Annotated in this window: 112 protein-coding genes, 5 tRNA genes and 1 riboswitch (1 of these 118 only partly in view); of the genes, 5 read left to right on the forward strand and 112 right to left on the reverse strand. The window is 36.5% G+C overall.

Translation table 11 applies throughout. From position 1 onward, the window contains the following. Together ACLRYO_RS02405 and cobU are read right to left on the reverse strand one after the other, a co-directional pair. Window positions 1–1,486, reverse strand: partial view of a cobyric acid synthase gene (locus tag ACLRYO_RS02405; RefSeq protein ID WP_120054770.1) — the 5' portion only. 32 nt of this gene lie to the left of the window's left edge; only the first 1,486 of its 1,518 coding nucleotides appear in the window; its start codon is at window positions 1,484–1,486; its stop codon lies beyond the left edge, outside the window. Then, a complete protein-coding gene (gene cobU, locus ACLRYO_RS02410; RefSeq protein ID WP_120054769.1) occupies window positions 1,479–2,057 on the reverse strand; it encodes a bifunctional adenosylcobinamide kinase/adenosylcobinamide-phosphate guanylyltransferase in 579 nt (192 codons plus the stop codon). The genes ACLRYO_RS02405 and cobU overlap by 8 nt, the downstream gene beginning before the upstream one ends. 63 nt (window positions 2,058–2,120) lie before the next feature. On the opposite strand from cobU, the gene ACLRYO_RS02415 reads away from it, so the two are divergent. Further along, on the forward strand, window positions 2,121–2,456 hold the full coding sequence (locus ACLRYO_RS02415) for a hypothetical protein (protein WP_004695781.1): 336 nt from the start codon (window positions 2,121–2,123) through the stop codon (window positions 2,454–2,456). A 47-nt stretch (window positions 2,457–2,503) separates the two neighbouring features. Here ACLRYO_RS02415 and ACLRYO_RS02420 read toward each other — a convergent pair whose 3' ends face one another. The 11 genes from ACLRYO_RS02420 to ACLRYO_RS02470 form a co-directional block, all read right to left on the reverse strand. Further along, on the reverse strand, window positions 2,504–3,019 hold the full coding sequence (locus ACLRYO_RS02420) for a cob(I)yrinic acid a,c-diamide adenosyltransferase (RefSeq protein ID WP_012864346.1): 516 nt from the start codon (window positions 3,017–3,019) through the stop codon (window positions 2,504–2,506). 63 nt (window positions 3,020–3,082) lie between these two features. Beyond that, on the reverse strand, window positions 3,083–3,490 hold the full coding sequence (gene ndk / locus ACLRYO_RS02425; protein WP_120054768.1) for a nucleoside-diphosphate kinase: 408 nt from the start codon (window positions 3,488–3,490) through the stop codon (window positions 3,083–3,085). Between the two features lie 22 nt (window positions 3,491–3,512). Further along, a complete protein-coding gene (htpX, locus tag ACLRYO_RS02430; protein ID WP_012864344.1) occupies window positions 3,513–4,388 on the reverse strand; it encodes a zinc metalloprotease HtpX in 876 nt (291 codons plus the stop codon). 55 nt (window positions 4,389–4,443) lie between these two features. Then, window positions 4,444–5,358: a homoserine kinase gene (gene thrB, locus ACLRYO_RS02435; RefSeq protein WP_120054767.1), complete on the reverse strand. Its 915-nt coding sequence runs from the start codon at window positions 5,356–5,358 to the stop codon at window positions 4,444–4,446. A 2-nt stretch (window positions 5,359–5,360) separates the two neighbouring features. After that, window positions 5,361–6,650: a homoserine dehydrogenase gene (locus ACLRYO_RS02440; protein ID WP_120054766.1), complete on the reverse strand. Its 1,290-nt coding sequence runs from the start codon at window positions 6,648–6,650 to the stop codon at window positions 5,361–5,363. A 24-nt stretch (window positions 6,651–6,674) separates the two neighbouring features. Then, the gene (locus ACLRYO_RS02445; protein ID WP_413084655.1) at window positions 6,675–7,124 is read right to left on the reverse strand and encodes an ACT domain-containing protein; all 450 of its coding nucleotides are present in this window, start codon (window positions 7,122–7,124) and stop codon (window positions 6,675–6,677) included. A 13-nt stretch (window positions 7,125–7,137) separates the two neighbouring features. Continuing rightward, window positions 7,138–8,130, reverse strand: coding sequence for a lysylphosphatidylglycerol synthase transmembrane domain-containing protein (locus tag ACLRYO_RS02450; protein WP_120054765.1), 993 nt, complete (start codon window positions 8,128–8,130; stop codon window positions 7,138–7,140). Beyond that, the gene (locus ACLRYO_RS02455) at window positions 8,127–8,981 is read right to left on the reverse strand and encodes a ChbG/HpnK family deacetylase (protein WP_120054764.1); all 855 of its coding nucleotides are present in this window, start codon (window positions 8,979–8,981) and stop codon (window positions 8,127–8,129) included. Before ACLRYO_RS02455 ends, ACLRYO_RS02450 begins: the two co-directional genes overlap by 4 nt. A 161-nt stretch (window positions 8,982–9,142) precedes the next feature. Continuing rightward, entirely contained in the window at window positions 9,143–9,937 is a 795-nt protein-coding gene (locus ACLRYO_RS02460; protein WP_120054763.1) for a TrmH family RNA methyltransferase, read from the reverse strand. A 1-nt stretch (window position 9,938) separates the two neighbouring features. Then, entirely contained in the window at window positions 9,939–11,684 is a 1,746-nt protein-coding gene (locus tag ACLRYO_RS02465) for an ABC transporter ATP-binding protein (protein WP_120054762.1), read from the reverse strand. Next, entirely contained in the window at window positions 11,671–13,398 is a 1,728-nt protein-coding gene (locus tag ACLRYO_RS02470) for an ABC transporter ATP-binding protein (RefSeq protein WP_120054761.1), read from the reverse strand. Before ACLRYO_RS02470 ends, ACLRYO_RS02465 begins: the two co-directional genes overlap by 14 nt. Window positions 13,399–13,805: 407 nt before the next feature. Between ACLRYO_RS02470 and tpx the strand changes: the two genes are divergently transcribed. Both tpx and ACLRYO_RS02480 read left to right on the forward strand, forming a co-directional pair. Continuing rightward, the gene (gene tpx / locus ACLRYO_RS02475; protein ID WP_008600893.1) at window positions 13,806–14,321 is read left to right on the forward strand and encodes a thiol peroxidase; all 516 of its coding nucleotides are present in this window, start codon (window positions 13,806–13,808) and stop codon (window positions 14,319–14,321) included. 107 nt (window positions 14,322–14,428) lie between these two features. Next, entirely contained in the window at window positions 14,429–14,824 is a 396-nt protein-coding gene (locus ACLRYO_RS02480) for a phosphate-starvation-inducible protein PsiE (RefSeq protein ID WP_004695756.1), read from the forward strand. A 105-nt stretch (window positions 14,825–14,929) separates the two neighbouring features. On the opposite strand, the gene ACLRYO_RS02485 is transcribed toward ACLRYO_RS02480, so the two are convergent. From ACLRYO_RS02485 to ACLRYO_RS02740, 52 genes are all read right to left on the reverse strand, one after another. After that, window positions 14,930–16,834 (reverse strand): glutamine synthetase, encoded by a 1,905-nt coding sequence (locus ACLRYO_RS02485; protein WP_004695754.1) that lies wholly within the window; start codon window positions 16,832–16,834, stop codon window positions 14,930–14,932. Window positions 16,835–17,070: 236 nt separating this feature from the next. Continuing rightward, complete coding sequence (locus ACLRYO_RS02490) at window positions 17,071–17,514, reverse strand: GatB/YqeY domain-containing protein (RefSeq protein WP_004695753.1); 444 nt, start codon at window positions 17,512–17,514, stop codon at window positions 17,071–17,073. An 82-nt stretch (window positions 17,515–17,596) separates the two neighbouring features. Beyond that, on the reverse strand, window positions 17,597–17,776 hold the full coding sequence (rpsU, locus tag ACLRYO_RS02495; RefSeq protein WP_004695751.1) for a 30S ribosomal protein S21: 180 nt from the start codon (window positions 17,774–17,776) through the stop codon (window positions 17,597–17,599). Between the two features lie 157 nt (window positions 17,777–17,933). After that, window positions 17,934–18,278: a histidine triad nucleotide-binding protein gene (locus ACLRYO_RS02500; RefSeq protein WP_004695748.1), complete on the reverse strand. Its 345-nt coding sequence runs from the start codon at window positions 18,276–18,278 to the stop codon at window positions 17,934–17,936. Window positions 18,279–18,289: 11 nt separating this feature from the next. Then, window positions 18,290–19,585, reverse strand: a complete 1,296-nt coding sequence (gene mtaB / locus ACLRYO_RS02505; protein WP_004695745.1) for a tRNA (N(6)-L-threonylcarbamoyladenosine(37)-C(2))-methylthiotransferase MtaB — start codon at window positions 19,583–19,585, stop codon at window positions 18,290–18,292. Window positions 19,586–19,609: 24 nt separating this feature from the next. Next, complete coding sequence (locus tag ACLRYO_RS02510) at window positions 19,610–20,341, reverse strand: RsmE family RNA methyltransferase (protein WP_004695742.1); 732 nt, start codon at window positions 20,339–20,341, stop codon at window positions 19,610–19,612. Further along, window positions 20,338–21,201 (reverse strand): 50S ribosomal protein L11 methyltransferase, encoded by an 864-nt coding sequence (locus ACLRYO_RS02515; RefSeq protein ID WP_008713878.1) that lies wholly within the window; start codon window positions 21,199–21,201, stop codon window positions 20,338–20,340. The genes ACLRYO_RS02510 and ACLRYO_RS02515 overlap by 4 nt, the downstream gene beginning before the upstream one ends. A 55-nt stretch (window positions 21,202–21,256) precedes the next feature. Then, entirely contained in the window at window positions 21,257–22,414 is a 1,158-nt protein-coding gene (gene dnaJ, locus ACLRYO_RS02520) for a molecular chaperone DnaJ (RefSeq protein WP_004695739.1), read from the reverse strand. A gap of 16 nt (window positions 22,415–22,430) precedes the next feature. After that, window positions 22,431–24,272: a molecular chaperone DnaK gene (gene dnaK, locus ACLRYO_RS02525; RefSeq protein ID WP_004697142.1), complete on the reverse strand. Its 1,842-nt coding sequence runs from the start codon at window positions 24,270–24,272 to the stop codon at window positions 22,431–22,433. Between the two features lie 27 nt (window positions 24,273–24,299). After that, on the reverse strand, window positions 24,300–24,845 hold the full coding sequence (grpE, locus tag ACLRYO_RS02530; RefSeq protein ID WP_004696996.1) for a nucleotide exchange factor GrpE: 546 nt from the start codon (window positions 24,843–24,845) through the stop codon (window positions 24,300–24,302). After that, a complete protein-coding gene (hrcA, locus tag ACLRYO_RS02535) occupies window positions 24,845–25,873 on the reverse strand; it encodes a heat-inducible transcriptional repressor HrcA (protein WP_101928258.1) in 1,029 nt (342 codons plus the stop codon). Before hrcA ends, grpE begins: the two co-directional genes overlap by 1 nt. 397 nt (window positions 25,874–26,270) lie before the next feature. Further along, window positions 26,271–26,873, reverse strand: coding sequence for a nitrite and sulphite reductase 4Fe-4S region (locus tag ACLRYO_RS02540; protein ID WP_024061690.1), 603 nt, complete (start codon window positions 26,871–26,873; stop codon window positions 26,271–26,273). 81 nt (window positions 26,874–26,954) lie between these two features. After that, window positions 26,955–28,139, reverse strand: coding sequence for a radical SAM family heme chaperone HemW (gene hemW, locus ACLRYO_RS02545; RefSeq protein ID WP_120054760.1), 1,185 nt, complete (start codon window positions 28,137–28,139; stop codon window positions 26,955–26,957). Between the two features lie 4 nt (window positions 28,140–28,143). Further along, window positions 28,144–29,943: a translation elongation factor 4 gene (gene lepA, locus ACLRYO_RS02550; protein WP_128113903.1), complete on the reverse strand. Its 1,800-nt coding sequence runs from the start codon at window positions 29,941–29,943 to the stop codon at window positions 28,144–28,146. A 38-nt stretch (window positions 29,944–29,981) separates the two neighbouring features. After that, window positions 29,982–31,043 carry a tRNA 2-thiouridine(34) synthase MnmA gene (gene mnmA, locus ACLRYO_RS02555; protein ID WP_004695727.1) on the reverse strand — a complete coding sequence of 354 codons (1,062 nt, stop codon included), beginning with the start codon at window positions 31,041–31,043 and terminating at the stop codon, window positions 29,982–29,984. 198 nt (window positions 31,044–31,241) lie between these two features. Continuing rightward, a complete protein-coding gene (locus tag ACLRYO_RS02560) occupies window positions 31,242–32,480 on the reverse strand; it encodes an aminotransferase class I/II-fold pyridoxal phosphate-dependent enzyme (protein ID WP_278618081.1) in 1,239 nt (412 codons plus the stop codon). Next, on the reverse strand, window positions 32,477–33,406 hold the full coding sequence (gene miaA / locus ACLRYO_RS02565) for a tRNA (adenosine(37)-N6)-dimethylallyltransferase MiaA (RefSeq protein WP_278618079.1): 930 nt from the start codon (window positions 33,404–33,406) through the stop codon (window positions 32,477–32,479). The genes ACLRYO_RS02560 and miaA overlap by 4 nt, the downstream gene beginning before the upstream one ends. Next, a complete protein-coding gene (locus ACLRYO_RS02570) occupies window positions 33,403–34,215 on the reverse strand; it encodes a class I SAM-dependent methyltransferase (RefSeq protein WP_316708446.1) in 813 nt (270 codons plus the stop codon). The genes miaA and ACLRYO_RS02570 overlap by 4 nt, the downstream gene beginning before the upstream one ends. A gap of 1 nt (window position 34,216) precedes the next feature. After that, window positions 34,217–36,256, reverse strand: coding sequence for a DNA mismatch repair endonuclease MutL (gene mutL / locus ACLRYO_RS02575; protein ID WP_004695719.1), 2,040 nt, complete (start codon window positions 36,254–36,256; stop codon window positions 34,217–34,219). Further along, window positions 36,256–38,889 carry a DNA mismatch repair protein MutS gene (gene mutS, locus ACLRYO_RS02580; protein WP_278618076.1) on the reverse strand — a complete coding sequence of 878 codons (2,634 nt, stop codon included), beginning with the start codon at window positions 38,887–38,889 and terminating at the stop codon, window positions 36,256–36,258. Before mutS ends, mutL begins: the two co-directional genes overlap by 1 nt. Before the next feature lie 26 nt (window positions 38,890–38,915). Next, window positions 38,916–39,716, reverse strand: a complete 801-nt coding sequence (locus ACLRYO_RS02585; protein WP_004697379.1) for a class I SAM-dependent methyltransferase — start codon at window positions 39,714–39,716, stop codon at window positions 38,916–38,918. Between the two features lie 228 nt (window positions 39,717–39,944). Continuing rightward, complete coding sequence (gene miaB, locus ACLRYO_RS02590) at window positions 39,945–41,258, reverse strand: tRNA (N6-isopentenyl adenosine(37)-C2)-methylthiotransferase MiaB (protein ID WP_021148119.1); 1,314 nt, start codon at window positions 41,256–41,258, stop codon at window positions 39,945–39,947. An 8-nt stretch (window positions 41,259–41,266) separates the two neighbouring features. Further along, on the reverse strand, window positions 41,267–42,142 hold the full coding sequence (locus ACLRYO_RS02595; RefSeq protein WP_004695710.1) for an Asp23/Gls24 family envelope stress response protein: 876 nt from the start codon (window positions 42,140–42,142) through the stop codon (window positions 41,267–41,269). Window positions 42,143–42,157: 15 nt separating this feature from the next. Next, entirely contained in the window at window positions 42,158–42,985 is an 828-nt protein-coding gene (locus ACLRYO_RS02600) for a PHP domain-containing protein (protein ID WP_413084657.1), read from the reverse strand. Between the two features lie 116 nt (window positions 42,986–43,101). After that, complete coding sequence (locus tag ACLRYO_RS02605) at window positions 43,102–44,820, reverse strand: proline--tRNA ligase (RefSeq protein WP_004695705.1); 1,719 nt, start codon at window positions 44,818–44,820, stop codon at window positions 43,102–43,104. Continuing rightward, window positions 44,814–45,899, reverse strand: coding sequence for a flavodoxin-dependent (E)-4-hydroxy-3-methylbut-2-enyl-diphosphate synthase (gene ispG / locus ACLRYO_RS02610; RefSeq protein ID WP_278618075.1), 1,086 nt, complete (start codon window positions 45,897–45,899; stop codon window positions 44,814–44,816). Before ispG ends, ACLRYO_RS02605 begins: the two co-directional genes overlap by 7 nt. Before the next feature lie 18 nt (window positions 45,900–45,917). Then, window positions 45,918–46,934: an RIP metalloprotease RseP gene (rseP, locus tag ACLRYO_RS02615; protein ID WP_008600853.1), complete on the reverse strand. Its 1,017-nt coding sequence runs from the start codon at window positions 46,932–46,934 to the stop codon at window positions 45,918–45,920. Between the two features lie 8 nt (window positions 46,935–46,942). Then, window positions 46,943–48,088: a 1-deoxy-D-xylulose-5-phosphate reductoisomerase gene (locus ACLRYO_RS02620; protein ID WP_004695700.1), complete on the reverse strand. Its 1,146-nt coding sequence runs from the start codon at window positions 48,086–48,088 to the stop codon at window positions 46,943–46,945. A gap of 18 nt (window positions 48,089–48,106) precedes the next feature. After that, a complete protein-coding gene (locus ACLRYO_RS02625; protein WP_024061702.1) occupies window positions 48,107–48,931 on the reverse strand; it encodes a phosphatidate cytidylyltransferase in 825 nt (274 codons plus the stop codon). Between the two features lie 3 nt (window positions 48,932–48,934). Further along, window positions 48,935–49,699 (reverse strand): isoprenyl transferase, encoded by a 765-nt coding sequence (locus ACLRYO_RS02630; RefSeq protein ID WP_008600848.1) that lies wholly within the window; start codon window positions 49,697–49,699, stop codon window positions 48,935–48,937. Then, entirely contained in the window at window positions 49,680–49,931 is a 252-nt protein-coding gene (locus ACLRYO_RS02635) for a hypothetical protein (protein ID WP_004695694.1), read from the reverse strand. Before ACLRYO_RS02635 ends, ACLRYO_RS02630 begins: the two co-directional genes overlap by 20 nt. Beyond that, on the reverse strand, window positions 49,931–50,491 hold the full coding sequence (frr, locus tag ACLRYO_RS02640; protein WP_024061704.1) for a ribosome recycling factor: 561 nt from the start codon (window positions 50,489–50,491) through the stop codon (window positions 49,931–49,933). The genes ACLRYO_RS02635 and frr overlap by 1 nt, the downstream gene beginning before the upstream one ends. Window positions 50,492–50,496: 5 nt before the next feature. Further along, entirely contained in the window at window positions 50,497–51,222 is a 726-nt protein-coding gene (pyrH, locus tag ACLRYO_RS02645) for a UMP kinase (RefSeq protein WP_004697414.1), read from the reverse strand. A 62-nt stretch (window positions 51,223–51,284) separates the two neighbouring features. Beyond that, a complete protein-coding gene (gene tsf, locus ACLRYO_RS02650) occupies window positions 51,285–51,965 on the reverse strand; it encodes a translation elongation factor Ts (protein ID WP_004695689.1) in 681 nt (226 codons plus the stop codon). Between the two features lie 98 nt (window positions 51,966–52,063). Then, window positions 52,064–52,816, reverse strand: coding sequence for a 30S ribosomal protein S2 (rpsB, locus tag ACLRYO_RS02655; protein ID WP_004695687.1), 753 nt, complete (start codon window positions 52,814–52,816; stop codon window positions 52,064–52,066). A 253-nt stretch (window positions 52,817–53,069) separates the two neighbouring features. Beyond that, window positions 53,070–53,720, reverse strand: coding sequence for a ribulose-phosphate 3-epimerase (rpe, locus tag ACLRYO_RS02660; RefSeq protein ID WP_004695686.1), 651 nt, complete (start codon window positions 53,718–53,720; stop codon window positions 53,070–53,072). A gap of 1 nt (window position 53,721) precedes the next feature. Continuing rightward, entirely contained in the window at window positions 53,722–54,585 is an 864-nt protein-coding gene (rsgA, locus tag ACLRYO_RS02665) for a ribosome small subunit-dependent GTPase A (protein WP_413084658.1), read from the reverse strand. An 8-nt stretch (window positions 54,586–54,593) separates the two neighbouring features. Then, on the reverse strand, window positions 54,594–56,519 hold the full coding sequence (gene pknB / locus ACLRYO_RS02670; protein ID WP_278618207.1) for a Stk1 family PASTA domain-containing Ser/Thr kinase: 1,926 nt from the start codon (window positions 56,517–56,519) through the stop codon (window positions 54,594–54,596). A gap of 27 nt (window positions 56,520–56,546) precedes the next feature. Then, window positions 56,547–57,248: a Stp1/IreP family PP2C-type Ser/Thr phosphatase gene (locus tag ACLRYO_RS02675; RefSeq protein ID WP_004697417.1), complete on the reverse strand. Its 702-nt coding sequence runs from the start codon at window positions 57,246–57,248 to the stop codon at window positions 56,547–56,549. Continuing rightward, on the reverse strand, window positions 57,241–58,287 hold the full coding sequence (gene rlmN / locus ACLRYO_RS02680; protein ID WP_278618073.1) for a 23S rRNA (adenine(2503)-C(2))-methyltransferase RlmN: 1,047 nt from the start codon (window positions 58,285–58,287) through the stop codon (window positions 57,241–57,243). Before rlmN ends, ACLRYO_RS02675 begins: the two co-directional genes overlap by 8 nt. Before the next feature lie 18 nt (window positions 58,288–58,305). After that, a complete protein-coding gene (rsmB, locus tag ACLRYO_RS02685; RefSeq protein WP_278618072.1) occupies window positions 58,306–59,661 on the reverse strand; it encodes a 16S rRNA (cytosine(967)-C(5))-methyltransferase RsmB in 1,356 nt (451 codons plus the stop codon). Then, window positions 59,642–60,436: a DUF116 domain-containing protein gene (locus ACLRYO_RS02690; RefSeq protein WP_004695673.1), complete on the reverse strand. Its 795-nt coding sequence runs from the start codon at window positions 60,434–60,436 to the stop codon at window positions 59,642–59,644. The genes rsmB and ACLRYO_RS02690 overlap by 20 nt, the downstream gene beginning before the upstream one ends. Continuing rightward, a complete protein-coding gene (gene fmt / locus ACLRYO_RS02695) occupies window positions 60,420–61,430 on the reverse strand; it encodes a methionyl-tRNA formyltransferase (RefSeq protein ID WP_004695671.1) in 1,011 nt (336 codons plus the stop codon). The genes ACLRYO_RS02690 and fmt overlap by 17 nt, the downstream gene beginning before the upstream one ends. Next, the gene (def, locus tag ACLRYO_RS02700) at window positions 61,423–61,911 is read right to left on the reverse strand and encodes a peptide deformylase (protein ID WP_004695669.1); all 489 of its coding nucleotides are present in this window, start codon (window positions 61,909–61,911) and stop codon (window positions 61,423–61,425) included. Before def ends, fmt begins: the two co-directional genes overlap by 8 nt. A gap of 13 nt (window positions 61,912–61,924) precedes the next feature. Beyond that, window positions 61,925–64,108, reverse strand: coding sequence for a primosomal protein N' (priA, locus tag ACLRYO_RS02705; protein ID WP_278618071.1), 2,184 nt, complete (start codon window positions 64,106–64,108; stop codon window positions 61,925–61,927). A gap of 62 nt (window positions 64,109–64,170) precedes the next feature. Then, the gene (gene metK / locus ACLRYO_RS02710) at window positions 64,171–65,361 is read right to left on the reverse strand and encodes a methionine adenosyltransferase (RefSeq protein WP_004695665.1); all 1,191 of its coding nucleotides are present in this window, start codon (window positions 65,359–65,361) and stop codon (window positions 64,171–64,173) included. Window positions 65,362–65,410: 49 nt separating this feature from the next. Then, window positions 65,411–65,511, reverse strand: a riboswitch (SAM riboswitch). A 44-nt stretch (window positions 65,512–65,555) separates the two neighbouring features. Continuing rightward, window positions 65,556–67,220, reverse strand: a complete 1,665-nt coding sequence (locus ACLRYO_RS02715) for a SulP family inorganic anion transporter (protein WP_195213233.1) — start codon at window positions 67,218–67,220, stop codon at window positions 65,556–65,558. Window positions 67,221–67,261: 41 nt separating this feature from the next. Continuing rightward, complete coding sequence (gene coaBC, locus ACLRYO_RS02720) at window positions 67,262–68,467, reverse strand: bifunctional phosphopantothenoylcysteine decarboxylase/phosphopantothenate--cysteine ligase CoaBC (RefSeq protein WP_004695662.1); 1,206 nt, start codon at window positions 68,465–68,467, stop codon at window positions 67,262–67,264. Window positions 68,468–68,519: 52 nt separating this feature from the next. Then, window positions 68,520–68,735, reverse strand: a complete 216-nt coding sequence (gene rpoZ, locus ACLRYO_RS02725) for a DNA-directed RNA polymerase subunit omega (protein WP_004695660.1) — start codon at window positions 68,733–68,735, stop codon at window positions 68,520–68,522. Window positions 68,736–68,739: 4 nt separating this feature from the next. Further along, a complete protein-coding gene (gene gmk, locus ACLRYO_RS02730; protein ID WP_004695659.1) occupies window positions 68,740–69,369 on the reverse strand; it encodes a guanylate kinase in 630 nt (209 codons plus the stop codon). Window positions 69,370–69,377: 8 nt separating this feature from the next. After that, a complete protein-coding gene (gene remA, locus ACLRYO_RS02735) occupies window positions 69,378–69,647 on the reverse strand; it encodes an extracellular matrix/biofilm regulator RemA (protein ID WP_004695657.1) in 270 nt (89 codons plus the stop codon). A 14-nt stretch (window positions 69,648–69,661) separates the two neighbouring features. Next, a complete protein-coding gene (locus tag ACLRYO_RS02740; protein WP_008600822.1) occupies window positions 69,662–70,543 on the reverse strand; it encodes a YicC/YloC family endoribonuclease in 882 nt (293 codons plus the stop codon). Window positions 70,544–70,670: 127 nt separating this feature from the next. Between ACLRYO_RS02740 and ACLRYO_RS02745 the strand changes: the two genes are divergently transcribed. Then, complete coding sequence (locus ACLRYO_RS02745) at window positions 70,671–72,386, forward strand: NFACT family protein (RefSeq protein ID WP_205112393.1); 1,716 nt, start codon at window positions 70,671–70,673, stop codon at window positions 72,384–72,386. 166 nt (window positions 72,387–72,552) lie between these two features. On the opposite strand, the gene ACLRYO_RS02750 is transcribed toward ACLRYO_RS02745, so the two are convergent. From ACLRYO_RS02750 to ACLRYO_RS02810, 13 genes are all read right to left on the reverse strand, one after another. Beyond that, entirely contained in the window at window positions 72,553–73,020 is a 468-nt protein-coding gene (locus tag ACLRYO_RS02750; protein ID WP_004693228.1) for a hypothetical protein, read from the reverse strand. An 11-nt stretch (window positions 73,021–73,031) separates the two neighbouring features. Next, on the reverse strand, window positions 73,032–73,523 hold the full coding sequence (gene coaD / locus ACLRYO_RS02755; protein WP_004693226.1) for a pantetheine-phosphate adenylyltransferase: 492 nt from the start codon (window positions 73,521–73,523) through the stop codon (window positions 73,032–73,034). A gap of 4 nt (window positions 73,524–73,527) precedes the next feature. Continuing rightward, window positions 73,528–74,079 (reverse strand): 16S rRNA (guanine(966)-N(2))-methyltransferase RsmD, encoded by a 552-nt coding sequence (gene rsmD, locus ACLRYO_RS02760; RefSeq protein ID WP_004693225.1) that lies wholly within the window; start codon window positions 74,077–74,079, stop codon window positions 73,528–73,530. A 67-nt stretch (window positions 74,080–74,146) separates the two neighbouring features. Then, entirely contained in the window at window positions 74,147–75,145 is a 999-nt protein-coding gene (locus tag ACLRYO_RS02765; RefSeq protein ID WP_004693223.1) for an NAD(P)H-dependent glycerol-3-phosphate dehydrogenase, read from the reverse strand. Between the two features lie 3 nt (window positions 75,146–75,148). Then, the gene (plsY, locus tag ACLRYO_RS02770; protein ID WP_004693220.1) at window positions 75,149–75,745 is read right to left on the reverse strand and encodes a glycerol-3-phosphate 1-O-acyltransferase PlsY; all 597 of its coding nucleotides are present in this window, start codon (window positions 75,743–75,745) and stop codon (window positions 75,149–75,151) included. Then, a complete protein-coding gene (der, locus tag ACLRYO_RS02775; protein ID WP_008600817.1) occupies window positions 75,745–77,079 on the reverse strand; it encodes a ribosome biogenesis GTPase Der in 1,335 nt (444 codons plus the stop codon). The genes plsY and der overlap by 1 nt, the downstream gene beginning before the upstream one ends. A 113-nt stretch (window positions 77,080–77,192) precedes the next feature. Further along, window positions 77,193–79,091 carry a bifunctional 4-hydroxy-3-methylbut-2-enyl diphosphate reductase/30S ribosomal protein S1 gene (locus ACLRYO_RS02780; RefSeq protein ID WP_008600816.1) on the reverse strand — a complete coding sequence of 633 codons (1,899 nt, stop codon included), beginning with the start codon at window positions 79,089–79,091 and terminating at the stop codon, window positions 77,193–77,195. Then, on the reverse strand, window positions 79,082–79,702 hold the full coding sequence (locus ACLRYO_RS02785; protein WP_008600814.1) for a lysophospholipid acyltransferase family protein: 621 nt from the start codon (window positions 79,700–79,702) through the stop codon (window positions 79,082–79,084). Before ACLRYO_RS02785 ends, ACLRYO_RS02780 begins: the two co-directional genes overlap by 10 nt. Further along, window positions 79,695–80,378 (reverse strand): (d)CMP kinase, encoded by a 684-nt coding sequence (gene cmk, locus ACLRYO_RS02790; protein WP_004693214.1) that lies wholly within the window; start codon window positions 80,376–80,378, stop codon window positions 79,695–79,697. The genes ACLRYO_RS02785 and cmk overlap by 8 nt, the downstream gene beginning before the upstream one ends. Before the next feature lie 8 nt (window positions 80,379–80,386). Beyond that, window positions 80,387–81,634: an NAD(P)/FAD-dependent oxidoreductase gene (locus ACLRYO_RS02795; protein ID WP_278618069.1), complete on the reverse strand. Its 1,248-nt coding sequence runs from the start codon at window positions 81,632–81,634 to the stop codon at window positions 80,387–80,389. Beyond that, complete coding sequence (locus ACLRYO_RS02800; protein WP_278457536.1) at window positions 81,631–82,359, reverse strand: pseudouridine synthase; 729 nt, start codon at window positions 82,357–82,359, stop codon at window positions 81,631–81,633. Before ACLRYO_RS02800 ends, ACLRYO_RS02795 begins: the two co-directional genes overlap by 4 nt. Window position 82,360: 1 nt before the next feature. After that, window positions 82,361–82,870 (reverse strand): SMC-Scp complex subunit ScpB, encoded by a 510-nt coding sequence (scpB, locus tag ACLRYO_RS02805; RefSeq protein ID WP_012864293.1) that lies wholly within the window; start codon window positions 82,868–82,870, stop codon window positions 82,361–82,363. Window positions 82,871–82,882: 12 nt separating this feature from the next. Continuing rightward, entirely contained in the window at window positions 82,883–83,608 is a 726-nt protein-coding gene (locus tag ACLRYO_RS02810) for a segregation and condensation protein A (RefSeq protein WP_278457535.1), read from the reverse strand. A gap of 169 nt (window positions 83,609–83,777) precedes the next feature. Here ACLRYO_RS02810 and ACLRYO_RS02815 point away from each other — a divergent pair, with 169 nt between their 5' ends. Continuing rightward, complete coding sequence (locus ACLRYO_RS02815; RefSeq protein WP_278457534.1) at window positions 83,778–85,610, forward strand: phosphoethanolamine transferase; 1,833 nt, start codon at window positions 83,778–83,780, stop codon at window positions 85,608–85,610. A gap of 94 nt (window positions 85,611–85,704) precedes the next feature. Here the strand turns inward: ACLRYO_RS02815 and ACLRYO_RS02820 are convergent, their stop codons facing one another. The 34 genes from ACLRYO_RS02820 to ACLRYO_RS02985 form a co-directional block, all read right to left on the reverse strand. Continuing rightward, on the reverse strand, window positions 85,705–86,160 hold the full coding sequence (locus ACLRYO_RS02820) for a DUF523 domain-containing protein (RefSeq protein WP_004697220.1): 456 nt from the start codon (window positions 86,158–86,160) through the stop codon (window positions 85,705–85,707). 106 nt (window positions 86,161–86,266) lie between these two features. Then, a tRNA-Leu gene (locus ACLRYO_RS02825) sits at window positions 86,267–86,355 on the reverse strand. A 14-nt stretch (window positions 86,356–86,369) separates the two neighbouring features. Beyond that, window positions 86,370–86,444: transfer RNA gene (locus tag ACLRYO_RS02830), tRNA-Cys, on the reverse strand. A 9-nt stretch (window positions 86,445–86,453) separates the two neighbouring features. Then, window positions 86,454–86,528 (reverse strand) — tRNA-Gly (locus ACLRYO_RS02835). Window positions 86,529–86,535: 7 nt separating this feature from the next. Beyond that, window positions 86,536–86,611: transfer RNA gene (locus ACLRYO_RS02840), tRNA-Phe, on the reverse strand. Between the two features lie 5 nt (window positions 86,612–86,616). After that, window positions 86,617–86,692, reverse strand: a tRNA-Asp gene (locus ACLRYO_RS02845). Between the two features lie 50 nt (window positions 86,693–86,742). Next, window positions 86,743–87,339 carry an MBL fold metallo-hydrolase gene (locus tag ACLRYO_RS02850; RefSeq protein WP_278457533.1) on the reverse strand — a complete coding sequence of 199 codons (597 nt, stop codon included), beginning with the start codon at window positions 87,337–87,339 and terminating at the stop codon, window positions 86,743–86,745. A gap of 15 nt (window positions 87,340–87,354) precedes the next feature. Next, window positions 87,355–88,842 (reverse strand): TrkH family potassium uptake protein, encoded by a 1,488-nt coding sequence (locus ACLRYO_RS02855; RefSeq protein ID WP_278457532.1) that lies wholly within the window; start codon window positions 88,840–88,842, stop codon window positions 87,355–87,357. 12 nt (window positions 88,843–88,854) lie between these two features. Then, on the reverse strand, window positions 88,855–90,195 hold the full coding sequence (gene trkA, locus ACLRYO_RS02860) for a Trk system potassium transporter TrkA (protein ID WP_008713810.1): 1,341 nt from the start codon (window positions 90,193–90,195) through the stop codon (window positions 88,855–88,857). A 5-nt stretch (window positions 90,196–90,200) separates the two neighbouring features. Further along, on the reverse strand, window positions 90,201–91,109 hold the full coding sequence (locus ACLRYO_RS02865; protein ID WP_038125348.1) for a S1 RNA-binding domain-containing protein: 909 nt from the start codon (window positions 91,107–91,109) through the stop codon (window positions 90,201–90,203). Window position 91,110: 1 nt separating this feature from the next. Next, the gene (gene rsfS, locus ACLRYO_RS02870; RefSeq protein WP_278457531.1) at window positions 91,111–91,473 is read right to left on the reverse strand and encodes a ribosome silencing factor; all 363 of its coding nucleotides are present in this window, start codon (window positions 91,471–91,473) and stop codon (window positions 91,111–91,113) included. Window positions 91,474–91,489: 16 nt separating this feature from the next. Then, window positions 91,490–92,611, reverse strand: a complete 1,122-nt coding sequence (locus tag ACLRYO_RS02875) for an LCP family protein (RefSeq protein WP_278618067.1) — start codon at window positions 92,609–92,611, stop codon at window positions 91,490–91,492. Between the two features lie 11 nt (window positions 92,612–92,622). Continuing rightward, window positions 92,623–93,192, reverse strand: coding sequence for a bis(5'-nucleosyl)-tetraphosphatase (symmetrical) YqeK (gene yqeK / locus ACLRYO_RS02880; protein ID WP_278457571.1), 570 nt, complete (start codon window positions 93,190–93,192; stop codon window positions 92,623–92,625). A gap of 3 nt (window positions 93,193–93,195) precedes the next feature. Further along, window positions 93,196–93,810 (reverse strand): nicotinate-nucleotide adenylyltransferase, encoded by a 615-nt coding sequence (gene nadD / locus ACLRYO_RS02885; protein ID WP_278457529.1) that lies wholly within the window; start codon window positions 93,808–93,810, stop codon window positions 93,196–93,198. 139 nt (window positions 93,811–93,949) lie between these two features. Next, window positions 93,950–95,209, reverse strand: a complete 1,260-nt coding sequence (locus ACLRYO_RS02890; protein WP_278457528.1) for a glutamate-5-semialdehyde dehydrogenase — start codon at window positions 95,207–95,209, stop codon at window positions 93,950–93,952. Window positions 95,210–95,218: 9 nt separating this feature from the next. Then, window positions 95,219–96,340, reverse strand: a complete 1,122-nt coding sequence (proB, locus tag ACLRYO_RS02895) for a glutamate 5-kinase (protein ID WP_278457527.1) — start codon at window positions 96,338–96,340, stop codon at window positions 95,219–95,221. A 72-nt stretch (window positions 96,341–96,412) separates the two neighbouring features. Further along, the gene (gene yhbY, locus ACLRYO_RS02900; RefSeq protein WP_004693176.1) at window positions 96,413–96,697 is read right to left on the reverse strand and encodes a ribosome assembly RNA-binding protein YhbY; all 285 of its coding nucleotides are present in this window, start codon (window positions 96,695–96,697) and stop codon (window positions 96,413–96,415) included. An 8-nt stretch (window positions 96,698–96,705) separates the two neighbouring features. Then, complete coding sequence (obgE, locus tag ACLRYO_RS02905) at window positions 96,706–97,977, reverse strand: GTPase ObgE (protein WP_004693173.1); 1,272 nt, start codon at window positions 97,975–97,977, stop codon at window positions 96,706–96,708. 17 nt (window positions 97,978–97,994) lie between these two features. Continuing rightward, window positions 97,995–99,134: a S41 family peptidase gene (locus ACLRYO_RS02910; protein ID WP_278618066.1), complete on the reverse strand. Its 1,140-nt coding sequence runs from the start codon at window positions 99,132–99,134 to the stop codon at window positions 97,995–97,997. A 1-nt stretch (window position 99,135) separates the two neighbouring features. Next, the gene (locus ACLRYO_RS02915; protein ID WP_012864280.1) at window positions 99,136–100,317 is read right to left on the reverse strand and encodes a murein hydrolase activator EnvC family protein; all 1,182 of its coding nucleotides are present in this window, start codon (window positions 100,315–100,317) and stop codon (window positions 99,136–99,138) included. A 5-nt stretch (window positions 100,318–100,322) separates the two neighbouring features. Beyond that, the gene (gene ftsX / locus ACLRYO_RS02920; RefSeq protein WP_012864279.1) at window positions 100,323–101,210 is read right to left on the reverse strand and encodes a permease-like cell division protein FtsX; all 888 of its coding nucleotides are present in this window, start codon (window positions 101,208–101,210) and stop codon (window positions 100,323–100,325) included. Next, window positions 101,200–101,886, reverse strand: a complete 687-nt coding sequence (gene ftsE, locus ACLRYO_RS02925) for a cell division ATP-binding protein FtsE (protein WP_004693165.1) — start codon at window positions 101,884–101,886, stop codon at window positions 101,200–101,202. The genes ftsX and ftsE overlap by 11 nt, the downstream gene beginning before the upstream one ends. Window positions 101,887–101,900: 14 nt before the next feature. Beyond that, complete coding sequence (locus tag ACLRYO_RS02930; RefSeq protein WP_278618065.1) at window positions 101,901–102,833, reverse strand: transketolase family protein; 933 nt, start codon at window positions 102,831–102,833, stop codon at window positions 101,901–101,903. Continuing rightward, window positions 102,833–103,669 carry a transketolase gene (locus ACLRYO_RS02935; protein WP_012864276.1) on the reverse strand — a complete coding sequence of 279 codons (837 nt, stop codon included), beginning with the start codon at window positions 103,667–103,669 and terminating at the stop codon, window positions 102,833–102,835. Before ACLRYO_RS02935 ends, ACLRYO_RS02930 begins: the two co-directional genes overlap by 1 nt. A gap of 33 nt (window positions 103,670–103,702) precedes the next feature. Next, window positions 103,703–104,803 (reverse strand): polysaccharide pyruvyl transferase CsaB, encoded by a 1,101-nt coding sequence (gene csaB / locus ACLRYO_RS02940; RefSeq protein WP_004693157.1) that lies wholly within the window; start codon window positions 104,801–104,803, stop codon window positions 103,703–103,705. Next, complete coding sequence (locus ACLRYO_RS02945) at window positions 104,796–106,838, reverse strand: DUF5693 family protein (protein WP_413084659.1); 2,043 nt, start codon at window positions 106,836–106,838, stop codon at window positions 104,796–104,798. The genes csaB and ACLRYO_RS02945 overlap by 8 nt, the downstream gene beginning before the upstream one ends. Window positions 106,839–106,850: 12 nt before the next feature. Further along, window positions 106,851–107,546, reverse strand: coding sequence for an LmeA family phospholipid-binding protein (locus ACLRYO_RS02950; RefSeq protein WP_012864273.1), 696 nt, complete (start codon window positions 107,544–107,546; stop codon window positions 106,851–106,853). 8 nt (window positions 107,547–107,554) lie between these two features. Continuing rightward, window positions 107,555–108,662, reverse strand: a protein-coding gene (gene prfB, locus ACLRYO_RS02955; RefSeq protein ID WP_413084660.1) for a peptide chain release factor 2 whose coding sequence is annotated in 2 segments (ribosomal slippage) — window positions 107,555–108,604 and window positions 108,606–108,662 — 1,107 coding nt in all. Because the reading frame shifts where the segments join, the coding sequence is not laid out codon by codon here. Window positions 108,663–108,782: 120 nt separating this feature from the next. Next, on the reverse strand, window positions 108,783–111,218 hold the full coding sequence (gene secA / locus ACLRYO_RS02960; protein ID WP_004693148.1) for a preprotein translocase subunit SecA: 2,436 nt from the start codon (window positions 111,216–111,218) through the stop codon (window positions 108,783–108,785). Between the two features lie 218 nt (window positions 111,219–111,436). Further along, window positions 111,437–111,964, reverse strand: coding sequence for a ribosome hibernation-promoting factor, HPF/YfiA family (gene hpf / locus ACLRYO_RS02965; RefSeq protein ID WP_012864270.1), 528 nt, complete (start codon window positions 111,962–111,964; stop codon window positions 111,437–111,439). Window positions 111,965–112,206: 242 nt separating this feature from the next. Beyond that, window positions 112,207–112,404, reverse strand: coding sequence for a cold shock domain-containing protein (locus ACLRYO_RS02970; protein ID WP_004693056.1), 198 nt, complete (start codon window positions 112,402–112,404; stop codon window positions 112,207–112,209). A gap of 506 nt (window positions 112,405–112,910) precedes the next feature. Beyond that, entirely contained in the window at window positions 112,911–113,636 is a 726-nt protein-coding gene (locus ACLRYO_RS02975) for an amino acid ABC transporter ATP-binding protein (RefSeq protein WP_012864269.1), read from the reverse strand. Continuing rightward, on the reverse strand, window positions 113,633–114,289 hold the full coding sequence (locus ACLRYO_RS02980) for an amino acid ABC transporter permease (RefSeq protein WP_004693053.1): 657 nt from the start codon (window positions 114,287–114,289) through the stop codon (window positions 113,633–113,635). Before ACLRYO_RS02980 ends, ACLRYO_RS02975 begins: the two co-directional genes overlap by 4 nt. 11 nt (window positions 114,290–114,300) lie before the next feature. Beyond that, window positions 114,301–115,107 carry a basic amino acid ABC transporter substrate-binding protein gene (locus ACLRYO_RS02985; protein ID WP_278457517.1) on the reverse strand — a complete coding sequence of 269 codons (807 nt, stop codon included), beginning with the start codon at window positions 115,105–115,107 and terminating at the stop codon, window positions 114,301–114,303. Window positions 115,108–115,343: the final 236 nt, after the last annotated feature.

A 115,343-nucleotide genomic window follows, 5' to 3' on the forward strand; every position in this document is an offset into this window, starting at 1 on the left:
CTAAATGTTCCTCCACAATATCAGCTAAGCGATTATATGCCGCATTTTTATGTTCAAAATAATGGAATACTACATCTAATGGTTGTAATCCCTTGCGTTCACGTAATTGATTGATAATAAAACGTCTAAACTCGTCATTATCAAATACACCGTGAATATATGTACCCATTACCTGATGATTGCCATCAATAAAACCATCAATAACATTGACGGCCTCTTCACTGCGACTTGTAATTGTAAAGCAACGAGACACTGTATCTGCTAGTGGTGTAGTATCCCCCATATGAATTTCATAGCCTACTAATTTTTCACCCCTGAAAGTACCATTTAAGAACTGTAAATTAGATACATTGAATTGTACTTGATGGGTAGTTTTTTGAGCCTTCATAGTCGTGGAGGATTCAACAAGGCCAAGTCCTTCAATTTCCTCGATATCACCTTCCATATGATGCGGATCATAAATAGTTTTACCTAACATTTGGTTACCGCCACAAACACCGATAACAGGTGTACCTTGAGCAGCCAATTTTTTGATTTCATCAGCAAAGCCTGTATCGCGTAAATATGTTAAGTCAGCCAATGTATTTTTAGAACCAGGTAATATAATTAAATCTGGTGTACCGATAACATCTCCAGGGCCTACAAAACGGACAGATACATCTGGCTCATAATTAAGTGCATCAAAGTCTGTAAAATTAGAGATTTTAGGTGTTTGCATAACTACGACCTGAATATCTTTAGACCCACTATTGCGTTTGTTCTCTAATGCAACAGAATCTTCTTCATCAATATCGAGGTTTTCAATGGCAGGAATAACTCCTACCACTTTTTTACCTGTTTTTTCTTCAATAAATGTAAGAGCTGGTTCTAATAGTTTGATATCACCACGGAATTTATTGATAACGATACCTTTGATAAGATCGCGTTCTTCTGGTTCTAATAGTTCTAAGGTACCAACAATAGACGCAATAGCACCACCTCGGTCAATATCTGCAATGAGAAAAACTGGAGCTTGAGTCATCTTGGCAATACGCATATTTACAATGTCATTTGCTTTTAAGTTAACTTCTGCAGGGCTACCAGCACCTTCGATAACCATCATATCAAAATTTGAATCTAAGAAATCGATAGATTCTTTAACCTTATCTAAAGCGGTTAGAGAATATTTAGTATGATATTCTTTAGCACTATATACACCAACAGGTTTTCCCATCAATACAACTTGAGACGATTGATTGCCTGTAGGTTTTAATAAAACAGGATTCATTTGAACTATTGGATCAATACCAGCGGCTTCGGCTTGAGCGACTTGAGCACGACCAATTTCATCGCCCCATTTTGTCACATAAGAATTGAGAGCCATATTTTGTGCTTTAAAAGGAACGGTCTTAAAACCTTTTCTATAAAAAATACGGCATAATGCAGTACAAAGAATACTTTTACCTACATTAGAACTCGTTCCTTGAAACATTATTTTCTTAGCCATTTATATGAACCTCCTGTGATTTCAATTCAATGGTAACACCACTAATTGTTAAATAGAGTTTATCTGCAACAGAAGCTACTGCTCGATTCACACGACCAGCAATATCTCTAAAATATCTAGCCAGTTTATTATCCGGCACAATACCTAACCCAATTTCATTGGTCACAAATATAACTGTTTTACCTTCACATGATTGTATCGAGTCTAATAAAGTGTCTAATTCTGAAAGTATTGTCTGTTCTAAACTATTAGCATCTTCTTGACCACGAATGGAGCCATAAGCCATCATGTGATTGGTAGTGAACATGGTTAAACAATCTATAAGAATTACATCTGCTGATTTACTGATATTTTCCCATTCATCAGCTAAATGTAAAGGTACTTCAAAATTATTCCATATTTTTCCTCGTCGCTCTTGATGTTTTTTGATGCGATCCACCATTTCCTCATCAAAAGCTTGGCCCGTAGCTACATAAGCTTTTAAACCTTTTGTAGCCAATGCTAAACGTTCAGCAAATTCACTTTTTCCACTACGTGCCCCACCGGAACACAATATAATTTGTGATTTCATAATGCACCTATACAAGAATTTATAATTTCAGTATCATTATAAGTATAACAAAGGAGCGATACTATGGAAATTATGAATATGAAACTAAAAATGATGGCTACTTTATGGGATAACACATATCGTGTTGCCATCGATGACGGGCAAGGTAAATATATTGGTACTGCACGAGTAGTAGTGAATGTTCCGCTACCACCAGAAGCCTTACCAGAAAATGCACCTCAAGTTGAAGCACAACTCTTAGTATTAGTTGAAGACTTTGATTTCGGCGCTGATAAAATTATAAACTTTGAAACAACATTAGCCAATCTATTAAGAGAAAAATTCCGTTATGAAATTCCTCATATCTTTTTCTACTATCCTAGTCCTCAAGATGTTTTAAACCAAACAATTTCACAATAAGGTCTATAACGAGCAAAAAGCTATGTAAAATACATAGCTTTTTTTGTTTATTCTGCTCCAAGTTCTTCCTCTACACGACACAAGATAAAGCAAAGGTCGGATAGACGATTTAAGTATTTTAAATTAGATTCGTGAACACTTTCACCAGCGTCTAATACCCGCCATAAAGCGCGTTCCGCACGTCGAGTAATCGTTCTAGCTACATGTAAGTAAGCAGAAGATTGTTTTTCACCTGGAATAACAAAACTAGATAAAGGTTCTAATTTTGCATCAAAGCGATCTATAACTTTTTCTAAATGCTTTACATATTGCTCAGTAATTACCGGAGCGGCATTTAAACTTGCAATATCGGCCATTAATGTCCATAAGTTGCGCTCAATATCGTATAATTCAGCAGAAACACGTGGATTTTCAGCATAAGCGCGAGCCAATCCTAAAAAAGCTTGTAATTCATCGATTGTACCATAAGCTTCTACGCGTAAAGATGATTTCTGTACACGTTCGCCCGTGTATAAACCAGTTGTACCAGCATCACCTGTTTTTGTATAAACGCTACTTGCCATATGATTACCTCCTATAGATAACATGGATGTAGAAATAAAAGCTAAAGAATCCCAACCTTGAGATTATTTGTATTCAGGGAACCAAAGATGAATTTCACGAGCAGCGGCTTCTGGAGAATCAGAAGCATGTACTACGTTAGCATCCATTGTTAGGGCATAGTCACCACGAATACTACCAGGGGCAGCATCTACAGGATTTGTTGCTCCGTTTAAAGCACGTACGGATACAATTGCGTTCTCACCAGCTAACACAAAAGCAAGAACTGGTCCTGATGTAATAAAATCAACTAATTCACCAAAGAATGGTTTTTCCTTATGTTCTGTATAATGTTCTTCCGCTAATTCACGAGGTACTTGTAAGAGTTTTAATGCTTTAATAACAAGGCCTTTACGTTCATAACGGCTAAGAATTTCACCACTTAATTGACGTTTAACTGCATCTGGTTTAATTAAAACTAATGTTTCTTGCATAATACCCTCCAGTAGATACTAATTATAATATTGCCTTTTCTTTATACTTTGGATTCATAGCTTGTTTCTTTAACTTTTGAATACGTTCTTCCGTGCGAGGATGTGTACTAAAAAGATTGCTCAAGCTTTCACCAATTCCCATCATAGGGTTAATAATAAACATATGGGCTGTAGCATTACTTGCATTAGGCAATGCACCATGTTTAGAGTAGTAGTCAATTTTTGCAAGTGCAGAAGCCAGTGCTAATGGATTGCGACACATATCTCCGCCTCCCTCATCAGCTAAAAACTCACGAGTACGGGAAATACTCATCTGAATAAGACCAGCTGCGATAGGTGCAATAATGATTGTACCAAGAAGCGCCAAAGGGTTAGTACCTTCTCGATCATCGGAACGCCCAAATATGGCAGTAAATTGAAGTATATTGGCTATCATAGAAATAGCACCAGCCATCATAGCTGCAATTGTACTAATCAATGTATCTCGATTCTTAACATGCGTTAATTCGTGTGCAAGCACACCTTCTAATTCTTCATCAGTTAATAGACGTTGGATACCTTCTGTAACAGCAACTGCTGCATGACTAGGATTTCTACCTGTTGCAAATGCATTCGGTACCTCACTGGGAATGATATAAACCTTTGGCATTGGTAAATTACCATTTTTAGCCAATTGCTCTACCATTGCATATAGTTTTGGATTAGACTGTGCAGTAACAGGTTGAGCATTGTATTGGGCTAAAACGATTTTATCGCTGTACCAATAGGACATAAAATTCATACCCATGGATATGACAAACATCATAATCATACCGCTTCTGCCGCCAATCATATCACCAATAACCACTAAAATGGCCGTTAGCGTCGCTAATAAAAGTGTTGTTTTTATATTGTTCATAGTTTCCTCCAATTATTGTTATGGACTATGCCTAACACTATAATTATACCATAAACTATATAATTAACGCTCCAGTTGTATCAGCTTCTAAGCAATATATTTTATTTTCAATCTCATTTGCTGTGAATACGGCCCCCATAGCCTTTGCTACCTCTTGTACATGAGTTTTATCAACATATGCAATCAGAGTAGAACCCGATCCACTGATAGTAGCACCGTAAGCTCCAGCAACTTTTGCGGCTTCAAAAACTTCATCACAATGAGGAATCAATGTCTTACGATAAGGTACATGCAAGTTGTCATCTAAGGCAACAGATAAATTACTTAATTGATGCGTAATTAAGCTTGTTACAAATAATGAAGCATGACTTACATTTTGTACAGCTTCTTTAAATGGAATATGATTTGGTAGCACAGAACGAGCATATTCAGTAGATACCATGACTTCTGGTACTACAACAGCAAAATGTAGCTCCGGAGGAATAGAAATGACCGTGTTTAGTACCTTATTTTTTAAACCTGTAGCACAACATAAATTTCCGTAAATAGCTGGCGCCACATTATCTGGATGACCTTCCATACGATTTGCTATAACTAGTAACTCTTCTTTTGAAAGTGGATGCTTTACCAATGCGTTCGCCAGTAAAAGTCCCCCTACTATAGCCGTACTACTACTACCTAGTCCACGAGATGGAGGAATCAAGGTTTCAGAAGTTATATGACCATATCGAATTGGTTCTTGAGCAGTAGCAAAAACTTGATCCATAGCGAAACCAATTAGATTCTTTTTAGGATCTTCAGCGCGTAGAATATCTGCACCAAAACCTTCAAAAGTATATATATATTCTGTAGCATTTTCATCTGGTGTAAAGCTGAATATATTATAAAGATTTAGTGCTAATCCTAAGCAATCAAAACCTGGGCCACAGTTTGCACTAGTGGCAGGTACTTGTACACGAACAGTATTCATAATTAAGCTTCCATAATACGAATGACACTATTAACAGCCTTAACGGAGCGCAAGCTATTAAAAGAGTCTATAAGATTTAAAATATAAGATCTTGGGCATTTAGATGTAACAATGGCAAGAACTGCAGTTTCTGGATCCATATTTCGTTGAACGATGGATAAAACAGAAATTTTTTGTTCTGCTAATTTTGCAGAGATTTTTGCTAGAACACCTGTTTTATTATCCACTGCTAAACGCAAGTAGTAGCTAGATTGGATTTTACCTGGAGAATAAATATCTTTTTGATCATAATAGAACGGTTTCAAACGCCCTGTTTCATTATAAGAGACATTCTTTGCCACTTCCATTATGTCAGATACTACAGAACTACCTGTCGGTAAGCTACCTGCACCACGACCATATAGCATGACATCATCGATACCATTACCCTTAACATAAATTGCATTATAGGATCCGCGAACAGATGCCAATGGATGTGTAGTAGGAATAAATGCAGGGTATACATTTAGAGATAATCCTTGAGCAGTTTCTTTAGCAATACCTAATAATTTAATATTGTAACCAAACTCTTTCCCAAATTTTATATCTTCAGTATCAATACAAGTAATACCTTCTACAGTTACATCTTCAAAGAAAATACGACGGTTAAAACTAATGGATGCAAGTATTGCCAATTTACGAGCTGCATCAAGGCCTTCAACATCAGCTGTAGGATCTGCCTCTGCATATCCTAACTCTTGTGCTTCTTTCAATACATCTTGATAGCTTAAACCTTCTTCAGACATTTTAGTCAAAATAAAGTTTGTAGTACCGTTCATAATGCCAATGATTTCAGTAATACGATTACCGGCTAACGATTCATATAATGTGCGGATTATAGGAATACCACCTAAAACAGATGCTTCAAAACGTAAGTCTACCCCATTTTTACTCGCTAAGTCTAATAAGTATGGACCAGCTTCTGCTAATAAGTCTTTATTTGCAGTTACCACATTCTTCTTAGCTTTTAAAGCCCCTTCTACACAATCTTTTGCAAAGTTTGTACCACCCATTAATTCCACTACCATTTGAATGGAGTCATCTTTTAATACTTCATCAATATCAGTTACATATTTAGCTGTTTCTGGTAATATAATATGACTATATTTTTCTGGATTTCGTACGTAAATTTTAGAAATTTCAACATTGACACCTGTACGATTTTTAATTAATTCAGCATTGTCTTGCAATAAGTTAAAAGTACCTTGTGCAACAGTACCAAAACCTAATAAAGCAATTTTTATAGTGGTCATAATCGTCCTACTCTCTTAATTAGCCTATGCTTGGCCTAAAATCTCTACCTTTATAATACCCTTCATAGAGCGAATATCTAGCAATAAATCTTCTAATGAGCCTTGTAAATCCTTGCTTTCAAAAGAAATGCTACTATTCGCAATGCCTTGTAATGGAATATCTTGATTAATCGTTAAAATACTACCGTTACGTTCAGCAATGGCTTTCAAAACGCTTGATAACATACCAGATTCATTTGACATAGAAACATAAATACTAACAATTTTTCCTTGAGCAATTTCAAAAAATGGAAAAACATAATCCTTGTATTTATAATACGCAGATCGACTTAAATCCATTTTTTCAACTGCTTCGTTAATTGTTTTAACCTCACCTAGTTTTAGAATTTCTTTTACTTTTATCGTCTTTTTTATAGCCTCTGGTAAAATATCTTCTTGAACCAGATAAAATTTATCTTTTTTTGGTTTAGACATAGAGCACACTCCCTTATTGTTCTCTTGAAGTTTCTTGGGCAACGAATTGTCGTCCATATAATGTTAATACTGCATACATACCGATAAAGAATGGCATATACTCAGCCACAACACGCCATCCTACAGCGATGATGCCCACTGTTCCATTAGGTACAAAGGCACTAAATAATACTACAAATAGACCTTCTGCAATGCCTGTTCCCCCTGGGGTTGGTGCAAAATACAAAATAAGATTTAATAAAATCATGCGATCTAAAATATCGATAATAGGAATATCTGGTGTGAAAGCATACATTAAGGCGGGTGCAATACAATATAAGCATAATAAACTCAAACCAGATTCAATAAAAACTATTAAAGATTGGACAGGTTGTTTATAAAGTAAACCAAGACCTTGATTTAGTGTTTCTAATTTAGAAAGCCAATCTTTAGTGTTATGTGCTTTAAATCGTTGTGCTAGATTATAGACAAATTGACGCATATACTTAGTCTGTAATATATAAGTTCCCACTAAGGTTGCTATAACAGCAAGCACGGCAAAAATCAAAAGCATATCACGAGAGATATATGGAATTTCAATAGCATCTCGTAAGAATACTAATGGCAGCATAATGACCAAAAACATAATGGAAAATACGGTACGTATTAATACAATCGGTGTACCTTTAGATATAGGTACGCCATAACTTCTCAACACCAGTACTTGCGCGACAGCACCACCGCTAGCTCCAGGTGTCAACATAGCCATAAAATAATTACTAAAAATAACTCGTAGCACTGCTCGTATCGATAACTTGTAACCACCAATTTTTACGAGCCTTTGAAGTCGTAATCCATCAAAATACATACCTGCTACTAAAGCAACTAAAGCTAATAATAAGGAAATACTATTAAAAGATGATATGGCTTTCAATGCATCTAAATCAATAGTATAGTAAATAATACCAATTGATACAGCCAATAACAAGAGAAACATAAAGATGCCTCTCTTCATCATTTTACTCATACCAAGTCTCCATAATTAATGAGCTCTATATCATGTTGACTTATATATAATCGCGTATGACTGGAACAGAGTGCATGCAACTCATCTTCCCAATGATAACCCCAATTATAAAGCTTACTAAGAATACTACTATTACTACCTGGGTGAACCATCAATTCATGTGTACCAGAATGTTTATTTACCGCTTTTAGGATACCCATTAGAGATTTCTGATTTATATGACCTCCATTTACCATGCCCCAAAAATATTGGGTTGTAGTCATACAATTATTTCGTATGATTGGTCGCGCATTAGCCGCAACCGTTGATAAACCAACTTTACCAAGAAATCGAATTGGGGAATACATATAATTCATAAAACCAGTAGACTCATCGGGTATACGTATAGCATGTATACCAAAGGATTTTGCCTGTTCAATCACAATTGGCAATACCGTTGGTAACACATGCAAATGTTGATGTCCATCAATATGAGTTACCCTTAAGCCGGTATCCATTATTTGAGCTATTTGTGCATGAATCTCTTTACGTAATTCACTATAATTGATTTTGCCAGAGTAAATACGTTTAATAAATTCTACATAGTTCTCTGGAAATACACCTTCTGGTGTGAGAAGTGATGAAACTTCTGATGGATCACATACTGGTTTGACCCCACCCACCAAGGTAATATGAATACCAATGCCCAACTTAGGGTTTTGTTTTGCCATACTTACGGCTTCTGTAAAAGCTTCTCCTCCTGCCATTAAAGAGGTACTGGTAATAATACCTCTACGGTGACCATCAATAATACCAGCATTAACTGCACTATGAAGGCCAAAATCGTCTGCATTTACAATTAATTTGGACATAGTTATCTTCCTTTTCATGAAAAAAAGGGAGAACTTTGTTCTCCCACAAAGGATATATGTTATTTTACCAAATACACAACTAAAAAATCAATACAAAAGCCCTCTACTTGTTTACTAGTAGAGGACTTTTTATAAGGTCATAAAATTTTATCATATATATACTAAGGCATCAATTGTTCTTGTACTTTATACATACATAATGCAGCAGCTACGCTTACATTTAAGGATTCCATATCACCATACATAGGAATCATAATACGATTTGTACATAGATTCATAACTTCTGGTGTTACACCATTTCCTTCGTTTCCTAATACTAGCATAGTTCGCTTAGCATAACTTACAGTATGATAAGGATTGGAATGTTCTAAAGCTGTTACATAGCTAGTCATATTAGACTCGGTTACCATATCATGTAACAGAGATAAGGTAATGTCTTCATATAAAGGTATTTTATGTAAGGCGCTCATAGTACTGCGCACTGTCTTGTCATTAAAAGGGTCCACAGTTCCTTTCATCAAAAATATCCCTTTAACACCTGCTGCAACAGCAGTACGAATAATGGTACCTAGATTGCCGGGATCTTGAACACCATCTAATGTAATATATAAACCATCCACAATAGAAATTGATTCAATATCATATGTAGGCTTTGATACAATAGCAACTACACCTTGTCCATTTACGGTATTATCTACTTTATCAAACACTGGATCTTGTGCGATATATTTAGGTACAGATTGAACAGTATCTAAGTCTAATAAATCTAATATATTTTTATCTTGCGCTTTAGATTCACGTATAACGATTGTTTTTACTGCACCCATAGCTGCAATATCTCGAATAGAGCGAATGCCTTCAACGATGTACTCTCCATTTTTTTGGCGATTTTTACGTTGCCTTAATGAGATAATTCGCTTAATCGTTTTATTATCTTTAGATTGGATAAATTCCATACTAACTCCCACTGTGTTGATTATTCCATAGATTATAAAAGGCCCCTTTTAAGTTGATAAGCTCATTAAAAGATCCTTTTTCTATTATTTTACCATATTCCATATACACTATTTTATTGGCATCTTCTACTGTTGAAAGACGATGAGCAATACTTACGATTGTTTTACTACCTCGAATATTTTCAATACTTGCTTGAATTTGCTTCTCCGTATGACTATCGATATTAGCCGTTGCTTCATCTAGCAATAGAATTGGTGTTTTTTTAATCAAGGTACGGCCAAAAGCCAATAATTGTTTTTGCCCATCAGATAATAAGGAGCCTAAATAACCAACCGGTGTCTCATACCCTTCCGGAAGTTGTTCAATCATAGAATCCAAATTAACTTGTTTTGCTGCATTGATCATTTCCTCATTAGAAATTGATGTATCAAAAAGTGTTAAGTTATCTCTAATGGAACCCTTAAATAGATAAGCTTGCTGAAAAACATATCCCATTAAATGGCGAAGCACAGAATTGTCATATTTGGTAATATTTATACCGTTGATATAGATAGTCCCTCTTGTTGGTTTGTAGACCCCCATCAACAATGCTAAAAGTGTAGATTTACCACTACCAGAAGGACCTACAATCCCTATGAATTCTCCAGCTTTAATGTTTAATGTAAAGTCTTCTAGCGCATAAATGTCGTTATTATTATAGGAAAACCACACATGCTCAAATTCAATGGTCTCTATATGTTTAAATTCATCAGGAACTTCATTAGCCATCTGACGCTCTTCTTCCTCTAATAAGGGAACTAATCTTTCAGCACCAGCTAATGCACTTTGTAGTGAGTTATATTTATCTGCAATTTCCTTTAATGGTTGGAAGAATCGGTCCATATATTGGATAAAGGCAAATACTGTACCAGCGTCAGCTACAGAGTCTATTAAATTCGTAGTTATAAAAATAACAATTAACGCAACAAAGAATAGACCATCTACGAGTGGTCTAAAAATAGAAAATGTAGTAACTTCAAAAAGGCCTGCTTCTAAGAAACCTTTATTAACAGTATTATAACGTTCCTCAATTGCTTTTTCGCCACCATAGGATTTTACGATTACAATATAATTTAACAGTTCCTTGATACTCGCATTAGATGCAGCTACAGAGCGTCTTACCTGACGAAATGCTTTGCGGGAAAACTTTTGAAACACCCAAATAATTCCACCCATTATAGGTAATAAAATTGTCATGATGATAGCTAGGGGTACATTAATAGCATACATAAATCCTAATATACCAATAATCATCAAACCGCTACTAGCTAAATTCAAAATTACATCTGTATATAATGTACGTAATGACTCTACATCATTAGTGATGCGAGTTACCCAATTGCCAATCGGCAACTTATAAAATTCATCATGTGGTTTATTAAGAATCTTTTTAAAGACAATACTACGAATATTATAAATTATTTTTTGACCAAAACTTTTTAAAAAATAATTCTCTACAAAAATAAATAAAACACTACCAATTATAGTAAGTCCATACATTAGAGCATAGTATTCAATAACAGCGATATCATTAGTGGCAAAGCCAAGATCGATGACTTGCTTTGTTATATACGGTCGTAAAAGTAATAGCACTAAATTTCCTGCTAGCGCAACCGTTGCTAATAATAGAATACCTAAATAAGGCTTAATGTAGCCAGTTATATAGGAGAACAAAGCCCAGTCATTTCTTAGATTACGCTTCTTCATAATGGGCCTCTCCTTTCTGCGCTTCATATAAGGTGCGGTATAAACCATTGTTAGCTAATAATTCTTTATGAGTACCTTCTTCTACGATACGCCCCTCATCGAATACTAGAATTTTATCTGCTTTCTCTACAACCTCTAATCGCTGTGAAATACATAAAATTGTTTGTTCTTTTACATTATGTAATGTATTTAAAATAGTTGTAACTGTTACTGCATCTAAAGCAGAAAAACAATCATCTAGCAATAAATATGGTGCATTTTTATAAAAGCCGCGAGCCATATTGATTCGCTGCTTTTGTCCACCTGATAAATCATGACCTTCTTCAGCGAGCTCATGTAAATCATCGTTTAACAAATCGCCTAAATCTCTATATAAGTCTGCCTTTTGTGCCGCAACCTCTACAGTTTCGTGCATAGGTAAATTTTTACCAAATTTAATATTATCTGCAATGGTCGTACTTAAAAGGTAAGATTGTGTTGGCACATAAGCAATTGAGTTTCTAAGTTTTGATAAAGAAACAGCAGCTAAATCTTGATTACCAAAATAAATGGACTGTTCCGGACATTCTTGTAATCCAATAAGCAATTTAAACAATGTACTTTTACCAGAACCAGGTTTGCCAACTAAACCAATAAAAGAGCCTTTCGGTATTGTCGTTGTCACTTGAGATAATGCATGACCTTTAGAGTTTTCATAATTAAAATCTAAGTATCGGATGTGAATATCCTCAAGTGGCAATACCTCATCGGTATCATCTATTGTTTCAGTGGGCAAATGCAAGAAATCCATGATACGATCTAAAGAAGCAAGACCTTTTTGTACAATAGAAATAAGGCCTCCAAAGCCTATTAAAGGCCCTACAATTAACATTATAAAAGAATTGATTGTAACAAATTCGCCTATAGTCATTTTACCTTCTACAGCTAAATGTCCACAAATAAAAATACTAATACTGATACAGATAAAGGGTGCAATTCTTGTTAACGGTGTTAATATTGCATCTAGTAGTGCAACATCCATATTCTTCTTATAATTAAGTTTATTTATTTTTTCAAAAGAGTTAGATATAATGCTTTCACGATTAAAAGCGCGAATAACATCCATCCCTTGAAATAGCTCTTGTCCAAACTCTGTTAAATCGCTATAAGTAGCTTGTGCACTACGTTGTTTAATACGTAGCTTTCTGCCTAGTACAAATATAGTCACAATAATTAAGAATACAGGTGTCATAATTTTAAAAGCTAATACAGTATTAATCTTTTGAATTAATATTATGGAGCCCACAACGGAATAGAAAATAATATCCACTACAATCATTACACCTAGACCAAGGGCAACACGTAACGATGTTACATCGTTAGTCATGAGCGCCATAACCTTACCAGGTCCATTAGCCTCATAGTACGTTGTTTTTACTTGTAATGCTTTACTACACAAAATCTCACGAAAAAGATACTCCATGCGACGAATAGATCCTAATAGGGTTCTACGTGAAATAACTTTCAAAATAGTGATAATAATAAATAATAAAATAAAATAATAAATATAAGTAACTAAACCTTCCTTATTATTGCTCAATGTATCTATAGCATTGCCAATGAATTGAGGAACAAATAAAAAAGCCACATCAATTGCCATCAACATAGTTAAGCCAATGGCATAGATCCAGCCTTCACGCCGGAAAAACTGCATAAATAAATCTATTGGTTTCATAGGTCCTCTCTAATATATTCTATTAAGTCTAATTAAAATCATTGCCTATATAATCATTAGTATTATTATATTGTAATTGAATTTGAATCAATACTGTAAAAGCTAAATCAACAAACTTTATTATGTTAACTTTACTCTTTATAGTATACACATTTTTTATAATACATTAATACACCTATATGTATAATAGTTAGATTAAATATTTTTATCACAGCAGTAGTTGTATTTCAACAATATAAGTTAAATGACCTCTTTAAATTTTAATGGTAATCAATCTTAAAGTTTTTTCTAAATTAATACTATATCGAATTTTTTAGTTTACTTATAGTAATGTAAATGTTATACTATGCATATAAAGAAATTTTATCTTACATAATTAGAATTAAAACTCTTAGGAGGAATAAAACATGGAAAAACGTACTGGCGTAGTAACATTTGCAGGTGGCCCTATCACATTAGTTGGCCCAGAAATTAAAGTAGGTCAACAAGCTCCAGACTTCACTGTATTGAGTAATGACTTGCAAGCTAAAACTTTAAAAGACTTCGAAGGTAAAGTAAAAGTTATCTCCGTTGTTCCTTCCCTTGATACAGGTGTTTGTGATGCTCAAACTCGTTGGTTCAACCAAGATGCAACAGCTCTTTCCGAAGATGTAGTCGTATTGACAATTTCTATGGACTTACCATTCGCTCAAAAACGTTGGTGTGGTGCTGCGGGCGTAGATAAAGTTATTACTTTGTCTGACCACAAAGATGCTTCCTTCGGTGAAAACTACGGTTTCTTGATTGAAGAGCTTCGTCTTTTAACTCGTGGCGTTGTAGTAATCAACAAAGATAACAAAGTAACTTATGTTGAATATGTACCAGAAGTAACTCAAGCAGTTAACTTCGATGCTGCATTAGAAGCTATTAAAGCTGATATCTAATCTTAAGATTTTTGCTAATAGCTTAATATAAAGGTAAAAAGACCGTACGGTGTACGGTCTTTTTTATGTAGTATAGTATTTAGATTTTTATTGTAGGTGAATTATATATGTGGATTCGTATTTCTAAACTATTATTAACGATAAAAAATATAGCCCTTGTAGGCGTTGGTATTGCACTTTGTATTGCACTTATTAATACATTGATTAGTCTTGTCTATGTTACGTGGGCGAATATTCAAGGTTATAGTACATACTCTTTATTGATTGAAGAACTAATTACCTTCTTTCTATACTTTGAGTTTATTGCACTCATCGTTAAATATTTTAAAAATAACTTCCACTTTCCGCTTAACTTCTTTTTATACATTGGCATAACTGCAATTGTAAGACTTCTAATTATCAATCATGAATCATCATTTGATAATTTAATTTGGTCTGTTGCAATTTTTGTACTTGTATGTAGCTTAGTATTAGTAGAAAAATTTATTGGACATAACGAATAAAATTTAAATCGTTTTGTTTGAATATATCTAATTTATTTAGATATATTTAAATGAAAAATGGCCTCTACCGTAGTAGAGGCCATTTTTATTAATAAATTGATTTTATTAGAAGATATTTTTAGCGTAGTTAGCGTACTTAGCTTCTAATTCTTCCATTTTATCATTCATTTCGATTTGTAATTGGGATGCTAAATCATATTCACCATCATTAAGTGCATCAATTAAACGAGTGAATAAGGATTTACGATCATCACTATCTTTCGCAAGGTAGAAACGTAAGTCATTAACTTCTGCAAAGCGTTTATCATCTACACTATTTCGGCTGTCAGTATGAATTGCAACCATGCTACGAACTGTATCCAAATTGTTTGGGATTAAGCGGTTAGCCAATACTAGTTTCCAGCGTTTAAGAATGGAGGCAATAAAGGAGTCCATTAAATCTTTAGCAAATGCATTGCCTTGAGCCAATGTTTCTACTAATTCAGGATTATTTTGGTAACCCTTTATGTTTTCCCATACAGTAGCTGGAGCAACACCAAACATTTGATTACGTTCTTCTTGTGTGAAATCATCAAACACATCTTTTTCAGTACGGTATGCACGATTTGTAGCAAGATAATCAGATGTTTCACCTACTTCTTTGGAAAGCTCTGCTTCCAATTGAGCTTGTGTTTTACCAGATGTAATGGCATATTTCATACCATCAAATGCAGAAATAAAGATCAACGCTAAAGCAGTATATGTATTGGTGTAAGGATTTGGAGAACGCAATTCATAACGTGTCGCCATAGGATTATCGATATCTCGAATTAAACCGCAAAGGATTGTACGGTTACGGCTAGGTTCAGATGGATCAGTACCTAAAGATGTAACAATACATACTGGCGCTTCAAACCCAGGTTTTAAACGGTTTAAAGAATCTGTTGTAGAGCTGATGAATGGATTAATGGCTTCATAGTGTTTTAAAAGTCCCATAATTGCACCAATGCCTAAAGAGCTAGCAGATTCTTTACGCATATCTTCTGGGCTAAATAAGTTAACAACTTTACCAGATTTTAATTTAGCCATAACACCAAAATGAGTATGTTCACCAGAACCAGCTACACCAATTATTGGTTTTGCATTAAATGTTACATCAAGACCATTTTCACGGAATACTTCACGAACAATGATACGAGCTTGTAATTCATTATCTGCTGTTTGTAATGGATTATTTGAGAATTTCCAGTCGATTTCTAATTGTTCTAATACAACGGCTTCATGACCATCTTCATCAAGTTTAGCTTTAACGCCACCTACTTCTTTATGACCCATTTCAGCAACCATACCATATCTATCAAGACGTTCAACAGCTTGTTCTAATGCAGTGCGAACTGTACCATGAGTACGTTGCCAGTATTGTTCTTGTAATTTTTGGGATACGGATAATTCTTTTTTGGTAACTGTTCTAGATGGAGTTTTTACCCAGAATTCTAGTTCTGTTGCAGATGTGAAAATGATATCTACAACTTCATCAGCTTTCACATGCGGCATACCAGGTAAACCATGTTCTTTAATCAAAGCCAATAATTCAGCACGTACATAGTCGCAGCTGCGTTTTAAAATAGAACGAGAATCTACATAGCGATAGTTATGCATCAAGAATGCAGGAATACGAAGTGTACCAGTTGGTAATCCTGTAACAGGATCAATATTTTCGTAGTTGTAATCAACAAACCAGTTTACACTTGGATCGCCCCACATATCTACACGAGCATTATTTAATGTAGCAATATTTGTAAGTACTACAGAGGAACCATCTGTTTGAACAGCACGACCTTCAAAGAAAGATTCGTAGTCATCGAAGAATGCTGACATAGGAATCTTTTCATCAGTATCATTACCTGCTAAGTCAATACCTACAAGAGATACGAACTTGATTTCAGGATGTTGTTCTAATAATGCAAGAACGCCTTCTTTCCCATATTGACCCGCCGGAATGTAATATAATAATTCGTTAGTTGTCGACATATTTGTTCCTCCTAAAAGAAAAAGACTCCAACAAATAAATATATAAATCTATATATCTAAAGTGGAGTCTTCGTTGACCAATTATTTTATTGAGTTCATATTATCATATGTTGAAAATATATGTCAATAACTTTCTATAGAATTTCATTATTCTTTTAAAGTTACATCTAACACATCCAATACTATCAACTTTAATCAATAACTGTATATAGAATGGTCGTTGATATCACTATATATTATCCAAGTAATTCTTTAACAATATTATTGACAACCTTACCATCTGCACGCCCTTTTGTTTTTGGCATTACATGTTTCATAACATTGCCCATATTTACGTTATCACCACATGCAGCAATGGCTTCTTGTACAATTGTACGAATTTCATCTTCTTTCAATTGCTCTGGTAAGTATTTTTGCAATACAGCCATTTCTTCTTTTACATGACTAATTAAGTCCTCACGTCCCGCTTTTTCAAATTCTGTTAAGGAATCTTGACGAGTTTTCATTTCTTTAGCTAAAATGCCAAGAATGCCAGCATCATCTAGCTCAATTTTGTCATTGATTTCTGTATTTTTTATGGCACTATTGACCATACGAATTACAGATAACGCTGTTTTACCTTCTTCACGAGCTTTCATAGCTGCTTTCATATCTTCCTTTAATTGATCTTTTAAACTCATATTTCCTCCTTATGTATATAATAAAGAAACCCTAATTCTGGATTTCATAAAGCCATGAAAAGGCAGAATTAGGGTAATCATCTTATGCTCTGAATTTGCGTTTTCTTGCTGCTTCAGATTTTTTCTTTCTTTTTACGCTTGGTTTTTCATAGTGTTCGCGTTTTCTTACTTCAGACAAAACACCCGCTTTTTGGCAGGAGCGTTTGAATCGACGAAGAGCACTTTCAAGCGTTTCGTTTTTACCGACTTTGATTTCAGACATCTATATCCCTCCCTCCAAAAATAATCTCGGGAAGTGCTGATAATTTACATACGCACATATAATATTATATGTATAGGTATAGATGTTGTCAATATTTTCAAGTATATTTTATAGGTTTTTTAATGAGTATTATAAAAAGAATGCATAATACTCAAAATTAGGCTTCTGGCCAGCCCATCTCTTCTCCACCTAAAAGGTGTGCATGCATATGGAATACAGTTTGGCCTGCTTTTTCACCAGTATTAAAAATTAAACGATATCCATCTTTAGAGATACCAAGCTCTTTTGCTACATCACGAACAAATGGCAGTAACCCTTCAACATAATCTGCATTCTTTTCATTAAGATGTGCAATATTAGACACGTGATTTTTAGGTACGATTAATACATGAACTTTTTTTACAGGTTGAATATCATAAAAAGCATAGAATTTATCATTTTCTAACACTTTTTTAGACGGAATTTCACCATTGATAATTTTGCAAAAAATGCAGTCACTCATAATCTAACTCCTTACTCAATAATTAAATAATTATCTTCTAAACCTACAACAGTTCCACCAACGAGATCACCAATTTTACGTGTCCCATCAGACTTAACTTTACCATTTATATATTCATTTGTTAAGCCCATATAGTATCCATTCTCTTCCTTTTCGATGAGAATCTCACCAGGCTTACCAATGCGAGATTTTGCGTATCGTTCATAACCAGATTGGCTAAGGCCATTTAAAAGTGCTACACGAGTCTTCTTAACAGCTTCTGGTACTTGATCCGCCATGGTGGCTGCAGGTGTACCCTCACGAATGGAGTATGGGAAGGCATGAATGTGCGTAAATCCAATTTCACGTACTGTATTCAATGTTTCTTCGAAGTCTTCATCAGTTTCTTGAGGGAAACCAGCAATAATATCAGTTGTAATTGATAAATCTTTAATACGAGAACGTAAACTTGTAATTAAATCTTTATATTCTTGTAATGTATAATGGCGTTTCATCAACTTTAATACATGATCAGAACCAGCTTGTAATGGTAAATGTAAATGAGGACAAACACGTTTATTGGTAGCCATTAATTCTACTAACTCATCAGAAACCTCTACGGATTCAATGGACCCGAAACGAATGCGGTATAAATTAGGAATCTCTAATAAAGCTTTTACCACATCAGCTAATGTTGGACGACCTGGTAATTCGACACCGTAATTACCCAAATGTATACCAGTTAATACGATTTCATGGAATCCATGATCTACTAAACGTTTTGCCTCTTGTACAATATCATCAACTTTACGAGATTTTAATTTTCCTCGAGTATAAGGAATGATACAAAAGGCGCAATAGTTATTACAACCTTCTTGAATTTTCATGAACGCACGAGCTTTGTCAGATTCATTACCATATAACGGCATTTCCTCGAAGTTAGATTCCTTCATGATATCCCGAACAGCATTGATTTGTCGTTCTGTAGATTCTAATTGCTCTACTAATTCAACAATTTTAGAGCGATTATTTGTACCAATAACGAGATTAACACCATCTATAGCGGCAATCGCATCTGGATCAAGCTGAGCATAACAACCAGTTACAATAACATAGGCATCTTCATTTTGACGCTTTGCCTTGCGGATTAATTGACGGGATTTCTTTTCCCCCATATTCGTTACAGAACAGGTATTAATTACATATATATCAGCTTTTTCATCGAAGTCTACCGCTTCGTAATTATTTTGTAAAAATAAACCTTTCATGGCATCTGTATCATATTGGTTTACGCGACACCCTAAGGTTGTAAAAGCAACGGTTTTCATTGCACCTCTCTATTCTTATTTAATTTATAATTCTAATTCATATCGAATCATCGCTAACGATCCAATAGCAGCAGTTTCAGCCCGTAAAATTGTATTTCCCAGCGATACTGATTTTCCACCATATTTTATAATAGCATTGATTTCCTTCTCTTGATAGCCCCCTTCAGGACCTATACAAATTAAAACATCAGTTACAGACTTATCGGAATGTAAAGTTTTAAGTACATCTTTGATAGTCTGACCTGCTTCATTTTCATAGGCTACCAATTTCAACGCCTCAGATTCAATGTCTAATGCTTGTAAAAGCGTCTCTCCTACTACTAGTGTAGGCAAGTGATTTCGTCCACATTGTTGAGCTGCTTCTAGCATTATTTTTTCCCAACGATTTACTTTTGATTGAAGCTTTTTTTCATCATATTTAGCTACGCAGTTAGCTGTGGGCACAAGATAAATTGTATCCACATTTAACTCCGTCGCCTTTTGTAACACCCATTCTAGCTTTTCACCTTTTAATAATGATTGAACTAGAATAGTACGATACGATGCTAGATTTCCTTCTACATATTCAATCAGTTTTGCTTGAGCTTTACCATCTACTTCTGCTGTAATTTGATATGTACCACAACGATTGTCGCTGCCGGTTACAGTTATAGGCTTCTCCATATTATGGCGAAATACATGTAGTACATGATGGGTTACATCTTTTGGTAATTCTATTATTTCATCTAATGGTGTAGGAATAAAAATCTTTTTCATCGTTTTTCTAGCGCAAACGTATGCCAAGGCCCTGCAACGCGCTCCTCAATAATATGCCAATGAGCCTCAATATATGGCATGATTTCATCATAACGATCATCAATAATGCCACTAATAATCAAAATGCCCCTATCATCCAGTTTCTTACCAATTTGAGGTAATAGTATTTTAAGGGGATCCACTGTTAGATTAGCTAAAATTAATTGGGCAGTACCATTGAAATCACTATCCAAATTACCACAAATGATTTCAGCAGATACATGATTATTCTCACAGTTAATTCTAGCTTGATTTGCAGCATACTCTTCTATATCTATACCAACTAAATTTTTAATACCTAAATGGGCTGCTACTAATAAAAGAATACCTGTGCCAGTACCAATATCCAAACAAGTAACTGTATCAAGATCCATAGATTTACTATAGGATTTTAATAGCTCTGCACAAGTCCGTGTCGTCTCATGAGACCCGGTACCAAAGGAAATATCTGAATCAATTTCAATAATAATTTTATTATCTACATTATTGTATTCCTGCCATGCTGGTTTAATGATTAAGTTAGGTAAAATTTCTGTAGGTTCAATATACTGTTGCCAAGAGTTTAACCAAGTTGACTCATCAAGAATATCTGTATCTATTGATATAACCTTGATATTGGCCTCAGTAAGCCGTTTTACTAAATCCGCCTTAATCATATTCATATCGAGTGATATATCAGCATACATAGTTAATTTTATTAAATTAGGCTGATTTTCAACATCTTCTTCTATAATTCCATTGTCTGCATAATCGTCAAAAAGAGTAGTCACCTCATCGGTGGCTACTCTTTCACAGACAATGGATACTTCTATCCATTGCATATATGCTCCTTTATAGGGAATGTGATGGAACAAACCATTCCTTCACATGAGCTGTTCATTTAGTCAAACAGTCCTTGATTTTTTCAAAGAGACTTTTGCTCACTTGTAAGTTATTTACATCTTCATTACTTTCATTTGCAAAGCGTAACAATAGCTCACGTTGAGTGTCTGTCAACTTCTTAGGCGTTTGGACGGTTACCACAATGTGTTGGTCACCCCTTTGGTTAGGGTTACGCAAATATGGTATACCTTTGCCCTTTACGCGGAATGCCGTTCCCGTTTGAGTACCTTCCGGAATCTTTAACTCTACTTTACCATCTAAAGTGTTAACTTGTATAGTCGCACCAAGAGCAGCTTGAGCAAAGCTAATATTTACACGGCTAATAACGTCATTACCATTTCGTTCAAATTCCTTGTGAGGACGAACAAAGATATATACATAGAGATCCCCTTTAGGACCGCCTAAAATACCAGGTTCCCCTTCATTGGCTACACGTAAACGAGATCCGCTATCTACACCAGCTGGAATTTTAATGGAAATCTTCCGTTTAGCCAACATTTCGCCAGTACCACGGCATTTAGAGCAAGGTTTTTCAATGCTTTTACCCGTACCATGACAGCGGGAACAAGTGCGAACGGACTGCATACGTCCAAATGGAGTATTTTGAATAACCGCTTCTTGACCAGAACCATGACAGTTTGGACAAGTATCGACACGAGAGCCTGGTTCACCACCAGTACCATGACAGTGATCACATTCTTCATGACGATGCACTTCAATTTCCATAGATTTACCAAAGGCTGCATCTTCAAAGGAAATATCGATATCTTCACGCAAGTCATTACCTTTTTGAGGGCCTTGTTGTTGGCGTCCACCACCAAACATGCCACCAAAAATGTCGCCAAAGATATCACCAAAGCCTCCAGCTTGACCACCGAAACCGCCAAAGCCGCCTTGGAAACCACCGGCACCAGCGCCGCCTCCTTGTTTGAAGGCGTCGTGGCCGAATTGGTCATATTGAGCTTTTTTAGTTTCATCAGACAAGACTTCATAAGCTTCGTTAGCTTCTTTAAACTTTGCTTCCGCTTCCTTTGGATTATCTTTATTTACATCTGGGTGGTATTGGCGTGCCTTTTTACGGAAGGCTTTTTTGATTTCATCTTGAGAGGCATTTTTACTAACCCCTAGGATGTCATAATAATCTCGTGCCATTCGTTACCAACCCTTCTTATTTCTTGTCATCATCCACTACTGTGTAATCAGCATCAACTACATTGTCATCAGATTTTGTTTGTTGTTGACCTTGTTCAGCACCACCAGCTGCTTGTTGAGCTTGTTGAGCTGCTGCATACATTTGTTCTGCTAATTTATGTAATGGTTGTTCCAAAGCTTCACTATCTTTTTTGATGTCTTCGATATTGCCAGCTTCGATAGATTTTTTCAATTTATCTTTCGCTTCTTCTACTTCTTTCATCAAAGCAGCATCGCCTTTACCTTCAAGGTCTTTCAATGCTTTCTCAGCTTGATATACTAAGGAATCAGCATTGTTTTTAACATCTAATTCTTCTTTTCTAGCTTTATCTTCCGCTGCATGAGCTTCAGCTTCTTTAACCATGCGGTCAATTTCTTCTTCTTTCAAGCCGCTAGAAGAAGTAATGGTAATCTTTTGTTCCTTTTGAGTACCTAAATCTTTAGCTTTTACATGTACGATACCATTAGCATCGATGTCAAATGTTACTTCGATTTGAGGAACCCCACGAGGAGCAGCTGGGATACCATCCAAGTTGAAACGACCCAATGTTTTATTATCTGCTGCGAACTCACGTTCACCTTGCAATACATGGATATCTACAGATGGTTGGTTATCTGCGGCAGTGGAGAATACTTGAGATTTAGATGTAGGGATTGTAGTGTTACGATCGATAATACGTGTGAATACGCCACCCATTGTTTCGATACCAAGGGACAATGGCGTTACGTCAAGTAACAATACGTCTTTAACTTCACCTACTAATACGCCACCTTGAATAGCAGCACCAATAGCTACACATTCATCAGGGTTAACATTTTTAGTTGGTTCTTTACCCAATACTTTTTTGATTGCTTCTTGTACAGCTGGAATACGGCTAGAACCACCAACTAACAATACTTTATCGATATCGGATGCAGATAAGCCAGCATCACTCATAGCTTTACGAGTAGGTTCTATAGTAGCTTGTACCAAATCAGCAGTTAATTCTTCAAATTTAGCACGAGTCAATGTTACATCCAAATGTTTAGGACCAGTAGCATCAGCTGTGATAAATGGCAAGTTGATATTTGTGCTAGCTACGCCAGACAATTCAATTTTTGCTTTTTCAGCAGCTTCTTTTAAACGTTGATCAGCTAATTTATCATTGGATAAATCGATACCAGTTTCTTTTTTGAACTCTTCAATAAGGTAGTTCATAATGCGTTGGTCGAAGTCATCCCCACCAAGGTGGTTATTACCAGATGTTGCTAATACTTCAAATACACCGTCACCAAGTTCAAGGATAGATACGTCGAATGTACCACCACCAAGGTCAAATACAAGAACTTTACCATCTTCATCTTTATCTACACCATATGCAAGAGCAGCTGCTGTAGGTTCGTTGATGATACGAAGTACTTCAAGACCTGCAATGGCACCTGCGTCTTTTGTAGCTTGACGTTGAGCATCTGTAAAGTATGCAGGAACTGTAATAACAGCTTGTTTTACAGGTTCGCCCAAGTAAGCTTCTGCATCAGCTTTGATTTTTTGAAGAATCATTGCAGAAATTTCTTGAGGAGTATAAGATTTACCTTCTACAGTTACTTTGTAGTCTGTACCCATGTGACGTTTAATAGAAATGATTGTATTTTCTGGGTTAGATACAGCTTGACGTTTAGCCAATTGACCAACTAAACGTTCTCCATTTTTTGCAAACCCAACAACGGAAGGAGTTGTACGTGCACCTTCTTGATTTGTAATAACCGTAGGTTCGCCGCCTTCCATAACAGCAACACAAGAGTTTGTTGTCCCTAAATCAATACCAATTACCTTTGCCATAATATATACCTCCTAAAACTTTATAATCTATTCAACAACTTTTACCATTGCTGGACGTATACAACGACCATCAACAGTATAGCCAGTTTGCAAAACTTCACACACCGTATCGGATTCATATTCATCTGACGGTACACGCATAATCGCTTGATGGAAATTTGGATCAAATGGTTGACCCACAGCTTCAATAACAGCTAAACCATGTTTAGATAACATAGCCATCAAATTTTGATGAATCATAATGAATCCATCGAGGAATACTTTTGCTTCCCCTTCTGCAGGACTTTGAACGGCCCGTTCAAAGTTATCCAATACAGGAAGAAGGTCCGTTAATACATCCCCTTTTACATATCCAGCAAGTTGCTCTTTTTCTTGGTTAGTACGACGTTTGAAGTTTTCAAAGTCCGCTTGTAACCGTTTATATCGATTATCAAAGTCGGCTTTAAGTTCTTCTAACACTTGAGCAGCATCAGCCACAGCTTCTTCAGTTTTTTCAACAGTTGGTTCCTCTACATTCGTAGTATCCTCTGTTTCCTCCACTGTTTCTTGTTTAATGTCTTGTTCTTCAGCCATTATTTGCCCTTTCTGTTTTGTTCTTTTACCATAGTTTCCATTATATGTTTCATATGGGACAACATGCCGATGATACGTCCGTATTCCATCCGCGTTGGACCAAGAATAGCAAGAGTTCCGATAGGCTGATCTTGATTCGTAAAATCAGCTTGTACCACACTCATTGAATGTAGCGCTTCAGTTTCATTCTCAATACCAATCTTGACCTTAACAGGTGTTGGAGAATCATCTTTTAATAACTGTCCTAATTGATTTTGTTCTTCCACTAAGGAAAGCAAGGGTTGTACCTTCTCAACAGACTTAAACTCTGGTTGATTTAACAACTCTGTGGTACCTACCGAATAGAACAACTTACGTTTATTAATAGCTCGTAATAATGTCTCCGAAAGGATTAATAAAATTCCCTGCGGTCCTTCCATATGGACCAATATAGATCCTAAAGCCTCAGCCGTTACATGACCAATACTTACATTCTGTAGTGCATTGCTAAATTGTATGGCTAGACTTTGTAAAAGCTCTGGTGAAACACTTTCACCAAAGTACATCAACTCATTATCGAGTGCTCCTGTTTCAGTAATAACTACCATAATGGCTTGATGACTATCTAGCGGTAATACATGAATGTATTTGATTAATGCTCTATCATGGGCTGGTGCTAAGAATAAACTCATGCTATGACTTACCTGTGAAAGTAGTTTAGCCATATTTAGAAAGAGTTCACTCGTTGATCCATTGGAACGCTTCCATAACATTTCAATTTTTTCAGCATCCTGTAATGGAACAGGTTGTCGACTCAGCATAGAATCAACATATAAGCGATAGCCCTTAGCTGAAGGAATACGTCCAGCCGATGTATGAGGTTGCTCTAAATAGCCTAATTCCTCTAAATCGGACATTTCGTTCCGCACCGTAGCAGGACTGATGCCAAGATCATAATTTTTAGCAATCGTTCGAGATCCTACAGGTTCTGCGGACTTAACATAGTCTTCAATTATGACTCGCAAGATGCGCTGTTTTCTTTCATCCATAATGACACCTCTTGTTAGCACTCATTAACTTTGAGTGCTAATCGCATGTATAATATTACCATATTAAAAAAAATTGTCAAGCTAAAAAATGCCAAAAAAGTCAAATAATATCAATTTAGTCAAAAAGACAAATCAATATTTTTGATTAATTAGTCAAAAAATCAAAGTGCAACAATAAGAAAACACTTATACTATCTACATTTATGACATATCCCAAAATTTAAAGATTAGAATATGTAGTTCTAATAAAATTTCTATTATTAAAACCTGAAATAGTATAAGTGTTTATATATAATAATTTAGTTGTCAATAAACTCTTAGTTAAAATACTTTTTTGGCCCAAGAATTTACGGACTATAAACTATAAATCAATTAGAACTAAAATGTACTAATTGATTTATAGTTCTACCCCTTCTAATGGATTGCCAAGACGCTCTAACAGTTTCCCCATACGTTCACGAGGTTCACCATATTTAGCATACCAATCAATCAAAATATCTACAGCTTTTTTAGATTGCTCAATAGTTAGTTTTCTTGCTAAAATTTTTCCTGCTTCAGGTCTCATGCCTGTATTACCACCAACAGCCAACATAAAACCTTGAGATGTACCGATAAAGGCAATATCCTTTACCATTGCATCTGGGCAGTTACGTCCACATCCACTGATGCCGATTTTGCACTTGTGAGAGGTTTTTCGGCCGTAATGTTTTCTCTCTACATAATCAGCCAATTCTTTAGTTTCCATTTGTCCATTTTTACAATGGCCTTTACCTACACAAGCAATTAAGGAATTAACACCTCTATGAATAACAGTGGTCACGCCATCAGGCAATTCAGAAATAAACTGCTCTTTATCATCTTTTTCAATACCTGTAATTTGTATACCTGTTACAACATGACGGAAGGATCCACCATATTTTTCAGCAAGTTCTATGCATGCTTTCATTTGATCTAAAGTAAATTCATTATGTAAACCGTGTAATATTACAGATGTCTTCATCGCTCCTCCTCAAATCTAGCATGCTTATTCACCATCATCCTATTTATACTAACATATTAGATTTTGAGAAACTGTGAGAAATTACTCACGAATAAATTGACTAAATACATAGTTCCCATGCTTGGCACCTTCAGCGGTTAAATGATAACTTCCATTTTGATACTCTAATAGACCTTTACTAACTAAATCATCTAAAGCAGTACCAAATAAATCATGGACAGATACGCCAAATTTATCTTCGAATTTTTGCTCATCAAGGCCCCATTTAGTGCGAAGGGCTAAAAAGGAAAAATCCTCTTGAGCTCGCTCTAAAGTAATCGTCTCCGTATCAATAGTAGGCATAATATATCTGTCAACAGATTGTATATAGGGCATTACATTACGATTATTACTACGGCGTACTCCGTCATAGAAGGAATGAGCACCAGCACCAAAGCCTAAATAATCTATATAGTGCCAATATTTTAAATTATGACGACTATAGGAATTAACCTTGGCGAAATTTGAAATCTCATATCGTTCAAAACCCAATTCTTTTAAACCAGCCATCATTGTATCATACATTGATTCATCTATACTTTCACTAGGAATGAAAATAAGATTTTTCTGAACTAAATGATATAAATAGGTCCCCACTTCTACTTGTAATCCATAAGTAGAAATATGATTAATAGGCAACTCTTCTACGACTGCTAAATTACGTTTAATATCGTCTAAGGATTGTCTTGGTAATCCATAAATCAAATCAATATTAATATCAGCAAAGCCCGCCTCTTTAGCATCATAAACGGCTTGTTTTGCCTGTTCCCCGTTGTGACTGCGATGAAGCATGGTAAGTGCCTTATCGTCAAATGTTTGAACACCAAAGCTAATACGATTAAAACCAAATTTAACTAATTTCGTTAAATAATGTAAATTTACTTCCCCAGGATTCGATTCAATAGTCATATGACAATCGTCAGTAATTGTAAAAGTGTTTTTGATTTTATCAAGAATCATCTGTAGATGTTGAATCGATAATTCTGTAGGCGTACCTCCACCAAAATAAATTGTATCAATAGCTTTAGATGTTGACTCTGGATGTTCAGAGACCCATAAATCGATTTCTTGAACTAAAGCATATACATAGGTTTCGTAATAATCTTGTAAATTTTGGTAAGCAGGAAAATCACAATACATACATTTCTGTTTACAAAAAGGGATATGGACATATAGCCCCATATCCCTCAGTGTAGACAGATTCAGAATATCAGAATCTGTTTTCATTTTATTAGTCCTCAACCTTGAGAATAGCCATGAATGCTTCTTGTGGAATCTCTACGGAACCGACAGACTTCATACGTTTCTTACCGGCTTTTTGTTTTTCAAGTAATTTACGCTTACGAGAGATATCGCCACCGTAACATTTTGCCAAAACATCCTTACGCCAAGCTTTTACAGTTTCACGAGCCACAATTTTTGTACCTACCGCCGCTTGAATAGGAATTTCAAACATTTGACGAGGAATCAATTCTTTCAATTTCTCAGCTAATGCACGACCACGTGCAGCTGCACGGTCTTTGTGTACAATAATGGACAATGCATCCACAGGATCTCCATTTAAGAGAATATCCATCTTAACCATTGGAGATTGTTTATATCCAATCAATTCGTAGTCAAGGGATGCATAACCTTTTGTAGCGGATTTTAATTTATCAAAGTAATCATAAATGATTTCACTCAATGGCAAGTGATAAACGACAGATACTCGTGTTTCATCCAAATATTCCATAGATTGATATTCACCGCGTTTATCTTGGGACAACTCCATAATAGTACCAACAAAATCTTTAGGTACTATTGTTGTAGCCTTTACATAAGGCTCTTCAATGTAATCAATTTCCGTTGGAGGTGGTAATTTAGCAGGATTATCGACTTCGAGCATTTCCCCATTTGTTTTGTACACTTTGTAATTTACAGATGGAGCCGTCGTAATAAGTGTCAAATTATATTCACGTTCTAAACGTTCTTGAATTACGTCCATATGCAAAAGGCCGAGAAACCCACAACGAAAACCAAAGCCCAATGCCAATGATGTTTCTGCTTCATATTCTAAGGCAGCATCATTAAGCTGTAACTTTTCTAATGCATCTCGAAGGTTTTCATAGTCTTTAGACTCTGTTGGGTAAAGGCCACAGTACACCATAGATACAGCCTTACGATAACCAGGCAATGGCTCAGTTGCAGGATTATTAGCTAATGTTACAGTATCGCCTACATGGCAATCTTTTACATTTTTGATGCTAGCTGCAATACAACCTACTGAGCCACATTGTAATTCTTGCACAGGTACAAGATTGGGAGTAAAAATACCGAGTTCTGTAACATCAAAGTCCTTTTTATCATGCATCATGCGAATTGTATCTTTTGCTTTTATAGACCCTTCTTTTACGCGGACATAAGCAATAGCACCTTTATACGCGTCAAAACGGCTATCAAAAATCAAAGCTCTTGTTGGCTCATCAGATTTATCTGGTGGTGCAGGAACTTTATTTACAATAGCTTCTAAAATATCAGGAATACCGATACCTGATTTGGCAGAGCATAATACAGCATCAGATGCGTCTAAACCAATAATATCTTCAATTTCTTGTTTAACGCGATCAGGATCTGCTGACGGCAAATCAATCTTGTTAATAACAGGAATGATTTCAAGATCATGTTCTAAAGCGAGATATACATTTGCCAACGTTTGTGCTTCCACACCTTGTGCAGCATCGACTACGAGTAATGCCCCTTCACAGGCTGCAAGAGAACGAGATACTTCATAGCTGAAATCGACGTGGCCTGGAGTATCGATGAGATTCAAAATATATTCTTCACCGTCTTGCGCTTTATACAAAATACGAACAGATTGCGCTTTAATAGTAATGCCGCGTTCACGTTCAAGGTCCATGGAGTCCAAAACTTGAGCCTCCATTTCACGTTTTTGTAATGTACCAGTATATTCAATTAATCTATCAGCGATGGTTGATTTACCATGGTCGATATGAGCTATAATACAGAAGTTTCGAATCTTTTTCGTTGACATACTATGTAAACAAGTTCAAAGAACTTGCATTCTCCTTTCTAACATACGCGATCGATAACAGCACCTCCCAATAATTGAGTGCCATTATAAAAGGCTACAGACTGACCTGGGGTAATAGCCCGTTGTGGTTCTTCAAAAATAACCTCCATTGTATCGTCATCTAAAATACGTGCTGTGCAAGGAGAAGGGTTAGCTGCATAGCGAATTTTTCCTTCTGCCTTCAATTCCTTATGAATTGTATCATCTAAGAAGTTATAGAACTTACAAATCATACGATTTGTAAAGAGACGTTCATTAGGACCCACGATGACCTCATTACGATCCCCATTAAATCCAATAACATATAAAGGGTGTTTATAAGCAATACCAAGGCCTTTACGTTGACCAATCGTATAATTAAATAAGCCGTTGTGCTTACCTAATACCTCACCATCTTCGGTAACGATATTACCAGACTCTGGCTTACCCTTCATTTCTTCTACCACTAGCTTTTGATAATTCCCATGAGGCAAGAAACAAATATCTACGCTATCTGGTTTTTTAGCGACTGGCAAATCATATTCAGCAGCTAATTTACGTGTTTCAGTCTTACATTGACCACCTAATGGAAACATAAGATGACTCAAAATACGTTGGTTCATATTGTACATAACATAACTTTGGTCTTTTGTAGGATCAACACCTTTATGTAACTCATATAGACCTGTTTCTTCATTATAATTTACTTGTGCATAATGACCAGTTACCATATGTGTGGCACCTAATTCAAGAGCACGATTGAGCATCAAGTCAAACTTGATGTTCTTGTTACAAAATACACAAGGATTTGGCGTACGACCATAGGCATATTCTTTTACAAAGTAATCTACTACGTTTTCGTAGAATACATCACGAGCATCGATAACATGATGCTCGATACCAAGAAAATCACACATCTTCTTAGCATCAGTTACGGCAAGAGGCACCTCATCATAAGGCGTACCACTCACCCATAACCATAGGGTAATACCAAATACTTTATAGCCTTGTTTTAATAGCATTGCAGCAGTTAAAGAACTGTCTACGCCGCCACTCATAGCTACAGCGATAACTTTTTCCATACTTTCTCCTTTTAATGATCTCTTGATCATAAAACTAATCAGGGTGAAAGCCTGACGTGTAAAACACTAGTTCGGTGTAAAAGTCCGAGTAGTATTGCTATAAAATTATAGCAACTTATATTATAGCCTAGAAATAGGTATATTGAAAAGATTTGAAATAAAAAGAATCCCTTTCACAAAAGAAAGAGATTCTAAACATTATCTATGTTTTAATAGTTCTTCAGCAGCTCCTAAAATACCAAGCATGGAATGTTCAAACACTAGGCCACCCTGCATGAAAATTGTATATGGTGGACGTATAGGACCATCGGCACTGAGTTCAATAGAGGAACCTTGTACAAAGGTACCACCAGCCATGATGATTTTATCTTCGTACCCAGGCATATCCCCAGGAATAGGATGTACGTGAGCATCTACAGGAGAATAGGCTTGCATACCTACACAGAAATGCTCCATTTCTTCCCCATTTTTCAGATTAATGGCTTGAATCAAGTCATAGCGATCAGCATTTACCTTAGGGAATACATCATAGCCTAGTAACTCACCTACAGCAGCCGTATATACAGCACCTTTAAGAGCTTGTAATACTACGTGAGGTGCCATAAATAAACCTTGGAAGAACAAGCGATAACCAGGAGCATATGAACCCATATGATCACCAAGTCCAGGAGCTGTCAATTGATATGCTGCATCCTCTACAAGGTTTTCTCTACCAACAATATAACCACCAGTTGGTGCTAAACCGCCACCTGTATTTTTAATGAGAGAGCCAGCCATAATATCAGCACCAGCTTCTAATGGTTCTTGCAGCTCTGTAAATTCACCGTAACAATTATCTACGAAACAAATCGTTTTAGAATTTTTAGCTTTTACAGCATCAACAATAACCTTAATATCTGCAATAGATAAAGGTTCACGTGTGCTATAGCCTCGAGACCGTTGAATGACTACTACCCGCGTATTATCGTTAACAGCGTTAGCAATAGCTTCAACATCATAAGTATTATCTTTCAATGGTACCTCAGTATAGGTAAAGCCTTTTTCTACTAAAGAACCACGTACTTCACGAGCGGCACCGATAACAGATTGCATCGTATCATAAGGAGCCCCTACGGCATAGATAAACTCTGTCCCTTTAGAGCCATTTCCCATCAAAGAAATTAATGTAGTAGCTAACGCATGTGTACCAGAAACAAAATGAGGACGAACGATAGCCTTTTCACCTTTAAATACATAGGCAAATACTTCATCTAATTTCTCACGCCCTACGTCGTTATATCCATAACCAGTAGTACCAGTGAAATGATAATCAGATACTTGGCATTCCTTAAAGGCTTCTAATACTTTTTTTGTATTGGCCAATGCAATAGGTTCAAATTTCTTAAATTCTGGTTCAGCCATTTCTAGGGCTTTACTACGTATTTCTTCTAATGTCATGCTAATCCTTCTCTACGGATTAAATCCATAGCTTTATTAAATATAAAATCTTTAGATGTATTGCTATCAATATGTATCCATTCTATATATGGCATACGTTTATACCATGTAATTTGGCGCTTAGCAAAGTGACGTGTATTCTTCTTAATTAAGTCACGACACTCATCTAATGTTATATTGCCATTTATATAGTCTACAACCTCTTTATAGCCAATACCTTTAAAAGCTTGGCAATCTGGATTCACTCCAGATTTTATGAGTTGTTCCACCTCTTCAATTAAACCCACATCAAACATCATATCAACCCGTAAATTGATACGTTCATATAATTTATCACGATCTCTCATGAGACCGATGACAGGCCCTTTATAGGATACACCATCTTTTGTCTGATTTCGCAACGAATCTACATCACCATGATGCAATATCTCAATAGCTCGATACAAACGATGTTTGTCGCTATATTGTATCTCTATATTATGCTCTTTACCTAATGTGAAAGCATAGTCTCGTAAGCCTTCAATACCTTTTGTACTATAGAGCTCATCAAGTTCTGCTCGCAAATATTCGTCAGGTTTAACATCATTAAAGTTGTAGTTCTCCAATAATGATTGGACATACAGTCCTGTACCACCAGACAGAATAGGAAGAATATTTCTATCTTTTAATCTTGCAATTATTTCTTTAGCTTGATCTTGAAAAATAGATACCGAATATGAATCATTTGGATCCAGTATATCGATGAGATGATGTTTCACCCGATTAAGTTCATCCACCGATGGTTTAGCGGTACCAATATTGAGTTGTTTATAAACCTGATAAGCATCACCAGAAATAACCTCAGCATGCAGATGTTCTGCTAAGTCCAAGGTAAGATCTGTTTTGCCTACCGCAGTAGGTCCAACGATGGTAATTAAGGGATTCACAATAACTCCTTCATATATACTCCATAACCTATACGGCTATATTTTCCCCCTACCCATTGGTGAGGTGGATATTTCTGAAAGACAGAACTAAATGGTCGTTCTTTAATAATAACACCATAAGAGGCAACACGCATAGCTTCCTCCATAATTTTATCATCAATACGACTTTCCACAGTATGTCCACGAAGTGGTTTAAATTGAGGACTATCCTCTACAGGGACCTCAAACATAGGATCAAAATAAATAATATCTATACTTTCATCTGGTAGATTAGGTACATAGTTTTCAAAGGTATCATAACTTACCTCAATACGACGTAATGCGTCCGTCACACTTTTCACATTATGCGAATAATGAGCTAAACCATAAGATGTGGCAAGCCATATAGATAGAGAACCTTCTAGACCTTTTATTTTAGCCTGAGGAAAAGCATAGCTCATGACGATACTGTCACTACCAAGACCAATTGTACAATCAAGAAACGAAAATTCTTCTTTATCAGTTATTTCATTAGTACTTAGTATTGTCTGAACAGCATTAATTAAATGATCTCCTTCTCCACGTTGCAAACGTAGTATACGTAATTGAGCCATGGATAAATGAAAGCTATGTTGCTGATTATCAGGAAAATGAATAGTTAAGCCATTACCAGAAAGAACAGCAATAAAATCACATGGATGAGCATTAAATAATGCTGGTATAGATAATTTTTCTCTTTTTATATAGGCCATATGCATAGAGGAAGCCAAAGCTTTGGCTTCCTCTTGAATGGCCTCATTAGATTTTTGAGCTGTAGTTAATATATTCATATTAAGACCGTAAGAATAATTTACCTAATTCATCAGGTGTAAATTTGATAATCGTAGGACGACCATGAGGACATACATATGGTTTTTCGGTACTAAATAAGTCCTCAATTAAGGTAGTCATTTGATACATATTTAAATTATGACCTGCCTTGATGGCCCCTCTACAAGATGCATAAGCTAACATTTCATGTCGTAATTGGGCCTTAGTAGGCTGTTGATGATCATGTAAGTAAGAGAATATATATTGCAGAATTTCAAATGCTTTTGACTCTACTAAATCTACTGGAGCCCCTACTAATTTTATCTTAGTAGGACCACCTAACTCTACATCAAAGCCAAGATCAAGTAATGTTTCTCGTTCTTCCTCTACTAAATTCATTTCATCATTTGTGGCCTCACTATACTGAGGAACCAAAATAGATTGCATAGGAATCGATTCAGAAGACTTACACAACTTATCATAACGCACACGCTCATGTGCAGCATGTTGATCTATGATATATAGATCATCACCTTTTTTAGCTAATATATAACAAGATGCAACTTGACCCATTGGTAAAAAGCCCGAGTTTTGAATTGTACGTTCTTCTATCTCTTCGTTACGAATATCGTGAGACAAGGATTTAAACTTCTCTACATCTTCCGAAGTATAACTAGTGTATGCAGTAGGAACAGCTTCAAAACTTTCATCTACAAAAGAGGATTGTTCATAAGTAGCCTTAGGTGCAGGTGGTGTATACCCCTTTGTTTTAAGATTTTCCACAAACTGCGAAGTTTCACCGCGCATGACTTCATAGCCTTTTGTACGGCGTCCACCAAAAACCTTATCATAATCTATAGCTGTTGCTATATGTTCAGCTGACTGCATCGAATCGTGTACAACAGTAGGTGCTTGATAAGAATCATAAGTAGTATTACCAGCTAAGAATGTACTATTAGAACTAAAATTCTTAATATCACTATTACTAGCAATATCATTACCATATTTATCGGATATGTTAGCAACTGTACCCGTCATATAAGATGATGACTCTCGTTCGTATCTCTCATGGAGTGGATTATTTAAAGCATTTAAGATACCGTGATATACGGCTTTAAATATAATCTTATCATCTGAGAATTTAACTTCACTCTTGCGAGGATGTACGTTTATATCAACCATTCTCGCAGGCACAGTAATATTTAGTACCACTAAAGGATGACCATTTTTCGGCAATAGTGCATGGTATGCATTATCGATAGCCTTCATTATGGTTTTATCAGAAATCACGCGATTATTGACGATAATGGTCTGCCATATCCTTGTACTTTTAAGAAGTGTGGGCTTACTCACTACGCCATCGATATAGATAGAATCACTTTCATAGGCAACAGTAAAAATATCTTCTTTGGTTTTATATCCATATAGCGCAGCTACAGTATCACTAATATCGCCATTTCCTGGTGTGATAATAGCTACCCGATCATCGATGATAAGCTTAAAAGAAATATGTGGATTACTTAGAGCTAATTTCCCTACAATATCTTGAATTTTAGAGGCTTCTGTACGCTCCGTTTTTAAGAATTTACGACGAGCCGGTGTATTATAAAATAAATCTTTAATTTCGATAGTTGTACCAGGTGCCGCACCATAAGGAATGCAATCGGTAAAGGTGCCGCCATCAACAGTAATACGAGTCCCCAAATCAGAGTCTGCTTTACGAGTAGTCAAAGAGAAATGAGATACAGAGGCAATACTAGCCAAGGCCTCCCCACGGAAGCCTAGGGACGCAATATCAAAGAGGTCCTCTACTTGTTGAATTTTAGAGGTTGCATGACGTAGAATCGCCAAGCGAGCATCTTCCTCCGTCATACCGATACCATTATCAGTAATCCGCATATAGGCCACACCGCCTTCACCAATTTCAACCTCAATATTAGTGGCAGACGCATCAATAGAGTTTTCAATGAGCTCTTTAATAACTGATGCGGGACGTTCAACGACTTCACCGGCAGCTATCTTATTGATTGTCGTTTCATCCAATACGTGAATGGTTGCCATTATTTCCCGCCTCCTTTACGAGCTTCCTCTTGTAGTTCATATAATTTATTTAATGCTTCAATTGGAGTCATACTCATTACATCGACTTCCAGTAAGCTATCTACTACGGAATGGGTAAATAAATTGCCTAGTGGAGAATCACTAACTTGCTTAACCGCTGGTTTTGCCACATTAGTAAGTTGAGCACCCATAACTCGATTATTTAAGTCACTTGCATCATGACTTTGATCTTCCAAGGATTCTAAAATCACTTCAGCTCGTTTTAATACAGAGTTAGGTAGGCCCGCCAGTCTGGCAACATGGATACCATAACTGCGATCTGCACCACCTTTAATGATACGACGCAAGAAAGCAACATCTTTCCCTTTTTCTTTAACTGCAACGGTATAATTTTTTAATTTACTATAGCTTTCTTCTAAGCAAATCAATTCATGGTAGTGCGTTGCAAATAAAGTCTTGCTATGAATGTGCTTACAAATATGTTCCACTACGGCTTGTGCGATACTCAAACCATCAAAGGTACTCGTACCCCGACCAATTTCATCGAGAATAATTAAACTATTATGGTTAGCATTTTCTAAAATATACGCTACCTCTTTCATTTCTACCATGAACGTGCTTTGACCAGTAGAAATATCGTCGCTAGCACCGACACGTGTAAAAATACGATCCACAGGTGAGATAGACGCTTCACGAGCAGGGATAAAGGAACCAATCTGTGCCATAATCATTAAGATAGCCACTTGACGCATGTAAGTAGATTTACCTGCCATATTAGGGCCTGTAATGAGTAAAAATTCTTCATCATCATGATTTAGAACGATATCATTTGGTACAAATACCTCACGTTTTAAAAACTTTTCAATAACTGGATGACGACCATCACGAATATTGATTTGACCATTCATTACAATAGTTGGACAAATATAATTTTCTTCATAAGCAACCAAAGCAAGAGAGCACAATACATCAAGGTCTGCAAGAGCACGTGCCGTTTCTTGCACATCTTTGATAACGAGTTTAATGTCATTGCGTAATTGTTGATATAGTTCGTGTTCCAACGCGATGATTTTATCTTTCGCACTGAGAATTTTAATTTCAAATTCTTTTAACTCAGGCGTAATATAGCGTTCAGCATTGGCCAGGGTTTGTTTTCGTATGAAATAGTCTGGTACTTGTTCTGATTTACTATGGGATACCTCGAAATAGTAGCCAAACACTTTATTATAACCAGTCTTAATTTTTGAAAGCCCTGTAGCTTCTTTAATATCCGCTTCCATCTTAGCAAGCCATTGCTCGCTATTAGTCGCTAAAGAACGTAGCTCATCTAAATCAGCATTAAATCCATCTTTAATAACACGACCGTCTTTTAATGTCAACGCTGGTTGCTCTGCAATAGCTCGACATAATAAGTCATAAATATCTTTATGATCTTGCATGCGCTCATTAATAGATGTTAAAGCTAGACTTGAACATGTACCTAATACATTCTTAATATCAGGTAGAACTGCTAATGACTCACGAAGAGCCGTTAAATCTCTGGGAGACACAGATCCGGTTTCAACACGACCAACGATGCGTTCAAAATCGTAAATACAATCTAAAAAGTTACGAATATGAGAACGTTTAGCACCGCGTGTAATAAGTTCTGAAACGGCTGCTTGACGACGTTGTATTTGATTTATATCAGTTAATGGACTTTCAAGCCATTGTTTTAAAAGGCGTGCCCCCATTGGTGTCAACGTACGATCTAGTACATCCAGTAAAGTACCTTTTTGTCCACCATCGCGTAAATTATGAGTAATTTCAAGGTGCCGCAAAGAAGATGTATCAAGAATAAGGCGATTACCTACACTTAATTGATGTACATAGTTGATATGAGAAATTTCAGATTTAATGATATCCTCTAAGTACAAAAGCATATAACCTAATGCTTCCCATACATCCTCTTCCATAAGGCCTAAATCACCGAAATGAGTTACAGCTTTTTCAGCTACTTCACGTTGTGTATAGTATGTAGAAAAAGGAGAAAATACGACATTACTAAATTGATTTTCAATAAAATCCTGAATATCTTGCGGTAATATCGTTCCTTCAGGCAATATGATTTCACTTGGTCTATACATGCTGAGTGCATCGTACATATCACTGCGTTTTTCACAATCAGTAATGCGGTGCCAAATAACTTCCCCTGTAGATACATCAGAAAACACAAGAATCCACGTATCTTTTACCATATAAAATAATGATAAAAAGTTATTTGACCGTGCATCGTTACCATTTTCTGTCATCACTGTACCAGGAGTAACAACTTTAATGACATCTCGCTTAACAATGCCTTTAACTGCTTTAGGATCTTCTAGTTGTTCACAGATAGCAACTTTATATCCTTTTTTTACAAGCGTTTCTATGTAGCTTTCAGCCGCATGAAAAGGAACGCCACACATCGGTGTGCGTTCCTCATCTCCTGTAGGACGACCTGTTAAGGTAATATTAAGTTCACGTGATGCGACTAAAGCATCCTCATTAAATAATTCATAAAAATCACCTAATCGAAAGAACAATAATTCTTCAGAGTATCTAGATTTAATATCTAAATACTGCTCCATCATAGGTGTTTGCTTTTTACTCATATTCACCTCATATATTATGAGTCATATCACAGATTCCGCTTATATTCGTATATTCCCATACGATTATTAAACAAATATATAAACGGGTATAATAATTTATAAACAATAGGTGCTAAGGACAACATACTTCCTGTAAAATTAATCAATCCAGTCTGTTTAAGCTTAGGATTCATAACTACAATTTCATGACCGTCCTTAGTTCCCCACTGAAAAGAAACATTCATTTTACTAAGCATATCATGTTGTTTAGTGCGTTTCGCCACATATGGAGAAATCATATCAAGATATAACGTAAACTCTTCAAAAGAATCAGTCAGCAAGCCTAAAAACTGCTTCATTTCATCCAATGTAAGATACATAACTACACCTTCACTAACAAGCAGTAGTTTTCGTCCATTTATCTCAATATTTTTAGTCCACAATTCATCAGTTATAGAACTCACTAAATTATGGACTCGTTCATGAGGCTCAAAAAATTGTGTACGTGCTTCAATCACTCCGGCAAAATCGATATTATACCAATCAATATAACCGTTGTCGACTCGATAAAACATAGTATCTAAACCGGCACCTAATGATACGACGATACAATCTGGATATAGAGATATAAAGTTTCGTATCTCTTCATCGATTACTTTTGCTCGTCCTAAAATTCCATAATAAGACATCTTAACATCTTTAAATTGATCAAAATCATAATCAATATGCTTTAAAATATCCCAGGATTTCTGATCCTTTAATACAGATTGATCTGACTCATAATCTTTCGCTCTTGCATATAGTGTCAATAATGCCGTTTCGCCTACAGCGTTTAAATCAAGTTTCATAGTTACACCTTCTTTGTAAAAATACAAAATGTAAATGGTGTTCATACCTATGAATGTCTTCAATATACAACTTTTATATTATTTTATTATTATAACACATATGATTTCTAATCAGCATCTATGGTAAAAAAGAACATCGCCACCACATGTTTAGCAAACTAATTTTAGATAAAAATTCTAACCTTAGAGTTAACATAATAGTGACGAGTTCTTTTTGATTCTAATAGTTTATTTTACAATACTACCATAACAAACCCATGTTTGAGCTTTATCGATATGAGCTGGTACAGTTTGACCAATTGATAGGGAGTCATCCTTAGGGAATAAAACCATTTTATTACCAGATGTACGACCGAACCACATGTCTTCATCACGAGGACTTGGTCCCTCTACAATAATATCAAATACTTGTCCTTCCATAGGTTTATTTAATTCATAAGAGATTTCATTTTGTACATCCATCAATGTTTGTAAGCGAACGCGCTTAATCTCTTCTGGAATTTGATCATCCATAGTTGCTGCTGGCGTTCCAGATCGCTTAGAGTAGATAAACGTATACGCCATGTCATAGCGCACATCTTTTAATAATTGTAATGTAGCTTGAAAATCTTCCTCAGTTTCTCCTGGGAAACCTACAATGATATCCGTAGTCACCACCACATCTTTTATTTTTTCACGGCAATAAGAAAGTAATTCTTTATAATGCTCTACCGTGTAATGACGATTCATTTTCTTTAAAATACGATTGGAACCAGATTGAATAGGTAAATGTAAATGCGTCACAATATTGGATGACCTACCAAGAGCATCAATCATAGACTTACTCATATCTTGAGGATGACTTGTCATATAGCGAATACGTTCTATACCAGGAATACCATCAAGAGCATCAACTAATGTACCAAAATCTGTACCATCTTTAAAATCTAGGCCATAAGAGTTTACATTTTGCCCCAATAAAGTGATCTCTTTAAATCCTTTAACCCCTAGGTCTGTAACCTCTTTAACAATGGCCTCTACAGGACGGCTAATCTCTCTACCACGTACATGGGGAACAATACAATAGGTGCAAAATTTATTACATCCATTCATAATAGGTACCCATGCATAAAAAGAGCCATTTGGTTTTGCCTCTAATTCAGGTAATACAGAGTTATCCATATCTACGTTGATTTGATGCGTATGTCCATGTTGTACTTCTTCAATCATCTCGTTAATATGTTGAATATTATGAGTGCCTAATACAATATCAATATGAGGAGCTCGTTTAAACATTTCTGCTTGATTTTTTTGAGCCATACATCCTGTGACGGCGATAATCAAGTTTTTATTATTACGTTTTAGTCTTTTTAGCTCACCTATACGCCCATAAACTTTAGTTTCTGCATTTTCACGCACTGCACAAGTATTTAGCAGAATTAAATCTGCAGTTTCAACATTCTCTGTTGGTATATACCCAACAGATTCCAGCTGATGCGATAATCGCTCAGAGTCGGCAGTATTCATTTGACAACCATAGGTGTAAATATAATAAGACTTCATTCTAACTCCTACACTTTAACAATCTTACGTTTTGTTTCAATAATATTCTTAACTTTAATGGACATGCGTTCAATAGACATGCCGGTAATATATTCAATTTCATTGCGAACAGATTTTTGTACCTGTTGCATTAACGGTTTAACAGGATATCCATGTTCAATAACTACAGCCATATCAACAACAAGACCGTTTTGACCTTTGTCGCTTTTTTTAAAAGAAATTATACTGGTCTCATCGACACCAGCTACTTTTTTTAACCCATTTCTAATCAATTTAATAATTACTTCATCGTCAAAAGTGAGTCGACCATAGTAGCTAAAAGCTGGCCGTACAACAGAACGTTCAAATCCTTCAGAACCAATTTGACCTAAGGTATCTTGATCTTGTTTTTTCAAAGTCCTGCGGCGCCACATGGTTTTGATTGGATCAATCAAATACCCCCTAAAGTGTGGCTTTAATTCCATAGTCGGCACAGGAATTATATGTTTACCCTCTTTAAGACGTGCATGTTGTGCCTTTTCAATTTCCTTAGGTGTTGCAACATCTTCTATACGAATATATCGATCAGGTTCTTGTAAGCCTAAAGCTTTAGTAATCTTCTTAACCATATTATCAGAAGTGCCGATAATCATAAGCTTATTAGGTTTAATCTTATCTAATTGTTCTCGTACGGATTTAACTTGTACTTCGTCTTGAAAAATAGCACGACGAACAGCTTTTAAACGACTAGACTCTTTTTTTGCAGAAAAGCCAGCTACAATTTTATTATCATGAATCAAAATACCATCATCGATGATACATTCAATTTTATTTTCATGAGCAACTACGAGGGCACGATGACTTTTACCTGTGCCACTACTACCTACAAACGCAACGACTTCCATAGTCTACCTCGTCATTTATAACAAACTAATATATTCTGATACATCCTTACCAGATACTAAGTAATCACCAAATCTATCAGGTTTCTTGCCTACAATACCATGGTAATCAGAACCACCAGTAATAAATAGCTTATGCTTTTTAGCGAATTCTTTATATCGCTCCACATCATCATCATTATGCTTTGAGTGATATACCTCCATACCATCAAAATCATAATTTAACATTTCCAACACATATTCATCACTGGTAACCAATTTAGGATGAGCCATAACAGCAAGTCCTCCAGCTTTATGTATAATATCAATAATATAAGGAACCTCTACTTTTACCTTAGGAACATAGCAAGGACTATCTTTTCGAAGAATACCTTTAAATACATCATTAATATCCTTGGCATAACCACCATCAATTAAAAGTTTACCAATATGTGGGCGACCATAAGCTTTAGTATCAGGAAATTGTTTAATGAGCTCTTCTTTTGTAATATAATATCCTTCATTGTTACAACGACGGATAATTTCATCGATACGTTCTTCACGTTTTCCTTTAAAAAACGTAATAAAATCGATTAAATCTTTATTATTTTCATCAAAACAATATCCTAAAATATGAATTGACTTATCTTTATAATCAGCACTAAATTCACAGCCATTTACGATTTTAATAGATTCATTAGGATCTAACTTCTTTTGAGCAGCACGCAATGCTTGAATGCCGTCTATTTCATCATGATCGGTTAAAGCCATCATAGATACATTACAGTCTATGGCATGTTGCAATAGATCTTTAGGTGTTTCAACACCATCTGAAAAGATGGAATGCATATGAAAATCTACAAGCATATAGCACCTCCATTCCAAATATTCTATCATTTAATTATGACTTATTTAATCTATTAATTCAAGTTTAGAAAGAAAAATTGCGACCCTAATGAACATTCACTAGAATCGCAATTCTATTATAAGTTTTGAAGCAATTCTGTTACTTTATCAGCTACAGAATCAATAGCACATGGAAGAGCTTCTCCAGACTTACGGATTTGAATTTCTACTTCGTTATTCTCAAGAGTATTTTTACTTACTGTAATGCGAAGTGGATAACCAATCAAATCAGCATCTTTGAACTTAACACCTGCACGATCTTTACGATCATCTAACAATACATCTACACCAGCATTTTGTAATGCAGTATAAATAGTTTGACTAGTAGACATTAATGCTTCGTCTTTTGCATTAATTGGGACAATAACTGCTTCAAATGGAGCGATAGAACGTGGCCAAATAATACCATTTTCATCATGATATTGCTCAATAGCAGCAGCTAGTGTACGAGATACACCGATACCATAGCAACCCATAATCATTGGATTAGGACGACCATTTTGATCTAAGAATGTAGCTTGTAATGCTTCAGAATATTTTGTACCCAATTTAAATACTTGACCTACTTCAATGCCTTTAGCATGTTCTAAAGCACCACCACATTTAGGACACACATCGTCCTTCGTGATCAAACGAATTGGAGCAATAATAATGTCTTCTACATTAAAGTCCCGTTTTGGATTGATATTAACATAGTGAGCATCTTTTTTATTAGCGCCACCACAAACATTGTAAGTTTCCATAACAGATTCATCAACAACAATAGCAAAATCTTCTGTTTGTTTTAAACCAATAGGACTGATGAAGCCAGCTGTTAAACCTACTTTTTCTAATTCTTCTGGTGTAGCCATCTCAGGCTCTACAGAGCCAAGTACGGCATGTTGTACAGCGACTTCATTTACTTCATGGTCACCACGAACGATGGCTAATACCACTTTACCATCAATAGAGAACACTACAGCTTTAATAGTTTTATGTAGTGGTAAGTTTAGCATTTCCGCAACAGCTTCAATAGTGCTAGCATTAGGAGTATCCACAACGGATAACTCTTGAAGAGCTTCTTCGTCTTGTTTCATGATACCAGGCTTGCCGATTTCAATGTTAGCTGCATAATCACACTTAGTACAATATACGATATCAGCCTCACCAGCTTCGGCAATGGCCATGAACTCATGCGTACCACTACCACCTATTGCACCACTATCAGCCTCTACTGGGCGGAATGTAAGACCACAACGTGTAAAAATACGTGTATATGCATCGTACATAGATTTATAGGATTCATCTAAACCGGCTTCATCTACATCAAAAGAATAAGCATCTTTCATAATGAATTCTCGGCTACGCATCAAGCCATAACGTGGACGACGCTCATCACGGAATTTACTTTGAATTTGATATAAGTTGACTGGTAATTGACGATATGAGTTAATCTCATTTTTAACGAGGGTTGTAATCATCTCTTCATGTGTTGGTCCTAGACAGAATTCATTATCATGACGATCATTGATACGCATCATTTCTGCGCCATATGCGTTCCAACGGCCAGACTCTTTCCAAATTTCTGCAGGCTGTAAAATTGGCATCATAATTTCTTGAGCACTAGCACGATCCATTTCTTCACGTACAATAGCTTCAATCTTTTTGATACTTCTCCAACCTAATGGTAAAAAACTATATAAACCATTTGCAGTTTTACGCATAAAACCAGCGCGAAGCATAAGCTGTTGGCTTACTACATCAGCGTCAGATGGAACCTCACGCAATGTAGGTGCATATAATTTAGTGGCTAACATAAAGACTCCTCATCTAAATTTTCTAAATATTGGTCAATTTCTCTAAACAATGTATCTACTAATTCGGCTTCTGGTACAGTCTTAATAACTTTCCCTTTACGGAAAATAATACCTTGACCATCACCACCAGCAATACCAAAGTCGGCCTCACGCGCTTCCCCTGGACCATTTACAACACACCCCATAACGGCAACCTTAATTGGCGCTTTTATGGCTGCTAGACGTTCTTCTACAATACCAGCCATATCAAATAAATTTACTTGGCAACGGCCACATGTAGGACAAGATATCATAGTGGCCCCAAAATTTCTTAATCCTAAACTACTTAAAATACTTCTACCTACTTCAATTTCGTGAATTGGATCTCCAGTTAAGGATACCCGTAATGTATCACCAATGCCATCGAGCAATAATGCACCAATCCCCATAGCAGATTTAATAGTGCCTTGTTTAATAGTACCAGCTTCTGTTACACCTAAATGTAACGGATAAGGAATCTTATCAGATAACTTACGATATGCTTCCACCATTAGAGGTACTTCTGTTGCTTTAATAGATAATTTCATTTGACGATAATCGAGTTTTTCTAAAATTCTTACGTGTTCTAAAGCTGTTTCAACCATACCATCCGCTGTAGGATGTCCTCCATGAGCATCGAGAATATGCTTTGGTAAAGAGCCTGCATTAACACCAATGCGAATTGGGATTTGTTTAGGTTTTGCCTTTTCAATAACGGCTAAAACCTTATCTTCACCACCAATATTTCCTGGATTAATGCGCAATCCATCAACATTATTTTCAATAGCTTCTAAAGCTAATCTATAATCAAAGTGAATATCGGCGATCAAAGGAATTGAAATGCCCGCTCTAACAGCTTTTAAAGCCTTTGCAGATGCCATTGTAGGAACGGCGACACGAACCAGTTCACAACCAGCCTCTGCTAAATGATTTATTTCTACAATTGCCTTCTCTGTATGTACTGGATCCGTAGTAATCATAGATTGAATACTTACCGGTGCATAATCGCCGATTTTAACTGTACCTACATAGATACCATTTGTTGGTTTACGTACAATCATTGTAATCTCCCATCTGTCTTATAGTAAACGGAAAATATCCTGCGTTGTTACATATAAGAATAATGCTACCATTAAGGCAACCCCAACCATTTGTATATACATAAGAGCTTTAGCAGGTAATCTACGGCCTGTTATAGCTTCCGCCAAGATAATAATCAAGTGACCACCATCTAAAACAGGTAATGGTAAAAGATTAATGACCCCTAAGTTAATACTAAGAAATGCAGCAAAACTTAATAGTGGTGCAAATCCTGATTGTGCAATAGTACCTGCCATTTGGGAAATTCCTACTGGACCAGATAATTCGGCTGCTTGTGTGCCACGAATCATATCGTAAATCCCACTGACCATAGCAACAATAGTTTGCCCCGTCCGACTAACAGCAAGGCTCAAAGATTCACCAATGCTATAAGTTTCACGAGTAAAGCTAGGGTAGATGCCAATCTTAGGACTATCTTGTTCCATTTTAGGTATTACCGTAGTCTCTATAGTTTGTCCTTCACGCTCTACAACAACAGTTACACCATGGTTTGCTGTGCCTTGTAAGCTAGGACGAATATCATCCCAAGTACTAATTTTTTTACCATCAATCGTAATAATTCTATCGTTAGCTTCTAAATGAGCCTGTTCTGCAGAACTACCTGCAATAATGTTACCAATTACAGGTTCATTTGTATATGTAAGATTTCCTACAGTCACATTGAGGCCAAAGAAAAGTACAATGGCTAATATAAAGTTAAATACAGCCCCTGCAGAAATAACAATAAATTTTTTCCACGCAGGTTTATTATAAAAGGAGCGCTCATTAAGAGGCTCGTCAGGTGTCATACCAGCAATACGATTAAATCCTCCAAGAGGAATTATACGAATAGAATATAAAGTTTCCCCTTTTTGTACTTTAAATATGGCTGGACCAAAACCTATAGCAAATTCATCAACTTGCATACCTGACATCTTAGCTGTAATAAAATGGCCTAATTCATGAATAAACACGATTAAACCAAATACAAATATTGTGGCTAATGCCGTAATCATATATTCTCCTATAACATCAACGATGTTGCCTTTTCACGGGCCCATCTATCGATGGATAATAAATTATCTAATGTAAAATCATCTTCTGGTCCCATAGATTCAAGAACAGAAGTAACGACTTTATAAATATCACCAAAGGCGATTTTATCTTCTAAAAAGGCATATACTGCCGTTTCATTAGCTGCATTAAATACAGCAGGTTTAAATCCACTAGCACGTCCCACCTCATACGCAAGTCGAAGTGCAGGAAAATCGTCATACCGTGGAGGTAAAAACTCCAATTGTAGTGCTTGAGTAAAATCAAGATGATTCATACTTAAAACTTCACGTTTTGGATACGTCAAAGCATATTGAATGGGCTCGCGCATATCTGGATTACCCATTTGCGCTAATATCGCACCATCCTTCATACGTATCATAGAATGAACAATACTTTGAGGATGTACTACTACATCAATATGATCAAAATCAAAACCAAATAACCAATGAGCTTCTATTACCTCTAAGCCTTTATTGAATAAAGAGGCAGAGTCTATAGTTATTTTATTACCCATATTCCAAGTAGGATGTCGCAAACAATCTGCAGCAGTTGCAGTTTGAATTTTACTAGAATCCCATGTGCGTAAAGGACCACCAGAAGCAGTGACAATTAAAGAATCAACATTGTCACGTTTCTGTCCTTCTAAGCACTGAAATATAGCACTATGTTCACTATCGATAGGTAGGATTTGCACGCCATGTTCTTTAGCTAAAGCCGTAATTAATGGACCTCCAGCAACAAGAGTTTCCTTATTAGCAAGACCTATAGTCTTACCTTGTTTTATAGCTTCCACTGTGGGCTCAATTCCCGCAGCACCTACAATAGCAGTAACAATCATTGTTGCTTCTTGAATTGTAGCTGCTGCAATGAGGGCTTCCTTACCACCTATCAATTTTGTAGGACCTGTATAGCGTGCTTGTAATTCTTTAAAAGCACCTTCATCTACAAGACCCGCCACCAAAGGTTTATATTCTTTAATCTGATGTTCTAAGAGGTCAATATTATGATGTGCCACTAAGGCAACCACCTTGAATTGATCTGGATGTTGAGACACCACATCAAGCGTCTGTGTACCGATAGAGCCAGTACTACCAATAATACTTAGGTATTTCATAAGTGTACCTCTATGAAATTAGTACAAAAATAGTAATATATATACTAATGTAATAGGAGCCGCAAATAATAAACTATCAAAGCGATCCAATACACCGCCATGACCTGGTAATAATGTACCAGAATCTTTTACATTACATAGTCGTTTAATCTTTGATTCAAACAAATCACCTAATGGTGCTAATATACCGCTAATCATACCTACATGGATTCCCATCCACCAAGGAATGCCAACGATATACGAAAATACTGCACCTGTAAGGATACAGCCGATAAATCCACCAATAAAACCTTCTAGTGTTTTATTAGGACTAATGGATGGTACTATTTTACGTTTACCAAAAGCTCGACCTGAAAAGTATGCAAAGGTATCGCTAGCCCAAGTAGTAAACAATAATAACCAAAGTGTAATAGTGCCCCAGTTATATAGTTCAAAAGGCATTGATAAATTCATGTAAATTGAGTCATGACGAATCAAGAGCAATGAAGTCATACCCATACCAATATATAATAAACCAAATACACTAAAGGATACACTAGACATCGAGTACTTAGTTTCACCAAATGTACACAACATATAATTGGCAAATAAACTTAATACTAAAATAGCTATAGCTATAATATACTGATGACATGCAAGAGCAATCATTAGCAATAAAATGCTAATATATCCCCATATAATGGATATCCGAACACGTTTAGCTTTACCAAGTAATACAAACTCACGCCACCCTAATAAAGCTAAAAGTGTAATTAGTACATCATACACTAATCCACCAAATGTAATGGCCCCTAAGGCAATAATAAAACCAATAACAGCGGTAATAACACGTGTTTTTAACATTTTTTATTCCTCATCACATAAGCCACCAAATCGGCGTTCTCGTTTCTGATATGCCGCCACAGCTTCAAGTAAAGTTTCCTTAGTAAAATCTGGCCAATGCAAATCGGTAAACCAAAATTCAGCATACGCTAGTTGCCATAACAAAAAATTACTAATTCTAAAATCACTACTAGGACGAATTAATAAATCTACATCACTAAACTCTTTAGTGAATAATTGAGAACTTACATATTCTTCAGTAATTTTGTCCATTGTAATAACGCCATCCGCAACGGATTTTACAATGTCGCGGATAGTTCTAACTATTTCATCACGCCCACCATAGTTAATCGCTAACTGTAATGTGAGGCCTGTATTATTCTGAGTTAATAATTCTGCATCTTGAATGATTTTTTGTAGGTCTTCTGAAAGCCCTCCAATAAAACCAATAAATCGAATGCGTACATTATGTTCATGCATATACTTAACATTATTATTTAAGTATTCTTTTATGAGAGACATAAGTAAAGAAACTTCCTGTTCAGGACGTTTCCAGTTCTCCGTGGAGAAACCATATACCGTAAGAGCTCTAATTCCGATCTCATCTGCGGCCATAACAATTTCTTTTAATACATCTGCACCAGCACGATGCCCCATGGAGCGCGGCATGCCTCTGCGTTTAGCCCATCGTCCATTACCATCCATAATAATAGCAACATGTTGTGGAATTATATTACGATCAATGACAGGCGTATCAGAACGTTTACGGTTAAATAATTTCTTTAGCATAGTCTACCTCGATAGAATTTCCGAAGTCGCTGGCAATCATTGGTCTATATAGTAGTATATGTAAGCACTCATCAACCTTTGTAATACGTGCCACATAAAATCCTTTATCTGAAATTTCAAAGAAGCGATTAAAGGATCCACCAATCATTACCTTAAAAGGAATATGGGCAGCCTGCAAACGAGACTTTGCAAGCTGCCATGGTATTCCAATAAGGCTATTAGAATCTAACATTATACTTCTAATACGTCCTTTTCTTTTACTGCTTTTAACTCATCGATTTGCTTAACTTTAGCATCGGTAAGCTTTTGGATTTGATCTAAACCGTCTTTAGCATCATCTTCAGTAATCGTTTTAGCTTTCTCTTCTTTTTTTAATGCTTCATTTACATCGCGACGAATGTTGCGCACTGCAACTTTTGCATCTTCAGCCTTTTTATGAACTACTTTAACGATTTCTTTACGACGTTCCTCAGTTAATTGAGGAATACTTAAACGAATTTGTGCACCATCATTACCAGGGTTCAAACCTAAATCAGATTGTAAAATTGCTTTTTCAATAGCACCAATCATTGTTTTATCCCAAGGTGCAATCACAATCATTCGAGGTTCAGGCACGGAGATATTCGCAACTTGATTAATGGGTGATAGACTTCCATAATAATCAACCATTACTTTATCAAGTAGTGCTACACTAGCACGGCCTGTACGAATAGATGCGAATTCATGTTTTAAAGCCTCAATAGACTTATTCATGCGGTCTTCTGCTTGTTGTAACAATTCTTTAATTTCCATATGAATTATTCTCCTCGAACAATGGTCCCTATCTCTTCACCTTTAGCAGCTTTTGTAATATTACCAGGAATATCCATGCTAAATACAATAATAGGAATATTGTTATCTTTACATAAAGTTGTGGATGTAGCATCCATTACTTTTAATTCTTTTGTGATAATCTCGTTATATGTTAATTCGTCAAATTTAACGGCATTAGGATTTGTCTTAGGGTCAGAATCATATACGCCATCAGCAAATTTCTTTGCCATTAAAATAGCATCGGCTTCAATTTCAGCGGCCCGTAATGCAGCTGTTGTATCTGTAGAGAAGTAAGGTTTACCAAGGCCAGCACCGAAGATGACGATACGTTTTTTTTCTAAATGACGAATAGCGCGACGACGAATATAAGGTTCTGCAATTTCTTGCATTTCGATAGCCGTTTGTACACGTGTATCTACACCAGCTTGTTCTAATGCATCTTGCAATGCTAAGGAGTTCATCACTGTTGCAAGCATCCCCATATAGTCAGCAGTAGCACGATCCATACCTTGATTGCTACCAGCTAAACCTCTCCATAGGTTACCACCACCAACAACAATTGCGATTTCTAAATCAGTGGATTTTGCTAAAGCAGCAATTTCTTTTGCAAATTCTTCGACAACATCAGGATTAATACCAAAACCTTGTTCACCTGCTAATGCTTCACCACTCAACTTTAAAACAATACGTCGAAAGTTTCTTTTTGCCATATTTTTACTCCTCTATTGCAAAATAAGAGAACACTGTACGGTGTTCTCTTATTGTTTATTAATTATTTACCAACAGATGCCATTACTTCTGCTACGAAGTCATCTTGGCGTTTTTCAATGCCTTCACCTAAACCATAGCGAACAAAACGACGTACGTTGATGTTTTCACCGATTTTTGCAATACTTTCATTAATGATGTCTGTAACAGTTTTATCACCATCTTTAATGAATACTTGTTCTAATAGGCAATTTTCTTTATAGAATTTTTCGATACGGCCAGCAACCATTTTTTCTAAAACAGCTTCAGGTTTTGGTTTGCGACCAGCTTTAACGTCTTCTTCAGCTTCTACTTTAGCTTGTTCCAATAATACTTGTTTTTCATGTTCAATGACTTCAGTAGGAACTTCTTCACGGTTCAAGTATGTAGGATTTACAGCCGCAATTTGCATTGCGATATCGCGTGCTAAATTTTGGAAATCATCAGTTTTTGCAACGAAGTCAGTTTCACAGTTAACTTCCACTAAAACACCGATACGACCACCAGCATGAATGTAGGATTGTACTACACCTTCAGCTGCAATACGACCAGCTTTTTTAGCTGCCGCAGCCAAACCTTTTTCACGAAGAAGGTCAACCGCTTTATCGATATTACCGTCAGTTTCAACCAATGCTTTTTTAGCGTCCATCATACCTGCGCCAGTCATGTCGCGCAATTCTTTTACCAAAGCAGCAGTAATTGCCATTATTTTGTTCCTCCTAGTATTAATTAAGGTAAGGATATAGTCCTTACCCCAATTATATATGTTATAGATTTATCTTTCAAATGCTAATACGACAACGATTAAGCTTTACCGTCTCGAACCATTTCAGCAGAGTCAGCTACCATGTTATCTAATGCTTCTTCGAAGGATTCGCCTTGACGACCTTCAAGAACAGCGTCAGCCATTTTACCAGCCAACAATTTAACAGCACGGATAGCGTCGTCATTTGCTGGAATTGGGAAATCAACTTCATCTGGGTCACAGTTAGTGTCAACTGTTGCAACCACTGGAATGCCCAATTTTTTAGCTTCCGCAATAGCAATTTTTTCTTTTTTAGGATCTACTACGAAAAGAGCACCTGGCATTTTAGGCATATCTTTGATACCACCAAGGTATTTTTCCAATTTATCCATTTCATGACGAAGACCGATAACTTCTTTTTTAGGCAATACTTCGAAAGTACCGTCTTCTGCCATAGCTTCCAATTGTTTTAAACGTTTAATACGAGTTTCAATTGTTTTGAAGTTAGTCAACATACCGCCCAACCAACGTTCGTTAACGAAGAACATGTTAGCACGGATAGCTTCTTCTTTAATAGCTTCTTGAGCTTGTTTTTTAGTACCTACGAACAAGATTACTTCGCCTTGGGAAGCAACTTCACGCAAGAAATTGTAAGCTTCTTCTACTTTTTTAACTGTTTTAGACAAATCAATGATATAAATACCATTGCGTTCAGTGAAGATGAATTTCGCCATTTTAGGGTTCCATCTTCTAGTCTGATGACCAAAGTGTACACCAGCCTCTAATAATTGTTTCATTGATACTACTGCCATTGTGGCACCTCCTGTTAATTAACCTCCGCCGCTTCATCCTTCGGGTCACCCAAAATTAGGCACAGTACCGAAGTCCACTGACGTGCATATTTTTCATACCTAATAATTCTAACAAAAAATCATAGCAAAAGCAAGCAAGGAGTGAGGAATTCTTTAAGTATTCCTCACTCCTTATTTTAAATACATTCTCTTTCTTATTGATGTACGATCTTATGTTCAAATTTGAATTATAGAATATTATGAAACTATTTATTCAATTATTGCGAATGGAGTCAATCATACTTGCACGATTTTCTGCTCCAAACACTGCAGAACCAGCAACTAAAACTGTAGCCCCCGCTCTTTTAATCGGTACACAAGTAATATCGTTAATACCACCGTCCACCTCAATGACTGCCGTTGAATTGTCTACTTCTTCTAACAATATCTTAGCTTGTTTAACTTTTTTTATGGCATTCTTAATAAAAGATTGTCCTCCAAATCCTGGATTCACAGACATAATTAAAATCATATCTAAATCTGCAGCTACATCTTCTAGTAGAGATACAGGTGTACTAGGATTCAATGCTACACCAGCCTTCATCCCACACTGCTTGATATGTTGAATCAAACGATGCATATGAGGTACAGTTTCTTGATGAAAAGTAAAATATTCTACACCAATTTTTGCAAATTCTTCTACATAATCACCAGGATTAGTAACCATCAAATGCACATCAAATGGTAATTTTGTATATGGACGAATGGCTTTCACAATGGGAGCACCAAAGGTTAGATTCGGAACAAAGTGTCCATCCATGATGTCGATATGTAATAAGTCAGCCCCCGCTGCTTCAATAGATTTTAATTCTTCGCTTAACACCGCAAAATTTGCGGAAAGCATAGATGGTGCAATTTTTATCATATTAAAACCTCTTTCGTTGACTTTCTATATCATTACGTATAGACATATAAGCATCATATCGTCCTTGATGAATATGACCAGCTTCTAGAGCAGCTTTAATCCCACAAATGGGTTCATGTTCATGATAGCAAGGATTAAATTTACAAGTATCAACATATTCACCAAATTCTGGGAATAATGTAGGCAATCTTTCAAGGGAAACATCATTAAATTCAATAGCACTAAATCCAGGTGTATCCATGATAAAAGAATCTGCATCTAAACTATATAAAGAAGCGTGACGAGTAGTATGTTTACCACGTTTAATCTTATCACTTACCTCCCCAGTCTGGAAGGCAAATTTGGGGTCTACCGCATTTAAAAGACTACTTTTACCAACACCAGATGGTCCTGCAAAAGCCGTTACCTTATGTTGAAGCACATGACGTAAATCATCAATGCCTGTCATATTATATGTGGATGTCATCAAAACCTCATAGCCGATTGATTTATAAAGATCAACCATAGCTTTCGTCTCTGAATCCATCAAGTCACATTTATTGATACATAGTACGATAGGTATATCCGCATGTTCAATCATAACGAGCATTTTATTGAGTAATAACTCATTAATATCTGGTTCATGGGCAGCCACAACTAATACAACTTGGTCAATATTAGCTACTGAAGGGCGAACCATCGAATTATGACGTTCATGGATGGATTCAACGAACCCATCCTCCGAAATCGTAACGCGGTCCCCTACAAGTAAACTATAGCGTCCTTGCTTAAGTCTGCCACGAACCTTACATTCATGAATGGTACCTGTATCATCTTGTACATAAAAGTACCCATTCATATTTTTGACAACAATGCCTGTAATCATAGTACCTCTTATAATGCAGTTTCTTGCACTAATGCACCATTGAGGTACACCTCAATACGTACATTACCTACACCAGACACTTTTTTAACAACACGATCTCCAGGTTTATTCGTATCATCATAGATTACGGCAGAACCTTCATCATCTTTTACGACAATTTTAAGTTCTTGATTTTTAGAACCCGCTGGTACAGTAACATCTATAGTACCAGTTGTTTTATTACCACTGTTTCCTTCTTTATTATCGGATTTCTTTTTATCATCTTTGAACTCAGTCGTAAGATTTAATGTGGAACCTTCATCAATTTCGTCGCCAGCTTTAATGCTTTGCTCTATAACCACAGATTTTTCTTCCACAGATCCAGATACTTGGTTTACACCTAGTTGAATATTACTCAATGTATCACGAGCATCTTTTAATGTCATACCAACAAGATTAGGTACTTTGACTTTCTTAGCCTTCGCTTTATTTACTACGAGATCAATTGTTGTCCCTTTAGACACTTTAGAATCTCCTGAAGGACTCTGAGCAATAATTACACCATCTTTTTTACCATCTACAGATTGCTGTGTTATTTTCCCCACAACTAAACCTAAATCTTTAAGTCGTTGACGGGCTTGATCGACAGTTAAATCAGTTAAATCTGGCACCGTAATATCGCCTACACCTTTAGAAACTACAAGGTGAATTGTCCGTTGTTCTTTAACCTTTTCTCCAGCCCCAGGTGTTTGAGAAATAACTTGACCAGCTGGCACATCAGGATTCGTAACTTCACTTGTAGACACACGCAAATGTTTATCTTCTAAGATATTTTTTGCTACAGAAACTTGTTTGCCTACCACATTAGGTACATCTACTGTTGTATTACTCCAGAAATTTCCGTAGCTTAAGAAAGCACCTAAAAATGCTACTAAGAAAATGACAGCAGCACCTAGAACGATGTATTTTTGTGGAATCGATGCAATTTTACTTAACATACTCTTCTTTTTACCCTCGTCTTTACGTTCTTCTTGAATAGTACTTAGATCTTCAAGTGCTTCAGGATCAACCGCAGGAATCATTTGTGTAGCAAAATCATATGGTTCATGACGTTGTGTTTTCCCCATTGTAAAACCTTGAGATAACCGCAAATCACTGATCATATCAGAGATAGAATCAAAACGATCTGCAGGATTTTTAGATAATGCTTTCATAACAACAGCTTCTAAAAGCGGAGGGATTGATGGATTATATCGAGTTGGAGGTTCTACCTTCTCACGAACGTGTTTTAATGCTACTGCAATTGGCGTTTCCCCTTCAAATGGTACACGACCTGTAAGCATTTCATACAATACAACACCCAATGAATAGATATCTGTATTTCCATCTACCGGTTTACCACTAGCTTGCTCTGGTGATAAATAGTGTGCAGAACCCAAAATCGAATTCGTATACATAACTGTGTTAGTTGCATTTATTGCACGAGCAATACCAAAGTCAGTTACTTTAACGCGCCCAGTATTGGTAATAATAACATTATGTGGTTTTATATCACAATGAACAATACCCATTGTATGAGCGTGTTCTAAGCCTTCAGCTATGGCGATAGTAAATTTAACAGCCTCATCTATAGACAGTCTTCCATGACGAGTTATATATTTTTTTAAGGTTTCACCATCTACATATTCCATAACAATGTAATGTAAATTTTGGTCAAAACCTACATCATACATATTTACAATATTGGGATGATTTAATTTACCTGCCGCTTGTGCTTCTCGTTTAAATCGAGTCACAAATTCATCATCATTTGCAAAATTAGCATGCAATACTTTTATTGCTACTTGTCTACCTAGTAAGGTATCTTCTCCAAGGTATACATCAGCCATTCCACCAACGCCAATTTTATCAACAATACGGTAGCGGTTATCTAGAAGTATGCCTTTTATATTCATAGTACTCATTATTTCTCCATTTCTAGATTAGATTGTTCCCACCACAATGGTCACATTATCTCCTGCTCCGACTTCATATACAGCTTCCATCAATGATTCAATAACCAACATATCATCATCTGTTGATTGTAATGCAGAGGCAATTACATCATCAGATACATAGCCACTTAATCCATCAGTGCAAAGTAAAATACGATCACCGGGAAGAATAGACTCTACACCACTATCAACCTCTAAGATTTCATCAACACCGACTGCACGAGTTAATAAATTACGTTGAGGGTGATTTAGCATTTCATCCTTTGTAATCTCTCCAGCTGTTAATAATTCTTGTACCATAGAATGATCCGTAGTAATTTGTCGTAAATGACCATCTCTATATACATACAAACGACTATCACCAACACTTGCCCAGTAAAGTTGATTACCATTTATAGCTGTAACTACAGCGGTAGTACCCATACCAGCAAGTCGTTCTTCACAAGCAACGCGATTTACAATACGTTGATTAGCGTGAATGATAGCATCACATAAGTCTTGTTGACCTATCGTTTCAAGGGAGGACAAATATTCTTTTATTTCATCTACAGCATAGGTACTTGCGATTTCACCACCGCTATAACCACCCATGCCATCAGTAACAGCACAAATATGGCCATCAATGAAAAAACGGTCCTCGTTACGCTGGCGTACAAGCCCAATTTTACTTAAACCAACAAAATTATTCATGATTCTCCTTTTTCCGACCATGAGCAGCCTTTAACTGTCCACATGCGGCTTGGATTGCATCGCCCATTTCCTTTCGTACCGTTACTGATACGCCATAGGAACTAACGATGTCTTTAAATGTATTCATATTCGTAATAGATGGTTTATATAATTCAATATGTTCATTGCCATTAACTGGGATCAAGTTAACATGACAATTTGGGAAATCTTTACAGATTTTCCCCAAAGCATGAGCATCATCTATAGATGCATTTACAGAATCTATAAGAATATACTCAAAGGTAACACGACGCTGTGTCGTATTATAATAGTATTTTACCGCATCTAATACTTCCGTCAATTCATAACGTGCCCCAACGGGCATAATACTACGACGAACTTCATTATTTGTAGCATGTAATGAAAGTGCTAAGGTAATTGGCAAACCTTCATCAGCTAATTTATAAATATTAGGAACCCAACCACAAGTGGAAATCGTCATCTTACGATAACTAATATTACAAATTATAGGATCATGTAGTAGTTGTAATGCTTGTAATACATTATCATAATTTTGTAAAGGCTCCCCTGCGCCCATAACGACAACAGAGTGTATTTCCTCTTTAGTAAGAGCCCCAAATATGACAACTTGTCCAATAATCTCAGCGATTGTTAAATCTCTGTATAAGCCACCTTGTGTAGAAGCACAGAATACACATCCCATAGCACACCCCACTTGAGAGGAAACACATACAGAATACCCATAGTGTTGCTCCATCAAAACTGCTTCCACACGACTTTGATCTGACATCTCTACAAGTATTTTGCGAGTCTTTCCATCAGGGGCAATAGACTCTGTAATTAATGTAGGTAAAGAAATAACACAATTGTCACCTAGCCATTGACGTAAGTCTTTCGGGAATTGTGTCATGTCTTCAAAATCAAAAATATATCTATGATAGATATAGTCAATTAATTGTTTCGCTCGAAACTTTTGTATATTATGGGTCTTAAAGATAGATTGTAATTCTTCTAAAGACTTACCCAATAATTCTATCATGGTGCTCCATTTCTTATATTATGATAAGCGTTTCATGCGAGCCATAAAGAAACCATCCATATGATCTCGCGGTGGATAGGTTGTAATCATACCATCTATAGCTTGTGGTGCCCCTTTATATGATACAGGATCGATGATAAAGTTCTTATGAATTGCCAAGAATTTATTTAGAACAGCTTCATTTTCACCACTATTCATAGTACATGTGGAATATACTAAATATCCATTAACCTTAACCATTTCAGAGGCTTTTTCTAATATTTCAAGTTGTAACGGCGGCAACTCAATAAGTAAAGACTCTGTTTTACGCCAACGCATGTCTAATTTCTTTTGTAATATACCTAGACCAGAACAAGGAGCATCAACTAAGACGCGATCAAATTGTTCTTTCCAATTATCAGGAAGATAACGACCATCTTGAAGCTTAGTAGAAATAATAGATACACCTAATCGCTCAGCATTTTGATTAATCAGTTCTAATTTATGGTCGTAAATATCACAACTCATAATAGCTCCTGTATTATTCATAAGACTTGCCATATGCATAGACTTGCCACCTGGTGCAGCACAACAGTCTAAGATATGCTCTCCTTGTTGAGGATCTACCACATGGGCTACTAACATAGATGCTTTATCCATAAAAGTAATATGACCTTCTAAAACAGGTTTAGCTTTTTCTAAATGACCTTGATGTCCATCAATATAAACTACTTCAGGAATATATGTATCCTGTTCTACAATCCAATCTAAATCTTCTAATTCTTTTAAACAATCCTCAATAGATACTTTCACTGTATTTATGCGAGCCGTCAAACGAGGTTGTTCATTAAACCAAGAACAAAGATCTACGGTCTTATCTTTTCCCATTTCTTTTATCCATAAGTTGACAAGCCATAATGGTTGATTGTAGATAAAGGAAATTTCTTCAGCTTCGGACTTAGCTAATTCACCGATAGAAATGCTATTACTTTCACGTAAAACCGAACGTAAAACAGCATTTACAAAACCAGATAAACCTCTAGTTAGCTTTTTGGCGAGTTTAACAGATTCGTTAACAGCCGCACTTTCAGGAACCTTATCCATATAGATAATTTGATAAATACCAAGTCTAAGAATTTCCACAACCATAGAAGATAGTTTCTTTAAGGGTCGCTTTGCAAAGTGAACAATAATAGCATCCAAGTAATTTTTTCTACGAATGACTCCATATACAAGTTCAGTAAAGAATCTTCGATCTAAATCGGATAGATGATATTTCTGTAAATACTCTTGCAACTTTATATTTGCATAAGCACCATTGCGATTAATTTCACTCAATGCTTTTACAGCGAGCAATCGAATATTTTGTTGTTGATTAGTCTTTACCTCTATCATTACTATTCCTACCAATCAATTGTTCTACTACTGCTCGAACACGTTCAGAATCGACTGTTGTATTACAACATGGCCCATTAGGACGTTCATTTAATACCCCAATAACTGGGATGGGAAATACATCAGCCATTCCACTTGCTAAATCTCGTTCGCAAGCTATTGCTACAATAGCTTTTGGGCGTGCTTCCTTTACCTTCATCCGCGCTAAGGTGCCTCCAGTGACAACTATAAATTGACAACCATAGTCCTTAGCCACTTGCAACAAATTACCAACCTGGCATCGCCCACACTGCTTACAATTATATACATCATGTGTAACCTTATGAACACACGAACTTTCTTGTAAACAGTGAGGAGTTAATAATAATATACGTTCTGGATCTACCGTATACATATCTAGCATTACTAAATGATTGATTAAATCAATCATAGACTGGCGGAGTTGATCCTTAGTAACCCCTCTCACCTTACCAATCGCCAAAGTTAATGGAAATAATCCATAAATAAACTGATTGGCTAGTCTTAAAACAATAGGATGTAACCTTATAATACCTGTGCTAGCAACAATTAAAGATAAGCACAAAATCCATATAATAGCAATAAGTATAGATATAACTACACTACTTATAATTGATGCAAATGGATGCAATTGTAAAAGTCCTGGTTCTAATATATACATTAGAAAGGCTAGTACTGCTGTGAGCAAAGCACATGTAATAGTTGATAAAATCAAGTATAACGGATACGTTTCGTACTGCTTATATTGAGTCCCCAAAAACGATACCTTCCTTTATTTGATGACCATTTATAAAATCAATTGCAGAAATGCGTTTTTTATTTTCTGGTTGGACTTCTGTTAATAGAATTATATTTCCATCACCACAAAATACACCTAAACCGGCTATTTTAGATACGATTGTACCAGGCACAGTTGTGGCTGATATAGCAATTGGTACATGTTTACCATGGACATCTATCAAACAGTGAGTCGTATCACTGGGAACCACTTCTCCAGACCATACTTTTAAACGTTTTCCATCGAGATATGTATAACATCCAGGTGCTGGATTAAGTCCTCTAATGAGATTTGCAATTTCATTAGCCGGCTTAGACCAGTCGATCTGCCCCATTTCCTTTGTAATCTTAGTAGTATGTGTAGCCATTGAATCATCTTGTGGTGTAGCCACAATTTCTCCATTAACCCAACGAGTTAATACAGGCACTATAGTTTCACCCCCCAGTACAGCTATACGTTCAAATAACTGTCCTGTCGTTTCACCGGGTAAAATATCTATCTCCACAATGTCAATGATATCACCTGTATCAAGGCCATCATCCATATGCATTATGGTAACACCCGTTTTAGAGTCTCCATTAAGAATTGCATAATGAATTGGCGCAGCGCCTCTATAACTAGGTAAAATAGAGGCATGAACATTAATACAACCATATTGCGGCAATCGAATAAGCCAAGGAGGTAATATTTTACCATACGCAATAACAATCACTACATCTGGTTGTAATGCTTCTAATTCGGCTCTCACTTGTTCATCACGCAAAGTGACTGGTTGATATACAGGCAAGTCATGCTCTAAAGCAGCTACTTTTACAGGGGGCATTTGAACTTGTTTACCACGCCCTTTTTGTTTATCAGGCTGGCAATACACACCGACAATAGAATGACCAGCTTGAATCAAAGCCTCTAAGGTAGGCACAGAAAAGTCTGGTGTCCCCATAAAAACGATGCGTAATTGTTTATTATCAGACAATTTCTTTCTCCTCTGGATGATCAGTAATTAATCGTAAGTTAGTTGCTTTTTCAATAAACAAATGACCTTCCAAGTGATCAATTTCATGTTGGAAAATACGCGCCAAAAAACCTTCAGCTTTTATAGTTACCTTCTTATTATGTGGATCAATACCTTTAACAGTGACTTTATTAAATCGTTCCACATCTCCGAAATATCCTGGCACACTTAAGCATCCTTCAGGTCCAACTTGAGAACCTTCAGCATGAGTGATTTCAGGGTTAATTAGCGCAATAAGACCACTACCAGATTGGTCATCTACAACGATAATACGTTTAGCTACAGCCACTTGAGGTGCTGCAAGACCAACCCCTTCAGTCTTATACATAGTTTCAGCCATATCATCGATAAGGGCTCTAAGTTTTTTATTAACATGTTCTACAGGTTCCGCCACTTGTTTTAAAACGGGATGACCTGCTTTCACAACATCTAATACAGCCATTGATACTCCTACACTACACGGGATCCACGTCAATCAGCAGTCCTTCTTGCGTGAAAATCCATGAGTTATATATATATTCTTTCAAATTCGTTAAATCTGTACCGCGAATCATAATAGCTAAACGATACATATCGCGCACTTTTTTTATAGGCGCTTCATAAGGACCATTAATCAAAATATCCTGATTTCCTTTATAAGACTCCAAGTCATCGACAATACGATTTGCTATAGACTCTAATGTTTTCATATCTTGATGACGCACAACCATATGAATCATTTCGCGAAATGGAGGATATCCTAAAGCTTTACGGTTTTGAATTTCTTCATTGTAAAAGCCTATATAATCATGAGCCTTACTCTTTATTATAGCATAATTTAAAGGATTATATGTTTGTATTACAACGCTACCCGGTTTTTCACCCCTACCGGCACGTCCAGAGGTTTGAGTAAGTAAATCAAAAGTTCGTTCTGAAGCTGTATAAACAGGAATATTCAAAACTGAATCGGCTGTTAAAATACCAACAGCTGTTACATCTTTAAAGTCATGTCCTTTAGATACCATTTGTGTTCCCAACAAAATATCATATTTATGAGCCCCAAAGTCATGTAAAATATCTTCTGCTAATTGCTTATTTTTTGTCACATCTTGATCAAGACGAGCAATGCGGGCCGATTTAAAGTGACGACGTAACTCTTCCTCTACCTTTTGTGTGCCTGAACCAAAAAACTTAATCCTCTTACTATTACATTTGGGACAAACAGTTGGAATTGGTTCATGATGTTCACAATAATGACAACGCAATTCTTCACCAGCTTGGTGATAAACCATAGCTACATCACAATGAGGACACATAATAGTTTCCCCACAATCCCGGCACATAACAAAAGTACTATAACCGCGTCTATTTAACAGAATAATCATTTGATTATGCTCATCTAATGTATGTTGAATTAAGCGACTCATGGCATCAGAAAAAACGGAGTAATTTCCATGAAGAATTTCTTCCTTCATATCTACTATAGTAACCTTCGGCATAGGTTGCTCAAAAATGCGATTTGGCAATTCTAGTAAATGATACTCCCCTTGCTTAGCTTTATAGTACGAAGTAACAGATGGTGTAGCAGAACCTAAAATAACGGGACAACCATGTGGCTCAGCACGCCACAATGCCACGTTACGTGCATGATACCGAACCATATCCTCTTGTTTATAAGATGGATCATGTTCTTCATCGACCACAATAAGGCCGATATCCTCAGCTGGCGCAAATACGGCAGAACGAGCGCCAATAATAATGTGACTATCCTTACGGCGCAAACGCTCCCAATTATTGTTCCGTTGTTGTACCGTCAATTTACTATGAAATACTACGACTTCGTCACCAAAAGTTTCTACAAATCGTTTCACAATTTGATCAGTCAATATAATTTCAGGTACTAAAATAATAGCCGTCTTATCCTGACTAATACATCTTGCTGTAGCACGTAAATATAATTGAGTCTTACCACTACCAGTGACACCATGAAGTAAAAAGGTTTTATGTTCATGGCTATTCATTGCATCTTGTATTGGTCCATATACAGCTTGTTGAGCTTCAGTAAGAGGAATATTAACTTCTTCTGTTAAAAGCTCATCAAATGTTGTTTTTGTGGCTTTAAAACGAGCTTCAACGACAATACCTTTAGCTTCACTCACTTGCTTAATGACCATACGAGAATAGCCTTTAGCTAGTAGTAATGCCTTAGATGCTCCGCCCACTTCAAGTAAGTATTTTGCTAATTCTCGTTGCTTCTTTTTTCGTTCACTAAATTGTGCCACCGAAAATTCTGGCATGACTACTAACCATTCTTCCTTTGGTGCCTCGTAAGATTTTAATGTCTTATTCACTGTAAACAATCGCAATGCATCGCCATAAGAGAATAAATAATACTCATTTAGACGGCGGGCCGTATCCATCATTTCCGGTGTAAACCAAGGTTCGCTATCTAATACTTGCACAATATTTCGTAAAGTGAACTCTGGTGGCTCAACTAACTCGTCGTAACCAATAAGAATGCCTTCTTCACGACTATGTCCTAAAGGAATGAGTACGCGCGTACCAGGTAAGACATTACCAAACTTTTCAGGCATTAAATAGCTCAAAGGTTTATGAAGTTGTTTGGCCGGTCTGTTAATTATAACTTGTGCTACGCGCATACATTTTTTCCTTTCGTTTATTATAAAAGGTCTCAGTAGAAATTCTACCAAGACCTTTTGTATTATAAGCCAGCTTCTTCTTTTAGAATTTGTGCTTTATCTGTACGTTCCCAAGGTAAATCCACATCAGTTCTACCAAAGTGACCATACGCTGCAGTTTTGCGATAATGAGGCTTTAACAAATCAAGCATTTCAATGATTCCTGCTGGACGAAGGTCGAAATGTTTTTTAACAAGCTCTTGAATTTTTGTTTCCTCTATGCGACCTGTACCAAAAGTATCAACTAAAATAGATACAGGATGAGCAACCCCAATTGCATAAGCAACTTGCACTTCACATTTATCAGCAAGACCTGCTGCTACAACATTTTTAGCTACATAACGCGCTGCGTATGCTGCAGAACGGTCCACCTTAGATGGATCCTTACCAGAAAATGCACCGCCACCATGACGGGCCATACCACCGTATGTATCTACAATAATTTTACGGCCAGTTAAACCAGCATCTCCATGAGGTCCTCCAATTACGAAACGACCAGTTGGATTGATGAAGTATTTAGTATTTTCATCAACGAATTCAGCAGGCAACGCTGCGTCAATTACATAACGCTTCAAATCGGCTTTAATTTGTTCTTGGGTAACTTCAGGGCTATGTTGCGTAGAAATAACAATTGTATCAATGCGCTTAGGTTTACCATCAACATATTCTACAGTAACTTGAGTCTTACCGTCTGGACGTAAGTAAGTTAAGGTCCCATCCTTACGAACTTCTGTAAGTCGACGAGATAAACGATGTGCCAAGGAAATTGGCAAAGGCATGAGTTCAGGTGTTTCATTAGATGCATAGCCAAACATCATACCTTGGTCACCAGCACCGATTTTATCAAGCACTTCACCATTGCCATCTTTTGATTCAAGTGCTTCATCAACACCCATGGCGATATCCGCAGATTGTTCATCGATGGATACAAGTACACCACAAGTATCACAATCAAAACCAAATTTTGCACGAGTATAACCAATTTCACGAATTGTATCACGTACGATGCGAGGAATATCTACATATGTGTGAGTAGAAATTTCACCTACTACATGAACTAAACCAGTAGTAACTAAAGTTTCACAAGCCACACGAGCAGTTGGATCCTTTTCAATAATCGCATCCAAAACAGCATCAGAAATTTGGTCAGCTATTTTATCTGGATGGCCTTCAGTAACAGATTCAGAAGTAAAAAACATATGTTTTTCAGCCATTTTATCCTCCTAATACGAAAAAAAGTCTCTCATGCACTCATGAGAGACCCTCCCATCTAACGACATTTGTCATAGGAATTAGCACCTTTTCCGCTTGGAATGGTTGCTGTAGCTTCACAGGGCCTATCCCTCCACTACTCTTGATGAGTTACAGAAATATTATAGTGTATTTACAGTGAGAAAGCAAGTCATTATTATACCTCTCTTGCCTCTTTTAAAGCTAAATCATGTTCAGCCTTATGAAGGGCACTTTCAAACTGACGATACATATGATGACGGCCCAGAATATCCAAGAAATTAGATTTATACATCTCTCTACGTATATCGTAACTCACATCACTAAGCAAAACTTCTATGCCTCTTTTTTGAAGTTCTTCAATAATACCTCGTAAAATACGTAAACCCGTTAAATCTACAAATGGTACTTTTACAAAACGAATGATTAAATATTTAGGATCTTTATGTATAGAGTTTAACGCTCTATCAAATGCACTTATAGCACCAAAGAATAATGGGCCTTCTACAGTGTATACCATTATTTCTGGATGGATTGTAATCTCATGCCTAATCTGTGCTGATAATTCGGCACTACTTGCTTCATGCACATCAATTGTATTAACCATTTTGCGCATAAACTGCAACACTGCAAGTACTACACCTACATTTACAGCTACTACTAAATCCGTAAAAATAGTCAGGAAAAAGGTAAGCAATAATATTATTTGATCTGGACGAGGTGCGAGAATAAGCATTCGTATAAAACGTGGTACATCACTCATATTGTAGGCTACTACAAATAATATGGCTGCCATAGATGCCAACGGAATATACACTGCATATGGGGCTAAAAATAAAAGAATGGCACCTAATGTAATGGCATGAACAATACCTGCCACCGGAGAATTACCACCTTGACGAATATTTGTAGCAGTTCGCGCAATAGCACCGGTTGATGCAATTCCACCAAACAATGGCGCAAATATATTAGCTAATCCTTGTCCAAATAATTCAGTATTAGATTCATGCTTGGTGCCACTCATACCATCAGCAACAACTGCAGACAATAAGGATTCAATAGCGCCTAGCATGGCAATTGTAAAAGCCGGCCCGATTAAAGATAAGATTTTATCAAAGCTCAATTTTGGTATAGAAAATTCTGGCAAACCTTGAGGTATACCACCAAATGCACTACCAATGGTTAAAACCGTAGGAAATTGGTAGATAGCTTGAATAACCGTAGCAACAATCATAGCTACAATGGGAGCTGGAACTTTATTAATATATGGGATTTTAGGTAAAACTAACAGTAGACTTAAGCTTAAGAGCGCAATCCCCAATGTAGGTAAGTCAGAGTATGGTAAGGACTGAATCATAGCCCATAATTTTTCATGGAAATGAGCCATATAAGGCAACGGTGGAAATCCAAAGAAATATGGCCATTGCCCTACCCAAATTGTAACACCAATACCTGCTGTAAAACCCATAATAACAGGTGTGGGTATAAACCGAATGACTGTCCCTAACTTTGCAACGCTCATTAAAACCAGAATAATCCCTGCCATCATGGTCGCAATTTGTAAACCTTCAAAGCCATAATTGACAACGATACTGCTCAATAGAACGATAAATGCCCCTGTAGGGCCCGCAATCTGAACAGGGGAGCCACCAAACAAGGATACAAATATACCTGCAATGATTGCCGTATAAATGCCCGCTTGCGGTGTAACTCCACTAGCAATAGCAAAGGCCATTGCTAAAGGCAGAGCCACTACCCCTACGACCAATCCAGCAATAATATTGTTACTCCATTTTCCTTTTCCTAATGAGCCGTCTAAATATGCTTTTTGTATAGCAAACATGTAAGAAAAACACACCCTTCTTAAAACAACACACACAAGAATTAATTTATGTCAGCTTTGTTTGCTACTAAATCAATAACTTCTCTAAGGATATGTCGAGCAAGTTCAGATTTTTTCATATTAGGCATTTCTTTAGGCTCTTTATCGGGATATAAAAAATAGCCTTCATTCGTATCTACATTAAAACCTGCATTCGATTTGCTTACATCATTGGCCACAAGCATATCTAGATTTTTTCTAGCCACTTTATCCTGACCATACTTGATTACATGTTCTGTTTCTGCCGCAAAACCAACAAGAATTTGATGATTTTTTTTAGAGCCCAACCCTTGTAGAATATCTGGATTTTTTACAAGTTCTATGGTCATAGACTCCATTTTCTTTATTTTTTGCTCTGCTTTATGAAGGACTCTAAAATCAGAAACAGCGGCAGCCATAATAACTACATTAACATCATTATAACGAGCTTCAACAGCCTCCTGCATAGATACCGCAGAATCTACAGAAATAAAGTCTACGCCACTTGGTATAGGCAAGGATGTGGGAGCACTTACTAATATCACTTTAGCCCCCATGCGTACAGCCTGTTCTGCAATGGCATATCCCATCTTACCGCTAGAACGATTTCCAATATACCGAACAGGATCAATACTCTCCTGTGTTCCGCCAGCTGTAACAAGTATAGTAGTACCTTCAAGCTCATTGGTGCTGCACATTTTAGATTCTAGCCAATCCACAATTGCTTCGGGCTCCGGTAAACGTCCTACACCAGTGATGCCACAAGCTAACCAACCTTCTGCAGGGTCCATAATATGGTAGCCCAAAGAACGTAATCCTTCTAAATTGCGTTGAGTAATAGGATTATTATACATTTCTGTATTCATAGCAGGACAAAGGTACTTAGGTGCTTTGGTAGCCATAATTGTTGTAGTTAACATATCATCAGCAATGCCTGCATAAATTTTTCCGATCACATTTGCTGTTGCAGGCACAACTACATATGCATCTGCCCAAGTGGCCAGTGCAATATGTTCTACATCCCACTGATGAACTTGTTCAAACATGTCTAGAGCTACAGGATGTCCACTGATTTCGCCAAATGTTAAAGGTGACGCAATATGCGTTGCATTTTGTGTCATTACAACCTTTACTTCAGCCCCTTTTTTACGAAGTCTGCTTACCACTTCAATTGCCTTATACGCTGCAATACCTGCAGATACTGCGACAATGATATGTTTTCCGCGCATGTTCTTCTCCTTTTAAAAATTCCTTGTATCAATGATACAAGGAATTGATTTTTTATTTAATGCCTTCTTTAGTGCGTTTATATGTCACTTCACCTTCAGCAATTTCATAAAATGCCAAAGATACAGGCTTGTCAGTCGCATGTGTAGATTCTGCTAAGCAAGGTTCGCCATCTGTTAATTCGCGAGCGCGTTTAGCCGCTAAAGTCACCAATGTATATTTGCTATCTACTTGGCTTTCCAATTTTTTTAATGGAGGTTTTACCATCATACTATCACTTCTCCTTAGACTCTTGATATTGTTTATAAATATATTGAATTTGCTCTTTATTACGACTAATCTTACAAGACTCAGCTCGCAAGATAGAAGCAACCTTTTCAGAAGCCTCTGCTAAATCATCATTTACAACGATATAGTCATAACGATGAGCTAAGGCCAATTCTGAACAAGCCAATGACAATCGTTTATCAATGACTTCTTTAGCATCTGTGCCACGATTATGTAAACGTTCAGATAACTCAGATAGTGACGGCGGTACAATGTAAATAAATACAGCATCGCTAAAACGTTCCTTAACCTGCATAGCGCCTTGAATATCGATTTCTAATAGTACACTTTTCCCATCATCTAATAAATCCATTACATGTTGTTTTGGAGTACCATAGTAATTATCATATACCTTAGCATATTCTAAGAATGCGTCTTCACTAAGTAAAGACTCAAATTCCTCTTTAGAGCGGAAGAAATAGTTAATTCCTTCCTTTTCACCCACACGTGGAGCACGGGTTGTCATAGAAACGGAATAAACTAAATTAGGCATTTCTTTACGAATATTCGCACAAATCGTACCCTTACCTGCGCCAGATGGCCCGGATATAACGATTAATAATCCTCTGTCTGACATATGCACTCCTATGATTCCACTGTATCTACATCCACATCATGTTGCACAAGTCGATGTGCTACGGTTTCAGGTTGAATTGCAGATAATACAATTTGACCACTATCCATAACTAATACAGCACGTGTCTTACGACCATATGTGGCATCAATGAGCAATCCCTTGTCTCTAGCATCTTGAACCATCCGCTTTATAGGGGCGGATTCAGGACTAATAATAGCCATAACACGGTTAGCAGATACCATATTACCAAAGCCTATATTCAGTAATTGAATACTCATTCATAGACCTCCTATTACTCTACATTCTGTACTTGTTCTCTAATTTTCTCTAACTCACATTTAAGTTGAACCACAAGCTCAGTAATAATCGAATCCATTGCTTTGGATCCGATTGTATTTACTTCACGATTCATTTCTTGCAAAATAAAATCGACCTTACGACCGATTGAGTTTGTATCTGCAAGTGTATTTCTTAATTGTACCACATGAGAGGTAAATCGGACAATCTCTTCCGTAATATCCGTCTTATCAGCTAATAGAGCAATCTCTTGTATAAAACGATCCTCACTAATACTCGCTTCTAAAGAAACTAAATATTCCTGAATTTTAGTTTTTATGTGTTCGCGATATGCTTCTACAGCACCAGATTTATTAGTGTCAATTTTAGTAATGATCTTTTCAAGTGTATCGATACGATCTAATAAATCCTGCTTGATATGTTGACCTTCCGCAGTTCGCATTGCTATTAAAGCATCTAATGCTTGAGTCGTAGCTTCTTTCACAATATCTAATAGAACATCTTCTGCAATTGGTGTATCTTGTTGTTGAACCCATTCGGTAGAAATCGAATTTACAGCTTGTAAAGGTACCTTTTTTGAATCATCATAGAATTCTTCTTGTACCAACAACTCTTGTATTTGTTTTCTCAATACACTATTAATAGTAAAAGTTTTAGGTCGCTCCCCTGCATCTAAAATAGAAACTGATACCTCAACCTTACCACGAGTAATACGATCTTGTATCATTCCACGAATAGTACTTTCAAAAGGATTCATTTGTTTTGGACTACGAATAAACAGATCCAAGAAGCGAGCGTTTACGGACTTAATTTCTACCGTACAGGTAATGCCATCTTTGGTTGCTGTGCCAGAACCAAAACCGGTCATACTTTTCATAAATCATCCTCCTTAGTAGTTTTTATTATTGTACCACGAATTACACAATCCGTGTTTAAATACTAAGAATTATATGTACACTATGGTATACTAAACTATACTTCTAAATATATTTGAAAGGAGTACTATGAATTTAGACGGACTTACCATGTCTGTACTCGCTAAAGAATTAAACGAGCGACTACAAACAGGTCAAATACAAAAACTATATCAAATAGATAAAACTACATTATTATTTAAAGTTCGAGCACTTAACGAAGACCAAAACTTAATTATTACCGTAGGTGCCACACCAGCAATGTATCTTAGCCAACCACTTCAAGATCTACCAAAAGAACCAAGCTCACTTTGCATGTTCTTACGAAAGCATATTGAAGGTAGCCGCATCGTAAAGGTGGAACAAATCAACGGTGACCGTATCATGTGTATCCAAACGGATAAACTAGAAATGGACGGTTCTATTACGAGTACATATATTTATATTGAATTAATGGGCAAATATTCCAACTGTATCTTCGTACAAGACGGTATTATTTTAGAATCCTTAATTCACGTCTCCCCTCTCATGAACCGTGAACGTATTATTAGTCCAAAAATACAGTATGATTTACCACCTAATGCTAATCGCGTAAGTTTAATGGACTTTGATAATAATGAAATAAAAAATCTACTTACTTCCTTTGGTAATGGCTCTGTGCAGCAATCTATTCGAGCTATCTTTAACGGTTTTGGTAAACCTTTATTGGATGAGCTTTTATATATTTCCAAATTAAGTGGTGAAGAAATCATAACTGATTTAGATACTTCTCAACTAGATACACTTGCTAAAGCCTTGTACGACCTCAAGGTAAAACTCGAAAATAGCAAAGGTTTATTTACTTTAGTCAACGATAACAATAAAAAAGCTTACACAAGTATTTTATTACATAACTATAAGGTATTAAAAGAATACAACACTATTTCTGAAGCCTTAGAGGAATCTATTCATAATACAAAGGCAATTTATACAGCTGATAAAGAGTTAGAAAAAATCTTAACAGCAGCCATCAAAAAGGAAGAAGGTCGCCATCAAAAGATCAAAGATGAATTAGAAGATACTAAGAAAATGGAAACCTATAAATTATATGGTGATCTTCTAATGATAAATGCACACCTTCAAGTGCAATATGAGCCTTCTATTGAATTACAAAATCTTCTTTCCGAAGAAAATGAAATGTTAACGATTCCTTTAAAGCCAAACTTAACGATTGTTGAAAATGCACAATGGTATTATAAGCTTTATACAAAACTAAAAAATCGTATGGTTAGTGGCGAGTTCCAACTCAATGCTAGTACTACAAAACTAGCATACTTACAATCTATTCTGTACAGCATCTCTTTAGCCACAACTCGTGAAAGCTTAGAAGAAATACGCAAAGAATGCATGGATGCAGGTATCATAAAAAAATCAAAAAAACCACTATCTTACAAGCTTGGCAAATCTAACTACATTCACTTAACAATTGATGAAGGTGAAATATTCATCGGTCGTAACAATCAACAAAACGAATATTTAACACACCGATTTGCAAAGCCAACTGACATTTGGTTCCATACACAGGATATCCAAGGTTCGCACCTTATTTTAAGACTCAATGTTGAGCCAGACGATATGATTCTATCTAAAGTAGCTCAATATGCAGCCTACTTCAGTAAAGCTCGTGATACTAGTAAGGTCCCGGTAGATTATACATACATTAAAAATATCAAAAAGCCACCTGGATCTCCTTTGGGATTTGTTATTTTTAATACCCATCAAACTATGATTGTGGAGCCGAAAAAGCCAGAAAACTATAGAGAATGATAAAAGCGAAGGTATCCCTTCGCTTTTATTTTTGGTTTATTATTTCGCTCACATTATTTTTTACATATTGATCTGAAAATTGATATTACTTATCTTAAGTTTTCTATGGAATTTAAAATATAAAAAAAGAGGCTAGATATAATATGATATCTAGCCTTTGTTTAAACTATTGGTTTTCTTCTGTACGTTGTTCAGTTTGTTTCAAACTTTCACGATTTTGACGCAAGCTTTCCAATGTTTTTTCCAAGTTGTTTTCAACATATTTAAGAACATCACCAGCATATTGAATAGAACTAGCTTTCAACTCATCAGAGGATTGATTTGCTGCATTAATAATTTGATTCGCTTGTTCTTGAGCTTGTTTTACAAGTTCACTTTCAGCTGTCAATTTAGCAATGTAGTCTTTAGCTTGATCAATCAAAGTTTCAGCCTGACGTTGAGCATCAGCTAACACTTTATCTTTATCTGCTACAATACGACGAGATTCTTCAAGTTCCAAAGGTAAGGATTCCTGAATAGAATCAATAATACGCATAATTTCGTCTTCCTCAACCATACGTTTTGTAGTCATAGGAATACGGCTGCTAGATTCAATAAGAACCTCTAAATCTTCTAATAATTTTTCTGTTTTCATACAATTCACCCCTATTTATTATGGACCGTATTAAAGCGTTCTTCAAGTTTTTCCTTAACATCATCCGGAACAAGACCATCTAGCTTACCACCAAATTTAGCTAGTTCACGAATACCCGTGGAGCTGACAAAAGAGTATTTGTTATTTGTCATAATAAATACTGTTTCAATGTCATCATCCAAATATTTTGCAAATAATGCGCGCTGAAATTCATATTCAAAGTCGCTCAATGCACGTAATCCTCGAATAATAATAGTAGCATTCTTGGATTTAACATACTCATTGAGTAAGCCACCTGTACAATCAATTTCAACATTAGGAATATGTTTGACAGAATTTCGAATCATCTCAACCCGTTCTTCCATAGAAAATAAGGAATTTTTATTCGGATTTGAGCTGACAGCAATGATTAATTTATCAACCAATCGGCTGCCCCGTTCAAAAATATCAACATGTCCATTAGTAACTGGGTCAAAACTACCCGGACATACACCTATACGCACAGGTTTAGCTCCTTTCGGCTGTCTTTACAAAATAGGAAACCAACGTATAACCAAATTTCTGTTCTTTTATACATTCCCATGATTCTGGTAAGGTAAAAACCTCATCCTTATGATGTTCTAATAATAAAACACCTTCAGGTTTTAACAAATCATAGTTCACAACCAAATCTATGGTATCTTGTATAAATCCATTTTCATATGGCGGGTCAGAAAATATATAATCGAACTGTCGCCCTACTATATAATTTTTTAATTGTGAAAGTTTCCTCGGAATAATTTCTAACCGATCATCCACACGACAATGTTTAGCATTCTCTAAAATTAGTTTTCCCGTTTTAAAGTCCACTGCTACTGCATGTGCTGCACCACGACTTAAGGCTTCAATTGCTACTGCACCAGTGCCAGAAAATATATCTAGTATATCAGAACCAAATATACCTTTATTGGCTAATACATTAAATACACTTTCACGAACACGATCAAGTGTAGGCCTAGTATCTAATCCTTTAGGTGCTTTTATAGCATGTCCCTTAGCAGTTCCGCCAATAATTCGCATACAACCCTCACAAGATTATACTCATTAATTATAGTATATAAATAACCAAATTAAAAGTATCTTTTATTTATGATACTTCAATTTTAATATCACGCCCCATCAACTCAGCTAATGCTATGGATGGAGATTTTTTTTCGTATAAAACCTCATATAAAGCCTTCGTTATAGGCATTTCAATTTGATGTTTACAAGCCATTGTATAAATAATTTCTGTTGCGAAAAATCCTTCTACAACCATATTAGTATGATTAACAATAAAATCCATAGTCTTACCCTCGGCTAGTTTTTGACCAGCCGCACGGTTACGACCATGTGGGCTCATACAAGTAGCAATCAAATCCCCCATACCAGCAAGACCAGCATAGGTTTCTTTTTGGGCCCCTAAGGCCACCCCAAAGCGAGTCATCTCATGAAGACCACGTGTTAATAGTAAAGCCTTACAATTATCCCCTAAAGCTAAACCATCTGCAATACCAGCTGCAAGGGCAATGATGTTTTTCGTGGCTCCTGCTAGTTCAACACCAATCATATCAGTATTTGCATAAATTCTAAAATTTTGACTACATAATGCCTTTTGCAATGTTGTAGCTACCTCTAGGCTTTCAGTACTCAGCACAGATGCAGCAGGTAAGTTGCGACCAACCTCTTCTGCATGATTAGGTCCAGACAAAACCGCTAAATTACACCCTATGGTAGCAAGAACCTCTTTCATCACAGTCGTCAAAAGTTTGCCACTGGTTCGTTCTACACCTTTTGAACATAGAATATAGGCTTGATTTTTATGAGCATACGGTTTAATAGCCTCTAAACTGGTACGTACATGTACAGAAGGAGTAACCATTAATACCACTTCGGCATTACTAATACAGGCCTCTAAATCAGAACTATATTGTAATTCTTCTGGAAGTTTTACACCTGGTAAATAGTCTTTATTCTCTAAGTCTTTTGCAAGTTTATCTGCAAATTCTGGACGACGACAATATATAGTTGTAGTATTTCCAGCTAAAACGGATTTAATAGCAAGGGCCGTCCCCCAACTACCAGAGCCGATAACAACAACATTCATTCTTTAATCCTTTTTAATGCGCTCTACTTTTAACTCATTTCCAGCAAGTAGACGCTTAATATTATCCCAGTGACGTACAATGACAAACAAAGCTGCTAATCCGCCAAAGCCAACAAACCAGAAGGATTCTCCAGTGAAATACATCAGTACTGGTACTAATGCAGCGGCAATGATAGAGCCTAAAGATACAAGTTTAGTGAAGTATACGATAACACCCCATACCAAAAAGCAAATCAATGCTACTATTGGTGAAAGAGCAATAAGTACACCTAAACCCGTAGCAACGCCACGACCACCTTTAAAGCCCAAAAAAACAGACCAGTTATGCCCCATCATTCCAAGAATACCACCTAAGATCATAAACATAGGCCCATAGGGTGAGAGTAGCACTACTCCTGCTGCCCCTTTTAAAGCATCACATAGAAATACAGGTAAGGCTGCTTTAAGACCTATAACACGATATGTATTAGTAGCGCCAATATTTTTAGAGCCATATTGCCGTACATCTGTATTAAAGAAAAACTTACCTATAATTAATCCACTAGGAATCGAACCGATAAGATATGATAATACAGCATATACAATAATCAAAATATCCATTAGTCTTCATCATCCCGTTTCTTGCCACGTAATACTAAACGAATCGGTGTTCCTTCAAAACCAAAGGACTCACGCAATCGATTCTCTAAGAAACGCATATAAGAGAAGTGAATTAGCTCTGGTTCATTTACAAATAAAATGAATGTAGGCGGCTTAACACTAGCTTGCGTCATATAATAAATTTTTGGAATTCTACCATTGCGAGACGGCACAGGGTTTACAGTTTGTGCATCTTGTAATAATTGGTTTAACGTCCCCGTAGATACACGGCGATATTGTTGTTCAGATACGAACTTCAACATATCAGCTAATCGATGAATACGTTGCTTAGTTAAAGCCGAAGCAAACAGGATAGGTGCAAACTGCAAGAAACCTAATTCATCATAAATATCTTCAGTAAAACGCAATGTAGTTTTATCATCTTTTTCAACAAGATCCCATTTATTAACAACAATGACTACGCCTTTACCCGCTTCGTAAGCGTAACCTGCAATTTTTTTATCTTGTTCTGTAACACCATCTTGAGCATCTAGTACAAGAACTACAATATCAGCACGATCTACTGATCGCAAAGAACGAACAATACTATATCGTTCAACAGCTTCTTCGATTTTAGACTTACGACGCATACCTGCTGTATCAATAAGTACAAACTTTTGATTCTCATGAGTCCAATACGTATCAATAGAGTCTCGAGTAGTACCTGCTACATCAGATACAATTACACGATCTTGTCCTAACAATGCGTTAGTCAAAGAAGATTTACCCACATTTGGACGACCTATAATAGCAACATGAATAGTATCTTCATCATCTACATTAGTACCTACTGGAGGAAAATGTTTTACAGTATCATCCAATAGATCACCTAAATTCATAAGATTTTTAGCGGAAATACCAATGGGGTCCCCCAAACCAAGATTGTAAAATTCATAAATATTCGGTTCTTGATTTACACTATCAATCTTATTAACTACGAGTACAACAGGTTTTCCACTAGCTCTAAGAATATTTGCGACCTCTTCATCAGCAGGTACAATACCTTGTTTACCATCAACGACAAATAGAATTACATCTGCTTCTTCAATTGCTAATTCCGCTTGTAGTCGCATCATCTTAGGAATAACATGACTATTGTCAGTAATGAACTCGATACCACCAGTATCGATCATTGTAAACTCACGATTTAACCACTCTGCATCGAAGTAAATACGGTCCCTTGTCACACCAGGAATATCTTCAACGATAGAGATACGTTTATTAACAATGGCATTAAAAAGTGTAGATTTACCTACGTTTGGACGGCCTACAACAGCCACTAATGGTTTTGCCATAGTTTCACCTCATTATCTAATCTAATACATTACTATATTTTATCATATACTAAGTAAAGTACGCAAAAAGGCTAACCAAGGAAACCTTGGCTAGCCTTATATTAGACAATGAATTATTCAGCGTCTTCTGCAGTTTCTTTTGATTCCATCAATTCAGTCAAAGCCAAACCCAATTTCTTTTCATCTTTGTTAAGAGAAATGATTTTAACTTCAACTTCTTGACCACGATTCAAGTAATCTTCAACTTTCGCATTACGTTGTTTTGTAATTTGAGAAATGTGAAGTAAACCTTGGATGTCGTCATTAACAGCTACGAATGCACCGTAAGCTACTAAACGAACAACTTTGCCTTTAATAACATCGCCAACATGCAATGTTTCTTCAGCAACGTCCCATGGGCTCTTAGATAAAGCTTTTAAGGACAAGGATAATTTATTGCTTTCAGCGTCGAAAGATTGTAATTTAACTTCGATTTCTTGGCCAACGGAAAGAACATCTTCCACTTTTTTGATTTTTTGCCAAGAAATATCGGAAATGTGAAGTAAACCTTCAATACCGCCGATATCTACGAATGCACCATAAGGCATAATTTTACGAACGATACCTTTATAGTTTTCGCCAACGTTGATATTTTTCAATGCTTCAGCTAATTTAGCTTGACGTTCCACTTCCAATACTGCACGACGAGAAAGAACCAAACGGTTTTTCTTTTCATCGATTTCAAGTACTTTAGCTTCAAATTCTGTACCAACCAAGTTGTCCAAGGATTTCACGAAATGAACATCACCTTGGGACAATGGAATGAAACCACGAAGAGATTTAACTGTTACTACTAAACCTGCTGGGATAGCATCAATACCTTTACATACGATAGCTTCATCTTTTTCTTGTGCTTCGATAACATATTGCCAATCTTCATCTTTAGCCAAGCGAGTCATGGAAAGATAAATAGGATTATCTTCTTTGATGTGATTCATGATAACTGCTTTAATTTCATCACCATTTTTTAACACATCTTTGGCAGATTCTGGTGCTGGATAAGAAATTTCAGTTCTGTTCAAAATGGCTTCAGTTTTGTAGCCAAAAGATACATAAGCTCGTTCATCTTCGACTTGAACTACTGTACCTTCTACAACGTTCCCTTTCTTAAATTCTTCTTGACCTTCGGCTGCTAATAATTCTGCAAAATCTTTCATTGTCTCAATGACCTCCTTAATAATCCAGTCGGGAGTCGATGCTCCTGCTGTTACTCCTACCGTCTGTACTCGGTTAAACCATTCCAGTTGTAATTCAGTAGAAGTTTCAATGTGATACGTTGTACATCCAACGTCACGACAAACCTCTGCCAATCGGTTTGTGTTGCCGCTGTTCTTACCGCCTATCACTATCATAAGATCTACATTACGTGCTAAATCAACGGCAGAATTCTGTCGTTCTTGCGTTGCATTGCATATCGTTTTGAAAACCTTAAGATTCTTAGATTTTTTCTCTAATATGTCTATTATACTGTTAAATTTGAATTGTGAAAAGGTTGTTTGTACAACAACGCCCATTTTTTCCACAACTTGTAGTTTTTGGGCGGATTCTTCATCTTCGATGATTATTCCTTCGTTATTTGCCCATAAATTAATGCTTTTGACCTCAGGATGGTTTTTTTCTCCCAAAATCACCAAAGTCATACCTTCATCTATAACAGACTTTGCATCTTGCTGTGCCTTTTTTACATGTGGACATGTGGCATCCACAACATGTAATCCTTTTTCTTCTGCCTCTTCATAAATAGCAGGTCCTACACCATGAGAGCGAATAATCATTGTGCCTTCAGCGATATCAGACACTTCTTGAACAGGGCTTACCCCTTTATCTTCAAGACGACCTACAACTTGAGGATTGTGAATAATAGGTCCTAATGTATAGCTTTTACCATCGCTATTTGCAGCTTCATTTGCCATTTCGACAGCCCGTTTTACACCATAGCAAAAACCATGGTTTTCAGCCAAAATTATTTCCATAAAGTCTCCTCTATACAATTGTTATGATAAGAATCTATCATTCGTTGGATTTCACTTTTAACACTATCATTTACTTTTTGAATTGCTTCTGGAGTCGCTTTAGCTTTTTCAACTGGGATTGGTTTACCAATAATACAAGCCACTTTATTACGTTCCATATTGTGAGAGCCAATGATAGCAACAGGCACTATGCTAACACCTGTTCTAAGAGCAATTGATGCTGCACCATCATGGAATCTACCAAGTTTACCACTTTTTTGACGGTTTCCTTCTGCAAATATGCCTAAAACCTTATTGTCTTTAAGTAGTCCCATGGCATGACGAATAGCAACTTTATCAATAGCACCGCGATTTAACGGAAATGCACCAAGCCATGTACAAAAAAAACGTGAAATGGGATTCACAAATAATTCTTGTTTAGCCATAAAGTGTACATGTCTAGGCAAAGCATAGCCGCAGATAGGGGGATCGTTATTACTTAAATGATTAGGCACCACGATAACAGGCCCTTCCATTGGAAAATTATCGCGACCATATACTTTCAACCCATACCCTACCTTATAGCGAAGCCAAAAAGCGGTACGCCATAACCAGGTAGAAAATTTATTCATGATTGATTGTCTCCTGTACTAAATTCAATATATATGCCACAGTTTCATCGAAATTCATATTACTAGAGTCTACAACTACTGCATCTTCAACGCATACAAGTGGAGACTCTTCACGATTTTTATCCATTTCATCACGACTAACAACATTCTTTTTAATTTCATCTAGTGTTTGCTCGTTTGATGTACCTTGTACTTCTAACCATCTACGTTTTGCACGCGCATCTACAGAAGCGGTTAAATAAATTTTTAGCTCTGCATTAGGTAATACGACAGAACCGATATCACGTCCATCTAATATAACTCCCCCAACGGCGGCCATCTCTTGTTGGCGTTCTACCAAATATTGTCGAACCCCTTTATAAGAAGCTATAGTCGATACATTATCATTAATTTGCTGCTGGCGAATTAATGATGTAACATCTTTCCCTTTAATATAGACCTTGCATGCTGTTGCAGTAGGCTCTAAAGTCAAATTTAAAGAAGGTAATAAAGCTTCTACAGCAGCTTGATCCTTAACATCGATTTGACTATCAAGAACTGCCCATGTAACACCGCGATACATGGAACCTGTATCGATATATAAATACCCTAATTCATTGGCCACTACTTTAGAAATGCTACTTTTACCAGCCCCAGCAGGACCATCAATAGCAATGGCAATTTTTTTAGTGTTCATAATAACCTCTATTCTTTATCACCGTGTACGGCATGCATAGCCGCCACATAGCCTGTGGAAAAGGCAGCTTGTAAATTATAGCCTCCTGTAAAAGCATCTATGTCTAGTACTTCACCAGCACCATATAAACCACCAATCAATTTAGACTCCATAGTTTTAGGATTAAATTCTTTTAATGAAATACCACCTGCTGTAACAATAGCTTCCGCTACAGGTCGTAATTCCTTAACAGTTACTGTCATATGTTGCAATACATGGCATAAGCGCAAACGCTCTTCCTTTGTAATTTGATTAATTGGTTTAGCCGGATTTAACTCAGCAAGCTTTATAACAATGGGAATAAGATTAACAGGTAGTAAATCCTTCATCCCATTAGACAATTGTTTTTTAGAGTATAAATCAAAATCCTTTTGCAAGCGCTTATCCAATACTTCTGCAGTTAAAGCAGGTTTAAGATTAATTTCAATGGTAACTTGAGGATTTTTCTTACGAAGCAACTTACCTACCGTGTGACTTAATGATAAAATTGTAGGCCCCGTAAGACCAAAATGAGTAAACATCATTTCCCCAAATTGTTTTGCTTGTACCTTACTTTTAGAAATTACGGAAACCTCAACATTACGAAGACTAAGCCCCATAATTTCCTTTACCCACGTTTCGTTTGTAACGATAGGAACCAAGGATGGACGAATATCAGTAATAGTATGTCCCACTTTTTCGGCTAAAACGTAACCATCACCAGTAGAGCCTGTCAATGGATAAGATGCACCACCAGTACAAATAATAGCAGCATCACAAGCATATTGTTCCTTATCCGTTGTAACACCAACTACACGATTATCCTTTACAGTAATCGATGTAACAGGTTCATTTAAGTGAACTTGAACATTATACTTTTTTAGAATTTTCATAAAGATATTGCGTACTTCTAATGCAGAATCGGATTCAGGAAACACTCGTCCCCCACGTTCTACTTTAGTTTTTAACCCCCAGCTATGCAATAGGTCCAGAAGATCTTCATTACTAAAGCGTTCATAGGCACCGTACAAGAACTTACCATTACCAGGCGTATTTTTTATAAATTCGGCCATATCTGCACTATTCGTAATATTACAGCGACCTTTACCGGTAATGCCCATTTTCTTACCAACCATATTCATTTTTTCTAATAAGATGACGCGTGCTCCTTCACGGCCTGCTATAACAGCTGCCATTAGACCTGCCGCACCACCGCCAATGACTATGATTTGTTTCATGCCTTTTCTGACCCCAATGCTTTTAGCGCTTTTACTTCACGAATTGTTAGTTGACGAGAAGCACCGCGTTTTACACCACCTAAAGTAAGACCAGCATAAGCAATGCGTTTTAAATTATGAATACGATAGCCAAAGTGTTCAAACATACGACGAACTTGGCGATTACGACCTTCATGAATTGTAATTTCTACTTCATGTACACCATTATGATCATCAAAACCTAAATCTACAATTGTTGCAGGTGCAGTTATACCATCTTCAAGCTCTACCCCATTTGCAATAATTTGCAAATCATCATCGCGAACACGACCTTTGATACGAACTTCATAAGTTTTTTCCACGCCTTTAGATGGGTGCGTTAGATTTTGTGCCAACTCTCCATCATTCGTAAGCAGTAACAAACCTTCTGTATATAAATCGAGACGACCAATAGGGTAAATTCGTTTCGTTTCATTTTTTATATAATCTAAAACCGTTTCTCGACCTTGAGGGTCAGACACAGATGTAATGACCCCCTTTGGCTTATTTAACAAATAATATACAGGCTTCTCTTGAGCCAATAATTGACCATTAACCTTAACCTTATCTTTTTGTGGGTTAATTTTAAACCCTAGTTCGGTTACCTTGCGGCCATTGACCTGCACTTTACCTTCTGTAATTAGTTCTTCTGCCTTACGTCGTGATGCAATACCACAACTGGCAATATATTTTTGTAATCGTTCCATGCTACCCTTCTGTTTCCGAAACTTCTTGATGTAAGGCTTCTATCGATTCTACACCAGCACTTCTCAAAAATTCATCAGTCGTGCCATATAGAATCGGTCTACCTACAGTATCCTTATGACCTAATTCAGCTATAAGAGAACGAGTCAATAATTGTTTTATAATTTTATCGCTATTTACACCGCGCACCTCTTCGATTTCAGCCTTTGTAATAGGCTGCTTATAGGCGATAACAGCTAATGTTTCCATAGCCGCATTAGATAATTTATCTTCTCTTTTACGAATATGCCCAACATAATCAGCACATTCAACAGCGCTTACTAATTCAACACCGGCTCCAGATATACGTATTCGAATACCTCGATTCTGTTCTTCTAGTTCACATTGTAATTCTTCTATATATTTTTGTGTCTCCTCTGTGGAAAGCCCAAACACTTCTGCTAACATATCTATCGATATAGGCTTTGCCGATGAAAACAAAACGGCTTCTAAATGCATTGTTGGTAAGCTCATATAGCCCCCTTTCTACACGGCCCGCTCTAAGATAGCAGTGAATATAATATCATCATCTTCATAACGCATTTCCATAACTTGTTGTTTTAACAATTCTAAAACAGCCATAAAGATGGTTACCATAGCACTTTTCGTTTCAATTGCTACTAATAACTCCCTAAAATATAGACATTCGCCACGATGTATACGACTAGACAAGGATATAATCATGTCCTCTAAACTATACGTATCCTTTTCAACCTTTACCTCACGAATCGTCTCTTCTTCTGGTAACTCTTTAGCTCGTTTTATAGTTTGATAAAAAATTTGATATAACTGTGAAAGTTCCAAATTATATACACTATCTAATCCAAGCACACTCGTTTCTTCAGGACGACTAAATATATTCGCAGATACAGCGGTACGCTCCATTAATAGAGATGTAATATCCTTAATTTTCTTAAATTCTACTAATTTTGCTACCAACTCGTCACGTGGATCCTCTGCTTCATCGGGCTCAGGTTCAGCCTTAGGTAATAACATGCGTGATTTAATCTGTAATAAGGTAGATGCCATAACAAGAAATTCACTACTATAATGAATATCAAAATGGTTCCAATTGTCTAGATATGCCAAGTATTGACTCGTTATTTCAACGATAGGAATATCGGTAATTTCTATTTTATGTTTTTCAATGAGATGCAAGAGCAGATCAAGGGGACCTTCAAAAACGTCCAACTTGTAGTTATAATCTCCCATAAAACCCAATCCTCAGAAAAAATGTTTTTAACTATATAATTATAAAGCATTTATAGTAGTACTTTCAAATAATTGTTTTTTTTACACTCATCTGCTATCTTTATTATTGTAATTATTTTATATTAAAAAAAGATACGTTATTGTGTATTCCTTTTAGAGAGGATTTATTATGTCATCGAGTGTGAGGCAAATTGGGCGAAATCCAATTTTTCGCTTTGGTAATATAGGTATTGTTTTATATATCATCTTATTTTTAATTTATGAGCCCATAACTTTAGGGCTTGATGTAGAGGATATTACGATTTTAGCTGTACCAACAATTGTAGGTACCTTTTTATTTCAATATTTTATGGGGTGTACCGTTTTCCACAGGCCTTTTTTAGGGTATGGCCTAGTCGGAATCTTATGGGCACTTACCTTTCCTCTTTTATTCCATTGGTCCTATGTGAAGCCATTATACTTCTATGAATTTGCTAATGATTTTTTATTTGGCTTATTAATTTTCATGGGATTATCAGGCATTCAGTTTTTACTGAACCAAACAAATCGCTTCCATAAAACAACATCCTTAATCATGGCTATCATTTCCATGATTCTGAGCTTAATACCATTCTTACAAATTGGCTATTACATGACTACTTGGCATTGCTTAACGCCAGCCAGTCTGCTAGCCGTATATATGACCAATCCAGAAGAAGCATTTGGTTTTTTAAAGAATGCAGCTGGAATACCTGGTCTTATAGCAATAAGTATTGGTCTTATCTTATGGACTTATTTATTGTACTGGTCTAATTTAGGTATGAAAGCAGTAGTAAACTTAAATACTACACGTCCTATGCGCTCAGCTATGCTCATCGCATCCCTTGTAGCGTTTCTAGTATATGTACCATTTTTCTTGTTCCCTCAAACATGTATCGTAGCCAACTGGATTGCTGCAGGCGATTATGTAAAACAAATGCAACAATATAATGATAATCACCACTTAGTATTTGATTCCTTTAATTTAGACACAAAGGAAACAGCGGTGAACAAAACACCTGGTACTATTATTCTAGTCATTGGAGAATCTAGTTCTCGAGATTATATGAAAGTATATAATCCAAACTTCCCATATGACGATACTCCATGGCAAGGCAATATGCGTTCGGACAATAAAGACTTTGTCTTCTTTGATAATGCCTATTCATCGTACGTACAAACAGTACCAACCTTGGAGCGTGCACTATCTGAACGAAATCAATATGATGATAAACCATTTCTTGATTCAGCCAATATCTTAGATATTGCTAAAAAAGCGGGATACACGACTTCTTGGTTTAGCAATCAAGGTGTATTCGGTGAATATGATACAGCTATTTCATTAATGGCTAAGACTGCAGACACAACAAAATGGGCCCATGAATCTTATGCATTCTCAGATCGATATGATGAAGCTCTATTGCCATTATTAGAAACTGTAGATCCTACCAAAAACAACTTTATCGTTATACATATTATGGGTAGTCATATTTATTACAATGACCGTTACCCTCATGAATTTAGCAAGTGGAAACAAGGTCCGTATCCTGATGGTCAAGAAGCATATGCTAACAGCCAATTATACACAGACTGGTTATTACAACAAATTTACAATTATGGCAAAGACAAATTAAACTTACAAGCCATGGTGTATTTCTCCGATCACGGTGAAAGTTTAGACAAATCGCATAACCCTGATACATTTGATTTTGTTATGACACATATTCCATTCTGGGTATACCTATCTCCACAATATCGCTCAACCTATCCACAGACTGCTGAGGTACTTGCAAAACACGAGCATCAATTCTTTACTAATGATTTGCTATACGATACATTAGTTGGTCTCATGCATGCTCCAAGTCAACGATATGATGCAACACGAGATTTTAGTAATGCTCAATATCGATTTAATCTACATAACTTAACTACATTACTTGGTGAACAACCATTAGCAAATGATCCTGTTAATGCAAACAAGTAGTCTTTAATTGATATTGTAGCCATTATTTTTCTATTGTATTAAGTTATTTTAATAGTAAAACAACTTAATATAACCAAAAAGAGATGAGTTTAACTCATCTCTTTTTTTCTGCAAGCAAAAGCTCTATATCATTTTCCGTATAAATTCTTATATTCTTTTCTAATAGAGCCTCTACAGTACATCCATGACCATTTTTCAATGTTCTAGTAAAAGTTCCATCATAAATGCACTTATATCCACAGCTAGGACTTTTCGCCTTCATCAAAGCTTGCTTGCAACCATATTTTAGTGCAATATCAACTGTTAATTGAGCACCTCTTACAAACTCATCTGTAACATCAGCTCCATTAACAGTACATATACGTTTACCCTGACGCTCCGCAGGATCACGAGGCGTACTAAGTCCCCCTAATACTTCCGGACATACTGGTACTAATTCATAATATTCCTTTAGAGCCTCTATCGTTTCTATATAATTGTCTTTGCCATCATATCGACAGGGTACACCAAATAGGCATTCACTAATCAATAACTTAGGTTTCTTATTCATAGATTTATCTATCTCTTATATATTTATACGTAACTTATAGTAATAATTTTCACAAATCGTTTTAATTGTATATAAGAAAAAAGACTAACCCAAAGTTAGTCTTAATTGGTGCCGAGGACCGGAATCGAACCGGTACGGTTGTTTCCAACCGACGGATTTTAAGTCCGTTGCGTCTGCCTGTTCCGCCACCCCGGCATGGGTAACGATTGTGGAGGCGGCACCCAGAATCGAACTGGGGAATAAAGGTTTTGCAGACCTCTGCCTTACCGCTTGGCTATGCCGCCATATAAAATTGGAGCGGGAAACGAGATTCGAACTCGCGACCCCCGCCTTGGCAAGGCGGTGCTCTACCGCTGAGCTATTCCCGCATATAAATGGTGCCTCAGGACAGAATCGAACTGTCGACACACGGATTTTCAGTCCGTTGCTCTACCAACTGAGCTACCGAGGCATAAATGGCGACCCCGATCAGATTTGAACTGACGATCTTCGCCGTGACAGGGCGACATGTTAACCGCTACACCACGGGGCCGTAACCAAAGTACTTGCTTAGTATATCGGTTATCAGGACTTTTGTCAACACTATACTACAATATTTTTAATAAATTCTTCCTCATGTTTTAATATAGTAGATTCCCTATGTCCAGGCTCAACAATTAACTCCTTAGACAAAGTTAAAAGATGATTCAAACTCTTAATCAAATCAGCTGGATTACTGTTATAATTATCTGTATTTCCCACATTTTGTTTAAATAAAGTATCACCAGTAAATAGATGGTCTTCAATTTCTAAACAAACCGATCCAGCACTATGCCCAGGTGTATGATGAACTATTATATTAAAAGGATCTAACTGTAATTGCCCCTCTACTAAATCATTACAATGTGTATACATCTTTTTCTTATATACACTTGGTCTCCGTCGAATTAACTGTAACAATTCTTGATCTAAAGGATGTAAATAAGCGGGAATATTATAATGTGTACATACTTCATCCAAGGCTGACACATGATCACAATGACCATGTGTCAATAAAACTGCTATAGGTTCAGAATCCGCAACCATATCAATAATGTGGTTACAATGAAAGCCCGGATCAATGATTATAGATTTTCCCTCTTTGATAAGTACATAACAATTTGCTTTATAAAGCCCTAGAGGACGTTTTATAACTTCCATATAGTTCCCGCCCTCCTATAGAATACGATATCGTTTAGGAACCTCTTTTTTAATAAAATACCCTTCCCAAAACTGAGGGTGAAGCATAACTAAAATCGTAAATAACTCCAAACGACCTAGTAACATGTCTACAATAGCAATACATTTAGCAGTATCCGGCATAACATTAAAGGAATCAGTAGGACCAAAGCCACCAAACCCTAGTCCTACATTGCTAAGAAAGGCCGTAACCACTTGCATAGAATCATATGTATTAAGACCAGTACAAGTCATTAGAAAAACAGATACCACATAAATCATTAAATATAAAAATAAAAATTGCTGTGTCATCTGGATCCATTTAGTAGGCATCGGTTTGCCATTAATACGTACTACTTGAACCATATCAGGATGAATTGATTTTCGCAGATAAATTATAGAACTCTTAATCAAAATAATAAGTCGTATAATTTTTACACCGCCCGTTGTAGAACCACTACAACCACCAAAAAATGTACAAATAAATAACATCATCTGTGCTGCAGCAGGCCACAAATCATAATCACTAATAGCAAAACCACTACCAGTTTGAAGCGAAACTAAATTAAAGGCAGCATTTCTAACAATCTCTAAAGGACTAGAATAGCTAGATTGTAATGCTAGAGATATTGATACAATGGCAATACCAATAAACACTACAAGCCAGTACATACGTGTTTCAAAATCATTAATTAAAACGCGAATTCCTTTTTGAAGTGCATTGTAATACACAGAGAAATTGCCACCAGCAAGAAACATAAAGAATATAAATACGAAACAAATATAATTACTTTGTTCATAAATAAAAGCCCCTGCTGATGTCGGTGCAAATCCACCCGTGGCAATAATAGAAAAGGCATAGTTTAACGCATCAAAAGGTTCAATGCCTCCAGCCCAAAGCATAAGAAAGCAAAGAGCAGTAAAGGCAATATACAACTGCCAAAGCTTGGTGGCCATTGATTGAATACGCGGCATTACAATACCAGGCTTTGGTACAGATGCCTCTGCATTAAAGAAATGTGCTGCATCTGCTCCTAAATTCTTTAAAAATGATAAGATAAGGACGATGATCCCCATCCCTCCAACCCAGTGCATAAGACCACGCCATAATACAAATGTATTTGGTAACTCATCAACACTATAAATAATAGTTGCACCAGTTGCAGTAATACCCGAAGTGGCTTCAAATAGAGCATCAAAAATATTCGTCAATATGCCACTCCCCAAAAAAGGCAAAGCCCCCAAAATAACCGTAAATATCCAAGTAGCGGATACAACTAAGAACCCGTCACGAATACTAAAGCTTTGACTTTCACAACCGTAATAAGATAAAAGAGTCCCCAAAACTAAAGAAAGGCTTGTAGTTATAAGGAATGACCAATATGCAGTTTCAAATACAACACTGTATATAAAAGGGATTAAAGTAAAAACCCCAAATATATAGAGTAGTCGACCCACTAAGGACATAACGATTTGAATTCGCATAGCCCCTCCTTACTAAGTAAGATATTTAAGCAATTTGCTTACCGATTCAGGTAATGTAAAGAGAACAATATGATCACCATCTAAAATTTGAGTATTACCACGCGGTACGATAGCTTCATTTTCCCGTAAAATTACACCTACCAAGGCCTTCCCAGGTAAACGAATATCTTTTAATTGTTTACCTGCTACAGGTGATTCATTGGTAATTTCAATCTCGATAGATTCGGCTTTACCACCTTCAAAGGTGGAAATAGATACAACCCCTTCTCCACTTCGTACAAAGCGCAAAATTTGACTTGCTGTTAATAAACGTGGAGAAAATACAACGTCAATACCTACTTGCTCCATCAGCATAATATATTCTGGCCGTCCCACGCGAACAACAGTTTTTGGGATGCCCATATGCTTACCGACAAGTGCTACTAGTAAATTAAGTTTATCATCATCAGTTAGAGCAATAATTACATCGCTATCAGCAATTTCCTCAGCTTCGAGCAAATCAAAGTCAGTGCCATCTCCATTGATAACCATGGCTTTATCCACTTGATTTGCCAGGTTCTCACAACGGTCAAAGTCTTTTTCAATAACCTTCACAGAAAAACCAGCTTTTTCTAGTAATACAGTTAAGTTCCGACCTAAGAGACCTGCCCCAATAATGACAGCCCGTTTATAGAATGTATTATAATTATGAAACCAAAGGTTCTCCACTTCAGAAACGGACTCTTTCAAACCTAGGAAAAATACACTATCATCAGCCTGTAGACGACTTTCACCATGTGGAATAATCATTTCACCATAGCGTAAAATACCAACTAACAGAACACCTTCAGGAAAACGAATTTCTTTTAATGGCTGTCCTAATAGAGGAAATTCATTATTCAATTTGAATTCCATAAGGCGTACAGCACCCTGTCCGAACTCCTCAACATCTATAGCTGATGGTGTTTCTAAAATTCGTAATAACTCTTGAGCTGTAACCATTTCAGGATTGATGAAGAGATCAACACCTAATTGAGCTCGTATCTCCTCATCCATATGTTCCGCCACACTATTATCGCGAACGCGTGCAATAGTCGTAGGAACACCTTTTATTTTAGCTACCGAACAGGATAGCATATTAACCTCATCTGAATCAGTAACAGCAATAAACATACCAACATCAGACATATCGATTTCATTCAATAATTGAACATCACTGCCATTCCCTAGAACTAGACTAACATCTAACGTATTTTCAAGATTATGAATGCGTTCTGGAGAACGGTCGATGACATATACATCATGATCATCTTGAATAAGTCGTTGTGCTAATGAATAACCAACCTTACCAGCACCTACAATGACTATTTTCATTGACTTTATTCCTCATCTTGGGACTCATTATTAACAGGCGGTGTCCACTGCCGACCTATGTCGGTAAGTAATGTCCACCCCTCCTCTTGAACAATCTTTTTCTCTTTCATTAAATGCCCCAAAGCACGTTTGAAAGCAGCTTTGCTAATGTTAAATTTATCTTTAATCAACATAGCAGAAGATTCATCACTATAAGGCATCTTACCACCACGATTTAACAGGTACCCCATGATAATATCTCCATCTGAAACAAGAGCCTTTTCCTTTGTAGGACGCATAGAGACATTAACGCGACCATCATCACGTTTGAAAGTAATACGGCCTTCAATCATTTCCCCTACTTTTAACTTTCTCGTCATTTCGGAACGATGCAAAAAGGCAATCCAACGCTCAGGGGTAATAAAAAAAGCCCCCTCACTAGTTAAATTATAGATTGCCCCCTTTACAAGTTGTCCTACCATAGCTTCTGTTGCAGCTTTAGAAGCACGACGCATTTCATCATCTACATTCATGGATACCGCCAAACGACCGGATTTATCAGTATATAGACGAACCCATACTTTTTCACCTACCTGAGGTCTACCACGCATCTCCGCATGAGGCATAAAGATACCACGTTCTGTACCTACCTCAACGAAACAACCAAAATTTGTAGTATTGATAACCTCAACATAACCAATTTGGCCAACCTTCATGGCGGGTAGACGCATAGAGGCAGTTAAACGACCTTTTGGATCTCGATATAAAAAAACCTCGACTTCATCTCCGATAGCCACAGGAGCAATTTGTTGATCTTTATGAAGCAAAATATCATCATTAGTATTGCCAGTTTGACCATCTAAAAAAGCACCTTGATCACTAGTACGCAACACTTTTAATGTGGCAATTGTATTTTCCAACAATTCTGTAGCCATATTATACTCCTTCAAATGGAACTCGACCAGCATCATTCCACAATTCTTCTAGACTGTAGAATTCACGCAATTCATCACCACCAAAGACATGACAAATTATATCGCCAAAATCCAATAAGATCCATTCACCTTCACGATAACCTTCTCTATGCTGTACTGTTATACCTAATTCGGCTGCTTTATCTTCCATTTCATCAGCAATACTTTGAGATTGTTTACTATTATTTGCGCTAACAATTAAGAAATAGTCGCCTAACATAGAAATTCCTTCTAAATCAAGAATTTCAATATCTCTCCCCTTTTTATCAAATACAGCTTGTGCAAGCTCTAATACGATTTGTTTAATATCTTCTTTCTTTTTCATTATTTAGCCTCTTATCTTATCGCTTACTACCGCTCTCCTCACCAGGTTCTGTTGGCTTTGTAATAGTGCCACCATTATGTTCTGATTCAGGTGCAACCTTCGACGTACTATTAGTTGGTGCAGATATAAATTGTGTCATTTCATTAGCTGGCAAATTCCCCATTGTTATTCCTACTAAACGTTGAGCTTCCGTAGGGTTTACCTTCCAATAAGTCGTTTCACCTATAAGCTCTTTTTCTCCAGGAAGAATATAGAAGTGAATTTCTTCCTTATTAATTTTGCTCGCATTGTATACCAACTTAATAGCATCTAAAGTAGAAATATTACTATCATAATGATCCCAAATACGCCAAATATGCCATGCATTTGTTAAGAAAAATGCATTATGTTCTTGTTCCACCCACAACTTTAAGAATCGCTCTTGTCGTTGCACACGAGTAAAGGTATCGTGTTTAGGATCAGAATATCGTAAATATGCTAAGGCATTATTACTATCTAATGTTTGATAACCACGTCGTAAATCAATATCCTTATTGCCTTCTGCATCAATATGTTCCATCGGTTGTTCTACATAAATTTGCTGATTCCCTAACACATCATTAGTTTTCTTGAAGGCAGTTTGATTAACTACTACATAATACGGAATTGAAATATGGAACATATCCTCAATTACAGCTTTAGTAAGTTCAATGCCTCCTTTTTCATAAATACTATTTAACATAGTCGCATCGGTTTGATCACGATTATCGATTTTACTATTACTTGGAATGCCGATAACGTCCATCGTTTTTTGATCAAGGTTTACAGATAATAGGAATAGACTATCACCTTGACTAGGATTATTGTCATCAGTGCCGATAACCAAAATATATAAAGGTTTATCTAAGCCTTTTTGCTCTACTGATACAGTATTTGCGTCCTGTTTATTTTCACTATCTATCACGGCTTCAGTAGCTTCAGTAGTTCCGACAATTGCTCTATATGCATAAGATACACCACTATATATGCCATACCCTATCCCACCGAGCAAAGTAAAAACTACAACAATAGCCAGAATAACTCTGGGCCACTTCACAGATGACTTTTGTTGACGTCTTTTTCTACGTCGGCGAGCTCTTGCTCGTTCACGTTCGTCCATATAAAACTCCATTATTTACAAGATTTTAATACATCATTACGACCAAGAATGGTCAAAGGATAAATAGCAAGATGTTGCTCAATAAGGTGATTAATAGTATTGTCAAAACCAAGCAATACAGCCTTATTTAGATCTTTTTTAGCTACCGTTCGAAGTTCATCAACACCTGGGAAATCACGATTGGGTTCAATATAATCTGCTAAGAATATAACTTTATCTAATGTAGACATCCCTACCTTACCAGTTGTATGAACACGAATAGCTTCTAAAATTTCTGAATCGGTTATAGAGAACTCAAGTTTAGCTCGAATCATGCCTGCTAATCCATGTAAAAGATTACCATTGGCTAATAATTCTTCATCAGCTTTGTAATTATTCTCCTTCACCAAATCTTGCATCTCTTTCAAAGGCATTTCTTTAGCACAATCATGTAGCAATGCCGCTAATCGTGCTTTTTCTACATCAACATTATAAAGTTTAGCCAACTGAGTTGCGGATTCAACAACACCTAGAGTATGCTTAAAACGTTTTTTCCCCATCCATTGGCTTACCCTATGTTGTATTTCATCAAACGATAGCATCATTTATTCCTTCCCATATATATGGTTTTCTTCTATATAATCCACTACACATTTAGGCAACATATAACGAACTGTCTTTCCAGACCGTAAGCGCTCTCGTAAATACGTAGCAGACAATTTCATTTCAGGCACTTCCATAACATGTATTTTTTCACGTGCTTTAGATCCTAACTCATCCAAAGTAGAATCAATAGCACTTGATCCATCTGGCCTAGTAGCTCCAATAAAATGAACCTCATCTATAAGTTCATCTATAAATTTCCAAGTCGGTAATGCACGAATAGTATCCGTACCCGCAATAAAATAAAATTCAACAGTAGGACCATATAGTTTTTTAAAATATTGAATCGTATCTACGGTATACGAAGGACCTTCTCGGAGCATCTCTACATCAGAAATTTCAAAATTTGGATTATCTGAAACTGCGGCCGCCGTCATAGCATATCGATGATGACTATCAATCACATCATGTTGCTTATGCGGTGGAATACGAGCAGGTACAAAGATAACCTTTTCTAAATTAAAACTTTCACAAGCCACCTCTGCAATCATTAGATGACCTAAATGAATGGGGTTAAATGTTCCACCAATTATACCTATGCGACGTTTATCTACCATAATGCGGTCACTCCCTTAATGACAATGACACAAATAATGATGAATATGAGCAATGCTTTTATATAGGAAATCCATTCATATCGTCCCTTTGGTGTTTGAATGTATCTATAGTATGCTCTTACAAAATAATATAGTCTCTTCACGTCCGTACTTGGCCTTCCCCAAATACAAAGTATTTATAAGATGTTAGAGCTTGTAAACCCATAGGACCTCGAGCATGAAGCTTTTGTGTACTAATGCCAATCTCAGCACCAAAGCCAAACTCAAAGCCATCTGTAAAACGTGTAGATGCATTATGATACACAGTAGAGCAATCTACTAAATTCATAAATACATTAGCACGCATAGGTTCATCTGTGATAATAGCCTCAGAGTGATGTGTAGTATACCGATTCACATGATCAATAGCTTCTTCAAGATTTTCAACGATACGCACATTTAAGTCCATATCATTGTATTCTGTGCTGAAAGACTCTTCTGTTAAAGGAATTGTATTCTCCATATATTGAGCTACAGCCTCATCACCATGAATACGAACACCGTATTCTTGTAGTGCTGTATCAAGACGTGGTAAAAAATCAGAAGCCACAGCATGATGAACTAGTAAGGTTTCCATAGAGTTACATACAGATGGACGTTGAACTTTAGCATTGACTGCAATTTCTAAAGCCATCTCTAAATCAGCAAATTCATCAACAAAGGTATGACATACACCGCTGCCAGTTTCAATAACAGGAATGCTACTATCTTCTACAACACGACGAATAAGTCCAGCACCCCCACGTGGAATGATTACATCAATATATTCCCGTTGTTGTAAAAGTACTCCAACCAGATCTCGATCAAGCACCTCAACGAGTTGAATAGAGTCACCATTAATACCTAACGACTCTAAGGTATCCCGCATGATAGACACGATGATTTGATTCGTGTGAAATGCCTCCTTACCACCTCGTAAAATTGTAGCATTTGCTGTCTTTAAACAAAGAACACCTGCATCTATGGTTACATTTGGACGGGCTTCAAAGATGATACCAATAACACCAAAAGGTACTGATCGCTTTTCAATAATCAAACCATTAGGCCGAGTGATTGTTTCTATAATGGAACCTACAGGACTTTCAAGAGCAGCCACTTGACGCACCCCTTCTGCCATTTGAGCAATGCGACTAGGTGTCAAAGTCAATCGATCTATCATAGTTCGAGGTAAATTATAATCAACAGATTTTTCTAGGTCTAACTCATTAGCCGCCATAATTTCATCTGTTTGTGCTTCTACAGCATCAGCAATTGCTAACAATGCAGAATCTAAAGTTTCTTGGTCGAGTTGGGCTAATTCAAAAGATGCCGTTTTAGCTCTCTGGCCCATATCTTTACAAATTTTTTCATACTGGTTCATAGGATTTCCTCAGTGTAATAAAACTAGATTATTACGATGTACAGCCTCATCATAGGCCGTATTAATACCCAGAATCTCGGCTATATCATTTGTATTGTGACCTTTAATCGCCTTCATATCATCAATACTATAATTAATAAGTCCACGACCAATTTCCTTATGATCATGATAAATGGAAATTGTATCACCAGGTCCAAAATTCCCCTCTACTTCAATAATACCAGCGGGCAGAATGCTAGCACCATTATCTAAAACAGCGCGAGCACATCCGTCATCAATCGTAATGGCTCCTTTTAATCGTTTACCAAAAGCCAACCAATGATGTTTACCAGATAAACTTGCATCATGGGCTTCAAAGAGTGTCCCAATTTGTTCACCCTTACATACACGACGAACAGAATCCTCTACTTCACCTGAGGTGATAACCATTGGTACACCAGAATTTGTTGCCATATGAGCAGCTTTAATTTTTGTATACATACCCCCCGTTCCCATATTAGAACCAGCACCACCTGCAATAGCATACGTTTCATCGTTAATTTCAGAAACAGTCTCTATCAAAGTAGCATCTGGATTGGTGGCTGGGTTAGCTGTATATAAGCCTTCAATATCTGACAAAATGATAAGTAAATCTGCATCTACAATACCTGCAACAGTAGCAGATAATGTATCGTTATCACCGATTTTAAATTCTTCGATAGCAACCACGTCATTTTCATTAATAATAGGAATAACGTTAAGTTGCAATAAAGTATGTAATGTATTACGCAAGTTAAGATAACTATGTCGTCCAGTACTATCCTCTTTCGTTAAAAGAATTTGCCCTACGGTGCGACCATATTCTCGGAACATGCGCTCGTACATATGAATGAGAATACCTTGACCTACTGCAGCAGCTGCTTGTTTTAATACGAGATCTCTAGGCTTTTCTTTAAAGCCTAAAGGGGCAAGACCTGCACCAGTAGCACCAGAGGAAACAAGAATAATCTCTTTACCTTGGTTAGCCAAATCTGATAATTGGCGCACTAATCTTTCAATACGCTCCAAATTTAAATGTCCGTTAGTGTAACAAAGCGTACTGCTACCAACTTTGACTACAATTCGTTTTGCATTAACGATAGCGCTGCGCATAGACTAACCTCCTAAGGTTGAAATTCTTAACTACGATGTATACAAATTTTTATGATTTACTAGATTATAAAATTATTTTGGCAAAATGATTTTAGGTTCTTTTTTAGCTTTATATAAAACACCATTAAAGCCAATCACTTGAACTAATTCAGCGCCAAGCATATCTGCTAAGTCTTGAAAAATTGTCTTATCTTCAGGACTATTATTATGTAATTTAACCTTAATAAGTTCACGTGCTGTAATCGCTGCACGAGCACTATCTATAACACTATCCTCTAAACCATTTTTACCAATTTGGACAACTGGTGGTATTGTAGCCGCCAATGAACGTAAATACCGTTTTTGTTTTCCTGTCATTATTACTCCTACTCTTGGAAAGTAAAGCGCTGATCGCCGATTACAACTTCATCACCGTCTTTACAGCCTTTTTCCTTCAATTTTGCATCAAGCTCCATAAAGCGCCAAATGCGTTGGAATCTACGAAGAGATTGATCATCGTCAAGATTTGTCATAGCTACTAATCGTTCAATACGTTTACCAGTAATGTAGAAAGCAGCATCATCACCGCGAGTAATGACAAATTCTACATCTTGTTTTGCTTCGTATACAACTGTATCATCATTTGCTTCAGGCTCTGGTTCGTAGTTTTCTACATAGTAGTAAGCTCGTTCCATAAGCTCCGACAAACCTTCACCACTTAAGGCGTTAATGAGAAATACTTCATAGCCTTTGTCTTCAAAATATTTTTTTGTTTCGGGAATCGTCGTGTCATCAAAGACCATATCGATCTTATTGAGAGCTACAATTTGTTTCTTATTAGCCAATTTTTCAGAGTATTTACGTAACTCTTCATTAATCGCATCAAAGTCGACCTTAGGGTCTCGGCCTTCCATACCAGATACATCTAAAACATGAATTAAAATATTCGTACGTTCAACATGACGTAGAAAATTGTGACCTAAACCTACACCTTCACTAGCCCCTTCAATAAGGCCCGGAATATCGGCCAAAACAAAGCTACGATCTCCAGAAATTGTAACTACCCCGAGTACTGGTGTTAGTGTAGTAAAGTGATATGCTGCCACCTCTGGTTGAGCTTTAGATACTTTTCGCAAAATACTAGATTTACCAACAGATGGATAACCTAATAAACCTACATCAGCTAATACTTTAAGCTCTAATTGTAACCAGAATTCTTCACCAGGTTCACCCTTTTCTGCAAAGGTTGGTGCACGGTTAGCACTAGTTTGGAATCGAGCATTGCCACGGCCGCCACGACCACCTTTGGCAATAACAAAGGTATCGCCATCGTTAACAAGGTCGCAAAAGATTTTTCCTGTTTCCTCATCTTTAATTACTGTACCCAATGGAACTGGAATGATAAGAGGATCAGAACCTCGACCGTGCTTATTAGAGCTTTCACCATTACCGCCAGCTGGTGCCTTAAACTGACGTTTATATCTAAAGTCTACAAGCGTATTAATATTCTTGTCAGCTTTAAAAACAACATCCGCACCTTTACCACCATCACCACCACTAGGGCCGCCATTTGGCACGTATTTTTCTCGACGGAAGCTGGACATACCATCCCCACCGTCACCAGCTTTAACAAAGACACGCGCTCTATCTATAAACATAATTTAACTCCTATGCATTATTGCTGTAATAGCTCTAATGCCTTTTTAATTTGAATATCATCTAATGTACTAGATGGATGTACACCTTTTGGTAAATCGATTTCTACATCAGGTTTAATACCTGTTCCATCAATAACACGATCACTTGGCGTGTGGTACTTAGCAATAGTTACTTTAATTCCTTCATCATCTAAACTAGGGAAAATAGTTTGAACGGTACCTTTACCATATGTATTAGTACCTACGATAGTGCCTAATTTACGATCTTGAACAGCGCCTGCTATGATTTCTGATGCACTAGCAGAGCCCTTATTAACTAAAACAACCAATGGCATAGCTACATCAGGTCCATCTGACTTATAAGTATCCTTTTTACCTGATCGATTTTGTACTGTTACGAGTGTACCTGGAGGCATAATATAGTTAGATATCTTTTCAGTAGTAGATAATAAACCGCCTGGATTATCTCGTAAGTCCAAGACAAGGGCCTTCATACCTTGAGATTGAAGCTCTTTATATTGAGTGGCAAAATCTTCTGCGGTATTTTCTGCAAACTGACTAATACGAATATACCCAACTGTGCTAGTTAGCATTTTACTTTTAACAGTAGGCAAAACAATGGATTCACGAGTGATATCAAAATGCAACTTTTCACCATTACGCTCAATATCAAGAGCTACAGTAGTACCTGCTTCGCCACGAATACGAGAAGATGCTTCCTCTACCGGAATTTCAGTAGTAACTTGTCCATCGATAGCAATAATGTGGTCTCCAGGTTTAATTCCAGCTTTGAAAGCTGGTTGGTCTTCCATAACGCTAACAGCATATAGACCTTTATCATCAGTACCAAGGACCATACCGACACCAGCATATGTTGCAGATGTTTGCATTTTCATGGACTTATATTCTTCTGCATTTAAATAAACACTATGCGGTTCTCCCAAAGAGTCAATTAACCCCTTTAGCATACCATCATAAAGGGTACTTTTAGCCATAGGTGTCATAAAAACTTGACTCGCAGTATAATAGGCTATAAATAATCTTGGCAGACCCCAGAATGAACCGGAAAGGTACCAAAATGTAAGCCACATAATAACGATGCCAGAGCCTATATATTTCAATAGACTCCATAACACCGTACGTGTATCAAATTTCATATTATAAATATCCCATAGGATCCACAGGATCCCCACTTATACGAACTTCAAAATGTACATGTGGCCCTGTACTATTGCCTGTGCTACCAGCATAGGCAATAACTTGACCCTTACCCACATCTTGCCCTTCAGAGACAGCAAGTTCAGAATTATGTCCATAAAGAGTAGACATGCCATTACCATGATCGATAACTACGGCATAACCATAGCCACCCATCCAACCCGACCAAGCAACAGTACCACCATCTGCAGCATGAACAGGTGTACCTTCATCAACACCAATATCAATGCCAGAATGATAAATTGTAGTGCCCCAAATCGGATGTGTACGATAGCCATATGGAGAGGTAATTTCACCACTTACAGGCCACCCAAGTTGACCAGATCCTTGTACCCAAGAGTAAGTTGGTGAAGATTGTTGAGCCGCTGCCGCAGCACGAGCAGCGGCACGCTCTGCTTGACGTGCTTTCAATAACGCTGTAATCTGTGCAGAAGATGCATTTAATTCTTCTACTGCTTGCATTGCTGTAGCACGATCATTTTGAGCCTTTTGAAGAACTACCTCACGTTCTTTCTTCTTTTGCTCTATTTCAGCTCGTTTTGCCGCAGCTGCTTTTTCAATCTCAACTAGTTTTGCACGAGACTGTTCTAGTGCTTGCTTTCGAGCCGCTATTTCAGCGCGCTCTTTTTTAATTTCCTCAATTAATTTAATATCAGAATCAATAATTCGTTTTAAAATTTCTAAACGATTAGCAAAGTCTGTAAAATCTTTAGATCCAATAACTACATCTAAGTAACTTAAACGACCGTTAATATAAATATCACGTACACGCTTATAAAATACGGCTTCTCGCCCTTCTAGTCGCTTTTGTGCTTCAGCAAGTAATTTTTCATTCACTGTAATATCATTTTCAACAGATATACGTTGTTGTTGAATAGAATCCAATTGTTGCTGAGCCTGACGTAATTGTTCTTCGATTTGACGTAACTGTTCGGATACACTTACTATTACAGTTTCAGCATCTGCCTTTTTAGCATTTTGTTGATTAACTTGTTGTTGAATTGAATCAAGTTGATTTGTTAAATCTTCGTCCTCTGCAACGATGTATAATGGTGTTCCCAATACCACTATACCAGTCAAAATTGCCGCTACGAAGCGAGATTTAAATATACTATTATTCATAAACATTACACCTTCATGTATTGTTTCAAAGAAATAGTACTACCAATAGCACCTACTACTATGCCGCCACCTAAGATATAAAGGGCTACATCATAGAAGAATGGGAACATTGGTACTAAAGGGAAGAATGCTAATGATTCAGAAACTTCCAGTGTGATGAAGTGATAAAATTCACCAACGCAAAGAACGGCAATGATAGCACCAATTAAGCCTAACAACATGCCTTCAATCAAAAATGGCCAACGAATAAATCCATTAGTAGCACCTACATATTTCATGATTGCAATTTCTTTACGACGTGCGAATACAGTCAACCGAATTGTATTTGAAATGATGAATAGTGTTGCAGCTGCTAGGAAAGCAATCAATACAATTCCACCAATACGAATTACTTGCGTAATGCGGAAAAGCTCTTCTACAATATCTTGACCATAATGTGTACTTTCTACGCCTTGGAATGTCGTAGCTAATTTTGCAGTTGCTTTTACATCGCTAGGATTATCAAAGGTCAACACATACGAGTTAGGCAACGGATTAACATCACCTAAAGCATTTACCAATTGTTGCTGATCACCAAGGCGTTCTTTAAACTCCTTCATAGCTTGCTCTTTATTAACAAATTCTAAATGCTTTAAGTTAGGTATAGCCTTAATTTGCTTTCCTACTGCCATAATTTGATCAGTTGTTAAACCATCCTTTAAGTAAATACTTAACTGTACTTGATTTTCTAGACTGGATGCCATGTTATTCAAATTAATGACACCACAAAGGAATACACCGAGCATAAATAAGGATAAAGCCACTGTAGAAATGGACGCTAATGTCATAAGTCCATTACGTTTCATAGACTTCAGTGCTTCTTTAAAATAGTATTTTATCGTTCTAGGCTTCATTAATTTCTGCACCTCTCATATTATCACTTTGAACACGGCCGTCTTTTAAACGAATAACGCGTTTATTCAAGTATGAAACAAGATCCATATTATGGGTAACCATAATAACGGTAGTGCCGAAATTGTTAATATGCTTAAACAATTCAACAATATCCTTACTAGTATCAGGATCAAGGTTACCAGTAGGTTCATCAGCAATTAATACTGTTGGGCGATTAACAATTGCACGCGCAATAGCAACACGTTGTTGTTCCCCGCCAGAAAGATCCTCTGGTAAGTCATTAGCCTTCTCAGATAAACCAACAAGGTCTAATACATGACTCACCTTTTCTTTAATGATTTTTGGTTTTTCTTCAATAACTTCAAGAGCAAAAGCAATATTCTCTGCTACCGTTTTATTAGGCAATAATCGGAAGTCTTGGAATACAACACCAAGCTTTCTCCGCAATTTAGGAATTTTACTGCGCTTCATACGCGTAACATCAAAGTCATCAACAATGACAGTACCAGCATCTGGCACTACCTCATGCGTTAATAACTTAAATAATGTTGATTTCCCTGCACCACTGTGACCACAAACGAGAACAAATTCACCATCGTTAATGGTTAAACACACATCGTCTAATGCAACAGAACCATTATCATAGACTTTACTAACATTCTTAAATTCAATCATGGGATCCCCTTTGATTATTTACGAGCGATTACACGTTTTACGGCTGCTACAATATCATTGGCAGTTAAGCCATACTTTGCCATTAGTTCTTTTGGTGTTCCACTCTCCCCAAATGTATCTTGGACACCAACGAATTCCATAGGTACAGGCTTATTAGATACTACTACTTCAGATACAGCAGAACCGAGGCCACCAATAATATTATGTTCTTCAGCTGTAACGATAGCACCAGTTTCCGCAGCGGCTTTTATAATTGCTTCAGCATCAATAGGTTTAATAGATGCCATATTAATAACACGTGCAGATATATTAGATTCAGATAAAGTTTTAGATGCCTCTACAGCAGGTCCAACTAATGCACCACAAGCAATAATTGTAGCATCAAAACCATCTACCAAAATAGTAGATTTACCTGGCACAAATGAGTAGCCTTCTGTTGTTACATCATCTACACCAGCACGCCCCAAACGAACGTATACTGGGCCGTTATAAGATGCAGCCCATTCGATAACAGCCTCTGTTTCACGCTCATCAGCAGGTACCACTACAGTCATATTTGGCAATGTACGCATACAGGAAATATCCTCTAAACTTTGGTGCGTTGCACCATCCTCACCAACAGTAATGCCCGCATGTGTAGCACATACTTTCACGTTTAATTTAGGATAGCATACAGCATTGCGAATTTGTTCAAATGCACGTCCTGTAGCAAATATGGAGAAAGATGATACAAATGGTATCTTACCTGCCGCTGCAAGTCCAGCACCAACAGAAATCAAGTTTTGCTCTGCAATACCTACGTTAAAGAAACGTTCTGGGCACACAGCTTTAAATGTGTCTGTTCTAGTAGATTTGGATAAATCCGCATCTAGTACGATAATATTAGTATTCTCTTTACCAATGCGAGCTAGCGCATTACCATATGCTTCACGTGTTGCTTTACCCATTATTGCACCCCCATAATTTCATTAACAAAGGCTACACCTTGCTCTTCACTTGGTGCTTTACCATGCCAGCCTGCTTGACCTTCCATCTCTTCAACGCCTTTACCCTTTACAGTATGCATGATAATACATGTTGGGCCTTCTGTGAAAGCTTTCGCAGTTTCAATAGCATTATGAAGCTCATCAAGGTCATGACCATTAACTTCAATAACATTCCAATTGAAAGCTTTGAACTTTTCTGGAATTGGTAATGGAGAAAGAACTTTAGTAATATCACCATCAATTTGAAGACCGTTAAAATCGACAAAAGCTGTCAAATTATTCAGTTTATAAAAGCCAGCAAACATTGCAGCTTCCCACACTTGACCTTCTTCAAGCTCACCATCACCAAGAATAGAGTATACACGGTAATCTGCATTATCAATTTTGCCTGCCAATGCCATACCACAAGCTGCAGAAATGCCTTGTCCTAAAGAACCTGTAGACATATCTACACCTGGTGTGTGTTTCATATCAGGATGGCCTTGTAACATATGATTAATTTTACGTAAGTTCAAGAGTTCTTCTTTAGGGAAATAACCTTTTTCAGCCAATGTAGCGTATAGTGCAGGCGCTGCATGACCTTTAGAAAGGACAAAACGATCTCTATTAGGAGCTTTTGGATTTGCTGGATCTACATTCATCTCAACATAGTACAACAAGGCCATCACATCGGCGATGGATAATGAACCACCTGGGTGACCGGATTTCGCTGCCGTTACAGACTGTACAATACCAACGCGAATAGCTTTTGCCTTCTCTTGAACTAATTGTTTAACATCTTGTGTTAATGTAGCCATAGAGACCTCACTTTCTGGATAAAATCCAATATATTAATAATCTTTAAGTAATGAAATAGCAATTTCTGCATTGCGTTGGGAATCTACACGCAATGATTCAATGCGGTCATAAGATGCTTGATACTCCTCACGAGAATTCAACAATTTATGACACCATTGATATAAGGCTTCTTCACGCAAATGAGTCATTGTGCCAATAGGCTCTTGACCAATCATATGTAAAAAGCTTGTAATTTTAGGATCATAGGAAATACCAATAACTGGTTTTCCCATTAAAGAACTAAAAACTAAAGCGTGAAGACGTATACCAATCATGAGGTCCACATTTCCAGATAATGACACTTGTTGCTCTGTAGAGAACGGACCTTCTAGCACAATAGCGCCATTCGGCATATAGCTGGCAATGATCTTAGCCTCTTTTGTATCCTCAGGATGTGACATAGGAATAAAGATAATTTCCACATTATCTTGTTCTTGTAATCTGCTCAATACATTAGCTAAGGATTCTCTATACTCTGTATCCTCTTTCCAACTACGAACCGCCACACCAATTCGTTTACGTTGTTCATCTGCTTCAGATATTTTAGATATATACCCTTTCAGAATATGAGAGCCAATTGAAAGATCTGCTGGTTGCATGGCCAATACCGCATCTGCAGTAACTTCTACATCTTCAATTCCCAAAGAAACTAGTTCATCCTTTGAAATAGAATCTCTAACTGTAATAGTATCTACAAAACGCAATACAAATCCAACGGCACGACGTGTTGATGAACGATTTAAAGGACCAATACCTTGAGAGTATAGCATTACTTTTTTCCCAAGCAACTTTGCTAGCGCCATAATACTTAAGTAATAGTAAGTATTGCGAATACTAGTAGCATCTTGTAATAAACTACCACCACCACTAATAACAAGATCCGAATGAGCAATTGCTTTTAAGATACCCAATGCAGAGAATGTACCTACAGCATTAATATTATGCTTTTTACTAGTCTCTTTAGGATTACCAGAAATTACAGTAATATGTGCATCAGCCTCTTCTTTACGAATAGCATCGATAATAGCACAAAGCATGGCCTCATCACCAGCATTACCAAAGCCATAATAACCAGAGATAACAATATTACTCATGGTCAACCTCCCTAGCTTGGAACCATTGTGTTACGTACATCATAAACCGTACTGCGATGATAAGAAGCACTCCAAAAAGGGCGCCAATTAACAAACCATCATAACCACGCATGATGGACATGAACACTGGCGTTCTAAGATGACAGAAGGTTTCAACCATTGAAGCAATGCCAATAACACCAGCTAGAGTTAATAAGAAATGAATTACTGTAGGCCACTTACGCATGAACGCAAAGGTAGCTAGCATTAAAGCAGGATGACCAATAATGAACTCTTTTTCACGCGGTCTCGCATACATTGCATTTTCAAGAAAACGACGTAGCATAAGTTCAAAGCCTGGTACAGGAACACCTGCAGTGTGTCCACTACGGCCAACAAATACCCATACTGCGCCACCAAGTGCTGCTATTATAAAGAATACATATAATTTAACATCCATAGTTAAGAATTCCACTACAAATGTTTTCGCTTCTTCTTTGGAATTAATCATGCGGCCGTTCCACAATGGGAATCGTTGAAGGTACGCAATAATAACTAAAATAATTGGCAGAACAAAGGTCAACTTAACACCTCTAAAGAGAGCAAACTCCATAAAGAATTTCGTATTGCCCAATAAAGATGCGATATACATACCGCCAATAGCAGCAAATAATGCAGCAATTACAAGGTATAATAAGGCAAGAATAGTAGACTTAATGGTACCTAATGGACGTGCACCATCATAACGGCGCCACTCTTCCATCAAGCGTATCATAGCACCTACAGGAGCCATAATAGCACTAGATAGAGCCCATATTTGAGTAATTAAGGTACCACTTGTAAGAATAAATACAACAATGGATGCCAAAGAAATGCCAAAAAAGGCCACAAGTTGCGTATGCTTAGACATTGGTAACATCATTTGTAGAACATATACAAAAAGTGCGATAGCCCCGATCATTGTAATAACTACTAATAATGGATTTGGTGTATAAGCAGGATAAATATCCGCTGGACCAAATTCATAACCTTTTACAGCCAATTTCTCTGTAGCTATATTAATATAGTTGATTGTAGTCTGTAAAACAGTTTCATTATTTATACCTGTTTCATACATCGGAAACAAGTTAAAACGAATATTTCGTTCTATATCACTAATGTAAAAGCGTTGTGCCGCTTCTTCAGGGGTAATTTTCTTTAACTCCTCTTTAGCGATAGTATACACACGACCTACACTATAATTATTTTTGGCCGCCATTTCCAAGAAACCTTGTTGTGGCTCATACTGCAACTGATTTACAGCTTCGATACCAACTAGTGGAATATGGTTTTTATTTAGTAATGCTAATGTTTCATCCGTTAAATTAGGTGCACCTAGAGCTTCTTTACCAGCAAAAATCATCCCTGTTACATGAGGAATGCCTTCAAGTCGTTTAAATACATATTGAATATCTTCAGATGTTACGTTTCTATAGTTTGTTGGACGAACGATAACATTGAAACCACGATCTGCAACCTCTTGTGCTTGCAACTTTGAAATACCAAGATTCATCTTTGCATAGCTATCTGCTGTTGCACCATACAATTCAAGAACAGGACCAATACTTGTATTAAGCTCTTTCACCTTGTCCTTGCCAATACGGTGGTATAAATCCTCTCGAATTTCTTTATAATAACCTTCTTTACCTGAAATTAATGCCACATAAGTCGCCCCAGGTTTAATCGCAGCGCCATTAACACGAACAGAGTCCATCTCTTCAGAGCTTAATACTTTAACTTGGCCCGCATCTTTTGCTTTTTCTAACGTGCGATCATAAATAGCAAAAGCAGTCACACCAGCATTACGTAATGCATCAAAAGCTTCTTGTTGACTACGCTTTTCAAAGGCGCTGGCTCGTAAAACTGCATCATAGTCTACAATATTTTCAATATGATTTTGAGATTTCTCAATCTGATGGCGTTCAAATACTAAGTATAAGGAAGATAAAAGACCTATAATAATACAAAGTATAAGAATCCATGTGTACTTACTTTTTTGTGTGTTCCGATGATTCACGACAAATCCTTTCTAGTTGAGTACAGGTTTAACTTTAATGAGAATTTCACCATTATCAACAGTCAAACTTTCCGCTTTTACAGGAATTGGAAAATTGTTGAAGTCATAAATTTGAGTACTTTCTAACACATTAGATGTCATACCAGGAATTGTAGCACCATTTATGGTGAACTTTTTAGGTGAAAACAATAATGTATTGCCCTTTAATTCTAAATTCCCATCTAATTTAACATCTCCTTTAAACACCATGCCTACATTCATTTTACCGGTTAGGCTGATATTATCTTTACTAATGTCAACTTGTACGTCTTGAATATCACTACCTGCTTCATTACTTAAGAAAGTCGCTAAATCAGCTTTATTAATAGTCCCATCAATACTAGCAGTCCCAACACTAACGATATCAATTTGTTGACTAGCTAATAAAGAAATTGGATTAACAAGAATTTGTTTAGCATCATATCGGAAGCTAGCAAAATTCAATTTACCCAGTTTAATATTCTCCAAAGTGCCATAAACACGATCCACCTCACCATATAAAATTTTGAAAGCAGGTTGAGCCTCAACATTTACTGTTTGAGCCGTTGGTTTCAATGTTTCATTTAATTGACTTTCAATACGAGAGCCAATAAAAGATGGTAATAAAAATTGGGATGCCACTACAAGAGCAATAATTAGCACTAATAGGAATAGTAAAAACTTTTTCATAGTATCTCCTAAATTCTTAAGTTAGCCTCTTTTTTTAAGAAACCTTCGATAAATGGGTCTAAGTTGCCATCCATAACAGCTTGAACATTACCAGTTTCTACACTAGTACGATGATCCTTAACAAGATTATATGGATGGAATACATAGGAACGAATTTGACTCCCCCACTCAATTGCTTGGTAGGTACCTCCAATCTGTTCTTTAAGTTCAGCTTGCTTTTCGAGCTCTAACTCAAATAGTTTCGCCCGTAACAAACGTAAAGCTTGTTCTCTATTCTGCATTTGAGAACGTTGTGTTTGGCATTGTACTACAATACCTGTTGGCTTATGGGTCATACGAACAGCAGAATCGGTTTTATTAATATGCTGACCACCAGCGCCACTAGCACGATATGTATCAACTTGAACGTCTTTCATATCGATATTAATTTCTACAGTATCATCGATTTCAGGCATTACATCGACAGCAGCAAATGATGTATGACGTCGAGCCGCGGCATCAAATGGTGAAATACGAACGAGACGATGCACACCTTTCTCAGACTTCAAGTAACCAAAGGCATTTTCACCTTTAACAAGGAATGTAGCAGATTTTATCCCTGCTTCATCACCAGGTTGTTCATCCATTAACTCGATGGAGAAGCCAGATTTTTCAGCCCAGCGCAAGTACATGCGAATTAACATAGAACACCAATCTTGTGCCTCCGTCCCACCAGCACCAGCATGAAATGTTAAAATAGCATTATTTGCATCATATTCACCACTTAACAATAAAAGTACTTCTTGCTTTTCCAAGGTTTCTTCTATTTGCTTAACATATTCCTTGATTTCACTCTCCATGGAGAGGTCATCTTCATCTATAGCCATTTCAAGCATCATATTAGCATCTTCAATATCACTAACAAGTTGCTTATAGCTTTCTACAGCATTTTTTAGTTGTGTGGCCTCTTGAGAAATCTCACGAGCTTTATCTGGATTATCCCAAAATGTAGGATCACTCATCTGTACATCAAGTGTAAATATTCGGTCTTCCTTCTGAGCGATGTTAAAGTGAATCCCTCATCCCATAAATACGTTCTTCTAGATTAGAAATAATCGGTTTTAAATCTTCTAACAATTTATGTTCACCACCTTTAGTTAATTAGCCTATTACATCAATAAACTATTACCTTAACAAAATAGAAAAATGGCCGTTGCCCAGTGGAAATCCCTTTGAGCAACGTGCCATTCACAAATCTTAATCTATGTTTTGTGGCTCCAACACATCTTCATGATGGGATTGTGCACCTTCTAAGTGATCAACTGGTTCTTCGATTTCTTGAATCAATTGTGCACGAATTTTATATAATGCCATGATTGTCTCATCTTGAATAGCTGCAATCATGTTTTGGAACATATCGAAAGCTTCAAACTTATATTCTACCAACGGATTCTTTTGACCATATGCACGGAGGCCAATACCTTCTCGTAACATATCCATATTATCCAAATGTTCCATCCATTTATTATCAACAACGCGCAACATAATCGCCTTTTCAAGTTGACTAAACATAGCCTCTCCAAGCATATCAACGCGATCTTGATACTCTTCATGAGCAATTTCTAATAAGCGTTCTAATAAGTCTTGACGACTATATTCTTCCATATCTTGAGAAGACATAATCTCTTCTGTTAAGAAATATTGACTTAAATGTTTATAGAGACCTTCATAATCCCATTCTTCTGGATAGAGCTTTTCATCAGCATAAGCATCTACAGATTCGGTAACAAGCTTGTCAATCATTTCATTAATTGTTTCACGCAAGGATTCGTTACGTAAAATACGACGTCGTTGTTCGTATAATACTTCACGTTGTTGATTCATAACATCATCATACTCGAGTACATATTTACGAATGTTATAGTTATGATCCTCTACTTTCTTTTGAGCACGTTCAATAGATTTAGTAATCAAAGAATGCTCGATAGGTTCATCCTCTTCCATACCAAGTTTATCCATGATACCTGTAATATTGTCAGCACCAAAGATACGCATTAAGTCATCTTCTAATGATAAAAAGAATTGAGAAGAACCAGGATCTCCTTGACGACCAGCACGGCCGCGTAATTGATTATCGATACGTCGGCTTTCATGGCGTTCTGTCCCCAAAATTGCTAAACCACCTAGTTCTGGCACACCTTCTCCAAGAGTAATATCTGTACCGCGACCAGCCATATTAGTAGCGATTGTTACCATTCCCATTTGGCCAGCAGCTGCAACGATTTCTGCTTCTTGTTCATGATGTTTAGCATTCAATACTTTATGAGGTACACCTGCACGCAACAACATGTCTGAAAGTTCTTCAGACTGTGTAATAGATGTAGTACCAATCAGAATAGGTTGCCCTATTTGGTGCCGTTCTACTGCATTTCGTACTACAGCACGATATTTAGCAGCTTTAGTTTTGAAAATTTGATCAGGCAAATCCATCCGGATTAAAGGCTTATTTGGTGGAATTGGTATAACCTCTAATCCATAAATATCGATAAATTCTTTTTCCTCTGTTTTAGCAGTACCTGTCATACCTGATAATTTATCATACATACGGAAATAGTTCTGGAATGTAACAGATGCTAAGGTTTGGCTTTCGCGTTCAACTTTCAAACCTTCTTTAGCCTCAATAGCCTGATGTAAACCATCAGAGTAACGGCGTCCAAACATCAAACGGCCCGTAAATTCATCGACGATAACAACTTCACCATCTTTAACTACATAGTCTGTATCACGATGCATCATAGCATAGGCACGCAAAGAAGCACCAAGCAAATGATTCAACTCGATATTTTCTGCATCATATAGGTTTTCAACACCAAGCATTTTTTCAACCTTTGCGATGCCAGAATCTGTAGGGGCAATAGTTTTTTGTTTTTCATCGATAACATAGTCTTCATCTTTTATAAGGTGAGGAACAATTTTAGCCAATTTATAATAATTATCAGTGGAACGTTGACCAGGGCCTGAGATAATTAATGGTGTTCTTGCTTCATCAATAAGAATGGAGTCTACTTCATCCACAATGGCATAATTCAATGGTCGTTGTACCATTTGAACAACATCGGTTACCATGTTATCGCGTAAATAGTCAAAACCAAACTCATTATTTGTACCATATGTAATATCACACGCATAGGCTTCTTTACGTTGATTAAAGTCAAGATTAGCCACAATAAGGCCCGTGGAAAGTCCTAAGAAATTATATAAACGTCCCATTTGCTCGCTATCACGAGTCGCCAAATAATCATTTACTGTTACAACGTGTACACCCTTACCGGTCAATGCATTCAAATATACGGGCAATGTAGCTACTAATGTTTTACCTTCACCAGTACGCATCTCCGCGATATTACCATTATGCAGGCAAATGCCCCCCATTAACTGTACATCGAAATGACGCATGCCTAAAACGCGTTTAGATGCTTCACGAACTACAGCAAATGCTTCTGGCAATAGGTCGTCTAACGTTTCCCCTTTTTGCAAACGACGTTTAAACTCATCAGTTTTTGCCACTAAGTTAGCATCACTTAATTTAATATAATTAGGTTCAATTTCATTAATATGATCTGCAATAGCACGCATTTTTTTAATTTCTTTTGCGTTATTATTGCCTAATAGCCTTTGTAAAAAGCTTAACAAACAAATCACTCCTCTACGGGACATCTTACATTATTTTATCTAACTTATTATAACGAAAAAGCCTTGAATAGTCAAAGAATTCAAGGCATTTCAAGATTATTTATAGTATTATTTTTGCAAAAAAGGTGGATGACTATTTTAAGTCATCCACCTTAATATAATAATCGGCTGATTTAAAGTAGAAAGGAGTTAGGATTAAGTTCAGCCGACATTATATATTATTGAAGTTCTGGCTCGATCAAACCATAGAAACCATCATGTCTACGATAAACAACGTTCATCGCTTCAGTTTCAGCATTAAAGAACATAAAGAAATCGTGACCAATAAGATTCATTTGTAAAATCGCTTCCTCAACATCCATAGGGCGCACAACAAAGTGTTTGCGTTTTACAACTTCAATAGTTTCTTCTTCCACAGGAGCTGCCAAAGCTTCAGGATGGAAAGCTTCTTGTTTTTTGAAACGTTTAGCTAAACGAGTTTTATATTTATGGATTTGACGAACAATTTTATCTACTACTAAATCAATAGCTGCGTACATATCATCGTTAGTTTCCACACCACGAAGAACGATTTTATCAACAAAACATGTAAGTTCAATTGTAGATTTATCTTTTACAACGGATAAAACCGCTTGTGCATCTAACTCATCATCGAAGTAACGAGTCAATTTACTCAATCTTTTTTCGATATATGCTCTTAAGGCATCTGTCACTTCAATGTTTTTTCCTCTAATTGCTACTTTCATAAGTCAACACCCTTTCTAAAAATCATCCACGAGATGCGAGTGTGTGGTATTATATAACCTTATCTCTCGTGTTATATTTAGTATTTCTACATCTAACTGTAAAACTCCTTCTTTTTTATCTAAAAATTTTATATTTTTTGTAGAATTATGTATAAAATGTATATAGAAAATCAAAAAACCCCGATAGTATATACTATCGGGGTCCAATTATATATTGTTTTTATAATTTTTTTGGTATGTAGTTACGCTTTAACAACGTTAGCGGCTTGAGGTCCACGGTTTCCATCAACAATCTCAAATTCTACATTTTGACCTTCAGTCAAAGATTTGAAACCTTCGTCTTGGATTGCAGAGTAGTGTACAAATACATCGCTACCGTCTTCACGTTCAATAAAACCATAACCTTTTTCTGCGCTGAACCATTTTACTTTACCTAACATGGTAACATCCTCCTAAAAATATATATATTGTCTTACTGTCTTGCTCTATATGTGTATCATAACACAGCATGTATAAAATATCAAACAACAATATTTACATTTTTAATGAATATACAAACACTAGAAATAAGAATATCATTTGCTGTAAATCTCAAAAATCCCTATATCTATACATGTCATAAATAATTATATAAGCCCTATAAATTAATTGTATATTTTTATAATCATAAAAATATGTGAATTAAAAATTATTGTTTTTAAAAATGACTGTATAAATTATTGTTATATCACAAATATTTATAGCAATAATCGTGTTTTTCAGATTAATCTACCCTGTAAATCTTTATACAAACTCTTTATAATTAATAAATTCACTCTAAAGGTTATCAAATATATTAATAGATATTAAGCTATACATATATAATATAAATAGATAGGTTAAATTTAATGTAAAAAAACAGGAAGCAATTTCTAATTCTAGAATTTGCTTCCTATAATTATATTATTTAATCTAACAAAATTTTATCTAAGAATGATTTTGTTCTTTCATTGGTAGGTGCATCAAATACGCGTTCAGGTGTATTATCTTCTAAAATCAAGCCACCATCAACAAATAACACTCTATCCGCTACCTTTTTCGCAAAGCCCATTTCATGAGTAACGATGACCATCGTCATACCTTCCTCAGCTAAAGACTTCATAACATCTAGCACTTCACTAACCATTTCAGGATCAAGAGCTGAAGTAGGTTCATCAAAAAGCATTACTTTTGGTTTCATAGCTAAAGCGCGAGCAATAGCAACACGCTGCTTTTGACCGCCTGACAAAGAATCAGGGTATGCGTTGGCTTTATCCGCCAAACCTACTCGATCAAGTAAAGCTTGACCTATCTTCTTAGCCTCTTCCATAGATGTTTTACGAACCTTAGTTTGTGCTAAGGTAAGGTTTTCCATAACCGTCATATGTGGGAACAAATTAAAGTTTTGGAAAACCATTCCTACTTCAGCACGAACGTCATTTAACTTTTTCTTATCAGAAAGATCCATGCCATCTACGATAACCTTACCAGATGTAGGTTCCTCCAAGTAGTTCATAGTGCGCAGTACCGTACTTTTACCAGAACCAGAAGGACCGATGATTACAACAACTTGACCTTGTTCAATATGTAAATTAATACCTTTTAGTACTTCATTTTTACCAAAAGATTTATGTACATTTTCTAATTTAATCATTTAATGCTATATTTCCTTTCAAGATATCCAACTAATTGTGAGATAGTCACTGTCATAATAAGGTAAATCACAGCAACCGTACCCCAGATTTCAAAGGATGCATAGGTTTTAGCAATGATTAATTGACCACGACGTGTCAACTCCTCGAAACCGATAACAGAAACTAAAGAGGAATCTTTCAACATGGCAATAAATTCGTTCCCTAACGGAGGAATAATTGCTTTAAAAGCTTGAGGCATAATGATGTAACGCATGGTTTGTCCCCAAGTTAAACCAAGAGAACGACCGGCCTCCATTTGACCTTTATCAATAGATTGAATACCAGCACGGAAAATTTCAGATACATAAGCACCAGAGTTAATACTACATGCGGTAACAGCCGCAATATATGGATCAATCCGTTGACCTGTAATCATAGGCAAGGCAAAATAAATTAGGAAAATTTGCACCAGTAATGGTGTACCACGAATGATATCTACATAACATTTTGCAAGCAATCTAACTAATCTAAATTTAGATAAATTTGCTAAAGATACTAAAAGACCGATAAAAAAGCCACAACCTACAGACATGGCTGTAATTTCTACAGTCACTAGAGCACCTTGTAGCAAGAGCGGTAAATTATCCGCAATTAACCCCCAATTAAAACTCATAATCTCTCCTATTATTTAAATTCTAAAACTACTGGCATATCAGCAGGTGCATCTACATTAAACCATTTTTTATATAATGTATTAAATTCACCATCAGCCTTCATATCAGCAATTGCTTTATTGATTTCTTCTTGCAATGCTTTGTTATCCTTATTAATTGCTAAGCCCAAGTATTCTTTAGTATTTGGATATGCCATAAATTTAATATGTTGGTCAGGATGCTTAGTACTGTAATATTGAGCTACAGGTAAATCGATTACAGTTGCATCTACTCCACCATTTTGTAATTCTAACAAAGCTTCATTACTATGGTCAAATTCTTTTACAGTAGTACCTTCAATTTTATGAGCTAAATCTGCACCAGTAGTACCTAATTGGGCTGCAATTTTTTTACCCTTTAAGTCATCAAGAGAATTCACAGCCGTTCCATCTTTATATACTACTGCTAAGGCATTTTCATAATAAGGAGAAGAAAATAATACTTTTTCACTTCTCGCTTTTGTAATAGTCATACCAGATGCAGCAACATCAATATCATGTGTGTTCAAAGCTGGAATCAAAGCATCAAAAGCTACATTTTTTAGCTCTACATCTTTATTAATACGTTTACCAATCGCACGAATCAATTCAATATCAAAACCTGTATAATCTTGAGTTTTTTCATCTTTAAACTCAAATGGAACAAATGTAGCATTAGTGCCAACGACAAGTTTATTAGATGTAGGTTGATTAGAGGAACCACATCCACCAACTAAAGAAGTAGCCATCACTAACATACAACCGCCAAGAATTATTTTTTTTACTTTGCTATTTAACATATTATCAACCTCATTATTTAACTTACTACTACTTTATAATAGTATATAGATTAAGTATAATTATGTCAATAATTTTGTATATAATTTTAGATACAATCGCAAAATCGCTATATTTATATTTTAATTTTATACATTATTTGTATAAATATTACGGTTATGTATAAAAACTTTCCCATAGTTAGTGGTTTTCTATAGATTTTATAATATACAACTGTATAAAAAAAGCACATGAGAAA

This window comes from Veillonella parvula, assembly GCF_047241225.1.
Taxonomy (GTDB): domain Bacteria; phylum Bacillota; class Negativicutes; order Veillonellales; family Veillonellaceae; genus Veillonella; species Veillonella parvula_O.

Coding starts and splice junctions, on each gene's coding strand:
- ACLRYO_RS02595 (WP_004695710.1), bottom strand. CDS start 42,142: ATGGAAGTCGTTGCGTTTGTAGGTAGTAGTGGCACAGGTAAAAGTCAT.
- der (WP_008600817.1), bottom strand. CDS start 77,079: ATGGCAAAACCATTAGTGGCTGTTGTAGGCCGTCCAAACGTAGGTAAA.
- tsf (WP_004695689.1), bottom strand. CDS start 51,965: ATGGCAATTACTGCTGCTTTGGTAAAAGAATTGCGCGACATGACTGGC.
- miaB (WP_021148119.1), bottom strand. CDS start 41,258: ATGAAGTCTTATTATATTTACACCTATGGTTGTCAAATGAATACTGCC.
- ACLRYO_RS02855 (WP_278457532.1), bottom strand. CDS start 88,842: ATGCGAATTCAAATCGTTATGTCCTTAGTGGGTCGACTACTCTATATA.
- mutL (WP_004695719.1), bottom strand. CDS start 36,256: ATGGCAACCATTCACGTATTGGATGAAACGACAATCAATAAGATAGCT.
- ACLRYO_RS02465 (WP_120054762.1), bottom strand. CDS start 11,684: ATGAAGAAGCGTAATCTAAGAAATGACTGGGCTTTGTTCTCCTATATA.
- def (WP_004695669.1), bottom strand. CDS start 61,911: ATGGCTGTATTAGATGTTGTGAAAGCAGGTCATCCCGTTTTAAAACAA.
- rpe (WP_004695686.1), bottom strand. CDS start 53,720: ATGATAAAAATTGCACCATCTATGCTTTCCGCAAATTTTGCGGTGTTA.
- rsmB (WP_278618072.1), bottom strand. CDS start 59,661: ATGATAGAGGTAAAGACTAATCAACAACAAAATATTCGATTGCTCGCT.
- ndk (WP_120054768.1), bottom strand. CDS start 3,490: ATGCAAGAAACATTAGTTTTAATTAAACCAGATGCAGTTAAACGTCAA.
- ACLRYO_RS02500 (WP_004695748.1), bottom strand. CDS start 18,278: ATGAGTGACTGCATTTTTTGCAAAATTATCAATGGTGAAATTCCGTCT.
- ACLRYO_RS02445 (WP_413084655.1), bottom strand. CDS start 7,124: ATGTCTAAACCAAAAAAAGATAAATTTTATCTGGTTCAAGAAGATATT.
- ACLRYO_RS02850 (WP_278457533.1), bottom strand. CDS start 87,339: ATGGAAGTTATAAAACGTCCTCTAGGGCTTTATAAAGCAAATTGTTAT.
- hrcA (WP_101928258.1), bottom strand. CDS start 25,873: ATGGATGAAAGAAAACAGCGCATCTTGCGAGTCATAATTGAAGACTAT.
- ACLRYO_RS02875 (WP_278618067.1), bottom strand. CDS start 92,611: ATGGACGAACGTGAACGAGCAAGAGCTCGCCGACGTAGAAAAAGACGT.
- ACLRYO_RS02740 (WP_008600822.1), bottom strand. CDS start 70,543: ATGAAAAGTATGACCGGTTTTGGTTCTGGCACAGCAACCAAAGATGGC.
- rsgA (WP_413084658.1), bottom strand. CDS start 54,585: ATGATTACAGGCATTGTTGTCAAAAATATGAATGGGTACTTTTATGTA.
- ACLRYO_RS02440 (WP_120054766.1), bottom strand. CDS start 6,650: ATGACCACTATAAAAATTGCTTTATTAGGTTTTGGTACTGTTGCACAA.
- ACLRYO_RS02750 (WP_004693228.1), bottom strand. CDS start 73,020: ATGAAAACAGAAAAATTATTAGAAGATTTAGAGGTTCTTATTGAATCT.
- rlmN (WP_278618073.1), bottom strand. CDS start 58,287: ATGATAGAATTATTGGGTAAGTCTTTAGAAGAATTACAATCTATCTTT.
- ACLRYO_RS02715 (WP_195213233.1), bottom strand. CDS start 67,220: ATGTTTGCTATACAAAAAGCATATTTAGACGGCTCATTAGGAAAAGGA.
- ACLRYO_RS02420 (WP_012864346.1), bottom strand. CDS start 3,019: ATGGCAAGTAGCGTTTATACAAAAACAGGTGATGCTGGTACAACTGGT.
- dnaK (WP_004697142.1), bottom strand. CDS start 24,272: ATGGCAAAGGTAATTGGTATTGATTTAGGGACAACAAACTCTTGTGTT.
- lepA (WP_128113903.1), bottom strand. CDS start 29,943: ATGTCAACGAAAAAGATTCGAAACTTCTGTATTATAGCTCATATCGAC.
- pyrH (WP_004697414.1), bottom strand. CDS start 51,222: ATGGCAAAAAGAAACTTTCGACGTATTGTTTTAAAGTTGAGTGGTGAA.
- ACLRYO_RS02605 (WP_004695705.1), bottom strand. CDS start 44,820: ATGTTAGCCACTAAATTATATGCACCTACATTGCGTGAGGTTCCATCT.
- remA (WP_004695657.1), bottom strand. CDS start 69,647: ATGAGTATTCAATTACTGAATATAGGCTTTGGTAATATGGTATCTGCT.
- proB (WP_278457527.1), bottom strand. CDS start 96,340: ATGCGCAGCGCTATCGTTAATGCAAAACGAATTGTAGTCAAAGTTGGT.
- ftsE (WP_004693165.1), bottom strand. CDS start 101,886: ATGATTGAATTTAAGAATGTTAGTAAAGTCTATGATAATGGTTCTGTT.
- ACLRYO_RS02515 (WP_008713878.1), bottom strand. CDS start 21,201: ATGCAATGGATAGAAGTATCCATTGTCTGTGAAAGAGTAGCCACCGAT.
- ACLRYO_RS02485 (WP_004695754.1), bottom strand. CDS start 16,834: ATGTCGACAACTAACGAATTATTATATTACATTCCGGCGGGTCAATAT.
- ACLRYO_RS02985 (WP_278457517.1), bottom strand. CDS start 115,107: ATGTTAAATAGCAAAGTAAAAAAAATAATTCTTGGCGGTTGTATGTTA.
- thrB (WP_120054767.1), bottom strand. CDS start 5,358: ATGAATACTGTTCGTGTACAAGTACCTGCCACTAGTGCAAACTGTGGC.
- ACLRYO_RS02450 (WP_120054765.1), bottom strand. CDS start 8,130: ATGAGTAAAATGATGAAGAGAGGCATCTTTATGTTTCTCTTGTTATTG.
- ACLRYO_RS02745 (WP_205112393.1), top strand. CDS start 70,671: ATGAATTTAGACGGACTTACCATGTCTGTACTCGCTAAAGAATTAAAC.
- ACLRYO_RS02585 (WP_004697379.1), bottom strand. CDS start 39,716: ATGAAACTTGATTTAAACGCTGTAGGCGAAACGGCATTATTGACACTA.
- ACLRYO_RS02820 (WP_004697220.1), bottom strand. CDS start 86,160: ATGAATAAGAAACCTAAGTTATTGATTAGTGAATGCCTATTTGGTGTA.
- mutS (WP_278618076.1), bottom strand. CDS start 38,889: ATGAGTAAAAAGCAAACACCTATGATGGAGCAGTATTTAGATATTAAA.
- trkA (WP_008713810.1), bottom strand. CDS start 90,195: ATGAAAATAGTCATTGTAGGTGCTGGTAAGGTTGGTTATTCATTAGCA.
- ACLRYO_RS02570 (WP_316708446.1), bottom strand. CDS start 34,215: ATGAATATATTAACTACAGCTCAAAAATCTAATGAGGCCATTCAAGAG.
- ACLRYO_RS02630 (WP_008600848.1), bottom strand. CDS start 49,699: ATGCTAAAGAAATTATTTAACCGTAAACGTTCTGATACGCCTGTCATT.
- ACLRYO_RS02915 (WP_012864280.1), bottom strand. CDS start 100,317: ATGAATAATAGTATATTTAAATCTCGCTTCGTAGCGGCAATTTTGACT.
- htpX (WP_012864344.1), bottom strand. CDS start 4,388: ATGAACAATATAAAAACAACACTTTTATTAGCGACGCTAACGGCCATT.
- ACLRYO_RS02600 (WP_413084657.1), bottom strand. CDS start 42,985: ATGCTTGTAGATTTTCATATGCATTCCATCTTTTCAGATGGTGTTGAA.
- mtaB (WP_004695745.1), bottom strand. CDS start 19,585: ATGAAAACCGTTGCTTTTACAACCTTAGGGTGTCGCGTAAACCAATAT.
- mnmA (WP_004695727.1), bottom strand. CDS start 31,043: ATGGAAAAAGTTATCGCTGTAGCTATGAGTGGCGGCGTAGACAGTTCT.
- cmk (WP_004693214.1), bottom strand. CDS start 80,378: ATGAACACTAAAAAAATTGCCATTGCTATTGATGGTCCTGCTGGGGCT.
- plsY (WP_004693220.1), bottom strand. CDS start 75,745: ATGGATATTTTGATTATTGTATATGCTGTATTATCATATCTTATCGGT.
- pknB (WP_278618207.1), bottom strand. CDS start 56,519: ATGAATATAAAAGGCATACTTCTAGATAACCGCTACCGTATTGTTGAT.
- ACLRYO_RS02540 (WP_024061690.1), bottom strand. CDS start 26,873: ATGAAGACATCTGTAATATTACACGGTTTACATAATGAATTTACTTTA.
- ACLRYO_RS02930 (WP_278618065.1), bottom strand. CDS start 102,833: ATGGGTAAAGCAACACGTGAAGCATATGGTAATGCGCTAGCTCGCATT.
- rsmD (WP_004693225.1), bottom strand. CDS start 74,079: ATGCGAATTATTGGCGGAACTGCTAAGGGACATGCTATAAAAGCACCT.
- ACLRYO_RS02675 (WP_004697417.1), bottom strand. CDS start 57,248: ATGAATAATTTTGTTGGTTTAAGTAAAATTGGGCTTGTACGCCAGCGT.
- nadD (WP_278457529.1), bottom strand. CDS start 93,810: ATGGTAGATAAACGTCGCATAGGTATAATTGGTGGAACATTTAACCCC.
- ACLRYO_RS02415 (WP_004695781.1), top strand. CDS start 2,121: ATGGAAATTATGAATATGAAACTAAAAATGATGGCTACTTTATGGGAT.
- ftsX (WP_012864279.1), bottom strand. CDS start 101,210: ATGAAGCCTAGAACGATAAAATACTATTTTAAAGAAGCACTGAAGTCT.
- ACLRYO_RS02560 (WP_278618081.1), bottom strand. CDS start 32,480: ATGACATTAGAAGAAATACGTAGTAAAGCCCTAGAAATGGCTGAACCA.
- ACLRYO_RS02975 (WP_012864269.1), bottom strand. CDS start 113,636: ATGATTAAATTAGAAAATGTACATAAATCTTTTGGTAAAAATGAAGTA.
- rpoZ (WP_004695660.1), bottom strand. CDS start 68,735: ATGATGGTAAAACCTCCATTAAAAAAATTGGAAAGCCAAGTAGATAGC.
- hpf (WP_012864270.1), bottom strand. CDS start 111,964: ATGAAAGTAGCAATTAGAGGAAAAAACATTGAAGTGACAGATGCCTTA.
- ACLRYO_RS02460 (WP_120054763.1), bottom strand. CDS start 9,937: ATGGAATTTATCCAATCTAAAGATAATAAAACGATTAAGCGAATTATC.
- ACLRYO_RS02470 (WP_120054761.1), bottom strand. CDS start 13,398: ATGAAACCAATAGATTTATTTATGCAGTTTTTCCGGCGTGAAGGCTGG.
- ACLRYO_RS02890 (WP_278457528.1), bottom strand. CDS start 95,209: ATGAACCAGTATGAAAAAATTTGTAAAGATATGGGCCAGAGAGCTAAA.
- ACLRYO_RS02910 (WP_278618066.1), bottom strand. CDS start 99,134: ATGAAATTTGATACACGTACGGTGTTATGGAGTCTATTGAAATATATA.
- ispG (WP_278618075.1), bottom strand. CDS start 45,899: ATGATTGTACGTAAACCAACAAATGGTATCTATGTAGGTACAGTTAAA.
- rpsU (WP_004695751.1), bottom strand. CDS start 17,776: ATGTCTGAAATCAAAGTCGGTAAAAACGAAACGCTTGAAAGTGCTCTT.
- dnaJ (WP_004695739.1), bottom strand. CDS start 22,414: ATGGCACGAGATTATTATGACATCCTAGGGGTTAGTAAAAATGCCTCT.
- ACLRYO_RS02620 (WP_004695700.1), bottom strand. CDS start 48,088: ATGAAATACCTAAGTATTATTGGTAGTACTGGCTCTATCGGTACACAG.
- rseP (WP_008600853.1), bottom strand. CDS start 46,934: ATGATTACGGCATTAGCCACAATATTTGTATTTGGTTTAATCGTGTTT.
- ACLRYO_RS02490 (WP_004695753.1), bottom strand. CDS start 17,514: ATGAGTTTAAAAGATCAATTAAAGGAAGATATGAAAGCAGCTATGAAA.
- ACLRYO_RS02785 (WP_008600814.1), bottom strand. CDS start 79,702: ATGAATAAATTTTCTACCTGGTTATGGCGTACCGCTTTTTGGCTTCGC.
- metK (WP_004695665.1), bottom strand. CDS start 65,361: ATGGCTGAAAAACATATGTTTTTTACTTCTGAATCTGTTACTGAAGGC.
- ACLRYO_RS02865 (WP_038125348.1), bottom strand. CDS start 91,109: ATGGCTACAGAATTGTTGGAAAATACAATTGCCACATTAAAAGTGTTG.
- ACLRYO_RS02765 (WP_004693223.1), bottom strand. CDS start 75,145: ATGAATGTTGTTGTTATCGGCTCTGGTAGTTGGGGGACGGCCCTTGCT.
- gmk (WP_004695659.1), bottom strand. CDS start 69,369: ATGTCAGACAGAGGATTATTAATCGTTATATCCGGGCCATCTGGCGCA.
- ACLRYO_RS02625 (WP_024061702.1), bottom strand. CDS start 48,931: ATGTTAAAAACACGTGTTATTACCGCTGTTATTGGTTTTATTATTGCC.
- ACLRYO_RS02510 (WP_004695742.1), bottom strand. CDS start 20,341: ATGAAAAAGATTTTTATTCCTACACCATTAGATGAAATAATAGAATTA.
- csaB (WP_004693157.1), bottom strand. CDS start 104,803: ATGAGTAATATTGTTATCTCTGGTTATTATGGCTTTGGTAATGCTGGT.
- ACLRYO_RS02815 (WP_278457534.1), top strand. CDS start 83,778: ATGTCATCGAGTGTGAGGCAAATTGGGCGAAATCCAATTTTTCGCTTT.
- ACLRYO_RS02950 (WP_012864273.1), bottom strand. CDS start 107,546: ATGAAAAAGTTTTTACTATTCCTATTAGTGCTAATTATTGCTCTTGTA.
- ACLRYO_RS02800 (WP_278457536.1), bottom strand. CDS start 82,359: ATGGAACGATTACAAAAATATATTGCCAGTTGTGGTATTGCATCACGA.
- priA (WP_278618071.1), bottom strand. CDS start 64,108: ATGCGCGTAGCACAAGTTATAATTAACAGACCGGCCAAACAACTTCAT.
- scpB (WP_012864293.1), bottom strand. CDS start 82,870: ATGAGCTTACCAACAATGCATTTAGAAGCCGTTTTGTTTTCATCGGCA.
- frr (WP_024061704.1), bottom strand. CDS start 50,491: ATGGAAATTAAAGAATTGTTACAACAAGCAGAAGACCGCATGAATAAG.
- rpsB (WP_004695687.1), bottom strand. CDS start 52,816: ATGGCAGTAGTATCAATGAAACAATTATTAGAGGCTGGTGTACACTTT.
- rsfS (WP_278457531.1), bottom strand. CDS start 91,473: ATGAAAAAGAAAGAAGATATTAAACAAATCGTATTAGAGCTTGCACAA.
- ACLRYO_RS02970 (WP_004693056.1), bottom strand. CDS start 112,404: ATGTTAGGTAAAGTAAAATGGTTCAGCGCAGAAAAAGGTTATGGTTTT.
- ACLRYO_RS02480 (WP_004695756.1), top strand. CDS start 14,429: ATGTGGATTCGTATTTCTAAACTATTATTAACGATAAAAAATATAGCC.
- ACLRYO_RS02780 (WP_008600816.1), bottom strand. CDS start 79,091: ATGGAAATAATTTTGGCTGAAAACCATGGTTTTTGCTATGGTGTAAAA.
- ACLRYO_RS02635 (WP_004695694.1), bottom strand. CDS start 49,931: ATGTTAGATTCTAATAGCCTTATTGGAATACCATGGCAGCTTGCAAAG.
- tpx (WP_008600893.1), top strand. CDS start 13,806: ATGGAAAAACGTACTGGCGTAGTAACATTTGCAGGTGGCCCTATCACA.
- obgE (WP_004693173.1), bottom strand. CDS start 97,977: ATGTTTATAGATAGAGCGCGTGTCTTTGTTAAAGCTGGTGACGGTGGG.
- hemW (WP_120054760.1), bottom strand. CDS start 28,139: ATGAAAACAGATTCTGATATTCTGAATCTGTCTACACTGAGGGATATG.
- yhbY (WP_004693176.1), bottom strand. CDS start 96,697: ATGACAGGAAAACAAAAACGGTATTTACGTTCATTGGCGGCTACAATA.
- yqeK (WP_278457571.1), bottom strand. CDS start 93,192: ATGCTATCGTTTGATGAAATACAACATAGGGTAAGCCAATGGATGGGG.
- ACLRYO_RS02795 (WP_278618069.1), bottom strand. CDS start 81,634: ATGAAACAAATCATAGTCATTGGCGGTGGTGCGGCAGGTCTAATGGCA.
- ACLRYO_RS02810 (WP_278457535.1), bottom strand. CDS start 83,608: ATGGGAGATTATAACTACAAGTTGGACGTTTTTGAAGGTCCCCTTGAT.
- grpE (WP_004696996.1), bottom strand. CDS start 24,845: ATGGCTGAAGAACAAGACATTAAACAAGAAACAGTGGAGGAAACAGAG.
- ACLRYO_RS02935 (WP_012864276.1), bottom strand. CDS start 103,669: ATGGCTACATTAACACAAGATGTTAAACAATTAGTTCAAGAGAAGGCA.
- ACLRYO_RS02980 (WP_004693053.1), bottom strand. CDS start 114,289: ATGAGTTTTAATTGGGGGTTAATTGCGGATAATTTACCGCTCTTGCTA.
- coaBC (WP_004695662.1), bottom strand. CDS start 68,467: ATGCGCGGAAAACATATCATTGTCGCAGTATCTGCAGGTATTGCAGCG.
- cobU (WP_120054769.1), bottom strand. CDS start 2,057: ATGAAATCACAAATTATATTGTGTTCCGGTGGGGCACGTAGTGGAAAA.
- ACLRYO_RS02455 (WP_120054764.1), bottom strand. CDS start 8,981: ATGTCCAAATTAATTGTAAATGCAGACGATTTTGGCCTTCATAGTGCA.